Genomic DNA, 111006 nt, shown 5'->3' on the forward strand with positions numbered 1-111006 from the left:
TGGCCGAGTGGTACGACCGGCTCGGCTACCGCGTGACGCACCGCGCCGACCTCGCCGAGGACTACCCGCACCTCGCGCCGTCGCTGGCCACGCCGTGCGATTTCCTCGTCTACCGCAAGGATCTTGCATGACGGTGCTCGCCGGGGCGCACGTCTTCGACCCCGATACCGGCGAGACGACCCGCGCGGACGTCCGGCTCGACGGCCCGCGGATCGCCGAAGTCGGGCTGGGCCTCGACGGCTTGCCCGTCGACTGCTCGGGTGGGGTGCTGATCCCCGGGCTCATCGACTGCCACGTGCACGTCGCGTTCCGGCGGCCCGAGTCCCTGCCGCGCAGCGCGCGCATCCTCGAAGCCGTGCCGGTGCTGCGCCGGTTGCTGGCACGCGGGATCACGACCGTGCGGGACGCCTGGGGCGCCGACGCCGGCTTCAAGCACGCGCTGCGCGAGGGCTGGATCACCGGGCCGGACCTGCTGGTCAGCCTGCGTCAGCTGGGTCCGACCGGCGGGCTCGGCGACACGTGGGACCCGGCCGCGGGTGCCGTCGACAACTACGGCGACCCGTCGCTGCCGGACCCGCTGTTCGACGGGCCGGATGCCGCTCGCGCGGCCGTCCGCCGGATGGTGCGCGCCGGCGCCGACTGGATCAAGGTCGGCGCGAGCGGGTCGATGCGGGCGGTCCGCGCGGGCGTGGACGTCCGCCCGACCGACGACGAGCTCGCCGCCGTGGTCGACGAGGCCGCCCGCTGCGGCCGTGACGTCCTGGCCCACGCGCACACGTCGGCCGCGGTGGTGTCGGCGGCCCGCGCCGGGGCACGCAGCGTCGAGCACGGCACGTTCCTCGACGACGACGCCGTCGCGGCCCTGGCGAACGCCTGGTACGTGCCGACGCTGTCGCCGATGAGCGACACCGAGTTCGCCGGCACGCACCGGCGTTCGCTGCGCCTCGCGGTGGAGGCGGGCGTCCGGATCGCCGCGGGGTCCGACCTCGCCCCGCGTCCCCATGTCGACTTGACGACCGAGCTGCGCTTGCTGGCCGCGGTCCTCGGCGACGCGGCGGCCCTGACGGCAGCCACGGCGGAGGCGGCCCGCCTGCTCCGGCTCGACGACGACCGCGGCCGCGTCGAGCCGGGCCTGCGCGCGGACCTCGTGCTGCTCGACGGCACGGACCTGGACGTGACGGACCTGCCGGGCAGGATCCGCGCCGTCTGGCACGACGGGAACCGCGTCGGCGAGCTCACTTCGCCATGAGATCGAACTCCTCGGCCAGCCGCACCAGGAACTCCCGGGACTCTCGTTCGGACAAGGCGGCCTGCTCCAGACGCGTGCGAAGGACGTAGAAGGCTTCGACCGCCACGCGCTCGTCGATGAACAGCCCGGCGGCGAAGGTCTCCTCGTAGGCCACCGGTGGGTGTTCGGCGAACTCGAGGATCGTGAACCGGCTGCCGACCAGGTGGTACGGCGGTGCGGAGGCGGGGACGACCCGGATCGTGCAGTGCGGAAGGTTGGTGGCCAGCACCAGGTACTGCAGCTGTTCGTGCATCAGCGCCGGGTCGCGCAGGATCGACCTCAGGGTGTGCTCGTAGACGAAGTAGAGGCAGTGCGGTGGGTTTCGGCGCTGCAGCAGCTGTTGCCGGTCGATCCTCGCCTGGACGAGCAGCTTGAGCCGGTCGGTGGTGTACCGCCCGGACATCTCGTAGACGGTGCGTACGTAGTCTTCGGTCTGGAGCATGCCGGGCAGGGCCGTCGGGCTGTTCGAGATCACCGTGGTCGCCAGGTTTTCCTGGATGATGAGGGACTTCATCGGGTCGACGAGCTTGTCGAAGTACGGCCGCACCCAGTACAGCTCGCTCGGTGGCCGGGTCAGGTGCAGCAGCCGGTCGCGTTCGGGGGCCTCGGTCCCGCAGTGCGCGAGGTAGATCGCCGCGTCGATCGGCGAGATACGGCGGCCGTTCTCCCAGCCGGACACCTTCGACGCCGACCAGTGGGCGCGCCGGGCCACCTCGCGCAGCGACATCTGTTTCGCCTCGCGCTGGGTCTTCAACTCGACACCCATCTCCCGGGTGCGCACCGTGCTCTTTTCGGTCATGCCCGCACGCTAAAGGCAAGTGCCGACAAAATGTCCCGTGCCGCGCGGGGGTTCACCGGAACGGATGTCGCTGTTCTGCCTGTGCGACAACGGATTCCGGGCGCGAAGCGCTGCGAAGCAGCTTCGCAAAATGAAGCGCGCTTCGCACGTTGATAAGCCACACTCGCATTCATGACGTTCCTATCCGGAATCGACCTGAGCCGCCGGTTCTACGCCGAAGCGGTCGCGCCGGCGGTCGACGGCCCGCACAGTGCCGCGCTGGTCGGACCCGGTTCCGAGGTGCTCGGTTTCGACACCGCACGCTCCGCCGACCACGACTGGACCGCCCGCGTCTTCCTGTTCCTCCCGGAGCCCCGCGAACCACGCGTGCCGGCCACCTTCCTCGGGCATCCCGTGAAACTGGTCGTCGCGACGCTCGACGGCTGGGCGCGCGACTTCCTCGGCTTCGACCCGCTGCACCCGCGACCGCACGACTGGCTCGCCACCCCGACCCAGGTCTTCGCCGAGTTCACCGGGGGCGCCGTCTTCCACGACGACCTCGGGTTCGAGACGCTCAGGCAGCGCGTCGCCTGGTACCCGGACGACGTCTGGCGGTACGTCCTCGCCTGCCAGTGGCAGCGGATCGGCCAGGAGGAGGCGTTCGTCGGCCGGTGCGGGGAGGTCGGCGACGAGCTGGGGTCGGCCGTCGTCGCGGCGCGGCTCGTGCGGGACCTCATGCGGCTGTGCCTGCTCATGGCTCGCCGGTATCCGCCCTACGGCAAGTGGTTCGGCAGCGCGTTCGCGCGGCTGCCCGCGGCCGTGACGCTGGCGCCGCACCTCACCGGCGCCCTCGCGGCGACGACCTGGCGGGAGCGCGAACGGCACCTCGTCGCGGCCTACGAGAACGTCGCCGAGCTGCACAACGCGCTCGGCCTCACCGACCGGGTGAATCCGCGGACCAGGCCGTTCTTCGACCGGCCGTTCCAGGTCATCGACGCCGGCCGGTTCGTGACGCCGCTGCTGGCCGGGACGCCGTCGGCGAACCCGGTCGGGGCGATCGACCAGTTCGTCGACAGCACCGACGCGCTCGGGCACCGCGCGCTGACCCGCGCGGTGGTTGACTGCGTGCATGGCTGAACCGAAACCGCGGGACCTGGCCGCGCTGCTGCTGACGCTGACCGTCGTCACCGGGGTCGTCGACGCCGTCAGCTTCCTCGGGCTGGGCCGGGTGTTCGTGGCCAACATGACCGGGAACGTCGTCTTCTTCGGGTTCGCGGCGGCGGGGGAGGCGACGCTGTCGGTGCTCGCGTCGCTGACGGCCGTGCTGGCGTTCCTGGCGGGCGCGCTCGCCGGCGGACGGCTGGGCCGCCGGGAGGACGACTACGCCGCCCTCCGCCAGGTGACCGCGGTCCAGGCGGCGCTGGTCGCGACGGCGGTCGTGTTGTCCGCGACCCTCGGCAGCGGCACGCGGGCAGGCAGCGAGCTGCTGATCGTCGTGCTGGGCACGGCGATGGGCCTGCAGAACGCGGCGGTCCGCCGGATCGGCGCGCCCGACCTGACGACGACGGTCCTGACGATGACGCTGACGGGCTTCGCGGCGGACTCGAAGGCGGCCGGCGGCGACGGGGCGCACCCGCTGCGGAAGGTGGCCGCCGTGGGCGCGATGCTGGTGGGCGCCTTCGCCGGCGGACTGCTCCAGCTGCACGTCGCGATGTGGACGGCGCTCGCGCTGGCCCTGGTGCTCGTCCTCGGCGTGCTGGGGGTGCTGCACCTGGGCCCGGCCCGGCGGACGGTGGCGGCCGAGGGTTAGCCGAGCGCGCGACCGCCGTCGACCAGCAGGCGCTGGCCGGTGATGAAGCCCGTGTCCTTCGCGGCGAAGAAGCTGACCGCCGCGGCCACGTCTTCGGGCGTGCCCAGCCGGCCCACCGGTACTCCCGCGAGGTAGGCCTCGCGCTCGGCCTCCGGGACCTCCGCGTGGCGCTCCACCGGGACGAAACCCGGGGCCACCGAGTTGACCGTGATGCCGTCCGGGGCCAGTTCGCGGGCCCACGACCGGGCCAGGCCGATCTGGGCCGCCTTGGCCGTCGCGTACGCCGAGCGGCCGGGTGGCGGGCGATCGGCGACCTCCGAGTCGATGTGGATGATCCGGCCGTAGCCGCGGGCGCGCATGCCCGGGAGCACCGCGTGGCCCAGCAGCACCGGCGAACGCACGAAGAAGTCCAGGTGCCGCAGGTGCTCCGGCCAGTCCACTTCGGACAGGAAGACGTCCGGCTGCGGGCCGGTCGCGTTGAGCACCAGCACGGTGACCGGGCCCAGCAACGCCGTCACCGCGTCGACCAGCTCGCCGACCTGGTGCCGGTCGGTCACGTCGGCGGCGAAGGCGGCGGCCTTGGCACCCTCGGCGAGGATCCCCTCCGCGGCGGTCTTGAGGTCGGGGTCGTCGTGCCGGCCGTTCACCGCCACCGCGAACCCGTCGCGGGCCAGCCGCCGGGCGATGGTCCGGCCCAGCCCTCGTGAACTCCCGGTCACCAGTGCGACACCCATGGGCCCGACGCTAGGGGAGAGCCCGGGACAGGACAAGGCCCCCGGGACGGATCCCGGGGGCCTCGGACGGGTGACTCAGGCGGAGGCGGCGACGGCTTCCTGCGCCGCTGTCGGGGGTGCGCCCACGACCTTCTTGTTGCGCCGGTTGCGCCGCTCCAGGTACGTCGCCAGCGCCGTCAGCAGCAGGCACATCACGACGTAGATGCCGGTCGCCACGATCGTCGACGGGACGATCGGCCGCCCGAACGTGCCCTGCGAACCGATGTAGCGCGCGTAGTACAGCAGCTCCTGGAACGTGATGATGAAGCCGAGCGCGGTGTCCTTGAGCAGCACGACCAGCTGGCTGATGATCGTCGGCAGCATCGCCCGGATCGCCTGCGGCAGCAGCACCAGGAACATGACCTGCGTCTTGCGCATGCCCAGGGCGTACGCGGCTTCGCTCTGGCCCTTCGGCAGCGACTGGATGCCGGCGCGGAAGACCTCCGCGAGCACCGAGCCGTTGTACAGCGTCAGGCCGAGCACCACGCCGAGGAACGGCGACGTCGGCACGCCGACCGTCGGCAGGCCGAAGTAGAACAGGAACATCAGGATCAGGGCCGGGATGGCGCGGAAGAACTCCACGACGAACCCGGCGATCCCGCGGATCCACGCGTGGTCGGACAGCCGCCCGGCCGCGAAGATGGCCCCGAAGACGAGCGCGAGCACGGCCGCGGCCGCGAACGCCTGGAGGGTCTGGAGCACCGCATTGGCGAGGTCGCGCTGGACCTGCGCGTACTGCAGCCACTCCCACTTGCGGGCGGTGAACTGGCCGCTGTCGTAGAAGCGCCACCCGATGTAGCCGACGAAGGCGACGACCACGATGATGCCGACGACGGCGTAGCCGCGGTAGCGCAGCCGGGCCTTCGGCCCCGGGACGTCGAAGAGGACGTTGCTCATCGGGCCACGCTCCAGCGCTTCTCCAGGCTGCGTTGGACGAACGACAGCACGGCGACCAGGATGATGAAGCCGAGCGCGACCCACAGCAGGCCGACCAGCTGGTTCTCACCGCGTTCGGACAGGTACGAGCGGATCGCGCCGGCCTCGGCGACGGAGAAACCGGCGGCGATGGTGGTGTTCTTCAGCAGCGCGATCAGGGTGCTGATCAGCGGCGGGACGACCGACCGCAGCGCCTGCGGCAGCACGACCTGCCCGAGGATCTGGGCGAAGGTCAGCCCCAGCGCACGGCCCGCCTCGGCCTGGCCGACCGGCACGGTGTTGATGCCCGAGCGCACGACCTCGCAGATGAACGCCGAGGTGTACACGGTCAGCGCGATCACGGCGGCCGGGAAGTAGTCGACCTTGACGATGTCGAGCAGCGGGTAGGCGAACACGAAGAACGCGAACACCAGCGTGAGCGGCGTGTTCCGGGCGATCGTCACGTACGCCGTGCCGACGGCGCGGAAGACGGGGACCGGGCTCACCCGCAGCATCGCCAGGATGGTGCCCCAGATCAGGCTGCCGACGGCGGAGAGCACGAACAGTTCGATCGTGCGGAGGAAGAACGGACCGAACAGGTCCAGGTTGTTGAAGAGGACGTCCATGGAGCCTTCCCCGCGGCCGTGGTCGAGTGGGTGGTGGATGTGGGAAGGCCGGTGGATCGGGAGAACCCGATCCACCGGCCTCGTGTCACGTCAGTACTTTTCGAGGGTCGGCTTCTTGGCCTGCGAGCCCGACTTGCCGAGGGTCGCGTCGTAGATCTTCTGCCAGGTGCCGTCGTCCAGCGCCTTCTGCAGGATCTCGTTGACCTTGTCGCGCAGGACCTTGTCGTCCTTGTTCAGGCCGATGCCGTACTTCTCCGTGGAGAAGGTCTGGCCGACGACCTTGAGGTTGTCCGGGTCCTGGGCCGCGTAGCCCTTGAGGATCGCGTCGTCGGTCGTGACGGCGTCGACGTCCTTCGACAGCAGCTTCTCGACGCACTGCGAGTACTTCTGGAACTCGACGATGTTGCCGGGCTCGGTCAGGTTCTCCGAGCGGACCTTCTGGATCGGGGTCGAACCGGTGACCGAGCAGACCTTCTTGCCCTTGAGGGTGTCCTTGCCGGTGATCGACGTGTCGTCCTTGCGCACCAGGAGGTCCTGGCCGGCGATGAAGTACGGCCCGGCGAAGGAGACCAGCGCCTTGCGCTTGTCGGTGATCGAGTAGGTGCCGACGTAGTAGTTCACGTCGCCGTTCGCGATCGTCTGCTCGCGGGCGCCGGAGTCGACCGTGCGGAAGGTGATCTTCTCCGGGTCGAAGCCGAGGCCGGCCGAGACGAGCTTCGCGATCTCGATGTCGAAGCCGCCGAACTTGCCGGTCGTCGGGTCCTTCTGGCCCAGGCCGGGCTGGTCGTCCTTGGCGCCGACGGTCAGCGCGCCCGCCGACTTCATCTTCGCGAACACCGGGGAACCGGCCAGGTCGACGCCGGTCGCGACCGGGTAGGTCAGCGCGGCCGCGGCGTTCGAGCCGCTCTGGTCACCCGAGCCCGGCGTGGCCGGCGTGCCTTCCTTGCCGCAGGCGGTCATGGTGGTCATCGTCAGGCCACCGACGAGCAGTCCCACCGCGAGGGTGCGGATCCTCATGTGAATCTCTCCTGTGTGTCGTCACCCGTGACGCGAACGGCGTCGCGGAACGTTCTCTCAGTGGGTAAGGATCTTGCCGAGGAAGTCCTTCGCGCGCTCGCTCTTCGGCGCGGTGAAGAACTCTTCCGGCGTCGTGTCCTCGACGATCTCGCCGTCGGCCATGAAGATCACCCGATCGGCTGCCCGGCGGGCGAAGCCCATCTCGTGGGTGACGACCAGCATCGTCATGCCGTCCTTGGCCAGGCCGGTCATGACGTCGAGGACCTCCTGGACCATCTCCGGGTCCAGCGCCGAGGTCGGCTCGTCGAACAGCATGACCTTGGGCCGCATCGCCAGCGCACGCGCGATCGCGACGCGCTGCTGCTGGCCACCCGACAGCTGCGCCGGGTACTTGTCGGCCTGGTTGGCGATGCCGACGCGTTCCAGCAGCTCCATCGCCGTCTTGCGGGCTTCGGCCGTCGAGGTCTTGCGGACCTTCACCGGCGCGAGCATGACGTTCTCGACGATCGTCTTGTGCGCGAACAGGTTGAACGACTGGAACACCATGCCGACGTCGGCCCGCAGCGCCGCCAGGGCCTTGCCCTCCGCGGGCAGCGGGATGCCGTCGACGGCGATCTCGCCCGAGTTGATCGGCTCGAGCCGGTTGATCGCCCGGCACAGGGTCGACTTGCCCGACCCCGAGGGCCCCAACACCACCACGACCTGGCCGCGAGGTACCTCGAGCGTGATCTCCCTGAGCACGTGCAGGTCGCCGAAGTACTTGTTCACGGCGGACGCCTTGATCATCGGCGCCGCCACGTCCGCGGTCATCTGGCCTCCAGGGTCGTTCGAATGCGGCGTGGGTCACCACGCGATGGCGAGAACCTACCGTTGCTGCACCGGCCCGCAAGGCCGCTTGAGCAATACTTAGGGTTTCAACTGCGTATCGATGTCCATTTTGGGGGTATCGGGGTGGCGGCGCCCGGGCGGTCACCGAGCGTGACCGTCCGGGTGGCTCGTGCGCCCGGCGTCGTGAGGTCCTAGAGTTCGGCGCTACCGGCCGGTGGAGCAGGTCACCATGGGAGGCGGACGGGTGCGGGTGCTGCTGGTGGAGGACGACGACCGGGTCGCGGGTGCGCTCATCCCGGCGCTGGCCCGCCGTGGCCTGGCGATCGCCCGGCTCGCGACCGGCGCCGGCGTGCTCGAGCGGGTGCACGAGGTCGACGTCATCCTCCTGGACCTCGGCCTGCCGGACATCGACGGCGTGACCCTGTGCACCCAGATCCGCGCGGTCAGCGACGTCGCGATCATCGTGGTGTCGGCCCGCGGCGAGGTCGACGACCGGATCCGGGGCCTGCGCGCGGGCGCCGACGACTACCTGGTCAAGCCCTACGACGTCGAGGAGCTGCTCGCCCGGGTCGAGGCGGTGCGCCGGCGGCGCCCGGAGCACGCGGTCGCCGAGCCGGTCGTCATCAAGGCCGGGGACGTCAGCGTCGACCTGGCCCGGCACGAGGTGCTGGTCGACGGGCGCGCGATCGCGTTGTCCCGCAAGGAGTTCCAGGTGCTCGCCCTCGTGGCGGGCGCGCGCGGCGCGGTGTGTTCGCGCGAGCACGTGCTCACCGAGGTGTGGGGGCACCGGGGGCCCGCGGAGAGCCGGTCGCTCGACGTCCACGTCGCGACGCTGCGGACGAAGCTGGGCCGCCCGGCGCTCATCGAGACGGTGCGCGGGGTCGGCTACCGGCTCGGCGGCCAGACCGCCCGGAGCTGACGGCGTGCGCGTCCGGCTGCAGGGCATCGTGCTCACCCTGGTCGCGCTGCTGGTGTTCGGCCTGGGCATCCCGCTGGCCATCTCGATCGCCGCCGGCGCGCAGCAGGACCTGTTCCTCGACCGGCTGACCGACACCGCCCGGTTCGCGTCGCTGGCACAGCGCCCGCTGCTGGACAACAAGCCGTACCTGATCGAGCCCGACGTGCGCCGCTACACCGAGGTGTACGGCGTCCAGGTGGTCGTCGTCGACCAGGACGGCAAACCGGTCGTCACCGCGCTCGGCCCCGCCGCCGCGCGGATCGACCTCAAGGACGAGCGGATCAGCGATCCCGTCCACGAGGCGCTGGCCGGCCGCCGGTCGCAGCCGGCCGGCGTGCTGATGCCGTGGGATTCGACGCCGCTGGTGCTCGCCGAACCGGTGCTCGCCGACGGGGAGGTGCGCGGGGCGGTGCTCACCGTGTCCGCCACCGACTCCGAGCGCGCCGCCGTGCTGTGGTGGTGGCTGCTGCTCGCCGCGGGCGGGATCCTCGCCTTCGTGCTGGCGCTGGCCGTGGCGATCCCGGTGGTCCGGTGGATCCTGAAACCGGTGAAGCGGCTCGACGACGCGACCGGCGCGCTGGTGGCCTCGGTGGTCAGCGGGCGGGAGGCCGAGCCGGTGGGGGAGGGCGGCGGGCCACCGGAGCTGCGGCAGCTCGGCCGCTCCTTCGACCGGATGGCCGAGAGCGTGTCGGGCGCGCTGGCCGCGCAGCGCGCGTTCGTCGCGGACGCCTCGCACCAGCTGCGCAACCCGCTGACCGCGCTGAAGATCCGGCTCGGGAACCTCGAGGGCCACGTCGACGACGAGCCGGCGGCCGCCGACCTCGAAGCCGCGCGCGTCGACGCCGGGCGGCTGCACCAGATCCTGGACGGCCTGCTTTCGATGGCCCGCGCCGAGGCGTCCGGCGGCGAGCTGGACCCGGTGGTGCTGGACGACGTCGTCGCGGAGCGGGTCGCCGACTGGTCGGTGGTCGGCGAGGCCCGGGACGTGCGGCTGGTCGTCGACGCCGCGGGCGACGGTGCCCGGGTGCGCATGCCGCCGCGCGGCGCCGAAACGATCCTGGACGCGCTGCTCGACAACGCGCTGAAGTTCACCGCGGCCGGCACCGAGATCCGGGTCGCCGTCGAGCGCGACGGCGACCGGGTGCGCCTGTCGGTGCGCGACCACGGGCCGGGGCTGCCGCCCGAAGAGCTCGACCGCGCGCTGGACCGGTTCTGGCGCAGCCCGGCGCACCAGAACGTGCCGGGTTCGGGTCTCGGCCTGGCGATCGTCAGCGAGCTGACCGCGCACTCCGACGGCGAGCTGACGCTGGACCTGCCCGAGGGCGGCGGCCTGCGGATCGCGATGACGTTCCCGGCCGCCTAGGTCTTCTTCGCCCGGTAGTAGCGCAGCGCGCCGGGGTGCAGCGGGATCGGCTGGGTCTCGATGCCCGGGTGGACGTCGATCGACAGCGCCGCCGGGTTGGCCATGGCGAGCTGCTGGCGGGCGTCGAACAGGCCGCTGACCAGCGCCTCGGCGACGTCGTCGCTCATCGACTTCGGGACGACCAGGAAGTTCGGCACCACCAGCGTGGTCACCGGGCCCGGCTGGTTGTAGGTGCTGGCCGGGATGGACGCGGTGCCGTAGACCTGGTTGAGCTCCTGCATCTTCGGCATCACGTCGGCGATGTCGAGCAGGCGCAGGGACTGCTTGTCGTTGTCCTTGACCAGGCTGGGCGTCGGCAGGCCGCCGGACCAGAAGAACGCGTCGATGTCGCCGTTCAGCAGCGCGTTGATCGAGTCGTCGAGCCCGCGGGCGCTGGTCTTGACCGACCCGGTGAGCCCGGTCGCCTCCAGCAGCCGGGTGGCGATGTACTCGACGCCCGAGGACGGCGAGCCGATGGCGATCCGGTGGCCCCGCAGCTGGGCGACGGTCCGGATGTCGGAGTCGGTGCGCACGACGATGTGCAGGTAGTCGTCGTGGATCCGGGCGAGGGTGGCCAGCCGCGGGTCGTTCTTGTACCGGTCGGCGGCGACGTCGGCCGCGACGAACGCGACGTCGGCGTGGCCGGCGAGCACCCGGTCGAGGTTGTCGGGCGAGCCCTGGGTCTGCAGCACGGTGGGCCGGTCGATGTCCAGGCCCGCGGCCCACGCGTTGGCGAGGGTCTGGGCGAGCTTGTCGTAGACCCCGCCGGGGTTGCCTGCGGCGATCCGCAGCTTGAGATCGCCGAAGCCGGAACTGCAGGAGGCGAGCACCAGGAGCAGGGCGGCCGCCATCGCGAGCACTCGCCCCCGCCGCGTCCTGGCCACGGCCCGATCGTGCCAGATCCGGTGGCCCGGTGGTTGGTCGCGGGCGATCCGGGCACTCCCTCCGGGGACGGAGGGAGAACGGCATGGACGTCGTGGTCGTGGGTGGCGGGCTGGCGGGGTTGAGCGCGGCGCGGCGGCTGTGCGGGGCCGGGGCGGAGGTCACGGTGCTGGAGGCGGGCGACGACGTCGGCGGCCGGGTGCGTACCGACGTCGCCGACGGGTTCCGCTTCGACCGCGGGTTCCAGGTGCTGCTGCCCGCGTACCCGGCGTTGCGGCGGCTGGCCGACGTCGGCGCGTTGCGGCCGCGGCCGTTCACGCGCGGCACGATCGCGATGACCGGCTCGGGACGCCGGTGGCTCGCCGGACCGTGGCACGGCCTGCCCGCGGTGCGCGGCGCGGCCGGGTTCCTCGCGGGCCGGCCCGCCGACGGCGCGCGGATGGCGGTGCTCGCGGCCCGGGACGTGCTGAAAGCCGACCGCGCCGACACCGGGCGCAGCACCGCCGAGGAGTTGCGCCGCTGGGGGCTGACGCGGTCCACGGTCGAGGAGGTGCTGCGGCCGTTCCTCGCCGGGGTGTTCCTCGACCGGGAGCTGGCGACGTCGGGCCGGCTGTTCCACCTGATCTGGCGCAGCTTCCTGCGCGGCGGGGGCGTGTTGCCGGCCGAGGGCATGCAGGCCCTGCCCCGGCAACTGGCCGCCGGGCTGCCGGTCCGCACGGGCGTCGAGGTCGACGCGATCACCGAGGACGGCGTCCGCACGCGCGACGGCGAAGACATCCGTGCGCGAGCCGTGGTGGTGGCGACCGACGGCGACACGGCCGCCCGGCTGCTGCCCGGCGTCGAGGCCCCGGCCTGGCACGCGGTGACGACCTTCTACTACCGCGCCGGCGCGTCCCCGCTGCGGTCCCCGACGCTGCTGGTCGACGGCCTCGACGAGCTGCTGCTCACCACGGCTGTGCTCAGCGAGGTGGCGCCGGGTTACGCCCCGCCCGGATCGGCGTTGATCACCGCTTCGGTGCCCGACCGCGCCGATCCCGGTCTGGAGCCCCGGGTGCGGCAGCGGCTGGCGCGGATCCACGACACCGACACGCGGGGGTGGGAGCTGCTGCGGACGTACGCGATCCCGAAGGCGCTGCCGGTGTTCGGCCCCGGCGCGCCGCTGCGGCGTCCGGTCCGGGTCGGTCCCGGGCGGTACGTCTGCGGCGATCACCGCGACACGCCGTCGGTGCAGGGCGCCCTCGTGTCGGGTCAGCGGGCGGCGGCCGCGGTGCTGGCCGACCTGGTGGCGTGAGAATCATCTAACGGAGCGTTGCTCGCGATCTTACGCGGCGGAAACCTCCTCGCAGTTCGCTGATCACCACGGTGTCCACCACGACCGGGACGGTGATCATGACGACCATCTACGAGCGGATCGGCGGCGAGGAAGCCCTCGTCGCCGTGGTCGACGACTTCTACGAGCGCGTACTGGCCGACGCCGAACTGGCGGCGTTCTTCGAGGGGACCGGCATGCCGCGGCTGAAAGGCATGCAGGTCGCCTTCTTCGCCGCCGCGCTCGGCGGTCCCGACGAATACCGCGGCCGGTCGATGAAGGACGTGCACCGGGGCCGCGGCATCGGCCGGCACCACTTCGACCTCGTGGCGAAGTACCTCGCGGACTCCTTGCTCGCCGCGGGTGTGCCCGAAGAGACCACGCAGGCGATCATCGGGGCCGTCGCGCCGTTGTCCGCGGACATCGTCGCGCCGGGGCAGCCGGGAGGTGCGTGAGTCCACGGCCGGGAAGTGCCAAGGGTGACACGGCCCGGCCGGTGGTATGAACCTTTTTTCGATCGTCCCTCGAGCGCCCTGCCGCGGCGCCTTCGCCGCGGACCCGATACCCGCTTGGCGACGCTCGCGGCCGCCCTCGCGGTCGCCGTGCTCGGTTTCGCCGCGCCGTCGGCGACCGCGGCGGACAGTCTCATCTCGCAAGGAAAGCCCGTCACGGCGTCCTCCGTGGAGAACGCCGGAACCCCCGCGTCCGCCGCGGTGGACGGCACCACCGGCACCCGCTGGTCCTCGCAGTTCAGCGATCCACAGTGGATCCAGGTCGACCTCGGCGGGCCGGCGACGGTCAGCCAGGTCGTGCTGCGCCGGGAAGCCGCCTATGTCACGGCTTACCAGATCCAGTTGTCCGACAACGGTTCCACATGGTCCACTGTGTACCAGACCACGACCGGGACCGGTGGCACGCAGACGCTGAACGTGACCGGATCGGGCCGGTACGTGCGCCTCTCCACGACCGCGTGAGCCACCTCGTACGGCGTCTCGCCGTGGGAGCTGCAGGTGTTCGGCACCGGCGGCGGGACCACGCCGCCCGGCGCGGGGGTCCCGCCCGACTCGTTCTGGGGTGACACGGCCGGCATCCCGGCCGCGCGGAACGTGCTCACCGTGAAGGTGCTCAACCGGACCAACGGCAGGTACCCGGACAGCCAGGTGTACTGGAACTTCGGCGGCCAGACCCACTCGATCGCCGAGCAGCCCTACCTCGACATGCCGGCGTAGTTCGCCTCGACCAGTTCCGGGTGTCGGGCGTAACGCGGCCATCGCCTAGCGGAGGGTGGCGATCCCGGCCAGGAAGATGTCGACGCCGGCGAGGAACTGGTCGCGGTCGTCGTGCTCGCGCAGCTGCGCCGACGCCTTGTGCACGAACGGATATCGCTCCGGGTCGAGGTCCGCCCACTGCGCGGCGACCTTGGCCAGGAAGGCCGATCGGTCCGCCTCGCCGAGGGTCAGGACCCGGGCGTTCGCGGCGTTCTGCCCGGCGACGCCGAGGACGTAGTTCACGAGCGCGCCCGCGGCGTCGAAGAGCGCTCGCTCGGGCACGCCGAGCGCGTCGAGCAGGCCGCCGATGCGCTCGTAGACCGCCAGCAGCGCGGGGCGCCATGGCTCCCGCGAGAGCTGCGCGCCGACCCAGGGGTGCGCGTCGATCGCGTCGAAGAGGCCCAGTGCGACGGTGCGCAGCGCTTCCCGCGGCTCCGCGTCGACGACGACGCCGGTCATGACGCTCGCGATGACGTCGTCGGTGGCCGCCGCGAGCAGGTCGCTCTTGTTCGCCACGTGGTGGTAGATCGCGCCGTAGCCGGTGGTCAGGTGGGTGGTGAGCGCCCGGAAGGTCAGCGCGGTTTCGCCGCCGTCGTCGAGGAGCTCTTTCGCGGCCTTGACGATCAGCTCCTTGGAGAGCCCGTCGGTGCGCCTCTTCGTCATGACCGCATCATCGCACGTTTGGATCGCCGATCCAAAGTTGTGCTAGCTTGAGTGGATCGACGATCCAATCTTGGGAGGAACGATGACCGTCACGATCATCGGAGCGGGCCTCGGCGGCCTGGTGCTGGCCCGCGTCCTGCACCGGCGCGGCATCCCGGTCACGGTCTACGAGGCGGAGCCTTCACCGGCCGCGCGCCGCCAGGGCGGGATGCTCGACATCCACCCGTGGAACGGTCAGCCGGCGCTCGAGGCGGCCGGCCTGATCGAGGGGTTCCGCGAGCTGGTCCTGCCGGGCCGCGAGTCCTACCGGGTCGTCGACCGGAACGGAACCGTGCTGGCCGACCGGCCCGACGACGGAACGGGCGAGCGCCCCGAAGTCCAGCGCGGCGAGCTGCGGCGGCTGCTGCTGGACTCGCTGCCGCACGGCAGCGTTCAGTGGGGTCGCAAGGTCACCGGCGTGCGGGCGCTCGGCTCAGGGTGCCACGAGGTGAGCCTGGCCGACGGCACGAACGTCGTCACGAGCCTGCTCGTCGGCGCGGACGGCGCGTGGTCGCGAGTGCGTCCCGTGCTCTCCGACGCGCGTCCTTCGTACGTCGGCTTCACGGTCGTCGAGACATTCCTGTTCGACGCAGACACCCGTCATCCCGCGGCCGCGAAGGTGGTCGGCGCCGGGTCGCTGTTCGCGCTGGCGCCGGGCAAGGGAATCCTGGCACACCGCGAAAGTGGCGGAACACTGCACGCGTACACGCAGCTGCGGAAGCCATCGGACTGGCTCGACGGCACCGATCCCGTGCGGGTCATCGAGGAGTTCGCCGGCTGGGCTCCCGAGCTGACCGCGCTGATCACCGACAGCGACGTGCCGCCGGTCGTGCGGCGCCTCTTCACGCTGCCGGCCGGGCACCGCTGGGACCGCGTGCCGGGAGTGACCCTCCTCGGCGACGCGGCCCACTTGATGCCCCCGAACGGCGAAGGAGCCAACCTGGCGATGCTGGACGGCGCCGAGCTCGGCCAAGCGCTGACGGCGCACCCGGACGACGTGGAGACGGCGCTCGCGGAGTACGAAGAGGCGATGTTCGAGCGCGCGGCCGCGGAAGCGGACGACGAGGACATCTACGCGGTCATGTTCGGCGATGACGCACCCCGCAGCATGGCCGCCCTGCTGACCGGGGCCGAGTAGCAGGTGGGAGCAGGTCTACCCTGATCGGTGATGACCGAGAACCAGGCACCCAGGGCGTACCAGATCCGTACCTTCGGCTGCCAGATGAACGTGCACGACTCCGAGCGGCTCGCCGGGCAGCTCGAGGACGCCGGGTACACCCCCGTCGAAGACGGGGCGAAGCCCGACTTGATCGTGTTCAACACCTGCGCCGTCCGGGAGAACGCGGACAACAAGCTCTACGGCACCCTCGGGCACCTGCGTCCGGACAAGGTCGCCAACCCCGACCTGCAGATCGCCGTCGGGGGGTGCCTCGCGCAGAAGGACCGCGGGGAGATCGTCAAGCGGGCCCCGTGGGTCGACGTCGTCTTCGGCACCCACAACATCGGGTCGCTGCCGACGCTGCTGGAGCGCGCCCGGCACAACGCCGAGGCCGAGGTCGAGATCCTCGAATCGCTCGAGACCTTCCCCTCGACGCTGCCCGCGCGCCGCGAGTCCTCCTACGCGAGCTGGGTGTCCGTTTCGGTCGGGTGCAACAACACCTGCACCTTCTGCATCGTCCCCGCCCTGCGCGGCAAGGAACGCGACCGGCGGCCCGGCGAGATCCTCGCCGAGGTCGAGGCGCTCGTCGCCGAGGGCGTGCTCGAGGTCACACTGCTCGGCCAGAACGTGAACTCCTACGGCGTCGAGTTCGGCGACCGGCTGGCCTTCGGGAAGCTGCTGCGGGCGACCGGCACCATCGACGGCCTGGAACGGGTGCGCTTCACCTCGCCGCACCCGGCCGCGTTCACCTCCGACGTCATCGAAGCGATGGCCGAGACGCCGAACGTCTGCCACCAGCTGCACATGCCTCTGCAGTCCGGGTCCGACCGGGTGCTGCGCGAGATGAAGCGGTCCTATCGCTCGGCGCGCTTCCTGAAGATCCTCGACGAGGTCCGCGCGGCGATGCCGGACGCGGCCATCACCACCGACATCATCGTCGGCTTCCCCGGCGAGACCGAGGAGGACTTCCAGGCGACCCTGGACGTCGTCGAGCAGGCCCGCTTCTCCAGCGCCTTCACCTTCCAGTACTCGATCCGCCCCGGTACGCCGGCCGCGACGATGCCGGATCAGCTGCCCAAGGCCGTCGTGCAGGAGCGCTACGAACGCCTGGTCGAGCTGCAGAACGCGATCTCCTGGGAAGAGAACAAGAAGATCATCGGGCGCCGGGTCGAGCTGCTCGTCGCCGCGGGCGAGGGCCGCAAGGACGCCGAGACGCACCGGATGAGCGGCCGCGCCCGCGACGGCCGCCTGGTGCACTTCACGCCGGCCGGTTCCCAGGTCGACCGGGCGGTCCGCCCGGGCGACGTCGTCGAGACGGTCGTGACCTACGGTGCCCCGCACCACCTGGTCGCCGACGGCGACCTGCTGTCCCACCGGCGGACGCGCGCCGGCGACAACGCGGAGGCGGGGCTCCGGCCGAAGACGAGCGGCGTCACGCTGGGCTTGCCGGGCTTCGGTGCCCCGGCCGCCCGGCCGGAGCCGGTGAGCGGGTGTGCGCTGTGACGGAGTCCAAGGGCAACGGCGAGCTGGCCGAGCTGGCCGCCGAAATCGACGAGGTGGGTGACCGCGCGTCGCGCACGGTGGAGCTGGGCCGCCGCGGGTTCACCATCGCCGTGTTCTCGTTCGTGCTGCTGATCTGCCTGGTCCTGCCGTGGGTCGGCGAGCACGCGGGCTGGCAGGTGCTGGCCGGCGAGGGCGGCGGCATCCCGCAGCTGTTCGCGGCGACGTCGACCGGCGTCGGCATCCTCGCCTCGGCGCTGGCGCTGGTGACGCGCCGGTGGTGGCTGGCCTGGGTGTGCGCCGCCGGCGGCTGGTTCGCCTCGGTGGACGGGCTGCTGGCCATCTGGTCGCAGCAGTCGTCGCACGCCAGCGGAGCCGCGGGCGGCGGACCCGGCTTCGGCCTGATCATCGCCTGGATCGCGATGATCTGCCTCGCGGTGTCGTGGATGCGGACCGCGTTCTCGCGCTCTTAGATCACCACGACGCTGAACACGCTGGAGACCGCGCTGACGTAGAGGTCGGTCTCCGGGTGGTAGACGCGCAGGCTCAAGGTGGCGCGCAGGCTGAAGCTGAGGCTGAACACGAAGTTCCCGTTCGGCCGGCAGGTGCCGGTGCTGAGGTTGACCCAGACGCCGGCCTGCAGCTGCTGCACGATCACCGGCTCGCCGCCGGAGACGCTCTCCTGGCCGCCCAGGTCGGCGAACGAACCCTTGATCTTCGTCTCTTCGCCGACCTTGACGCGGGTCTTGTCGGCCTTGGCCTCGACCTTGGCCTTGTGCTTCTTGTGGCCCTGGACCGCGGCGGGGGCGGGGCCGGTGGCCGCCGACGCGACGGCCGGGGCGGCGAGCGCGACGGTGCAGGCGATGACCAGTGCGGACACGAGGTTCGATGTCTTGCTCATGATCGAAGTGGAGCACCACCGGCCGCCGAAAGCGCCCGGAGACCCCCGGCCGGGGAGCGCGTCAGACCGCTTCGGGTGACGCGTTAACCGTCCGCTTACCAGACCCGGCCCGAAGCCGTGAATGGCCCATTGACGGACTTCAAGGCCGTCAATGGGCCATTCACGGACTTGCCGTGGACTCAGCGGTCGGCGACCGCGGCCTCCGCGGCCTGGAGCCACTCGCGCCACTGCGCGGCCTGCTCGTCGGCCTTCTTCGCGCGACGCTCGTCGCCCGCCGCGCGGGCCTTGGCCGCCTGGGACTCGAACTGCTCGACGCGCTCGCGGAACTGCGCGGCCCGGGCCTGCGCCTCCGGGTCGGTGCGGCGCCAGCGGCTGTCTTCGGCGGACTTGACCGCGTCCTGGACGGCCTTCAGCCGGCCGTCGAGCTCGCGGATCCGCTCGCGCGGGACCTTGCCGATCTCGTCCCACTGCTCCTGGATCTTGCGCAGCGCGTTCTTCGCGGCTTCCAGGTTCGCGCCCGCGTCGATCTTCTCGGCCTCGACCAGCAGCTCTTCCTTGCGGGTCGCGTTCTGCGTGAACTCCGCGTCGCGCTCGGAGAACACCGCGGACCGGCGGGCGAAGAACTTGTCCTGCGCCGCGCGGAACCGCTGCCACAGCGCCTCGTCGCTGTCCTTGGGCGCGCGGCCGGCGGCCTTCCACTCGGTCATCAGGTCCTTGTAGCGGCCCGCGGTCTCGCCCCAGTCCTCGGACTCGCTGATGGCCTCAGCCTCGGCGATGAGCTCTTCCTTGCGCTGCTTGGCCGAGGCGCGCTGCTTGTCGAGCTCCGCGAAGTGCGACCCGCGCCGCCGGTTGAACCCCTCCCGGGCCTTCGAGAACCGCTTCCACAGCTCGTCGTCGGTCTTGCGGTCGACGCCCTTGACCGTCTTCCACTCGTCGAGGATCGCGCGCAGCCGGTCGCCCGCCGCCTTCCACTGGGTGGAGTCGGCGGCGATCTTCTCGGCCTCTTCGGCCAGCTCCTGCTTCCGGGCGACGGCGGCCGCGCGGGCCACCTCGCGCTCCTGCTTGGCGCTGGCCAGCGCCTTCTCGGCGTGCCCGATGACGTACTCCAGCCGCGCGGCGAGCGCGGCCAGGTCGCCGACCAGGGCGGCCTCGGCCAGCCCGTCCCGGATCTGGGTGGCGCTCGACAGCGCGTGCTTCGGGTCGCCGGCCCCGGAGGCCAGCCGGGTCTCCAGCAGCTCGACCTCGGTGCGCACGTCGTCGAAGCGGCGGGCGTAGTGCACCAGGCCCTCGTCGGGGCTGCCCGCCTGCCAGACGCCGACCGCGCGTTCCCCCTCGGCGGTGATGACGTAGACGGTGCCTTCGTCATCGATGCGGCCCCAGGTGGACGGGGTGGGCTCGGCGAGGGGCACGGGCGGGGCGGCGTGCCCGGCGTGCAGCGCGTGCGGCACCGGGTGCGGGGCCGGGGTACCGGTGGAAGTGTTCTCCTGGGCCATCGCAGGCTCCTTATCGCCTGTACGCCCGCTCGCGCGGGCGCCCCGCCGCGGAAGCGGGGCCGGGTAGTGCGGTCGTCACGGGCCGTGCTCGGATGCTACGGCCCCACGCGGCATTCAAGCAGCTCAGCGCGCACCGTGGTACTGGATGGGCCACTCGAAGCTCGTGATCCTACTTCCGGTGGACGCTCCGTGGCGGCCCGCCGGTATCGTCAGCCGCCGTGACCAGCCCCGCCGCGCCGCCCGAGACCCGTCCCGTGGCGGTGGTCGGGCCGACGGCCACCGGCAAGACCGCGCTGGCCGTGGAGCTGGCGCTGGAGCTGGGCGGCGAGGTCGTCAACGCCGACGCGCTGCAGCTCTACCGGGGGATGGACATCGGCACCGCCAAGGCCACCGAGGCCGAGCGCCGCGGCGTCCCGCACCACCTGCTCGACGTGCTGGACGTGACCGAGACGGCATCCGTCGCGGCCTACCAGCGCGACGCGCGCGCCGAGATCGAGCGGCTCCTGGCCGCGGGCAAGGTGCCGGTGCTGGCCGGCGGATCCGGCCTCTACGTCCAGGCCGTGCTCGACGACCTGCGGTTCCCGGGCACCGACCCGGCCGTGCGCGCCCGGCTGGACGCGGAGGCGGTCTCGCTCGGCACCCCCGCGTTGTACACCCGGCTGGGGGAACGGGACCCGGCCGCCGCGGCCGCGATCCTGCCGACCAACACGCGCCGGATCGTGCGCGCCCTCGAGGTCATCGAGATCACCGGCGAGCCGTTCTCGGCGAACCTGCCCAAGCCCGGCCCGGCTCGCTACGGGACCGTCGTGATCGGCGTCGACCGGGAGCCCGGGGGGCTCGACGAGCGCGTGAACGAGCGCGTCCGGCGGATGTTCGAGGCCGGGCTGGTCGACGAGGTCCGCGGGCTCGTGAAGGACGGCCTGCGCGAGGGGAAGACGGCGTCGCGCGCGCTCGGCTATCAGCAGGTGCTCGCCGAGCTCGACGGCGAAGGCGACTTCGAGGCGGCCGCCGCGGCGACGGCGCAGGCCACGCGGCGCTTCGTCCGGAAGCAACGGTCCTGGTTCCGGCGGGACAAGCGGATCCACTGGTTCGACGGCGCGGAGACCGGGCTGGCCGCACGCGTCCTGGATACCCTGGGCCGGTAATCTTGCCCCTATGGGCGGAATCGAGTTCCTCAAGGGGCATGGCACGCAAAACGACTTCGTGCTGCTCCCCGACGCGGCGGGCCGCCTCGAGCTGACCGAGGCGAGGGTCGCCGCGCTGTGCGACCGCCACCGCGGCCTCGGGGCCGACGGCGTGCTGCGCGTCGTCCGCGCCGCCGCGCTCGACGTGCCGTCCGAGGGCGAGTGGTTCATGGACTACCGCAACGCCGACGGGTCGATCGCCGAGATGTGCGGCAACGGCACCCGCGTCTTCGCCCGCTACCTGGTCGATTCGGGCCTGGCGGCCGAAGGCGAGTTCGTCGTCGGCACCCGCGCCGGCGACCGCCCGGTGGTGGTGCACCCGGACCGCTCGGTGACCGTCCGGATGGGCCCGGCGACGATCACCGGCACGTCGGTGACGGTGGTGGCCGGCCGGCCGTTTTCGGGCGTGGCGGTGAACGTCGGCAACCCGCACCTGGTGTCGCTGATCGACGACGACGTCGCGGACCTGGACCTGCGCGACCAGCCCGACTTCGACCACGACGTCTTCCCGCACGGGGTCAACTTCGAGTTCGTCAACCGCCTCGGTGAAGGCGGGCTGCGGATGCGCGTGCACGAGCGCGGCGTGGGGGAGACCCGGGCGTGCGGCACGGGCACGGTGGCCGCGGTGGCCGCGGCGCTCCACCTGGCGGGCACGGACACCGGAGCGTCCACAGTGGACATCCCGGGCGGCCGGGTCGAGGTGACGGTGTCCCGCGGCGATTCGACGCTGTCGGGTCCCGCGGAGATCGTGGCGCGCGGCGAAATCGACGAAGCCTGGTGGGCCGCCGCCGGTTCCTGACCCCCGGCTTTCTCACGCACCCGATGTGGCGTTCGGTGCGCCAGACGCACCGAACGCCACATTGGGGCGCTAGGCCGGGGCCCCGACCCTCACTTCGATCGTGAAGTCGCCTTCGCTCGTCTTGACGTCCGCGATCGCGCCCGCGGTCCGGATGTCGTGCTCGATGTCCGCGAAGCGCGCGAGAACGTCGGCCGGGCCGGTCACCGACAGCGTCTCCACCGCCGTCCGCATCGACACCTTCGCCTCGGTCTTCGCCCGGCGCACCGCCGCGATCACCTCGCCCGCCAAGGGCAGGAGCTCCGGGTCGCCGTCGGTGGCCTCGACCGTGGGCCACGGGGCCCGGTGCACCGAGCCCTCCTGCCACCACGACCAGACCTCTTCGGTCGCGAACGGCAGGAACGGCGCGAACAGCCGCAGCACCGCCGACAACGTGGCCACCAGCGCCGCCTGGGCCGACGAAGCTCCCTCTGGACCGCTGTCGCCGTACGCGCGGCCCTTCACCAGCTCGACGTAGTCGTCGCAGAACGTCCAGAAGAACGTCTCGGTCACCTGCAGGGCCCGCGCGTAGTCCAGCGCCTCCAACGCCGCCGTGGCCTGGGAAACGACGTCCGAAAGCGCGGCCAGCAGCGCCCGGTCCAGCGGTTCGACCGCCACCGCGGAAGACGACGGCACGCCGAGGCCGAGCACGAACCGGCTCGCGTTGAGCAGCTTGGTCGCCAGGCGGCGGCCGACCTTCATCTGGCCTTCGTCCACCGCCGTGTCGACACCGGGGCGCGCGCTCGCCGCCCAGTAGCGGACCGCGTCCGAGCCGAAGCGCTCCAGCATGTCCACCGGCGTCGTCACGTTGCCCTTGGACTTCGACATCTTCTTGCGGTCCGGGTCGAGCACCCAGCCCGCGATCGACGTCTCCCGCCACGGCAGCACGCCGTGCTCCAACTCCGCGCGCACCGCCGTCGAGAACAGCCAGGTGCGGATGATCTCGTGCGCCTGCGGCCGCAGGTCCATCGGGAACACCCGCGCGAACAGGTCGTCGTCGAGGCTCCACCGGCCGACGATCTGCGGCGTGAGCGACGACGTCGCCCACGTGTCCATCACGTCGGCCTCGGCGACGAACCCGCCCGGGACGCCGCGCTGGTCCTCGGTGAAGCCCGGCGGGACGTCGCTGCTCGGGTCGACCGGCAAGGCGCTGTCGTCGGGCAGCAGCCGCGCGTCGTAGTCGGGCTCGCCACTCGAATCGAGCCGGTACCACAGCGGGATCGGCACGCCGAAGAACCGCTGGCGGCTGACCAGCCAGTCACCGGCCAGGTTCTCGACCCACGACGAGTAGCGCACCTTCATGTGCTTCGGCACCCAGGTCAGCTCTTCGCCGCGGGCCAGCATGCGAGCCCGGAACGCGTCGTCGTTCCCGCCGTTGCGCAGGTACCACTGCCGGCTCGCGACGATTTCCAGGGGCTTGTCGCCCTTTTCGTAGAACTTCACCGAATGCGTGATCGGCCGCGGATCCCCGTGCAGGGCACCGGAATCGCGCAGCAGGCGGACCATGATCTCGCGTCCCGTGTGGACGGTCTTGCCCACCAGCGGCGCGTAGGCCTCCGCCGGGACGCCGTGGGGCGCGTCGGGCAGGAACCGGCCGTCGCGGCCCAGCACCACCCGCGTCGCCAGGCGCAGCTCGCGCCACCACGTCACGTCGGTGGTGTCGCCGAAGGTGCAGACCATCGCGATGCCGCGGCCCTTCTCCGGATCCGCCAGGTGGTGCGCCACCACGGGCACCTCGACGCCGAACACCGGCGTCCGCACGGACTTCCCGAACAGCGGCTTGAAGCGTTCGTCGTCCGGGTGCGCGACCAGCGCGACGCACGCGGGCAGCAGCTCCGGCCTGGTCGTCGCGATCACCACGTCGGAGCCGTCGGGACCGGTGAAAGCCAGGTCGTGGAACGCTCCCGGGCGTTCGCGGTCCTCCAGCTCGGCCTGCGCCACCGCCGTGCGGAAGCTGACGTCCCAGAGCGTCGGCGCTTCGGCCTGGTACGCCTCGCCGCGGGCGAGGTTGCGCAGGAACGCGCGCTGCGAGATCAGCCGGGACTCGCGCCCGATCGTCTGGTAGGTCATCGTCCAGTCGACCGACAGCCCGAGCCGCCGCCACAGCTGCTCGAAGACCTGCTCGTCGGTCTCGGTCAGGGTTTCGCACAGCTCGACGAAGTTCCGCCGCGAGATCGCCACGACGTCCTTGCCCGGCTTCTCCGGCGGCCTGAAGTCCGGGTCGTAGGGCAGCGAAGGCTCGCAGCGGACGCCGAAGTGGTTCTGCACCCGGCGTTCGGTCGGCAGGCCGTTGTCGTCCCAGCCCATCGGGTAGAACACCTCGAGCCCGCGCATCCGCTTGAACCGCGCGAGGACGTCGGTGTGGGTGTAGGAGAACACGTGCCCGATGTGCAGTGACCCGCTGACCGTCGGCGGGGGAGTGTCGATCGAGTAGATCTCGTCGCGGGTCTTCGTGCGGTCGAAGCGGTAGGCGCCGGCGGATTCCCATACGGGTACCCACTTGGCCTCCAGACCGTCGACACCGACCTTGTCCGGGACTCGCGGGCGCTCGTACGGAGTATTCATGAAGCAACTCTAGGCGGCGGGAGTACCGCTTTTCGCCGCGGTCGGCAGATCGCGCATGTGCCGCAGCGGTGAGCAGACCACCCACAGCACCGCGGCGGCCTCGCCGGTGACCGCGACCCACAGCGCGCCGCGCAGCCCGAGCCCTTCGCCGAGCGCGCCGCCCAGCAGCCCGCCGAGGGGGATCACGCCCCAGACGACGAACCGCACGCTGGCGTTCATCCGGCCGAGCAGCCGGTCCGGGCAGATCGCCTGGCGGTAGGAGACCGCCGCGATGTTGTAGATGATGATGCCGAACCAGCCGACGGCCGCGCCGAACCCGGCGAGCCCGAGCCGCCAGCCCGGCGCGGCGAACGGGAGCAGCAGGTGGCCGGGCAACGCGCACAGCGGGACCAGCCAGATCGCCCGTGCCTGGCCGATCCGCCGGGTGATCGCGCCCGAGCAGACCGCGCCGAGGATGCCGCCGGCGCCGCCGACCGCCAGCAGCACGCCGACCGCGGCCGGCGCCAGCCCGACGGTCCGCGTCAGGAACAGCACGTACACGGCGGTGAAGGCGCCGCCGAAGAAGTTCGCCGTACCCGTCGTGCCCACGATCGCCCGCAGCGGTTTGTCGGAGAAGACGAACCGCAGCCCTTCGGCGATCTGCGGGAGCAGCCGGGCGTGGGCGCCGCGGTCCGGCTCGGGTTCTCTCGCGCGGATGCGCAGCAGGAACAGCGCCGACGTCAGATAGCCGAGGCCGGTGACGAGCACGGTGTTGGCGGCGCTGATCAGCTGGACCAGCACGCCGGCGGCGCCCGGCCCGGCGATCTGCGCCGTCGACTGGACGGCCTGCAGCTTCGCGTTGCCCTCCAGCAGGTGCTCCCGGCCGACGAGCGAAGGCAGGTACGACTGGTAGGCGATGTCGAAGAAGAGCGTCGCGATGCCCACGAGCAGGACGACCACCAGGAGCTGGGCGAGCGTCAGCACGCCGGCCCACCAGCAGACCGGCACGCTCAGCAGCAGCGCGAAGCGGGTGAAGTCGGCGGTGAGCATGACCCGGCGGCGGCTCAGCCGGTCGACCCAGACCCCCGCGGGCAAGCCGAGCAGCAGGAACGCGAGCGTCTCGGCCGCGGTGAGCAGGCCCATCTCGAACGGCGTCGCGGCCAGCGTCACCGCCGCCAGCAGCGGGACGGCGGTGTTGCCGACGAACGTGCCGAACTGGCTGGCCGTGTCGCCGGCCCACAGGCGCCTGAAGTCGGCGTGGAAGAACAGTGATGACCCCCTGGGCATGCCGCGGAGTCTGGCGCGAGTGATTGGAAAGTGTCAATCACTGTTCGCTCTAAGCTGTGCGCCGTGCCGCCCGAGAGACGACGTATCGCCACCGAAGCCGAGGCCGCCGCGCTGGCCTCCGGAATACGGCTGCGCATCATCCGGTTGACCTATGCGGAGGCACTCACGAACAAGGAGCTCGCCGAGCGGCTCGGGCGGGACCCGGCGACGACATTGCACCACGTGCGCAGGCTCGTCGAGACCGGCTTCCTCGCCGCGCAGCCGCCGCGCCGCGGAGCCCGGGGCGCCAAGGAAATTCCGTATCTTTCGACGGGACTGTCGTGGACACTCGACTCATGCGGTGACAAGGACGTGGAACAGGCGGTGCTCGAGGCCTATCTGGCCGAGATCGCCGAAACCGGATTCGAGGGCGTGCACCAGTCGCGCCTGGTCGTCCAGGTGGCCCCCGAGGAGCGAGCGGAGCTGGAAACGCGGCTCAACGCCCTGCTCGAGGAGTTCCGCGCGCGCCCGCGCCGTCCCGGTGCCGAACGCACCGCAATCTACCTCGCCACCTATCCCAGCACGTAAAAGTTCGGTTCCCGCGGCGAATCGTGGGACCATGGAGGCACGATGACAGAACTGACACACACCGAAGGCCACGACGACGACCTGTACGACGGAGACCTGTCGACAGGCGAAATGGAGCTCGAGGACCGGGCGTCGCTCCGCCGGGTCGCGGGGCTGTCCACCGAGCTCGACGACGTCACCGAGGTCGAGTACCGGCAACTGCGGCTCGAACGCGTCGTGCTGGTCGGCGTGTGGACCGAGGGCACCGCCCTGCAGTCCGAGGCGTCGCTGGCCGAGCTGGCGCGCCTGGCCGAGACCGCGGGCTCGGAAGTCCTCGAAGGTCTCATCCAGCGGCGGACCAAGCCGGACCCGGCCACTTACATCGGCTCGGGCAAGGTGCGGGAAGTGCGCGACATCGTCGGGTCCACCGGCGCCGACACCGTGATCTGCGACGGCGAGCTCTCGCCGGGCCAGCTGCGGCAGCTCGAGGAGAAGGTCAAGGTCAAGGTCATCGACCGGACCGCCCTGATCCTCGACATCTTCGCCCAGCACGCCCGGTCCAAGGAGGGCAAGGCGCAGGTCGAGCTGGCCCAGCTGCAGTACCTGATCCCGCGGCTGCGCGGGTGGGGTGCGTCGCTGTCCCGGCAGGCCGGTGGCCGTGCGGGTGGCGCCAACGGCGGCGTGGGCCTGCGTGGTCCCGGTGAGACCAAGCTCGAGACCGACCGGCGGCGGATCAACAAGCGCGTGGCGAAGCTGCGCCGGGAGATCGCCGCGATGGACACCATCCGCGAGACCAAGCGCGGGCGGCGGCTGGCCAACGAGGTGCCCAGCGTGGCGATCGTCGGCTACACCAACGCCGGCAAGTCGAGCCTGCTCAACGCGCTGACCGGGGCCGGGGTGCTGGTGGAGGACGCGCTGTTCGCCACCCTCGACCCGACCACGCGGCGCGCGCAGACCGCGGACGGGCGCGGCTACACGCTGACCGACACCGTCGGGTTCGTGCGGCACCTGCCGCACCAGCTGGTGGACGCGTTCCGCTCGACGCTGGAAGAGGCCGCGGACGCGGACCTGCTGGTGCACGTGGTCGACGGGTCCGACCCGGCGCCGGAAGAGCAGGTCAGCGCCGTGCGCGAGGTGCTCGGCGAGATCACGCGCAAGCGCAAGGAGCCGCTCCCGCCGGAGCTGCTGGTGATCAACAAGATCGACGCGTCCGACGAGGTCAGCCTCGCCCGGCTGCGGCACGCGCTGGCCGGCTCGGTGCCGGTGTCGGCGCGGACCGGGGCGGGCATCGCGGAGCTCGTCGAGGTGATCGCCGACCGCCTGCCGCGGCCGGAGGTCACGGTCGAGGTCCTCGTGCCCTACACGCGCGGCGAGCTCGTCGCGCGGGCGCACGCGGAGGGCGAGGTGCTCGAAGAGGAGCACGTCGAGGACGGCACACGCCTGCTGGCGCGGGTCCGCCCGGACTTCGCGGCAGCTTTGCGGGAGTACGAGACCAACTCGACCAGGGCCTGAGACGTCTCCGAGTAGATTCCCAGCGTGCGGTCCACGGGGATCGCACGCTGGGATTTACTCGGAGGTGGCTGGGTGCGCTGGGTGGTCGCGTCGGCGGCGGTGTTCTTGGGCGTGCTCGGCGGGCCGGTTCCGGCGTCCGCGGCTCCGGCCGCTCCGGAGCCGTTGTGCACGGTGAAGGACTCGCGGATCGGCGAGCTGTCCGGCCTGGTTTCCGACGGTTCGAAGCTCTACGCGATCAACGACGGCGGCTCGAAGGTCCAGGTGTTCGTCCTGGGGCGGGACTGCAAGGTCCAGAAGGTCCTGACCGACAAGACGGACCCGTTCGACGTCGAAGACCTGGCCCGGACTCCCGACGGAACGCTGTGGCTGTCCGACACCGGGGACAACAAGAAGGGCCGGCTGACGGTCGCCCTGCTGGAGATGAGCCCGGCGGGGAAGGTGACGCTGCACCGGCTCACGTACCCGGACGGCCAGCACGACACCGAAGCGCTGATCATGGACAAGGCGGGGACGCCGTACCTGATCACCAAGGACATCCTCGGCGAAGCCCGCGTGTACCGGCCCTCGGGGCCGCTGGCCAGTCCCGGGCCGACCAACCTGGAGAAGGTCGGCACGGTGAAGATTTCGGAGACCGACACCCCGGGCGGCCCGGTCGGGTCGATCGGCTCGGTGCTGGTGACGGGCGGCGCGTCTTCGGCCGACGGAAGCGTCGTGGCGTTGCGGACCTACACCGACGCTTACGTGTATGCGGCGCCGGACGGAGATGTGCCGGCGGCGCTGCAGCGCACCCCGGTCCGGATCCCGTTGCCGGGGGAGAAGCAGGGCGAGGCGATCGCGTTCGACCCCGACGGGACGTTGCTTTCGGGGAGCGAAGGGGTCGGCGAGCCGCTCCGCGCGGTGAAGGGCGCGGCCGCATTGGCGGCGCAGTCGGCTTCGGCTTCGGCGGACGGAAAGCCCGCTTCGAGCGCGAACGGCAGCGGGTCGTCGGACGGCGGGGGAGTGCCGTTCCTGCCGGCGGCGGGGATCGCGGTGGCGGTGGTCGGGTTGGGCTGGTTCGGGTTCAGCAGGCTGCGCCGCCGCCGCGGCTGAGGGAGATCGGGCTCCGGCGCGCTCTGGCGAGCAGGCCGACTTTCGTGCGCGGTGCGGTGATCGCAGTCCGCGCGTTCACCGCCGTCCCGCGAAACGGCCGTCCTTCGCGCGGTGCGGGGCGCGGCCGCTCAGGCCGCGCAGTCCTGCGCACCGCGCGAAGGAACCTCGACCGGTGCAGCGGTGGACAGGGCCGGGCTTCCCGTCCACCCACCGCACCGCGGTCGGGCTGGCTCCCGAATCTCGGCTCCCCACGGCCGAGATCATCCGATCCGGTGAACCTCCCGGGCCGTGCGATAGCCCGGAAGGCACCCGCCCAGGCTCGTCAGAGCCGGCGCAAGACCGCCACGACCTTGCCGAGCACCGTCGCGTCGTCACCGGGGATCGGCTCGTACGCCTCGTTGTGCGGCATCAGCCAGATGTGGCCGCCCTTGCGCTTGAACGTCTTGACCGTCGCCTCGCCGTCGATCATCGCCGCGACGATCTCGCCGTTGTCGGCGTCCGGCTGCTGCCGGACCACGACCCAGTCGCCGTCGGTGATGGCCGCGTCGATCATCGAGTCACCCGTGACCTTCAGCAGGAACAGCTCGCCCTCGCCGACGATCTCCCGCGGCAGCGGGAACACGTCCTCGATGGCCTGCTCGGCCAGCACCGGGCCACCGGCGGCGATCCGGCCGACCAGCGGCACGTACGCCGCCTTCGGCATGACCGGCTGCTGGTCCATCTCGATGCCCATGGGGTTGTCGTCGGTCGCCGAGAGCACGCCGACCGCGCGGGGACGGTTCGCGTCCCGGCGCAGGTACCCCTTGCGCTGCAGGGCACGCAGCTGGTGCGAGACCGACGACGTCGACGTCAGCCCCACCGCCTCGCCGATCTCCCGGACGCTCGGCGGGTAGCCGAACCGGCTCACCCACGAGCGGATCACGTCGAGGACCTGCTGCTGGCGGACGGTGAGGGTCTCGTCCACGTCGTACACCTCGGGCATGGGGTGCACGCTGCCCCCGGGGGACCCACTGGTCCTGCCCGCCTTGTTCTCCTTCGCCACTGCGTCGCCTCCCAGACGTTCGCTGCACGTATCGCGCGCCGGCCGCCGCCCGCCGGGTGCGGGCAGCCTCGCCGGCGGCATCTGCCCGGCAGATGCCCTGGTCACCGACGTTAGCCCCCGGGCACGACGATTTCAAACATCTGTTCGATCGACACGCCGTGTCCGCTCGATTTTGTCGGTGGTAGGTGGTAGACCTTCGCACGGGCGTTCGATAGAACGCCTGTTCGACCTTGATCCACGGGCCGGCCCCGGCCCCGGAAACGGGCGGACACCAGGGTTTCGAGGAGGTTCGGATGTCCATTCTGGCCGAACGCGGGCACGCCCGCCCGGCGACCCCGGTCCCGGCGCCACCCCGTCCCGTCCGCGTCCTGCGCGGGCGCCGCGGCGAGGTCCAGCGCCCGCCGACACGCGCGCGGGTCGTCGCGGGCCGCCGCCCGGCCGGTGCCCCGTGCGCGGCGCCCCGCCGGGTGCCGGTGCGGTGGCCGTGGCTCGCCGCGCTCGCCGTCGCGAGCTGCCTCGTGGTCACCGGGCTGGGACTCTTCGGCGGCGGCGCCGCGAACGCGCCGGTGCCGGGACGGACGGCCACGGTGTCGGTCGGCCAGGGCGACACCCTTTCTTCGCTGGCCGCGCGGTTCGCGCCGGACAGCGACGCGAGCGCGGTCGTCGCCCGGATCAAGGAGCTCAACCGCCTGGACGAGGCCGTCCTGGTGCCCGGGCTGCCGCTGACGGTCCCGGTCGCCGACGCCGTTCCTGCGCCGTGACGCCGCCCCGGGGCTGACCGCCCACGGAAAATCACCCGCTCCGGTGAAACCGCCGATCGCTCGGCAAGCGTGTCCCGCCGGGCTCGTGGCGGCGGGTCCGCGGCGCTCGACGCGCAGGTTCCACTGCTCCACCAGGGTGACGCTGCCCCGGCTGCCGCGTCGCGGCGGTCCGGTTCCGGGCGAAGCGCGGCCCGGCCTTCGCACGACGGCCCGCCGGACCTCACCCGGGCGAGTTCCGCACCGGCCGCGCCGCTTGCGCCCGCCCCCTTCGAGTTCTACGCTCGCCCGCTATATGTAGTAGTTACACCGCTGTAGTTGGTCCACAGGTTGGGGTAGGCTGGGCAGCAGTTGTCCACAGCTGGTCGGCTCTTACCCACCGGATGTCCACAGAACGATCACCAGGTGCAGGGGTGCATGGTGGCCGCGGGGACGTCGACCGGGGCGGCCGGCGATGAGGGGAAGGTGATCGGCGGATGAGGTGCCCGTTCTGCCGGCATGCGGACTCCCGGGTCGTCGACTCCCGAGAGGTGGATGAAGGCCAGGCGATCCGCAGGCGGCGCTCGTGCGCGTCCTGCGGACGGCGGTTCACGACGTCGGAGACGATGGTGCTCGCCGTCGTCAAGCGGTCCGGGGTCACCGAACAGTTCAGCCGGGACAAGGTGGTGAGCGGCGTCCGCCGCGCCTGCCAGGGCAGGCCGGTCGACGACGACGCGCTGCAGCAGCTCGCGCAGCGCGTGGAGGAGTCGATCCGCTCCGCCGGGCTGGCGGAGATCCCGAGTCACGAGGTCGGCCTGGCCATCCTGGGCCCGCTGCGTGAGCTCGACGGGGTCGCCTACCTCCGGTTCGCCAGTGTCTACCGCTCCTTCTCTTCGGTCGAGGACTTCGAGAAGGAGATAGCCGATCTTCGTGAGGCCATGGCGGGTACTGCTGCCCCGGAGGAGAGCGATCAGCGCGAAGACGGCGATTGACCGTCCCGCTGCGGGAGTGAGGGTTCGACCGATGACCGAAACCGTGGGAACCGGGGCCGGCACGGCCGCCGGCAAGAAGAGCAAGGCGGCCGGCGGGCTGAGCGTGAAGCGCGTCTTCACCACCGAGGGGAAGCACCCCTATGACCAGGTGACCTGGGAACAGCGCGACGTCGTGATGACGAACTGGCGCGACGGCTCGGTCAACTTCGAGCAGCGTGGCGTGGAGTTCCCCGACTTCTGGTCGGTCAACGCCACCAACATCGTCACCAGCAAGTACTTCCGCGGCGCCGTCGGCAGCCCGCAGCGCGAGCGCAGCCTCAAGCAGCTCATCGACCGCGTCGTGAAGACCTACGTCGCGGCCGCGCGCGACCACGGTTACTTCGCCACGCCGCAGGACCTCGAGATCTTCGAGCACGAGCTCACCTGGATGCTGCTGCACCAGGTCTTCAGCTTCAACTCCCCGGTCTGGTTCAACGTCGGCACGGCGTCGAAGCAGCAGGTCTCGGCGTGCTTCATCCTCGCCGTCGACGACACCATGGAGTCGATCCTCAACTGGTACCGCGAGGAGGGCCTGATCTTCAAGGGCGGCTCCGGCGCCGGCCTGAACCTCTCCCGCATCCGCTCCTCGAAGGAGCTGCTGACCTCCGGCGGCACCGCCTCCGGGCCGGTCTCGTTCATGCGCGGCGCCGACGCCTCCGCGGGCACCATCAAGTCCGGCGGGGCCACCCGGCGCGCGGCGAAGATGGTCGTGCTCGACATCGACCACCCGGACATCGAGGAGTTCGTCCAGACGAAGGCGCGCGAAGAGGAGAAGATCAAGGTCCTGCGCGACGCGGGGTTCGACATGGACCTCTCCGGCGCGGACATCTCCTCGGTGCAGTACCAGAACGCGAACAACTCGGTCCGCGTGTCCGACGAGTTCATGCAGGCGGTCGAGAACGGCACCGACTTCGGCCTGCGCGCCCGGCTCACCGGCGAGGTGATCGACCGGACCGACGCGAAGAAGCTGTTCCGCAGCGTCGCGCAGGCCGCGTGGGAGTGCGCCGACCCCGGCATCCAGTACGACGGCACGATCAACGACTGGCACACCTGCCCCGAATCCGGCCGGATCACCGCGTCGAACCCGTGCAGCGAGTACATGCACCTCGACAACTCGAGCTGCAACCTGGCTTCGCTGAACCTGCTCAAGTTCGTCACGCCCGAGGGCACCTTCGACGCGCCGCTGTTCGCGCGCGCCGTCGAGTTCGTCATCACGGCGATGGACGTCTCGATCTGCTTCGCGGACTTCCCGACCGAGCCGATCGCCGACACCACGCGGAAGTTCCGCCAGCTCGGCATCGGCTACGCGAACCTCGGCGCGCTGCTGATGGCGCTGGGCCACGCGTACGACTCCGACGGCGGTCGCGCGCTCGCGGCGGCGATCACGTCGCTGATGACCGGCGTCTCCTACCGGCGTTCGGCCGAGCTGGCCCGGGCGGTCGGCGCGTACGAGGGCTACGCGCGCAACGCCGAATCGCACCAGCGCGTGATGCGCAAGCACGCGGCGGCGAACGAGCTCGTCCGCACCTACCACGCCAACGACGCCGCGGTCCGCGCACTGGCGACGGAGGAGTGGAAGACGGGCATCGACATCGGGACGAAGCACGGCTGGCGCAACGCGCAGGCGTCGGTGCTCGCGCCCACCGGCACCATCGGCTTCATGATGGACTGCGACACCACCGGGATCGAGCCGGACTTCTCGCTCGTGAAGTTCAAGAAGCTCGTCGGCGGCGGCTCGATGCAGATCGTCAACCAGACGGTGCCGCGCGCGCTCGAGGCGCTGGGCTACCAGGCCGAGCAGGTCGAGGCGATCGTCGAGTTCGTGGCGCAGAACGGCCACGTCGTCGACGCGCCGGGGCTGCGCCCGGAGCACTACGAGGTGTTCGACTGCGCGGTCGGCGAGCGTTCGATCGCGCCGATGGGCCACGTCCGGATGATGGCCGCGGTGCAGCCGTTCCTCTCCGGCGCCATCTCGAAGACGGTCAACATGCCGGAGTCGGCGACGGTCGAAGAGGTCGAGGAGATCTACTTCCAGGGCTGGAAGCTCGGCCTCAAGGCGCTGGCGATCTACCGCGACAACTGCAAGGTCGGCCAGCCGCTGTCGACGGGCAAGAAGGAGAAGGCGGCCGCCGAACCGGAGAAGGTCGTCGAGTACCGGCCGGTGCGCAAGCGCCTGCCGAAGAAGCGCCCGAGCCAGACGGTGTCGTTCACCGTCGGCGGTGCGGAGGGCTACCTGACGGCGGGTTCGTACCCGGACGACGGTCTCGGCGAGATCTTCGTCAAGCTGGGCAAGCAGGGCTCGACGCTGGCCGGCGTGATGGACGCTTTCTCGATGTCGATCTCGGTGGGCCTGCAGCACGGTATCCCGCTCGAGTTCTACGTCTCGAAGTTCTCGAACCTGCGCTTCGAGCCGGCCGGCATGACCGACGACCCGGACATCCGGATCGCGACGAGCGTGATGGACTACCTGTTCCGCCGCCTGGCGCTGGACTACCTGCCGTACGAGAAGCGTTCGCAGCTGGGCATCCTGTCGGCGGACGAGCGGTCGGCGGAGGTGGAGGCCACCTACGGCGGTGGCGCCGGCGTCGACATCGAGGCACTGCGCTCCACAGTGGACTCCTCGCCGGAGCCGCACGCGGACGAGCCGGAGCACCGGCACCGCGAAGCCCAGACGACGACGGAGCTGATGGAGCTGCGCCTCGGCAAGGCGGCGGACGCCCCGCTGTGCATGACGTGCGGAACGAAGATGCGCCCGGCAGGCTCGTGCTACGCCTGCGAAGGCTGCGGCGCGACGTCCGGCTGCAGCTGACGGCCGAGGCTGACCCGGGTGGGTGCCACCCGGGTCAGCCGAACGCTTGCTGCAGCTCGGAGATCGGCGGCAGATCGCCGACGAACCCGAACCGCCCGGCACGCATTTCGCGGGCACCCTCCATGAAGGACTTCAACGCGAGCCGGGAGAGCGCCGCGCCGATGCTGATGCGGCGGACGCCGATCTCCGCCAGCTGGTCGAGGGTGATCGACGGGTCGGCGAACCCCATCACGACGTTCACCGGCTTGTCCACCGACGACACCACCGCGCGCATCTCGTCGAGCGTCCGCAACCCCGGTGCGTACAGCACGTCGGCGCCCGCTTCCCCGAACGCCTGCAGGCGCTTGATCGTGTCGTCGAGGTCGTCGATGCCCAGCCACAGGTTCTCGCACCGCGCGGTGAGCACCACCGAGCGGGCGCGGGCCGTCTCCACCGCCGCGCGGACGCGGTCGACCGCCAGGCCGAACTCGTAGATCGGGGAGCCGCGGTCGCCCGTGTGGTCCTCGATGGACACGCCCACCACGCCGGTGTCAGCGGCCGCGTCGATCATCTTCGCGGCCTCGGCCGGGTCGTCGGCGAAGCCGTTCTCGAGGTCGGCATTCACCGGCAGCGGTGTCGCGTCGGCGATTTCCCGGCAGTTGGCGAGGATCTCCGCCCGGGTCGCGCGCGCCCGGCCGACCACGTTGGCCACGCCGAGGCTCGTGGTGGCCAGGGCTTCGAAGCCGAGGCCGGCGAGCAGCCGGGCGGTCCCGGCGTCCCACGGGTTCGGCAGGAGGAAGGGCTCGGGTCGCTCGTGCAGGGCCCGGAACGCGTCGGCGGTCGTCATGCGTTCAGCTTCCTCCCGCGACGGCCCTCGGACAACGGCCGGATCAGCGGGCCAGGATGCGCGCCACCGCCTCGGTGAGCCCGTCCGGCCGCCCTCGCCAGGCGATGAAGTGGTCCGGGCGCACCAGCACCGCGCCGCCGTCCGCGATGCCCGTGTTGCGCAGCCATTCTTCGTCGTCGACGACGTGGACGTCGAAATCACCCGTCCGTGGCCACTCGCCGCCCGGGCCGGTCAGCAGCGTGAGGCGGCGGCCGACAAGATCCACTGTGGACACATCGGTGCCCAGCCAGGCGTGGGGGAGCCGTGACCCGGGCGTCCCGTCGAGCACGACGTCCTCCGTCGACGGCAGCTCGGGTCGCGCGTCGAGCACCGCCGCCGAGTCGTAGCGGTAGCCGAGGTGCACGACCGGGGCGTTGATGACGCCGGCCGCGGCGCGGGCGGCCGCCGCCTCCGCGCCCTGGTCCCAGTGCAGGCGGGGGTCCTTCAGCCGCCGCAGCGCCTGGTCGAGCGCGAGCGCCGCCACCGGACGGCGTTCGGCCTCGTAGGTGTCCAGCAGCGCCGGACCCGCGGAGCCGTCGAGGACCGCGGCCAGCTTCCACGCCAGGTTGTGCGCGTCGGCGATGCCGGTGTTCGCGCCGAAGGCCCCGAGCGGCGGCACCGCGTGCGCCGCGTCACCGGCGAGGAACACCCGGCCGGTGCGGAACCGGTCGGCCAGCTGCCCGCGCACCCGCCACGGCAGCACGCTCAGCACCTCCACGGCCAGGTCCGGGACCCCGATGGCGGCGCGGATCAGCGCGGCGCACCGCGAAGGCGGGAACGCGTCCACCGGCTCGTCACCGAGATCGGTGTGGAAGATCCAGTCCTTCCCGGCGTCGACGGTCACCAGCATCCCGGGCGACTCGGGGGTCGTGATCGTGCAGTTCGCGAAGTGGTGGCCCTTCGTGTACGGCGTCAGGTCGGCGCGGAACAGGATGTTGAGCAGGGGCTGCCCGAGCGCGCCCGGTCCCGTCGTGCCGATGCCGAGCGCGGCCCGCACCTCGCTGCGGCCGCCGTCGGCCGCGACCAGGTGGTCGGCGCGCACGGACCGCCGGCCGTCCGGGCCGTCGAGGACCGCGGTGACGCCGGTGCCGTCCTGGCCGAACGAGACGAGCGTGGTCGAGTACGCGACGGTCGCGCCGCGTTCGCGAGCCGCGGTGAGGAGCACCGAGTCGAGCCGGTCCTGCGGGCACGTGCAGCGCAGCGTGGTCGGGCTGTGCCGGGACGCGGCGACGTTCGGGCTGTTCGGCACGGCGGGCGGTGTGTCGGGCAGGTCCGCGGTGGCCAGCGTCGGCGCGGAGATCTTGCCGAGGGACGCGGTGCGCCGGACGGCGACCGCCTCGACGGCGTCGGCAATCCCGGCCTGGCGGAAGAACTCCAGGGTGCGGAAGCCGAGGCCGGTGGCGCGCGGGTGCGCCGACGGGCCGTCGGCGCGTTCGACGACGAGCGCGGGCACGCCGTGGTGGGCGAGGAAAGGGCGGTGGACAGGCCGACGGTGCCGCCGCCGGCGATGAGCACGCGAGTCATGGTCGTCCCCAGTTGTGGCTACGGTGTTCTCGTTACAGATACACCGTAGCCAGTGGGGTACGCTGTTCGCAACGAACCGCGGGAGGACGACCATGGCGGAGGAGCCGGCGCTGGTCTGGGCCAAGGAGCGGCGCAGTCCGCGGCGCCAGGCCCCGAGCGTCGAGCAGATCGTGCGGACGGCGATCTCGATCGCCGACACCGAAGGCCTGCCCGCGCTCTCGATGCGCCGGGTCGCGGCCGACCTCGGCTCGGGCACGGCGTCGCTCTACCGCTACGTCGCGAGCCGCGATGACCTGCTGGACCTGATGATCGACGAGGTCAAGGGCGCCGAAGACACCGAGCTCACCGGTGACTGGCGCGCGGACCTGGCGAGCATCGCCCGCCAGGTCCGCGCGACGCTGCTGCGGCACCCCTGGCTGAGCGGCGAGATCCCCGGCCGCCCGGCGCTGGGGGCGAACTCGCTGCGTCGCCACGAAGCCGCCCTCGCGGCGGCAGCGCCGCTGGGTGACGACATCACGTTCGTCGCGGGGGCCGTGGACGCGGTGCTGGCGTACGTCTTCGGCACGGTGACGCAGGAGCTGGCGGAGTTGCAGGCCCGGCGCCGGTCGGGGCTGACGAAGGAGCAGTGGCAGGCGAGCGTCGGCCCCTACATCCGCGAAGTCGTCGAGAGCGGCGAGTACCCGCAGTTCTCGCGCCGGGTGATCGAGGGGGAGGACCGCAGCGCGGAGGAGGTCTTCGAGTTCGGCCTGGACTGCGTGCTCGACGGCATCGCGGCCCGCGCCCGCCGCTGAGGCGTCAGCCGGCGGCGGGCACCCGGCGGCCGCGGATCGCGGACAGGACCGCGGCGGCGAGCATGATTCCTGTCAGGGTGTGGAAAGCCGTGCTCAGCCCCTCGGTGAACACTGTCGCGAGTGGACCGTCCAGGCCGGCCGAGCCGACGAAGATCGCGAACGCCGTGCCGCGTGGGATCGCCTGGGCCGCGACCAGGATCGCCGTGGTGAACGAGAACACCATGCCGATGCTCGCGCACGTCCGCAGCACGCCCGAGGCGGTCCCCAGCCGCTCGGGCGGGCAGGCCTTCATCACCGCCGAGCTGTTGGCGGGGTAGAAGAAGCTGCCGCCGATCATGATCACGACGTTGCCGAGCGCGGGCAGCCACAGGCTGCTGGTCGTCGTCATCCGGGCGAAGAGCACGAGCGCCACGACCGAAAGACCCAGCCCGGCGGTCGCCGGGAGCACCGGCCCGAGGCGGTCGGCGAGCCGTCCCGCGTACGGGCCCGCCGCGGCACCCAGGACGTAACCCGGCAGGAGCAGCAGGGACGCGTCGATCGGGCTCAGGCCGCGCGGGCCCTGCAGGTACATGATCACCAGGAAGAGCACCGCGAAGCTGCCGAGCCCCTGCAGCAGCGCGGCCAGCAGCGACGGCGCCACCGCGGGGATGCGGAACAGCGACAGGTCGACGGTCGGGTCCGGGTGCCGCAGCTCGACGACCACGAAGACGCCGAGCAGCACCAGACCGCCGGCCAGGTAGACGAGGTGCGTCCAGCGCAGTGGCTCCGCGGCCAGCGACGTCATCGCCCACGAAACGCCGAACAGGCCCAGGCCGAGGGCGACCATGCCGGCAACGTCCAGCCGTCGGCGTTTCCGCTCGCCGCGGTCGCGCAGGACGCGTCCGGCCAGCACCAGCGCGGCCACGCCGATCGGGAGGTTGATCCAGAAGATCCAGCGCCAGGACACCGACGTCACGATGACGCCGCCGAGCAGCACGCCGACCACCGAGCCGACGGAGTACCCGAGGGCGTTGAAGCCGTAGGCGCGGCCGCGCTCGGCCGGCGGGTACAGCTCGGCGATGATCGCGCCGCTGTTCGCGGCGATCAGCGCCGCGCCGAGGCCCTGCAGGAGCCGGAACGCGATGATCGTCGCGGCGTTCCAGGCCAGGGCGCACAGCGCCGAGCCGGCGACGAACACCGCGAACCCGGCCCGGTACATCCGCACCCGGCCGAAGAGGTCGCCGAGCCGGCCCAGCTGCGTCGCGAGCACCGTGACGACCAGCAGGTAGCCGATGACCACCCAGGTGACCGCGGCGAGCGAGATGCCGAGGTCGTCCTGGATGGCGGGCAGGGCGAGCACGACGATGGTGCCGTCGACGGCCGCGATGAGCACGCCGGTCATCACGACGAGCATCCCCAGCGAGCGCTGCACGTCAGCTCCCGGCCTGGAGGATCCAGTCCCGCCCGTCGGGATCGCGGACGGTCATCTCCCGGGTCCCGAAGTGGGTGTCCTCGAAGGGGGAGACGACCTCGACATCGGGCGGCACGTCGCTGCCGGTCTTCAGGACGAGCTTCATCCCGGTCGGCTCGCTCTCGGGCACCTCGGCGATGAACAGGTACGGCCCGTCGCCGTTGCGCAGCAGCCCCGAGTTGTGGTCGGTGGCGAAGTCGATTTCGTAGCCGAGGGTCTGGAAGAACTTGGCCGCCTTCCCCCAGTTGTGCGTCTCGAGGTACACGGCTTCGATCCCGCTGGTGGTCATCACTTGTCTCCTTCGGTGGCGAGGTACTGGCGAAGCGCCTCGGTGACGAGCGCCGACAGCGACTGCCCGGTGTCGACGGCGTGGTGCTTGACCTCCCGGATCAGGTCCACGGGGAGGTACACGTTGAACTGCTTGACGTCCTTGTCCGCCATGACAGGATGCTAGCATCCTATCTTGATAGCGCGTCAACCTCCACCGGATCTCCACAGAAGGCCTGCACCGCGTCCACAGCCGCGAGGCATCATCGGGTCCGATGAACTGGTTGCGGGAATTCGAAGCGGAAGCCGGACGCCGTCGCTGCCGGGAGGACCCGCCCTGGGTGCGCGGGGCCCGGCTGCATCCCGACGTCGCGCGCAGCATTCAACGGTTCCAGGTCGGCGAGGCCGGGGATGGCGCCAACCTCATCGCGAAGGCCGGCGACGGCGAGTACCTGGCTGCGGTGAAGCTCTTCGTCGCCGAGGAGCAGAACCACGCGCGGATGCTCGCCGAACTCCTCGCCGCCGCGGGGGTACCCACCATCGCGACGCACTGGTCCGACACCGTGTTCGTCCGGCTGCGGCGGGCGCTCGGCCTGCGGCTGGAGCTGATGGTGCTGCTCATCGCCGAGGTCGTCGCGCTGCGGTACTACCGGGCCCTGCGCGACGGCGCCGGCGACCCGCTCGTCACGCAGGTCGCCGCCCGGATCCTCGCCGACGAGGAGCGGCACGTGCCCTTCCACTGCCATCGGCTGCGGATCGGGTTCGCGGACCTCCCGAAACCGGTGCGCGCCGCGGTGTTCGGGGCCTGGCGGGTGCTGCTGCTCGGCGTCGCGGTCACCGTCGCTGCCGACCACGGGCCGGCGCTGCACCGGCTCGGCGTCGGGCGGCTCGTCTTCGTCGCCGACGTGCTCACCGCTTTCGAGGCCGCCCTCGCGCGGATCCGTGGCGAAGAACCGAAACCGAAGCCGCGGTACGTCCCGAGGCGTGCCCGGCCGCGCGGGCTCGTCTAGAGAAGGCCGGCCAGTTCCCGCAGTGCCGCCGTGATCCGCTCGGGCGACACACCTCGCGCCCGCTGGTGCAGGTACAGCTCCGGTGCGAGCGGCGCCAGCAGGATGTCGGCCAGGACGTCGGGGTCGGGGGCGCCCGCAGCGAGCACGCGGACGTGCGTGCGCCAGAAGCCGTACGCGCCGGTCGTGAAGCGGGAGTGGCCGACCTCCGTGCCCAGTACCAGGTGCGCGTGCCGCTCCAGCAGTTCCACCATCGCCGCGTAGAACGCGGCCAGCCGCTCGGCCGGCGGTGCGCCCGGGCCCAGCGGCGGGTCGCCGCGCAGCAGGGACTCCTGCAGCCGGCGCTCGTGCTCGTCCAGCAGCGCGACAGCGATCGACGCGCGGTCGGGGTAGCGGCGGTAGAGCGTTCCGCGCCCGACACCGGCCGCGCGGGCGATGTCCTCCATCGTCACGTCCGCCGCGCCGCGGGCGGTGAACAGCTCGTCGGCCGCCGCGAGGATCTTCGCGCGGTTGCGGGCCGCGTCGGCGCGTTCGGGCATGGCGGCAGCCTAGGGAATAAGTGGACGTAGCGTCCAGTTGACTCGAACTGGACGCCGTGTCCACTTGAGGAGGAAACCGTGAGCAACCTGCTGCACCTCGACTCCAGTGCCCGTCGCCAGTCGTTCTCCCGCGAGCTGTCCGCGCGGTATGCCGACGCCTGGACCGGCACCCGTACCTACCGCGACCTCGCCGCCGACCCGGTCCCCGTGATCGGCGAGGCCTGGACCGAAATCTGCGACGCGCTCCTGACCGCGGGCATCACCGATCCCGCGCACTACGCCGACGTCGTCGAGACGCCCGCGCAGCGGAAAGCGTGGGCGGTCGTCGAACCGCTGCTGGCCGAGCTGCTCGAAGCCGACGTCGTCCTGATCGGCGCGCCGATGTACAACTTCTCGATCCCGGCCGCGCTCAAGACGTGGATCGACCAGGTGACGTTCCCGCGGATGTCCTTGCGCGGCAAGGCGTTCGTCATCGCCGGCGCCCGCGGTGGGACGTACGCGCCGGGCACACCGCGAGCGCCGTTCGACCACCACGAGCGTTACCTGCGCGACTTCTTCGCCGGGCACTACGACGTCGACGACGTCCGGTTCGTCCACGCCGAGCTGACCAACGCGCTCGTCGATCCGCACCTCGCCGCGCGCGACGGGGAGCGGGCCGCTTCGCGCGAAGCGGCACTGGCGGCGCTCTGATGGGCTGGGTGACGCTGGTGGCCGCCGGGCTCGTCGAGGTCGCCTGGTCGCAGAGCATCAAGCCGACGGAGAACTTCACGAAGCCGTGGCCGACGCTGCTGTGCTTCGTGCTCGGCGCCGCCGCCGTCTACCTGCTTTCGCGCGCGATGGACACCGTCCCGGTGGGCACCGCCTACGCGGTGTTCACCGGGATCGGCGCCGTCGGCGCGATCGTGCTCGGCGTCGTCGTGACCAAGGACCCGCTGAGCCTCGGCCGGGTGGTCGCGCTGGCGCTGATCGTCGGCGGCGTCGTGCTCGCGCGCGTCACTTCGTGAGCTGCTCCCACAGGAACTCGAACACCAGCGCCCACTTGAACGCCAGCTGCTCGTTGTCGGCCGCGGCGCCGTGGCCGCCTTCGATGTTTTCGTGGTAGCGGACGTCGTGCCCCTGCTCACGCATGCGCGCCACCATCTTGCGGGCGTGGGCGGGGTGCACGCGGTCGTCGCGCGTGGACGTCACGAACAGCGACGGCGGGTACGCGCGTCCACTGTGGACGTTCTGGTACGGCGAGTACTTCGAGATGTACTCCCATTCCGCGGCCTCGTCCGGGTCGCCGTATTCCGCCATCCACGACGCGCCGGCCAGCAGCTGGTGGTAGCGGCGCATGTCCAGCAGCGGCACCTGGCTGACGATCGCGCCGAACCGGTCCGGGTAGCGCGTCAGCATGACGCCCATCAGCAGGCCGCCGTTGCTGCCGCCCTGGATGCCGAGCTTCGCCGGCGTCGTGATGCCGCGCTCGACCAGGTCCGCGGCGACGGAGGCGAAGTCCTCGTAGACGCGGTGGCGCTGCGCCTTGATCGCCTGCGTGTGCCAGCTCGGCCCGTACTCGCCGCCGCCGCGGATGTTCGCGACGACGTACGTGCCGCCGCGCGCGAGCCAGCCGCGGCCGATCATCCCGCTGTAGGACGGCGTCAGCGAGACCTCGAAGCCGCCGTAGCCGGTCAGCAGCGTCGGGCCGCCTTCGACACCGGAGGGTCGGACGACGAAGTACGGGATCTTCGTGCCGTCCTCCGACGTCGCGAAGTACTGCGCGACGCTCATGCCCGAGGCGTCGAAGAACGCCGGAGCCTGCTTCAGCACTTCGACCTCTTCGCCGACGTGCCCATAGCTGAGCGTCGACGGCTGGAGGAAGCCGCTGGAGTTCAGCAGGTACTCGTCGCTGACGTCGGGGTCGGTGTCGAAGATGTCCGCACTGCCGAACTCAGGCCCGCCGGAGAGCGGTTCCTCCGTCCAGCCGTCCGGGCCGGGTGTGAGGGTGCGCAGCTCGGTGCGGACGTCGCGCAGCGTGCCGAGCAGCAGGTGGTGGCGCGTCCAGGCCCAGTAGTCGAGCGACGTGTGGTCGTCGGGGGTGAACAGCGTGGTGAAGGCGCGGTCGCCGGCCATGAAGTCGTCGAACCGGATCGCGATCAGCGACCCGGCCGGGTGCTCGGTGCCGCCGACGGTCCACGCCGTGCGCGGGCGCACCAGCAACCACTCGCGGTGGACGGACGCGCTCGCGTCGTCCGGGACGTCGATCTTGACCAGCGCTTCGGGCGTGCGCAGGTACAGCTCGGAGCGGTAGAAGTCCACGGCCCGGCTGACGAAGTCGCGTTCGAAGCCTTCGGTCGGGTCGTGCGACGCGCCGATCGAGACGTCGTCGGGCTTGCCCTCGTAGACCGTGACGGCCTCCTCGAGCGGGGTGCCGCGGCGCCACTCCTTCGCCAGCCGCGGGTAGCCCGAGCTGGTCAGCGTGCCCTCGCCGAAGTCGGTGCCGACGTAGACGCGGTCTTCGTCGATCCAGCCGATCCGCGTCTTGGCCTCCGGCACGGTGAAGCCGCCCTCGACGAACACGTGCGCGTCGAGGTCGAACTCGCGCACCACCGTGGCGTCCGCGCCGCCGCGGGACAGCTCGACCAGGCCACGGCGGTAGTCCGGCCGCAGCACGGTCGCGCCCTGCCAGACCCAGTTCTCGCCTTCGGCCTCGGCCAGCGCGTCGACGTCGATCAGCAGCTCCCACTCGGGCTCGGCCTGCCGGTAGGACTCCAGCGTCGTGCGCCGCCACAGGCCGCGGGGGTGGCTCGCGTCCTGCCAGAAGTTGTAGAGGAGCTCGCCACGGCGGCGCACGTACGGGATCCGGTCGTCGGCGTCGAGCACCTCGCGCAGCTCGTCCCGCAGCTCGGCGAATCGCGCGCCTTCGGTCAGTTCGGCCAGCGTCTCGTCGTTGCGGGCGCGCACCCAGCCGAGCGCGTCGTCGCCGGTCACGTCTTCCAGCCACAGGTACGGGTCCTCGACACTCATGCGGATAGTTTCGCCTGCTAAGGGTCCCGATGGCCACCGGATGGCGTTTTCGTTTCGTGATCCTTCCCTCTCCGGGTGTCCGTATGCTGGTGCCATTGAGCAGGGGGAGAACGTGACCGACACCGACGGACCGGCTCCGCCGGGGCACTCCGGGCCGCCATCACCGCCGCCGATGGTGGCCCGGTCACCGGAACCCGCGTGGGTGCCCGAGCCGAACCCCTGGGCGCCGAACTGGGCCGCCGCACCGCCCGTCCCGATCGCCCCGCCGCGCAGCCGGCTCTGGGGCGCCGTCGCCGGGGTCATGATCGTCGTGCTGGCGATCTCGCTGATCGCGGCGACCATCCCGCACCGGGTCGACGGGCACGCGTTCGTCGCGCAGGGCGTCGACACCGGTCGCGCGTACAACGGCGGCTCCGACGGGAAGCCCGCGAAACCGGTGCCGGAGCTGGCCCGCAACCCGCTGCTCTCCGACGCCATCACGCCCGGGCCCGCCACGTGTTCGCTGCCGGACCTCGGCCGGGCCGCAGAGCAGCTCAAGGCCTACTACGGGGCGCTCGTCCAGTGCCTGGAGCAGTCCTGGCGCCCGGCGCTGCAGAAGGCGAACGAGCCGACGCTGACCGCGACCGTCTCGGTGACCCTGCCCGAGCACAGCGCGTGCGGCCAAGCGCCGACGGAAAACGAAGCCGTCGCCTACTACTGCGGCGGCGACACCACGATCTACGCCCCGACCGACTGGATGCTCTCGGACGCCGGGCTGAACAAGGCCCGCCACATCGCGACGATCGCCCACGAGTACGGCCACCACGTGCAGCGCGAGAGCGGCATCCTGTCCGCGGCGGCGGACAAGATGACCTCGCCGAACGAGGACAGCACGGCCGACAAGGAGGTCGTCCGCCGGATCGAGCTGCAGGCGAACTGCTTCGGCGCGCTGTTCCTGGCCGCGGTCGCCGGTTCGGGCTCGGTCAGCCGGTCGCTGGCCAACGCCGCCGTCGCCGACTACGGCCGCGCCAACGACAGCGACACCCACGGCTCGCGCGAGCACCAGCTGTCCTGGGCGAAGGCCGGCTACGACGTCAAGACGACGAAGGCGTGCGACACGTGGAGCGCCGCGCCCGGCGACATCAGCTGACGGTCCACGCCGGGTCGCGGCCGAGGAGGGCGAGGAACCGGTCGAGCTCACTCGCGTCCGCGGAGACGTCGACGCGGTGCGCGAACGAGCCGTTCTTCTCGCGGCCTTCGTCCGGGATGCGTTCGGCCAGCTGCAGCGCGACGTGCACGGCTTCGGCGTCCGGCTCGTAGGGCAGCCCGAGCGTGCGGGCCAGGTCCCAGCCGTGCGCGACCGTGTCGACGAGGTGCATGTGCGCGGCGATCGTCCCGGGGAACGTGCCGAAGTGGTTGATCGTGAGCTGCCGGTCCAGCACGGCGTCGTCGGCCATGGCGTCGAGGAAGTCGTCGACAGAGGCCTCGTACGCGGCGTAGGCGTCGTCACCGAGGTCTCCGGCGTCCCAGTCCGGCGCCGAACCTTCGCGGGCCGCGGTCGCGAAGGCGTGGTTCTCGCTGACCTGGTGGCGGAGGAGGTCGGCCAGCGTCCAGCCGGCGCACGGGGTCGGGCGGGCGAGGTCGGCGGGCGTGGCGGCGGCGACGAGCTTGTCGAGCACGAGCAGGCTGCGGCGGTCGAGTTCGCGGAGATCCATGCTTCGCACGCTAGGCGCACGAGCGGACCACGAACAGTGCCAAACCCGCGTCACTTCAGGTGTGCCAATCTGGAGTGGTGGACGTCCACATCGACCTGAGCGGGACGCGCGGGCACCGCGACGCGATCTACCGGCAGCTGCGTGCGGCGATCCTGGACGGCCGGATCCGCCCCGGCGAGGCGCTGCCGCCCACGCGGGAGCTGGCGCAGCGACTGGCGGTCTCCCGGACGACGGTCAGCGCGGCCTACGACCGGCTCACCGCCGAGGGGTTCCTCACCGGGCGCGTCGGCGCGGGCACGTTCGTCACGGGTACGTCCTTGACCCGGCCCGCGCCGTCCCTGGTTTCGGGTGTCCGCCCGCTGCCGGAGTGGGACGAGGTGCCGTCGCCACCCGCGCCGTTCGCCCCGGCGCCCGAGTTCGACTTCCGGCCCGGCGTCCCGGACCTCACGCGGTTCCCGTTCGACACCTGGCGCCGGCTCGTCACGCAGCGGCTGCGCGCCGGCCAGGCCGACCTGATGACCTACGGCGACCCGCAGGGGCTCGCGTCGTTGCGCACCGAGATCGCGCGGCACATCGGGGTGTCGCGGGACGTGCGGGCGAGCGCGGCCCAGGTCGTCGTCACCGCCGGCGCCCAGCAGACGACGGACCTGGTCGGGCGCGTGCTGCTGCGGGCGGGTGACGTGGCCGCCGTCGAAGACCCCGGCTACCCGCCGCCGCGGCTGGTGCTGGCCGCCCGCGGCGTGCGGGTCGCGCCGGTGCCGGTGGACGGGTCCGGGATCGTCGTCAGCGCCATCCCGGCCGGGACGCGGCTGGTGTACGTGACGCCGTCGCACCAGTACCCGCTGGGGGTGTCGATGTCGCTGGAGCGGCGGCTGGAGCTGCTCGACTGGGCCGAGCGGCACGACGCCGTGCTCGTCGAGGACGACTACGACACCGAGTTCCGCTACACCGGACGGCCCCTGGAACCGTTGCACAGCCTGGATTCCCGCGGCCGGGTCGTCTACGTCGGCTCGTTCTCGAAGGTGCTTTCGCCGGCGCTGCGGCTGGGGTTCCTCGTCGCGCCGCCGTCGCTGGTGCCGGCGCTGGTGAAGGCCCGGTACCTCACCGACTGGCACGCGCCGAACGTCGAGCAGGCGGCGCTGGCGGCGTTCATGGCCGAGGGCGGCTTCGCGCGGCACGTCCGGCGGATGCGGAAGGTCTACCGCGCGCGGCACGAACTGCTGTCGGAGCTGCTCGCGGCTTCGTTCGCGGATTTCCTGACGCCGTTGCCGTCTTCCGCGGGTCTGCACCTGAGTGCCCTCGCTTCGTCGGATCTTGGCGGGCTGGTGCGCGCCGCGCGGCGGGAGGGCGTCCGGTTGTATTCGCTGGGCGACTTCGCCGTGGGGGAGCGGCGGCACGGGCTGGTCTTCGGTTACGGTGCGGTCGCGGCGGAGCGGATCGGGCCGGGACTGGCCCGGCTGCGGGCGCTGGCGGACGGGGGAGCGGGATGACCGACGACGTGCTGGTGGCGATCGACGCAGGCCTGCGGCAGCACATCGGCGGCGACCGCGCGGGCGCGTACGCGACCTTCACGGAGTTGTGGGCGTCGATCGGGCCGGAGGGCGACCCGCTGCACCGCGTCGCGCTGGCGCACCACATGGCCGACGTCTGCGACGACCCGGCGGAGGAGCTGGAGTGGGACCTGCGCGCGCTGGCCGCGGCGGGCGCGATGACCGACTCGGCGACCGCGCGTGGGTTCTACCCATCGCTGCACCTCAACCTGGGTGAGGACTACCGCAAGCTGGGCGACGCGGCGTCGGCCCGCGAGCACCTGGCCCTGGCCCGCGCCCGCCTCGACGCCCTCGGCGACGACGACTACGCGGCGGGGATCCGCCTCGCACTGGACGGATTGGCCGAACGTCTCGGCTGAATCGGTTCGAATACCACGAACACGCCCCGTTTGCCGGACTTTCGCGCACGTGCCGCCGCCCTTACCCTGTGGTGATCCAGCTCACCGACGGGAAGGATCGCCATGCGGATTGCGGATCTGCTGCGCAAGAAGGGGTCGGCAGTCGCGACGGTCACCCCGGAGACCACGGTGACCGCGCTGCTGGCCGGCTTGGCCGAAAACAACGTGGGCGCGATGGTGGTGGTGTCCCCGGAAGGGTCGATAGCGGGCATCGTCTCGGAGCGCGACGTGGTGCGCCGGTTGAACGAGCACGGCCCCGGCCTCCTGGACGGGCCGGTTTCGGAGATCATGACGAAGCTGGTGGCGAGCTGTTCCCCGGACGACTCGGTGGACCAGCTGTCGGTCCTGATGACCCAGCGCCGCATCCGCCACGTCCCGGTCCTGGCCGACGGCCGTCTCGCCGGGATCATTTCCATCGGGGACGTGGTGAAGAACCGGATGGAGGAGCTGGAGAAGAGCCAGGAACAACTGGAGGCCTACATCTCCCAGGGCTAGACGTCCGTCCACAGGGAAGGTCCGCGAGAGACGGCCGCCGGTCGGCTTGTCGAGCGGGCCTTTTCCGTGCCGGAAGGTGTCGGAGCGGCCATCGACGACTTGCCGTAAAGGGGATCTGATGCGCGTAGCAAGCTCCGAACGGCGTGCCTTGGTCGTCGGCGCTGGTAGCGGCGTCGGATTGCGGGTTGCCGGTCGACTCGCCGCCGCCGGGTGGCACGTCTCCGGTTGGTCCCGCCGGGGCACGCCCGCCGACGTGCCCCGGCCAGGGCCGGAAGGATCGCTTTCGTTCCAGCGGGTCGATGTCCGCGATCAGGGTGCGATCGCCGCTGCGTTGGATCACGACGCCCCACGACCCGAGGTGATCGTCTACGCCGTGGCCGTCGCCCGCTGGGGAACAGTCGAAGCGCAGGCGCCCGCCGAGTGGGCGGACATGGTGACGACCAATGCAGTCGGTGCTTTCACTGTTCTCCACGAGTACCACCGGCGTTTCGGAGCAGCACCACGACAGCTCGTGGGCATCGCCTCCGATGCTGCTCTGTTCGCGGCTGCCGGAAGGTCCGGCTACCACGCGTCCAAGTCGGCTCTCAGTACGTTCCTCGATTCCTATCGTGAGGAGGTTCGCCACACGGGGTCTCGGGTGACCGTCATCTACCCGGGAAAGATCAACACCGGCCTTTCGCCGCGCGCTCCGGAGGTGAACGCACGTGCTCTGCAGCCGGACGACATCGCCGACTGCGTCCTGCACATCCTGTCGTTGCCGGAGCACGTGGAAATCCGGTCCCTCGAAATGTCGTCGGTGAGCCTGCCGTACGGGGTGAGCGCTAGGCAACCACCACCGTGAGCACCGAGGTGCTCAAGCTGATGAGTGCGGTCCCGCCGTACAGCGCTGAAAAAAGAAGTCGGTAGGAAACGGTCTTCCGCTTCTTGGTGTGCATCTCCGCGACGATCTTGATCTCCGGGACACCGTGTTCGCCGGCCAGTCTGGCTTCGACTGCCGCCATCAGGCGTTCCCCGTAGCCGATCAGCTCGCGCGTGCGCAGGTCGAGGAAGAGGAACAACAAGCTCGCCAATGCGATGCATATCTGCACCAGCAACGACGGCACCAGCTTCGCGTTCACGTATGCCAGGACCGCGCCCGTGGTCAAGAACGACATCGCGACGAACCAGAAGCCCACGATCTGCATTCGCTGCTGGGCGTGCGCCTGGAACCACTGCCAACCGATGCGGTGCAGATCGAAATCCTTCGAGTCTTCCTCATCGGGCACGTCAGTCCGCACTGGGAGTCCACACCCGGACGAAGCCGTCCGAGAACTCCATGTGGACATCGGCCAGCGAACTGATCGACCCTGCGGCCGCCGCGTCAACCCGTACCAGGAGAGCCTTCGCCCCGGATGCTTCGGCGGCGGCGACACCGACCTCCAGATCGTCGAATGCCAGACATTCGCGTGCATCGACCCCGAGTGCAGCTGCCGCTTCCTTGAAGCCGTCGGGCGCCGGCTTGCCCTGGCTGACGTCTTCAGCGGCGATGAGGACCGGGGGCAGTGGCAGCCCGGCGGCGAGCAGGCGAGCCGTGGCCACCGAACGATGGGCGGAAGTGACGACTGCCCAGCACCCGTATGCGGCGATTTCGCGGGTCAGGCTCGTGGCTCCGAGGCAAGCTCGTGTCCCGTCGGCCAGGGAAAGCTCCAGCTTTTCGAACCGTTCGGCTTCGAGCGCGACCGAGTCTTCGTCCACGAACCGACGCACCGCCTCGACCACGCGCCTGCCGCGTGCGGCAGTGAGGACCTCGTCGCGGCTGAGTCCCAGTTCGTCCGCCCACAGCCGCCACGCGAGATCGGCTGTCACGGCCGAGTCCACGAGAACCCCGTCGCAGTCCAGTAGCAGAGCGCGGAACGCGCCGACCAGTCCTGTTTTCATGTTCATGTCGGCTCCGTTCGGTACGAGGCATCTTTCTTCGCCTGACGCCCGTTGGGCCGCGGCGGAATGCACGCAGACAGCGAACGGTGCCAAAAGTCGGCGTAGACTCGGTATCCCGGATGGTTCTGCATCCGTTCGGCCAGTGCCCGCGTATCGGGCCGCAGCACGCTCACGTCCAAGCCGGCCCACAGGTCACTGTGGGTTACGCCGTCCACCTGGAGCAGCCAGAGAACCGCGGGGGCGAAGTAGCGTCCGTCGTGCAGCAGCCCGAACCCCTTGGCCGCCTGCAAGATCGAAGCGCGAGCTCGTGCGCGTTGGCCGGCGCGAGCCAGCAGAACGCCCTGGTAAAGCGTTCCCTGCAGAGACCGGCGACGGTCCCCGAGCTGGTGACTCAGCGTCATACCCGACTCTACCAACTGCAGGCCATCGGAACCAGACAACATCTCGGCGAGGCCCCAGTTGGTGCGGATGCGGCCGAGTTCGCGTTTGTCCTCGTGAAACGTCGCGATCGCTTCCGCCTCCCGGTACATGTTCTTCGCGTCACGAAGCCTGCCGAGCAGTGCCGTCGTCTCCGCGTGACTGCAGAGGTTCTTCGCGAGAATCACCCCGGACTGGAACGAGCGTGCCCAGTCGACCGACAACTGCCCGAGCCGATCGGCTTCGTCGATGTCACGATATTTGAGGTCGTGCGCCAGGTAGCCGAGCGAGACGCAGCCGAGCGTGTCTTCGTCCGCGATGCTGGCTTCGACAATCCTGAAATAACTCTGGAGGCAGGAGTCCGATTGACCGGTGTTGCTGTAGGCGACTGCGCTGACGTACCAGATTTCGCGGTTGGTGGTCGCCGCCGACTCGTTCCTGTCGGCCAGTTCCGCACACTTTTCCATCCATGACAGGGCTTTGTCGTGGTCGCTCAGAGCGTTGCACAGTCGGCCGAGCGCCACGTAGAGGCGAACGAGCTGATCTGCGCGCAGGCCGCTGTCCGCGAGAGAAGGAGCGAGCGACTCGAGCTCCTGCTGCACCTGCAGGACCATGCCCGAGCTAGCCAGCCGATCGACGATCTTGTCGTCGATTAGTGTGTGGTATATGAGCATGAGATCACCTGCGAGCCTCGCGTGGTGGACGAAGCGCGTGAACGCCGTGCTCGTCGGCGAGTGGTGGAGCCCCCGGCGGTAATACTCGGCGAAGTAGTGGTGCAAGGACGGGACCCGTTCCCGGCCCACTCGGTTGACCAGAGCCTTTTCGAGGTTGACGTGGACCTGTTCGTGGAGCCGGTAGTCGCCGGGCGTGGTCGGGGCGAGGAACTGGCGATCGACCAGCATCTGGATGGACCGGATGAAGGGTTCCGCGCCGCGGGAGCCGAAATGATCCCAGAGTGCAGCGAGCAACCGCTGGCTGACGCTGGTGTCCTTGTGGACGCCCAGAGCCAGGAAGAAGAGGGTCGGCAAACTCGTCTGGTCGACGAGGTCCTCGACCGCTTGGGCGAGGTTGCGATCTGCCAGCTTGTCGACCATCTCCTCGAGCTCCGCCACGCTGCCAGGCTCCCGCCACCGCATGAACAGCAACAGCTGGGGGTTCCCGCTCAGCTTCTCGGCTGCGGCGACGAGGTCGCCGACCGGCAGCCGTGAACGAAGTCCGCCGAGCAGCGCGAGGATGTCGTCCTCCTGGCGCAGGCCTTCGAGGAGGAGATCGGGGATATCGGCTGGAATGACTGCTCGCACGTCGGTCTGGGCCGTGATAAGCAGCAGACTTCCCGAGGCTGCCTCCTGCCACCGCTCGATGAACTCCTCGACGTACTGAACGTGCTCGTTGTCCACGTTGTCCAGCACGAGCAGCACGCCGCCCTTGCGGGCGAGAGTGAAGATCGCCGCTTCCAGCTCCTCCTGGGTCGCGTTCGCGGGGATCCGGGGGACACCCCTTTTCATTTGAGCGAGCGCACTGGTCCAGTTCGTGCGATACAGGGAGCAGCTGATGGTCAGGGGATAACGCGCCTTGGCATGTGCGGAGTCGGCGAACGACTCGACGAGTTTGGTCTTCCCGACCCCACTCGGGCCGGCGACCACGACGACCGAACCATCCTCCTGTGCAGAGAGTTCGGCCAGGAGGTCGAGCTCCGCCTGACGTCCGATCAGTTCCGAACGCGGCTGCGTCACAGTGCCTCCCCCAGGTGGTCGTAGGGGCCGGTGGCCGGGCCCAGGTCTTCGTGACCGAGACGCCAGGTCGCGTCCGTGTAGCCCAGGCTCCGCCCGGCTGCCACGACGATCGCGTCGAGCAGCTCGGAAATGGCGTATTCCTCGATGTCCGCCAGCGCGCTCAAGCCGTCGCGGCCGCTCGTACCGGGAAGGGCGATGAACACGTCGCAGTTCTGCTTGAACGACGTGGCGTCGGCCGCCGCGATCCCGACGACCCTGATCTCGCGGTTCTTCCGGCGTGCCTGCGTCAGGGCGGAAAGCACTGAAGGGGTCTGTCCTGACGCGCTGGCAGCGATGATGCCGCCGCCGTGCAAAGAGTGCGGCATCGGGACGATCGAGTCCTGCATGTAGACGCGGGCGCCGCCATGGGCAAGCCGGTTCGCGGGGATTGCCGCCGCGAGGCGGGCGCGACCTGCTCCGAGGACCCGGACGATCGCTTTGTCGTCCATCCAGTGCGCGATCTGCTCGACGGCCAGCGTGAGTGCGGTCGTGTTGTTCGCCACGGCGATCCGTACCTGCTCGTGAATGTGTTCGAGTCGGCGGACGATCTCGGAACCCAGGCTCTGGTCCGGGCGTGGGAGCGGCGACGCTGCAGGTGTCTCGATCGCATCGAACACTGCCGCATGACTTCGTCGCAACAGTTCCGCGGCCTCACGCCCGAACATGTGGATCCTCCGCTCCTCGCCGGCCGACGACCGAACCCCCAGGGTTGTTTCGTCGGCGTCGTCGACGAGTTCACGAGTGTTTCGGTGTTGTCGTGTTCTCCCTCGAACGGAGCAGCGGTACGAGTGCCGGAGGGGCTATCACACCTCCTCACTCGCGCCAGCCGGAGAGTTCCACGCCCTTCGCGACATCCACCCGGTAAGACAACGTCACCACCCCGGTCTCACCCGCCGCCAAGGTCAACTTCCACGTGAACTCACCCAGCGCCGACGTCTCCACCGGCTCCGGCGACGTCTTCACGTCCTTCACGGTGATCGTGTCGTCCCGCGAAACCGGGGCCTGGTCCAACACGGTGACCACCGCTTCCCGAGGCCCATGGTTCCCCACCGAAATCCGGTACTCGGCCTCACGCCGCTTCTGCCCCGACAAAGTCGCCTTCGAAGCCGTCCGTCGCACCAGCTCGCGCTCGACCCGGATGCGGTCATCCACCCCCAACGCCAGCTCCAGCTCCTCCCCAGGCGCCCACGGCTCGAGCACAGTCGTCCCCACGAACTCGGCGTCGTGGAACACCGAAGCCCGCCCCGGCCTCAACGCGGAAGAAGACGAGTTCACGACCGTGGCCCGCAGATAAGCCTCCTCGGCCAGCACCGGCGCGGTCACGTAACCCAACACAGCCGTAAGCGAAAGCTGCGCCAACGTCGTCCGGTGCCCCTGGGCCCCCGACGGCACCGCCACCGGACGCGATGGCCGGTACGTCACCGCCGTCGTCCCCTGCTCCACCGACGCGAACTTCGGCGCCATCGGAGCGGCGGCCAAAGCGGCGAACCCCCTCGTCCGCGCTCCCTCCGGAATCCCGCCACCAGAACCGCCGTAAGCCGCCGCCGGGGCTACCGGGACGGGGTGGACGCGGTCCAGGTACCACGGCGAAAGCTCCGGCACCACCACCGAAACCGCCGGCCGCGCGGTCGACAGCGCCAGCTCGCACTCCGGCCAGTCCTCGCCCGTGTGCTGGCTGACCAGCCCGTAGGACGTCACGCTCACCTCGGTGCCGCGGACCCGGATGTCGTAGCCCGGCTCCCAGCTCGCGCCGGGGACCACGTAGGACATTTCCAGCTCCGCCGACCCCGACGGGTCCGAGATCTCCAGCTCCACGACCACCGACGTACTGTCCTCTTCGGACCGTGCGCTGTGCGACTCGATCCGGCGGTCGAGCGCGGCGAGGTCTTCGCGCAGCCGCGTGATGCGGTCCGAAAGAACCCGCCGCGCCTTCAACGCCGAGGCCAGCCGCGAACTCAGCGCGTCGGTCACCTCGGCGACGCGCGACGGCTCGGCGGTCCCGGCCGCCAGCGCCTTCGCGAAGCTGCCGCCGCTGCGCTTCGCGAGCGAAGTCAGCAGATCCACCTTCATCGCTTCGGCCGCTTCGTCGTCCACGACGCCGTCGAGCGTGGCTTGGTCGGCGCGCCGTTGCTCGACGAGTGCCCGCAACGCGGCATCGGCCGGCGAAGCGTGCCGCTCGGTGCGCACGTCGACGCCCGCGATCAGCGCGGGACCGGTCCCGGTGACGCGCACCGAGCCCGGGTCGAGCGACAGGGGGAGCCCGGCGAAGGTCAGGCGTGGCCCGCCGTCGAGCGGCGCCTTGCCCCGGCGGGTGATCCGGGCCTGCTGCGGGTAGACGGTCACGGCGGCGATCGGCGCTTCCACGGTCGGCATGCCCCCGACGTTAGTCTCTTGACACTCCCGAGGCCGGAGCGGAAGTCTCGACAGTCGTCCGCTTCGCCCGGCTTGGGGGTTTGATGAAAGCCGCACGAACCGCAGTCCTGCTCCTCGCTCTGGCGACCCTGCCGCTCACCGCGGTCACCGCCGAAGCCGCGGACCCGCCCGGCCCGGTCTTCACCGGCGGTCAGGCCCAGCCGGTCTTCGACCCGGCCGACGTCGTCCGCGAGGACGTCTGGGTCACCGCGCCCGTCGACAGCGACCACGACGGCCAGGACGACCTCGTGCACGCCCAGGTCGTGCGCCCGCGCGCGACGCAGCAGGGCCTGAAGGTCCCCGTCGTCTACCAGGCCAGCCCGTACTACGCCGGCGGCAACGACGTCGCGAACCACGACGTGGACGTCGAGCTCTACGCCCCCGGCCACGCCCGCGCCCCGGAAGGCCCGCGCGTCGCCGCGCACGGCGTCGGCCCGGCCACCCCGATCACCTGGCGCTACCAGGACTACTTCACCGCCCGCGGGTTCGCCGTCGTCTACGGCGAGTCGCTCGGCACCGGCCTCTCCACCGGCTGCCCGACCACGGGCGACGTCAACGAGACGATCGGCGCGCGCTCGGTCGTCGACTGGCTCAACGGCCGCACTCCCGCCCGTGACGCCGCCGGTGCCGCGGCGAAGGCCGACTGGAGCACCGGCAAGACCGGCATGATGGGCGTGTCCTACAACGGGACGCTGCCCAACGCGGTCGCGAGCACCGGCGTCGAAGGGCTCGAGACGATCGTGCCGATCGCCGCGATCTCCAGCTGGTACCAGTACTACCGCAACGACGGCGCCGTCGTCGCGGCCGGCGGGTTCCAGGGCGAGGACGCCGACGTGCTCGCCGAGTACGTCTACACCCGCGAAGACCGGCAGGTCTGCCGCCCGGTGATCGACGGGCTGACCCGCGACCAGGACCGCGTCACCGGCGACTACACGCCGTTCTGGGACGTCCGCAACTACCGCAACGACGTCGCGAAGGTGCACGCGTCGGTGCTCGCGGTGCACGGCCTCAACGACTGGAACGTCAAGACCGACCAGGTCGGCGAGTGGTACGAGGCGCTGAAGGCGCACGGCGTCGAGCACAAGATCTGGCTGCACCAGTCCGGCCACGCCGACCCGTATTCGCTCCGGCGCGACGTCTGGCTCGCGACGCTGAACAAGTGGATGTCGCACTACCTCTACGGCGTCGACAACGGCATCCAGAACGAGCCGAAGGCGACGATCCAGCGCGAGGACCTGTCGTGGACCGACGAGGCCGACTGGCCGGCGCCCACGACGTCCGACGTGCGCGTCTACCCCTGGCCCGGCGGCACGGCGAAGGGCGCCATCGACACGCGCAACCCGGTGCCGGGCACCGCGGCCGTCGAAACCCTCGCCGACGACTCGTCGAAGACGATCGAGCAACTGGCCGGCCTGGCATCGTCGGGCAACCGGCTGCTGTACGCGACTTCGGCGGCGAAGCAGTCCGTACGTCTCTCGGGCACCGCGCGGGCCGACCTGGCGCTGGCGTTCGACCGGCCGGCGGCGAACGTCTCGGCGATCCTGCTCGACCGCGCCCCCGACGGCACGTCCCACGTGATCAGCCGCGGCTGGACCGACCCGCAGAACCGCACGTCACCGGCCCGTACCGAGCCGATCACGCCGGGCCGGACGTACAAGATCGGCGTCGAGCTGATGCCGAAGGACTACGTCCTCGCGGCGGGCCACCGGCTGGAGTTCCTGCTGGCCTCCAGCGACCACGACTACACGCTGCGGCCGAAGCCGGGCGCGGGGCTGGCGCTCGACCTGACCAAGACGTCGGTGACGCTCCCGGTCACGGGCGGCAAGCCGGCCCTGCGAGCCGCGTTCGGCTGATGCTGCCGGAGCATCTCCACGCCGATGTCCGCACGCTGTGGGACTACCACGACCTGCGGCACGAGCCACGGCGTTCCGACGTCGGGATCGGGCTGGGCAGCCGCGATCCCGGCGTCGCCGTCCACACGGCGGAGCTGTTCCACGCCGGGCGGTTCCCGCTCGTGGTGTTCACCGGGGCCAACGCGCCGACGACGGTGGAGCGCTTCCCGCGCGGCGAAGCGGTCCACTACCGCGAGATCGCGCTGGAGCTGGGGGTGCCCGACGACGTGATCCTGGTCGAGCCCGCGGCGCGCAACACGGGGGAGAACATCCTGCTCACCCGCCGGCTGCTCGCCGACCGGGACATCCGGTCCGTGACGCTGGTGACGCGCCCGTACCAGCAGCGGCGGGCCTACGCCACGGCGAAGCGGCTTTGGCCCGGCGTCGGCGTCGTGTGCGCGTCGAAGGCGGTGTCGTTCGAGGACCACCTCACCGGCGAAGAGGACGCCGACCGGGTGATCAGCATGCTCGTCGGCGAGACGCAGCGGATCACCGAGTACGCCGCACGCGGCTTCGTGATCCCGCAGGACGTCCCGGCCGGGGTGGAGCGCGCGTTCGGCAGGCTCGCCGCGGCGGGCTTCACGCAACGGATGCTGCCGTGAGTCAGTCCGCGATGCCCGCCCGGTAGGCGAAGGCGACCGCCTGCGCGCGGTCCCGCAGCCCGGCCTTGGTGAACAGGTGGTTCACGTGGGTCTTCACGGTCGCCTCGCTCACCACGAGCGTGCGCGCGATCTCCGTGTTCGACAGGCCCGCCGCGATCAGCCGCAGCACCTCGATCTCGCGGGCGGTCAGGCCTTCGATCTCCTTGACGCGCTGGGGCGTGCTGCGGGTGGCGGCCTCGACGAGCCGCCGCTGCAGCTCGCCATCCACTGTGGACTGGCCGGCGGCCGCCGAGCGCAGCGCCCGGGCGATCGCCTCGGCGTCGGCGTCCTTGGTGAGGAACCCGCGGGCGCCGGCGCGCAACGCGGCCAGCAGCGACTCGTCGTCGGCGTACGTGGTCAGCACGACGACCTCGGTGCCCGGGTGCTCGGCGCGGATCCGCTCGGTGGTCTCGACGCCGTCGCAGCGCGGCATCCGCAGGTCCACGAGCACGACGTCGGGGTGGTGCTCGGCGACGAGGTCCAGCGCGGCCAGGCCGTCGGCGGCGGCGCCGACCACCTCGACCCCGGGCAGCAGCCCGAGCAGTGTGACCAGGCCTTCCCGGACCACTGCCTGGTCGTCGGCCAGCACGACGCGCAGCGTCACGCCGGCACCGTCAGGTGAATCCGCCATCCGTCCTCCCCCGGCCCGCTCTCGAACCGCCCGTCGAGCAGCGCGACCCGTTCGCTCATCCCGCGCAAACCGTAGCCTGCCGCCGGCGCGTCCGGCGGGCGCCTGCCCTGCCGGTCGGCGACGGTCAGCGCGACGCTCCCGGAGCCGTAGTCGAGGGTGACGTCGACCTCGGCCTGCGACGCGTGCTTGCGCGTGTTGGCCAGTGCCTCCTGCACCGCGCGGACCAGCGCGGTGCCGACCGCCGGGTCGAGGTCGCGCGGCTCGCCCTCGACCGTCAGGTCCGCCCGGGCCCCGCTGTCGAGCCGGTAGGCGGCCAGCAGGTCCGCGATCGTGCGTTCGACCGGGACGGCGTCCTCGCGCAGCGCGGCGACGGCCTTGCGGGCCTCGGCGAGGCCTTCCGACGCCAGTTTCTGCGCCCGTTCGATCTGCGCGACGGCGTCCGGGCTCGCCCCGTCGCGCACCAGCATGAGCCGCGCGCCCTGCAGGTTGAGGGACAGCCCGGCCAGCGAATGCGCCAGGACGTCGTGCAGCTCGCGGGCGATGCGGGCGCGTTCGGCGAGGGCGGCTGCGCGCGCGTGCTCCTCGGTGGCCGTCTGCGCGCGGGCCAGTGCCAGCTCGGTCTGCTCGATCCGGGCGATCCGGGTGCGCCGGTTGAGGCCGAGCAGCACGATCACGGCGACGATCGCATACGTCGGGATGGCGCCGTCCCAGGCGTGGTGGTAGCCCGCCCAGAACGTGATCGCGGCCAGGTCGATGCCGACCGCGAGGATGATCGGCAGCTTCGGCTGCCGGAGCACGACGAAGAACGTGGTGCTGAACATCGTCACCGACGCCCAGCTGTTCGGCACGAGCGCCCACAGCGTGCCCGCGGCCGCGATCACGGTGATGGTCACGACGGGGAGCAGGTGGCGGTCGCCGACGTCGTAGAACCACAGCAGCGGGAGCGACAGGGCCAGGGTGATCCCGATGAGGATCCACGAGAGCGTGTTCGCGCGCGGCATCGCGGCGAACATCGGCACCACGACGAACCCCCAGCGCAGCCAGTCCTGCGCCAGGGGGAGCCGGGGCCTGCGGGTGATCATCTTCGGCGTCCTCCGAGGGTGCTTGTACGGAAAATGTACCGACGGGGGCTTCGCTGTGCGGTGTCGAGATGTCCCGTTTGTCAGGAGGTTTCCCCATGTCCAGGTTGCGACGGCTCGCCGTGTTCGCCGCCGCCGCGGCGCTGCCCGCGCTCGGCCTCACCCTCGCCGGCTCGGCGACCGCGTCGGCCGCGCCGAACTTCCAGGTGCCGTTCAAGTGCGGGGTCACCGTGACCGCGGCGACGTTCAGCGGCCACAGCCCGGAGTACTCGGTCGACTTCCAGAAGTCGGGCATCACGGGCATGCCGGTGCTCGCGGCGGCGTCCGGGACGGTGACGCGGGTGGCGGACGAGGGCAGCACGAGCTACGGCAAGTGGGTCGAGGTGGACCACGGCAGCGGCTGGCGCACCCGGTACGCGCACCTGTCGGCCCAGGAGGTCTCGGTCGGGCAGTCGGTCGCCGGCGGCAAGGAGCTCGGCAAGGCGGGCGCGACCGGCGGGGTCACCGGCCCGCACCTGCACTTCGAAGAGCGGCTGAACGGCGTGGTGCAGAAGGCGAAGCTGAACGGCGTCGCCGTGCCGTACTACGGGCACACGGACTTCACGAGCAAGAACAACTGCGGCGGCAACCCGTACTCCGCCGAAGAGGTCTGCGGGTCGGGCTTCTCCGTCGTCGACCAGCAGGCGCTGGCCGGTTCGTCCGGCACGACCTACCTGCTGTACAACGCCTCGACCAAGGCGAACTGCGTGACGACGCTGAAGGCGACGTCGCTGGGGACGGCGAGCCCGGTCTCGGCGTTCCTCGAGGTCCAGGGCTCGGCGCGGGTGACCGACTCCGGCAGCTTCACCTACTACGCCGGGCCGGTGAAGAAGGCCGCCGAAGCGACCTGCGTGAAGTGGGGCGGCTCGGTCGGCAGCAACACCTACGAGAGCGGCTTCGAGCACTGCGGGTGAGCCGGGCCGGTCGGTGGGGCCGGGCAGCATAGCCCGCCCCACCGACAGGAAACCGCCGTCCGGCCGGCCGCCGGACGGTTCTGTCCACATCGGCCCCGCCGATCCACAGATTTGCCGCCACCGCCCCATCCGGGCCCGTCCTGCCCCACGGTGGAGGCATGACCACTGCCACCCCGACCGGCCGGCCGCCGGTCGACCTCCGAAGCCCCGCGCAGCTGCTGGCCGCGCTCCCTTACCTGATCGGGTTCCGGCCCGCGAACTCCGTCGTCCTGCTCGGCCACCGGGCACCGGCGGGCAACCGGCTGGGCCTGGTGCTGCGCGGCGACCTCCCGCGTCGCGAAGACCGGGCCCACCAGGCCCGCGCGCTCGCCCCGCGGTTCGCCCTAGCCCCGCACACGGGCGTGACGCTGGTGGTGGTCGGCGGCCGGCGAAGACCCGGCAGCCCGCCGCCGCACGCGGGCTTCGTCGAGCTGCTGGCGGAGGCCCTGGGCGAGTTCGGCCTCCCGGTCCCGCACGCGATGTGGACGGCGGACATCAGCGAACGGGCGCCGTGGGGCTGCTACGCGGACCCGGACTGCGGCGGCGAGCTGCCGGACCCGCGCGCGACCCTGACGGCGGCGGTCGCGACCGGAGACGGCTCGGTGGCGTTCGACAGCCGCGACGAGCTGGAAGAGCTGCTCGTCCCCCGGTCGCCGGAGGCGCTCGCCCGCCGGGCCGGCTCACTGGCCCGGCTGTCGTCCTTGCCTTGGCCGGACGCGACGTCCGTCTCCGAAGCCGCGTCGGCGATCCGAGCGGCGTTCGAGCGCCGGCTGCGCGGCTCGGGCCCGCCGACGGACGAGGAAGCGGTCCTGCTCGCGAGCGCCCTGACGCTCCCGGAGATCCGGGACATGTGCCTGGGAATGGCGGTCCCGCCCCACACCCCGGTCGCGCGCGAGGCGGAGCGCTTGTGGCTGACGCTGGTCCGGGAGCTCCCGGCCCCGCATCGCGCGGAGGCGGCGACCCTGCTGGGGTACACGGCCTTCATGCGCGGTGACGGCACGTTCGCGGGCATGGCACTGGAGAACGCGTTGGCGGCGAAGCCGGATCACGTCCTGGCCGGGCTGCTGAAGACAGTGCTGGACAGGGGCATGCCGCCGGACCAGTTGCTGGGCTTGGCGCTGACCGCGGACCCGACGGGTTTGTCCGGCTTCGGCCTGACTCCAGCGGACTTCGACGAGCCCGGCGTGTGCCTGCCGCTGGGTGTCGCGTGTGGACGTTCGGAGGTGCCGGGCGATCAGCCTTGAGCGGCGGCGCCCCGCGAACGTCCGGCGGCCTCAGCCGTGCCGGGCCTGGGTGAATGCCCAGGCGTCCCGCACGATCCCGGTCAGCTCGGTGCGTTCCGGCTTCCAGCCCAGCTCTTCCCGGGCCCGGTCACTGGCCGCCACGAGCACCGACGGATCACCCGCCCGCCGCGGCGCCACCTCGGCCGGGATCGCGTGGCCGGTGACCTCGCGGCACGCCTCGATCACCTCGAGAACGGAGAAGCCCGTGCCACTGCCCAGGTTGTAGATGCGGTGCTGACCCGCCGTGGCGTGCTTCAGCGCCAGCAGGTGCGCGTCCGCGAGGTCCACGACGTGGATGTAGTCGCGGATCGCCGTGTGGTCCGGCGTCGGGTAGTCGTCGCCGAAGATCTTGATCTGTTCGCGGTCGCCCGTGGCGACCTGGAGAACGAGGGGAATGAGATGGGTTTCCGTGGTGTGGCGCTCGCCGTACGCGCCGTACGCGCCCGCGACGTTGAAGTACCGCAGGCTCACCGCCGCCAGCCCGTGCGCGCCGGCGAAGCTGGTGATCGCGTGGTCGATGGCGAGCTTCGTCGCGCCGTAGGTGTTGGTCGGCCGGGCCGGCGCGGACTCCGGGATCGGCGACTGCTCCGGCTCGCCGTAGGTCGCCGCGGTCGAGGAGAACACCAGGCGCGGCGTGCCGTGCTCGTGCATGGCCTCGAGCAGCCGCAGCGACGTGACGACGTTGCCTTCCCAGTACTTCGCCGGCTCGGTCATCGACTCGCCGACCAGCGACTTGGCCGCGAAGTGCAGCACGCCGTCGAAGCCCTCGCGCAGCAGGCTGCCCGCCACCTCGGCGGCGTCGCCCTCGACGAACCGCGCGTCCGGGTGGACGGCGTCGGCGTGGCCGGTGGACAGGTCGTCGACGACGGTGACCTGGTGCCCGGCCTCGATCAGCCGGGCGGCGCAGACACTGCCGACGTACCCGGCTCCGCCCGTGACGACCAGCTTCAGGACGTTGCTCTGCTCCGACACATCCAGGCCTTCCTGCCGAGGGTGACTGTGCGCATCAGTCTTCCCCCTGGGCGACGCGCGGGTCCGCGCGGGGGTTGCCCCGCCCGGCCCCGCGCGGCCTCAGAGCTCGTCTCGCCCGGCGCCGCGGGAGGGCACCGCGGTGAACATCCGCGGGCGCCGGTAGCCGGCCTTCTCGTACGCCGCTTCGACGGCCGCCTTGACCCCGTCCAGGTCGGCGTCGCGGACCAGCGCGATCGCCGAGCCGCCGAAGCCGCCGCCGGTCATCCGGGAGCCGAGGGCACCGGCCGCCCGCGCCGAATCGACCGCGAGGTCGAGCTCGGCCGTGGAGATCCGGTAGTCGTCGCGCATGCTGACGTGCGAGGCGTCCAGGTACGGGCCGATGTCGGCCAGCCGGCCCGCGCGCAGCAGGTCGACCACCTCGAGCACCCGCTGGTTCTCGGTGACGACGTGCCGCACGAGCGGCACCAGGTCGTCGGGCAGCCGGTCCAGGGCCGCGGAGAGCCCCTCGACGGTGATGTCGCGAAGCGCCTTGACGCCGAGGAGCTCGGCGGCCCGCTCGGTGCCGCGGCGGCGCTCGCCGTACCCGCCTTCGGCGTGCGAGTGCTTCGTGCGGGTGTCCATGATCAGCACCTGCAGCCCGGCGTCGGCCAGGCCGAACGGCACCTGCTCCTGCTCGCCCGACCGGACGTCGAGGAACAGGACGTGGGACTCGGTGCAGCAGAGGGACGCCGTCTGGTCGAGCAGGCCGGTGGGCGCGCCGACGAAGTCGTTTTCCGAGCGCTGGACCCACCGTGCGACCTCGGGCCGGGTCGGGACGCGGTCGCCGGGCGCACCCAGCTCCAGCCCGGCCAGGCCAAGCAACGCCAGCGACACCGCGCACTCGAGCGCATGGGAGGAGGAGAGCCCCGCCCCCGACGGCACGTCCCCGGCGACGACCAGGTTGGCGCCGGCCGTGAAGCCCTGGTCGCGCAGCACCCAGGCGACCCCCGCCGGGTACGCGGCCCACCCGTCGACCGCGCCCGGGGCGAGGTCGGCGATCTTGAGGTCGCCGGAGCGCTGGAGCTGGCCGTCGTCGCCCAGGGTGGCCACGGACAGCACGCCGTCCTCGCGGGGCGACGCCGCCGCGGCCAGGCGGTGCGGCAGGGCGAACGGCAGTACGAAGCCGTCGTTGTAGTCGGTGTGCTCGCCGATCAGGTTGACGCGCCCCGGCGCGGACCACACGCCGGCGGGCTCGCCGCCGTGCACCGTGCGGAATGCCGCCGCGGCTTCCGAAGCCGGGCTCACCTGGCCAGCGCCAGGACAGCGTGCAGCGCGGAGCTGGCGACCTGGGCGGTGGTTTCCCCGCCGGTGACCTCGACGGTGCCGCCGGTGGCCCGGCCGATGGTGACCGTGCCGCCCGGCACGATGCCGACGGACTTGAGCTCGGTCATCAGCGACTCGTCCAGCTGGACGTGCTCGGCGATGCGCCGGATCTCGACGCGGCCGCCACCGGTGCGGGCGAACTCGTCGAGCCGGACGAGGTCGGCCTCGGCGGGCGGTGCCGGATCGCCGTCGCCCAGCTTGTCCAGACCGGGGATCGGGTTGCCGTAGGGGGAGGTGGTCGGGTGGTCGAGCAGCTTGACCAGCTTGCGCTCGACGGCCTCGCTCATCACGTGCTCCCAGCGGCACGCCTCGTTGTGCACGTGCTCCCACTCGAGCCCGATGACGTCGACGAGGAGGCGCTCGGCCAAGCGGTGCTTGCGCATGACGGCGATGGCCAGTTCCCGGCCGTGGTCGGTGAGCTGGAGGTGCCGGTCGTCGGCGACCACCACCAGCCCGTCGCGCTCCATGCGGGCGACGGTCTGGCTCACGGTCGGGCCGCTCTGCTGCAGGCGCTCGGCGATGCGGGCACGCAGCGGGACGACGCCTTCTTCTTCAAGCTCGTAGATCGTACGCAAGTACATCTCGGTGGTGTCGATGAGATCGTTCACGCTGTCCCCTTCGTCCGCGTTGCTCATCGTAGTCGTTGACCTCGACCGCGGCGGCGGGCCTTGCGGATAACAACTCGCCGGTGGCGGATATGTCCGCACCCCGGCGCGGCCGGGCGGGCAGCCGCTGGAAGATGGGAGGCATGCGTCCGCTGATCAGCACCACCGACCTCGCCGCCGCGCTCGCCGGCCCGGACGGCGACCGGCCCGTCGTCCTCGACGTCCGCTGGCGGCTCGCCGGCCCGCCCGGCGCCGATTCGTACCGCGAAGGCCACGTGCCCGGCGCGGTCTTCACCGACCTCGACCGCGTGCTCGCGGGCGAGCCGGGCGAGGGCGGCCGGCACCCGCTGCCCGACCCGGCCGATCTGCAGCGCGACCTGCGCGCGGCGGGCGTGCGGACGGGCGCGCCGGTGGTGGTCTACGACGACGCCGACGGTTCGGTGGCCGCGCGGGCGTGGTGGCTGCTGCGCTGGGCCGGCCACGACGAGGTGGCGGTGCTCGACGGTGGTTACGCTGCGTGGATCGCCGGCGGTCACCCGGTGAGCACCGAACCGGCGCGGCCGGAGCCGGGCGACCTCACGGTCCGCCCGGGCGGCATGCCGGTGCTCGACGCGGACGAAGCGGCGGCGCTGGCCCGCGACGGCCTGCTGCTCGACGCCCGCGCGACGCCGCGCTACACGGGCGAGACCGAGCCGGTCGACCCGCGGGCGGGGCACATCCCGGGCGCGGTGAACGCCCCGTTCGCGGCCCACACGGACGACGACGGCCACTGGCGCGCGCCCGAGGAGCTGGCCGCCCGGTTCGCGGACCTGGGCCTGCGCCCGGGCGAGCCGGTCGGCGCGTACTGCGGCTCGGGGGTCACGGCGAGCTCGGTGGTGCTGGCCCTGGAGCTGGCCGGCCACGCGGGCGCGGGACTGTACGCGGGCTCGTGGTCCCACTGGTCCCGAGACCCGCAACGCCCCGCGGCGACGGGTACCCTCCCCGGCTGACGCGCGACCTGGCGAGAAGCGTGAAGGCCTCCTTACCGGCCCAAGATGCCGGTAAGGAGGCCTTCACGGCTTTCAAGGCGTGCCGAGGCGGGTCTTCGAGTCCACGAATCGGCGCGATCGGCACTACAGTCGACCGCATGTCGCCGGCTGTTGTTTGGGACTCCGCCCTGCTGGGTTACGACCTGGGCGGGGACCATCCGTTCAACCCCGTCCGGCTGGAGCTCACCGTCCGGCTGGCCACCGAACTCGGCGTGCTCGACGACGTCCCGCTGCTCGTCCCCACCAGCGCCGGGGACGAGGAGCTGCTTCGCGTCCACGCCCCCGAATACATCGCCGCCGTGCGGGAGGCGCCGCTCGTCGGGTGGGATGTCGGGCACGGGCTCGGCACCGCCGACAACCCCGTCTTCACCGACATGCACGACGCCTCCGCGCTGGTCGTCGGCTCGACGCTGCTCGCCGCCCGGAAGATCGCCGAGGGCGAGGCGACCCGGGCCGTCAACATCGCCGGCGGTCTGCACCACGCCATGCGCGACCAGGCGGCCGGCTTCTGCGTCTACAACGACTGCGCCGTCGCCATCTCGTGGCTGCTCGACCACGGCTTCGAGCGGATCGCCTACATCGACACCGACGTCCACCACGGCGACGGCGTCCAGGCCGCCTTCTACGACGACCCGCGCGTCCTCACCATCTCGATGCACCAGCACCCCTTCACGCTCTGGCCGGGCACCGGCTACTCCGCCGAGACCGGCCGCGGGAAGGCCGACGGCACCTCGGTCAACGTGCCGCTGCCGCCGCGGACCCGGGACCCGGGCTGGCTGCGGGCGTTCACCGCCGTCGTCCCCTCCCTCCTGGCCGACTTCGAGCCGCAGCTGCTGTTCACCCAGTGCGGCGTCGACTCGCACGAGGAAGATCCGCTGGCCGACCTCTCGCTGAGCGTCGACGGGCACCGCACGATCTACGCCACCCTCCGCAACCTCGCCGAGACGTACGCGGGCGGCAAGTGGATCGCCGTCGGCGGGGGCGGGTACCAGCTGATCCGGGTCGTCCCGCGGTCGTGGACGCACCTGATCGCCACCGTCCTCGACCGGGACGTCGCCCCGGCGACGCCGCTGCCGCCCGGCTGGGTCGCCGCCGTCACGCAGGCCGCCCCGCACGCCGAGCTGCCCCAGGCGATGACCGACGACCGCCCAACCGAGTTCAAGCCGTGGGGCGACGGCGAGGACGACCCGGTCGACGTCGCCGTCCGGGACACCCGCCGGGCCGTCTTCCCCCTGCACGGCCTCGATCCGGACGACCCCAGGGACTGACGATGGCCGGCCGGGACCCCTTCGACTACCCCCACGACTGGGAGGCCGACGTCGTGCTGTCCGACGGCGGCACCGTCCACCTGCGCCCGATCGTCCCCACCGACGCCGACGGCCTCGTCGCCTTCCACGGCAAGCTGTCCGAGCGCACCCGCTACTTCCGCTACTTCGGTGCCTACCCGCGGATCCCCGAGAAGGACCTGAAGCGGTTCTCCACCGTCGACCACCACGACCGCGTCGCGTTCGCCGCCTTCCTGGGCGACGACATCGTCGCGGTCGGCCGGTACGAGCGGCTCGACCACGGCCCCTCGGCGGAGGTCGCCTTCGTCGTCAGCGACCCGCACCAGGGCCGCGGGCTCGGCTCGATCCTGCTCGAACACCTCGCCGCGGCCGCGTCGGAGTGCGGGCTGCGCCGGTTCGTCGCCGAGGTGCTCGCCGAGAACGCCGCCATGGTGCGGGTCTTCCGCGACGCCGGCTACCAGATCAGCCGCGAGATCGAGGAAGGTGTGCTGCACCTGGAGTTCGACATCGACCCGACCGAGGAGTCGCTGGCGGTCGCGCGCTCCCGGGAGCAGGCCGCCGAGGCGCGCAGCGTGCACAACCTGCTGCACCCGACGTCGGTCGCGGTGATCGGCGCGTCCGCCGAGCCGGGCAAGGTCGGCCACGTCGCCTTCGTGAACCTGCTGGCCGCCGCGTTCACCGGCACCGTCTACCCGGTCAACCCGGAGCACCACTCGATCCGCGGCGTCCGCGCGTACCCGTCCGTGCTCGAGATCCCGGACCAGGTCGACCTGGCGCTGGTCGCGGTGCCCGCCGAGGCCGTCGAGTCCGTTTTGGACGCTTGCCTGGCGAAGGGCGTCAAGACCCTGCTGATCGTCTCCGGCGGGTTCGGCGAGGCCGGTCCGCACGGCCTGCACGCCGAACTGCGGCTGGTCGGCGAAGCGCGGGCGCACGGCATGCGCGTCGTCGGCCCGAACGCGCTCGGCGTGCTGAACACCGCGCCCGGCGTCCGGCTCAACGCCACCCTCGCCCCGCGCCTGCCCGTGCGCGGGCGCACCGGGTTCTTCTGCCAGTCCGGCGCGCTGGGCACCGCGATCCTCGCCGACGCCGAGTCGCGCGGCCTCGGCCTGTCGACGTTCGTCTCGGCGGGCAACCGCGCCGACGTCTCGGGCAACGATCTGCTCCAGTACTGGGAAACCGACCCGGACACCGACCTGGTGCTGCTGTACCTCGAGTCCTTCGGCAACCCGCGCAAGTTCGCGCGGCTGGCCAGGAGGCTGGCGCGGACGAAGCCGATCGTCGCGGTGAAGTCGGGGCGGCACGCGGTCCGCCCGCAGCTGGCGGCGACGTCGACGGAGATCGACGAGGCCAGCGTCCAGGCGCTGTTCGAACAGGCCGGCGTCGTGCGGGTGGAGTCGCTGGCGCAGCTGTTCGACACCGCGCTGGTGTTCGCCCACCAGCCGCTGCCCGCCGGGCCGCGGGTGGCGATCGTCGGCAACTCCAGCGCGATCGGCCTGCTGGCCGCCGACACCGCGCGGATGCAGGGCCTGCGGCTGGCCTTCGACCCGGTCGACGTCGGCCCGCAGGCCGGGCCGCACGACTTCGCCGAGGCGGTCGGCGAAGCCCTCACCTCGCCGGACACCGACGCCCTGGTCGTCGTGTTCGCGCCGCCGGTGGCGATCCCCGGTACGTCGTACGCGCGCGCCTTGCGCGAGACCGTGGTCGAACTGGGGCAGCGCAAGCCGATCGTCTCGACGTTCCTCGCCGTCGAAGGCGTTCCGGACGAGCTGGCCGTCCTCTCCGAAGACGGCGTCCCGACGCGCGGCTCGATCCCGTCGTACCCGAGCCCGGAACGCGCGGTGAACGCCCTCGCCCGGGTCATCCGGTACGCGGCGTGGCGGCAGCGCCCGCAGGGCACGCTGGTGACGCCGTCGGGGATCCACACCGAGCAGGCGCAGGGCATCGTGCGCGAGTTCCTCGACGCCGAGAACGGCAAGACGACGCTGCTGTCGGACACCGACGTCGTGCGGTTGCTGGGCTGCTACGGCATCGACGTCGTCCCGTTCCGCGTCGCGTCCACAGTGGACGGAGCTGTTGCGGCGGCGGCCGAGCTGGGCTACCCGGTGACGCTCAAGGCCGTCGACGAGCGGCTGCGCGGCCGGCCCGACCTGGCCGGGGTGCGGCTCGACCTGGCCTCGGACGAGGCCGTGCGCACCGCCTACGAAACGCTGTGCGAGATCTCCGGCGACGACGACGTGTACGTCCAGCGGATGGCCCCGAAGGGCCTCTCGTGCGTGATCGGGCTGCAGGACGACCCGTCGTTCGGCACGCTCGTGTCGTTCGGGCTGTCCGGGCTGGTCAGCACGCTGCTGGGCGACCGCGCCTACCGGGCGGTGCCGCTCACCGACGTCGACGCGGCCACGCTGCTGCGCGAGCCGCGGACGGCGCCGCTGCTCACCGGCTACCGCGGCGACGAGCCCGCCGACCTCGCGGCCCTGCAGGACATGGTGCTGCGCGTCGCTGCGCTGGCCGAGGACAACCCGGAGGTGCGGTCGCTGGTGCTCGACCCGATCCTGGCATCGCCGGACGGCGCCTTCGTCGCCAACGCCCGGCTCGTGCTGGGGCCACCGCCGTCACGGCCCGACACCGGCCCGCGGCGCCTGCGCGCCATCAACCCCCTGGACTGAACCGTGCTGACCGAACTGCTGAAGCAGCACGCCGCGGACCTGCCCGGCGCGGTGGCGCTCGTCGCGCACGGCGACCAGATCGAGGCGGCGGCGGTGGGTTCGGCCGACGCCGAGGGCATCGTGCCGATGGCGCGGGACTCGCTGTTCCGCATCGCGTCGCTGACCAAACCGATCGTGGCCGCGGCGGTCATGCTGCTCGTCGACGACGGCGAACTCGCGCTCGACGACCCGATCGCGCGGTGGCTGCCGGAGCTGGCGTCGCCGGTGGTCGTGCGGACGCCGGCCGGGCCGGTCGACGACGTCGTGCCCGCCGTCCGCCCGATCACGGTGGCCGACCTGCTCACCTTCCGCTGCGGGTACGGCCTCGCGGCGGACATGACGCTGCCCGCGGTCGACCTGCTGCTGCAGGTGCTGGGCCACCCGGCGGCGGCACCGCGGGCCCTGCCGCCGGACGCGTGGACGGCCGCGCTGGCGCAGGTCCCGCTGCTGCACCAGCCGGGGGAGGCGTGGCTCTACGACACCGGTTCGGACATCCAGGGCGTGCTCATCGCGCGGGTGTCGGGCCGGTCGCTGCCGGAGTTCCTGGCGGAACGGCTGTTCGAGCCGCTGGGCATGGCCGACACCGGGTTCGCCGTGCCGACCGCGGCGCTGGGCCGGTTCACCAGCGCCTACCGGCCCGGGGCGGCGGGACTGCGGCTGATCGACTCGCCGGAAGGCCGCTGGAGCGTCGCACCACCGTTCCCGTCGGGCGCCGCGGGCCTGGTTTCGACGGCCGACGACCTGCTCGCGTTCGCCCGGTTCCTGCTGGCCGAAGGCACGGTCGGCGACCACCGGCTGCTGACGCCGGAGTCGGTGCACCGGATGACCACCGACCACCTGACGCCGGCCCAGCGCGAGGCCGGACGGGTGTTCCTGCACGGCCAGGGCTGGGGGTACGGCGGCTCGGTCGACGTCGAGGCGAAGGAACCCTGGGAGGTGCCGGGCCGCTACGGCTGGGTCGGCGGCGCGGGCACGGCCTGGCACCTGCTCCCGGCGACGGGCACGGTCACGGTCCTGCTGACGCAGGTAGAGATGACGGCCCCGGAACCGACTCCGCTGATGCGCGAGTTCTGGACCTACGCCGCGAAGTAGCGAGACCCCGGCGTACCCGGAGGGTCGGCTCGCGTACCTGGAGGGTCGGCCGGTGAGCCGGCTGTCGGGGTACGTGAGCCGACCGGCTGGGTACATCAGGCGTCCGCCGCCAGCTCCTCGCCCAGGGCCAGGAGCTGCGAGGTTGCCGGGCCGAGCAGGAACTCCAGGCGTTTCGCCGCCACGAAGTACCGGTGCACCACGTGGTCGACGTCGATGCCGACGCCGCCGTGGACGTGGACCGTCGTGTGCGCCACCCGGTGGCCCGCCTCGGCCGCCCAGAACTTCGCCGTGGCCACCGCTTCCGCCGACGGGAGACCCGAGGCCAGCCGCCACGCCGCCTGCAGCGACGTCAACCGCACGGCCTCCACGTCGACGTACGCGTCCGCGAGGCGCTGGCGGACCGCTTGGAACCCGCCGATCACGTGGTCGAACTGCCTGCGCTCGGCCGCGTACGCCGCCGTCAGCTCCAGCGCCCGCTCGACCACGCCGAGCTGCTGCGCGCACACCCCGGCCGTCCCGCGCAGGCGCAGCCATTCGCCGATGTCGCCCAGCGATACGCCGGGGACGTCCGTCAGCTCGAGCAGCGCCGCGTCCGCGTGGTCGGTCGTCTGCTGCGGCCGCACCGTCACGCCGGGTGCCGAAGCGTCGACCAGGAAGACCTCGTCGGACGCGGCCACGAGAAAGCCGTGGGCGAAGGCGCCGAACGCCACCGCGGACCGGGTGCCGGACACGCGGCCGTCCGCGGCCGTGAAGCCGGCCAGCGCCACCGCTAGAACACGTTCTCCCCGCAGCACCGGCAGCACCCAGCGGTCGATCAGCTGCGGCGTGCCGAACTCGGCCAGCGCCGACGCCGCCATCGTGATCGAGGTCAGGTAGGGGACCGCCGCCACCGCGCGGCCGATCTCGGTGAGCACCGCGCACTGCTCCAGCAGGCCGAACCCGCCGCCGCCCAGTGACGACGGCAGGGCCGCGTCGAGCACGCCCGCCTGGCCCAGCGCCGTCCACAGTGGAGCGTCGAAGCCGCCGGTGCCGTGCGGGTCGTGGGTGACCTTGTCGGCCAGGATCCGCCGGGTCAGCGCCGCCAGGTCGGCCGACGCCTCGGAAGGGGTGAAGTCCATGAGACGCTCCTAGCGCGTGACGGGCAGGCCGAGGGCGGTCGCGGCGATCATGTCCCGCTGGATCTCGTTCGTGCCGCCGCCGAAGGTGAGGATCAGCGCCGACCGGTGCAGCCGCTCGATCCGCCCGGCCAGCAGCGCGCCCGGCGAGCCGTCGCGGACGACGGCGGCCGCGCCCAGCACCTCCATCAGCAGGCGGTAGGCCTCGATCGCGAACTCCGTGCCGTACACCTTCGTCGCCGACGCCTCCGCCGGGCCGAGCTCGCTCGCCGCGGCCGCCCAGGCGATCCGCCAGTTCCGCAGCTTCAGGTACTCCGCGCCGGCGTGCACCCGCGCGAGGTGCAGCCGCACCCATTCCTGCTCGAGGGCGCCGGTCTCCTTCGCCCACGTCAGAACGTCGGCGAGGGCCTTGCGGACGGGCGCCGACGAGGTCAGCGCGACGCGCTCGTGGTTGAGCTGGTTGGTGATCAGCGGCCAGCCCGCGTTCTCCTCGGCGACCCGCGCCGACACGGGCACGCGCACGCCGTCGTAGTACGTCGCGCTCGTCCCGGCGCCCGCGACCGTGCGCACCTTGGTCCACGAAAACCCGGGAGACGACGTCGGCACGATCAGGATCGACAGGCCGCGGTGCTTCTTCGCGCCGGGATCGGTGCGGACGGCGAGCCACACGTAGTCGGCGTACTCGATCAAGCTGGTCCACATCTTCTGCCCGGTGACGACGTACTCGTCGCCGTCGCGCACCGCGCGCGTCCGCAGCGACGCGAGGTCGGTGCCGGCCTCCGGCTCGGAGTAGCCGATCGAGAAGTGCAGCTCGCCCGCGGCGATCTTCGGCAGGTAGAACGCCTTCTGCTCGTCGGTGCCGTACCGCATGATGGTCGGCCCGACGGTGTTCACCGTCAGGAACGGGACCGGCACCCCGGCGATGGCCGCTTCGTCGGTGAAGATGAGCTGGTCGAGCATCGGCCGGCCCTGCCCGCCGTACTCCTTCGGCCAGCCGAGCGCCAGCCAGCCGTCCTTGCCCAGCTGCCGGACGATCTCCTTGTACGCCACGCCGTCGCCGTACTCGTCGCCCGCGCGGAGGCTTTCCCGCCGCTCGGGCGTCATCAGCTCGGCGAAGTACTCCCGGAGCTCCGCGGCCAGTGCCCGCTGCTCCGGTGTGTAGTCGATCCGCACCCGTCACCTCGATCCGGCGTTATAGTAGAACCTGTTCTAGTTGTACCAGGACTCACGCGGCGGAGGAAGCATGGAGATCGGGGTCGACCGTTCGCTCTGCGAAGCGAACGCGGTGTGCGTGGGGCTCGCGCCGGACGTCTTCGACCTGGACGACGACGAAGAACTCGTCATCCAGCCGGGCCCGGTGCCGGAAGATCAGATAGAACATGTTACAGATGCTGTAAAAAGCTGCCCTAAGAACGCCCTGTTCATAGCCGGTTAGCGGTGTTTACTCAGGGGCTTGCTCTCGACGAGAACAGATTCTACTGTAGGCCCGATCACCGGACTCGACGAGGAGGCCTCGCGTGAGCCTGACCGGCAGGACAGCGATCGTCACGGGCGCCGCCGCGGGGCTGGGACGGGCGGAAGCGCTCGCCCTGGCCGGGCAGGGCGCCACCGTCGTCGTCAACGACATCGGCGAGCCGAAGGACGTCGTCGAAGAGATCGAAGCCGCCGGCGGGAAGGCCGTCGCGGTCGCCGGCGACGTCGGGGAGCGGGCCACGGCGGACGCCCTCGTGGCCGCCGCGCTCGACCTCGGCGGGCTCGACATCGTGGTCAACAACGCGGGCGTGCTGCGCGACAAGATGCTGTTCTCGATGTCGGACGACGACTGGGACACCGTCCTGCGCGTCCACCTGCGCGGCCACTTCCTGTTGTCCCGCAACGCCGCCAAGTACTGGCGTGACAAGTCCAAAGAAGACGGACGGCCGGTGTACGGGCGGCTGGTCAACACCGCGTCCGAGGCGTTCCTCATCGGCTCGCCGGGCCAGCCCAACTACGCCGCGGCGAAGGCCGGCATCACCGCGCTCACCATGTCGGCCGCCCGCGGCCTGGCCAAGTACGGCGTCCGCGCGAACGCGATCTGCCCTCGCGCGCGGACGGCGATGACCGAGGGCGTGTTCGGGGCTCCTCCCGCCGAGGGCTCCGATCCGCTCTCGGTCGAGCACGTCGCCCCCTTCGTCGCCTACCTCGCCTCGCCCGCGGCCGAGCACGTCAACGGCCAGGTGTTCGTCGTCCACGGCGGCACGGTCGCCCTGGTCGGGGCCCCGCGGATCGAGCAGCGCTGGCGCCTCGACGAGCTCGAGACGTCGGTCAGCGCGTTCTTCGCCGAACGCGACCCCGGCCGGATGTTCGCCGCCACCGAGATCCTGGGAGAGTCATGAGGCTGGACGGGAAGATCGCCCTGATCACCGGCGCCGCACGCGGCCAGGGCGCCGCCGCCGCGCGCGCGTTCGTCGCCGAAGGCGCGAAGGTGCTGATCGCCGACATCCTCGACGACGAGGGCAAGCAGCTCGCCGCCGAGCTCGGGGAGCAGGCCGTCTACCAGCACCTCGACGTCGGCGACGAGGACGGCTGGGTGACCGCGGTCGAACGCGTGACCACGGAGTTCGGCGCGCCGAACGTGCTGGTCAACAACGCGGGGATCCTCCATTTCTCCGAGCTCGGCAAGACGAAGCTGGCCGATTACGAGCGCGTCATCCGGGTGAACCAGATCGGGGCGTTTCTCGGGATGCGCTCGGTCGTTGAACCGATGACCGCCGCCGGCGGTGGCTCCATCGTCAACGTGTCCTCTGTGGAGGGACTGGCCGGGATGCCCTACCTCGTCGCCTACACCGCGAGCAAGTTCGCGATCCGCGGGATGACCAAGGTCGCGGCGATGGAGCTCGGGAAGAAGCACATCCGGGTCAACTCGGTCCACCCCGGCGCGATCGACACGCAGATGGTCGAGACCGCCGCGGGCGGGCAGAAAGTCGACATGTCGTACGTGGGGAAGAAGGTCGCGCTCGGCCGCGTCGGGCAGCCCGAGGACGTCGCGAAGCTGGTGCTGTTCCTGGCCAGCGACGAAAGCGCGTACTGCACGGGAGCGGAGTTCGTCGCGGACGGTGGCGCCACGGCGTCGCACGCCCTCAACCTCAGTTTCTGACCGGGAGATCAGTTAACACCGCTAACGAAAATCGGGCACCGGGTATGGAGAACACTCGGAGGTCAGCGACGACCTACTGGGAGGTGTGGTGAGCGAGAGCACGGGCACGCTCCCGGGAACCGCGGCGCTGACCCAGGTGGGGCGCCTCGCGACGCTCTCGTGGGAGGTCCTGCGCGCGATCTTCAAGCGCCCCTTCCAGGCCCGCGAGTGGATCCAGCAGTGCTGGTTCTTCGCCAGTGTCACGATCCTGCCGACCGCGCTGGTGGCCATCCCGTTCGGCGCGGTGATCGCGTTGCAGCTCGGCTCGCTGACCGCGCAGATCGGCGCGCAGTCGTTCACCGGCGCGGCCAGCGCGCTGGCCATCGTGCAGCAGGCCAGCCCGCTGATCACCGCGCTGCTCGTCGCGGGCGCCGGCGGCAGCGCGGTCTGCGCGGACATCGGCGCGCGCAAGATCCGCGAAGAGATCGACGCCATGGAGGTCCTCGGCGTCAACCCGATCCAGCGCCTGATCGTGCCGCGCGTGCTCGCCGCGATGGTCGTTTCGGTGCTGCTGAACGGCTTGGTCAGCGTCGTCGGCGTGCTCGGCGGCTACTTCTTCAACGTCGTTCTCCAGGGCGGCACGCCCGGCGCCTACCTGGCCAGCTTCAACGCGCTGGCCCAGGTCCCGGACCTCTGGGTCAGCGAGATCAAGGCGCTGCTGTACGGCTTCGTCGCCGGGGTCGTCGCCGCGTTCCGCGGGCTGAACCCGCCGCCCGGGCCGAAGGGCGTCGGCGACGCCGTCAACCAGGCCGTGGTCATCACGTTCCTGCTGCTGTTCCTCATCAACGTCGTGCTCACCGCGATCTACCTGCGGATCGTCCCGCCGAAGGCCATGTGATGACGGCGGAGCCCCTGGACGACAACCGGACGCTCGAGTACATCGCGCGCCCGGGGCAGAGCCTGGAAGGCCTGGGCAAGCAGCTCGCGTTCGCCGCGAAGGCGCTCGCCTGGTCGCCGCGCACGATCCGCCGCTACAGCCGGGAAACGCTGCGGCTGCTCACCGAGGTCTGCTTCGGCACCGGCGGCCTCGCCGTCATCGGCGGCACGCTCGGCGTGATGATCGGGATGACGCTGTTCACCGGCCTCATCGTCGGTCTCCAGGGGTACTCCGCGTTGAACCAGCTCGGCACCGCCGCACTGACCGGGTTCATCTCCGCCTACTTCAACACCCGCGAGGTCGCGCCGCTCTCGGCCGGGCTCGCCCTGAGCGCGACCGTCGGCTGCGGCTTCACCGCCCAGCTCGGCGCGATGCGGATCTCCGAGGAGATCGACGCGCTCGAAGTCATGGGCGTGCCGAGCATGCCGTACCTGGTGACGACGCGCGTGCTCGCCGGCGTCGCCGCGGTGATCCCGCTGTACGCGGTCGGCCTGCTTTCGAGCTACCTCGCGTCCCGGCAGATCACCATCTGGCTCTACGGCCAGTCCGCGGGCACCTACGACCACTACTTCACGCTCTTCTTGCCGCCCGGCGACGTCCTGTGGTCGTTCGGGAAGGTGATCGTGTTCAGCGTGCTCGTGATCCTTTCCCATTGCTACTACGGCTTCACCGCCAGCGGCGGCCCGGCGGGCGTCGGCGTGGCGGTCGGCCGCGCGGTGCGGACGTCGATCGTGCTGATCTCGGTGCTGGACTTCTTCCTCAGCCTGGCGATCTGGGGCGCGAACACCACGGTGAGGATCTCCGGATGAGGCGCGAGCTCTGGCAGCGGCTCCGGTACCAGGTGCTGGGGCTGGCCTTCCTGCTCGTGGCCGCGCTGTTCATCGCGTCCACGCTCGCCGTCTACCACAAGGCCTTCACCCCGGTGACGCTGGTGAAGCTGGAGACCGACCGGGTCGGCAGCCAGCTGCGCACCGGCGGCGACGTCAAGGTCCGCGGCATGCTCGTCGGCGAGGTCCGCTCGGTGCTGGCCAAGGGCGACCACGCCGAGCTGGAGCTGGCGCTCGACCCGGACAAGACGAACGTGATCCCGAGGAACGTCTCGGCGCGGCTGCTGCCCAAGACGCTCTTCGGCGAGCGGTACGTCTCGCTGCAGCTCCCCGAGACATCGCAAGGCCCGATCAAGGCCGGCGACGTCATCCCGCAGGACCGCAGCAGCACGGCGATCGAGCTGCAGAAGGTGCTCGACGACGTGATGCCGCTGCTGCAGGCCGTGCAGCCGGAAAAGCTGTCGAGCACGCTGACGGCGGTGTCGACCGCGCTCGAGGGCCGCGGCAAGCAGCTCGGCCAGACCCTCGTGCAGCTGTCCGACTACCTCGGCAAGCTCAACCCGTCGCTGCCGGACGTCAAGGCCGACATCACCGGGCTCGCGAACGTCGCGGACACCTACGACAAGGCGGCGCCGGACCTGCTGCAGGCGCTGTCCGACCTCACGACGACCAGCCGGACGATCGTCGACCAGCGCGCGCAGCTGACCGACCTCTACGCCACCGTCACCGCGGCTTCGGTGGACCTGACCGGCTTCCTGCAGGTCAACAAGGACAACCTGATCCGGCTCACCACCGCGGTCCAGCCGACGCTTGACGTGCTCGCCAAGTACGCGCCCGAGTACCCGTGCTTGATGCGGCAGCTCGCCGAGTCGGTGCCGCGGGCGGAGCTGGCCTTCGGCAAGGGCACCGCGCACCCCGAGGTCAGCCGGGTCACCATCGAGTTCGCCGCCAGCCGCGGCAAGTACCTCCCCGGCGTCGACGAACCGAAGTACGAGGACAAACGCGGCCCGCGCTGCTACCCGAGCGTGCCGCACCCCGGGGTCTGGCCGCAGTACCCGCCCGACGGCGCGATCAAGGACGGCTCGAGCAAGCCCGCGCCGCCGAAGTCGCCGGGCGGCGAGCTGCCCGGCCCGGTCACCGCGGGCGGCGGTGCCGTCGGCGGTGACGGAACGATCGTCGGCTCGTCCTACGAGCGGGACCTGATCGACCTGCTCGCCTCGCCCGCGCTCGGGACGTCACCCGGCGACGTGCCGGGCTGGGCGGGCCTGATCGTGGGGCCGCTCTACCGCGGGGCGGAGGTGGAGCTGAAGTGAGGAGTTTCGTCCCGTCCCTGGTGAAGCTCGCGGTGTTCGCCGTCGTCACCGTGCTGCTCACCGGCGTCCTCGCGGCCACCATCGCGAACACCAACTTCGGCGAGACCTCCGGCTACCTGGCGAAGTTCACCGACGCGTCCGGCCTCAAGGAAGGCGACGACGTCCGCATCGCCGGGGTCAAGGTCGGCCAGGTCGACTCGATCGAGGTCGTCGAAGGCGAGCAGAACCTCGCCCAGGTGCGCTTCGACGTCGAGCACACCTACCGGCTGCCGGAGACGGTGACCGCGACGATCAAGTACCGCAACCTCGTCGGCCAGCGCTACCTCGCGCTCGGCACCGACGTCCCGGGCGACCGGGCACTCGCGGACGGCGGCACGATCCCGCCCGAGCGCACCAAGCCCGCGCTGAACCTCACCGTGCTGTTCAACGGCTTCAAGCCGCTGTTCAAGGCCTTGAGCCCGAAGGACGTCAACCAGCTCTCGGCCGAGATCATCAGCGTCTTCCAGGGCGAGGGCGGCACGATCACCAGCCTGCTGCAGCACACCGCGTCGCTCACCACCGCGATCGCGAGCAAGGACCAGGTGATCGGGCAGGTCATCGCGAACCTCAACACCGTGCTCGGCACGGTCAACGCCCACGGCCCGCAGCTCGGCGACCTCATCGAGCAGACCCAGAAGCTCGTCAGCGGGCTGGCCGAGCAGCGCAAGCCGATCGGCGACGCGGTCAGCGCGCTCGGCGACCTCGCGGTGTCCACGACGGGCCTGCTCGCCGACGCGCGCCCGGCGCTCAAGGACGACGTCGCGCAGCTCGGCGTGCTGTCGCAGCACCTCGGCGACTCGGGCGTGCTGCTCAACCACCTGCTCGAAGTGCTGCCGGGCAACCTGCAGAAGTTCACCCGGACCCTGAGCTACGGCAGCTGGTTCAACTACTACCTGTGCGGGATCACCGGCACCATCGGCATTTCGTCGCTCGACATCACGTTGCCGATCATCCCGATCCCGGGCACCCAGCGCGCGGAGAGGTGTGGTCCGTGAAACCGCTGAAGGAACGCAACCAGGCCGCGGTCGGCGCGGTCGCGCTCGTGCTGATCGTGCTCGTCACGGCCACGACGTACTTCTCCGACCAGCTCCCGTTCTTCGGCAACGGCACGACGTACTCGGCGTACTTCGGCGAGTCCGCCGGGCTGGCGCCGGACAACGAGGTCGAGGTCGCCGGGGTGAAGGTCGGCACGGTGTCGTCCGTGACGCTCAAAGGCAAGCAGGTGCTGGTCAAGTTCCGCGTCAAGGACGTCCGGGTCGGCGACGCGACCACCGCGTCCATCGAGATCAAGACGCTGCTGGGGGAGAAGTACCTCGCGCTCGACCCGAAGGGCGGCGGCGCCCAGGAACCGGACGCGACGATCCCGCAGGCCCGCACGCGCACGCCGTTCCAGCTGCAGGACGCCTTCGAGCAGCTGTCGACGACGGTCGGCGACATCGACACGAAACAGCTCGCGGACAGCTTCAACGCCCTTTCCGACAGCCTCAAGGACAGCCCGCAGTACCTCAAGGACACGCTGACCGGCCTGTCCTCGCTGGCCAAGACCGTGTCCTCCCGCGACAACGACCTGCACACGCTGCTGGCGAACACCAGCCAGGTGTCGAAGACGCTCTCCGACCGCAACGCCCAGCTGCAGCGCGTGATCAGCGACGGCAACCTGCTGCTCACCGAGCTGCAGAACCGCAAGACCGCGATCCACGCGCTGCTCACCGGCACCCAGCAGCTCTCGCAGCAGCTGTCCGGGCTCGTCGCGGACAACCGCGCGCAGCTCAAGCCGACGCTGGACAAGCTCGGGAAGGTGACCGACATCCTGCAGCGCAACCAGGGCAACCTCGACCAGAGCCTCAAGCTGATGGCGCCGTTCGCCCGCGTCGGCGCGAACGCGACCGGCAACGGCCGCTGGTTCGAGGGCTACCTGTGCGGGCTGCTGCCGCCGACGATCACCGCCGCCGGGCTGCACATCAACCCCGAAGGCTGCACCCCGCCGATCGCGGCGCCGAACCAGGGGGTGGGCGGCCGATGACCATCCGGACCTACCGCGGGCGCAGCCTGGTGACGTGGCTGGCGTTCGCCTGCGTCCTGGCGCTGGTCGTCACCGCCGGGCTGTGGCTGGTGTTCCGCGCCTCCACCGGCACGACGCTGTCGGCCTACTTCGGCAAGACCGTCGGGCTCTACGCGGGCTCGTCGGTGCGGGTGCTCGGCGTGCCGGTCGGGCAGGTCACCGGCGTCACGCCGCAGGGCGACGCGGTGCGCGTGGACATGCGCGTCGACGACGTGCAGCTGCCGGCCGACGTCGGCGCGGTCGTCGTCGCGCCGAGCCTGGTCAGCGACCGGTACGTCCAGCTGACCCCGGCCTACGACAGCGGCCCGACCCTGGCCACCGGCACGGTGCTGGCGAAGGACCGCACGGCGACGCCGGTGGAGCTGGACGACCTGTACTCCAGCCTGGACAAGCTCTCGACGGCGCTCGGTCCGAACGGCGCCAACAAGGACGGCGCGCTGTCCGGCGTCCTGGACACCGCCGCGAACACGTTGAAGGGCAACGGTGCTTCGCTGAACTCGACGGTCGGGCGGCTCGCCGACCTCGCCAAGACCCTCGACGGCTCGAAGGACGACCTGTTCTCGACCGTGCAGAACCTCAACTCCTTCACCGGCGCCCTGGCCCAGAGCGACCAGCAGCTCAACGAGTTCTACGGCCGCGTCGCCGACGTCAGCCAGTTCCTCGCCGCCGACTCCTCCGACGTCGGGGCCGCGCTGCAGTCCCTCGGCGGGGCGCTCGGCGACGTCCAGCAGTTCGTCAACGACAACAAGGGCGCCCTGGAGTCCAATGTGGACAAACTGGCGTCGTTGTCGAAGGTGCTGGTCGACCAGCGGGCCTCGCTCGCCGAGGTGCTCGACATCGCGCCGACCGGCGCCACCAACTTCATCAACTCCTACGACGCGGCGTCGGGCACGATCGCCGTCCGCGACAACCTCAACGAGCTCACCAACCCGCCGATCCTCACCGTGTGCCGGCTGATCAGCGCGGGCACGCCGAAGGAGGTCCCGGACACGCTGGGGAACATCTGCAAGCAGCTCGCCCCGGTGCTCGACGGGGCGTTGAAGCTGCCGACGATCCCGCAGGTGCTCAACTCCCTGCAGAACGGCACCCTCCCGCCGCTGCCGCTCCCGCTCGTCGACGTGATGGAGCAGCTTTCGGGAGGTGCGAAGTGAAGCGGCGGCAGCGGGTCGCCGGGGTGCTGGCCGGCGTGCTCGTGCTCGCCGGCTGCAGCGACGGCGGGTTCAACGGCCTCTACGGCACGCCGCTGCCGGGCGGCGCCGACGTCGGTGACCACCCCTACCGCGTCACCGCGCTGTTCACCGATGTGCTCGACCTGGTGCCGCAGTCCAGCGTCAAGGTCAACGACGTCGCGGTCGGGCGGGTCGACAAGATCACCCTGACGCCGGACACGCGGTCCGCGCTGGTCGCGATGACCGTCAACGGCGACATCGCGCTGCCCGCGAACGCCCACGCCGAACTGAAGCAGTCTTCGCTGCTGGGTGAGAAGTTCGTCGAGCTGAGCGTGCCCACCGCCGAGCCGGCCACCGGGAAGCTCGCCGACGGCGCGCAGATCCCGCTCGGGCGCACCAACCGCAACCCCGAGGTCGAGGAGGTGCTCGGCGCGCTTTCCCTGCTGCTCAACGGCGGTGGCGTCGAGCAGATCCAGAAGATCAGTCACGAGCTCAACGACGCGCTGTCGGGCAACGAGCCGGAGATCCGCGCGCTGCTGTCGCGAGTGGACGAACTGGCGACCCAGCTGGACGGGCACCGGACCGAAATCCTCCGCGCGATCGACGGGCTCGGAAAGCTGTCGAAGACGTTGACGGGCCAGACGCAGAACCTGTCGAACGCGCTCGACTACCTCGCGCCGGGCCTGAAGATCGTCACCGACCAGCGTGACCAGCTCGTCGGCATGCTGAACGCGCTGAAAACGCTCTCCGGCGTCGCCACCGACACCGTGACGAAGAGCCGCGACCAGCTCGTCGCGAACCTCAAGGCGCTGCAGCCGACGCTGACCAAGCTCGGTGAGGCCGGGTCCGACCTGCCGAACGCGCTGCAGATCCTGCTCACCTACCCGTTCCCCGACTACGCGGGCAACGTGATCAAGGGCGACTACGCGAACGTCGAGGCGAACGTGAACCTCGACCTGGACACGCTCATCCAGAACTTCACGAACTCGTCGCAGCCGCCGATCGCGCTGCCGAACGGGATCGGCGGTGGCCAGCCGGCCGTCGCGCCGCCGTTGCCGCTGCCGGACCTCGGGTCGCCGGGGCAGACCGGGGGCACCGGGCTGCTGGGCGGCCTGCTCGGGCTGGTCGGGGGCGGGAAATGACCACGCGCAAGGTCCGCATCCAGCTGTTCGCGTTCGTCGTCATCGCGGTGGTCTCGGTCGTCTACGCGGGCGGCCGGTACGCCGGGCTGGACCGGCTCTTCGGCAGCCGCGGGTACGTCGTCACCGCGCAGCTGACCGACTCCGGCGGCATCTTCGTCAACTCCGAGGTCGCCTACCGCGGGGTCACGGTCGGGCGCGTCACCGGGATGACGCTGACCGAGCACGGTGTCGACGTCGCGCTCGACATCGACTCCGGCGCCCCGGACATCCCGGCCGACGCGCACGCGCAGGTGGCGAACCGGTCGGCGGTGGGGGAGCAGTTCGTCGACCTGCTCCCGCAGCACGACGGCGGGCCGTTCCTGACGGACGGGTCGGTGATCACCGCGGACCGGACGTCGCTGCCGCCCTCGCCGGACACCGTGCTGACCCACCTCGACGACCTGGTCGCGAGCGTGCACCCGGATTCGCTGCGGACGGTCGTCGACGAGACGTACAACGCGTTCGCCGGTGCGGGGCCGGAACTGCAGCAGCTCCTGGACAGCACGAGCTCGCTGACGTCCGTGGCCACGCAGTACATCCCGCAGACGCAAGGCCTGCTGGCGAATTCCCGGATCGTGCTGGACACGCAGGAGCGGCAGGCGGCGAACATCACCGACTTCGCGAGCGGGTTGAAGACGATCGCGGGGCAGCTCAAGACGTCCGACCCGGACCTGCGGCGGGTGATCGCGCAGGCGCCGCAGCTGAGCCGGCAGATCAGCGACGTACTCGCCGCGTCCGGTACGGACCTCGGCGTGCTGTTCGCCAACCTGCTGACCACCGCGCAGATCACGACGTCGCGCAAGGACGCCATCGAGGAGCTGCTGGTGGCGTACCCGATCATCTCGGCGTTCTCGCCGTCGACGTCGCCGGACGGCACCGGGCACCTGGGTGTGGTGCTGAACTTCTTCGACCCCGCTTCGTGCACGAAGGGCTACGAAGGCACGAAGCAGCGTCCGGCGAACGACGAGACCGAGGCGCCGGTGAACATGAACGCGTACTGCGCCGAGCCGCCGGGCAGCCCGACCGGGGTCCGCGGTTCGCAGAACGCGCCCTACGCGGGCAAGCCGCCGGCCATCCCGGCCGCCCCTTCGCAGACCGCGTCGGCACCTCAGCAGGCCCAGCTGCCGGGGATGCTGAGCCTGCTGACCGGGCCGTCGGCGGGTGGGCTCGGCAAGCTGCTGGGCGCGCCGTGAAGGTTTTGGTCGTCGCCGCGGTGCTTTCCGTGCTGGCGGCTTTGGGCGCCGGCTACGCGTGGTGGCGGGCCGCTTCGGACGACTCGGCCGCTCGTGGCCGGGAGCGCGACGCGGTGCTGGCGGCGGCGGGCCCGGAGCTGGTCACGTTGAACACGATCGACTACCGCTCGGCGGGCGCGGACGTGGACCGCTGGATCGCGGCGACGACCGGGCAGTACGGAAAGGACCTTTCGGGCGATCGGCAGGTGCAGATCGACCGGGCGACGACGGCCAAGACGGTCTCGACGGCGTCGCTGGTCCAGGCCGCGGTGACGGAGATCGACGTCTCCCGAGGGGCGGCGCGTCTCTTGGCGGTGCTGGACGTCCGGGTGTCGACCGGCGGCGCGGCGGTGACACCCCGCTTGAACCGGCTCACGGTGGACGTTTCGCGCGCTCCGGACGGCTGGAAGATCGCGGGAGTCCAGGCGGCGGGCTCATGAGGCGAGTGCCGGCGGCGGTGATCGTGGTGGCGCTGGGCCTCGCGGTGTGGTTCGGCATCGAGACGGCTTCGCTGTCCCCGGGCGACAACCAGGCGCTGGTCGATCCGGCGGCGACTTCGGCGGTGTCGTCGGAGGTGAGCGACGCGGTGAAGGCGGTGTTCTCGTACGACTACGCGAACCTGGCCCGCACCGAGCGGGCGGCATCGGAAGTGCTGACGGGGGAGGCGGTCGGCCAGTACCGCGCCCAGTTCGCTTCGGCCCGCACCCGGGCGACAGCGGAGAAGCTGGTCCGGACGACGACGGTCCGGGCGGTGGGGGTGCGGACGCTGGTGGGCGACGACGCTTCGCTGCTGTTGTTCCTGGACCAGCAGACGGTGACCCAGGGCGGGGGAGCGCCGTCGTCGTCGGTGGCCCAGCTGGCGGTGACGGCCAAGCGGATCGACGGCCACTGGAAGCTCACGACGCTGACGGCTCTCTAGCCGTCCCAGACCGTCGCGCCCTGCCTCAGCACCTCCACACCGGACTCCGACGCGACCGGCCACATCTCGACCACGTACCGGTAGTGCTCGCCGAACTCGTGGTCGTTCCAGTCGGTGTCCGGCGGTCCGGCGGGCACGTACGAAACCCGTGCCCGGTAGAGCCCGGGCAGCACCGAAAAGAACTTTTCCTGCGACGGGTAGTCGGCGGGTCCGGAAATCACGAGTTTCCCGCTCGGAACCGGAAGATCCGCTTCCACGACGTGTTCCGCGTCGGCCGGCAAAGCGGGCGCCGAGGGCAGCAGGGTCACCGAAGACTCCACCAGGTCCGAACGCGCCGTGGCGATCGCGATGCCGCCGGGCTCCGCCCCGATCCGGTGGTCGACGGCCTCGGAAGTCCAGCCGCTGCCGTCGAGCCGCGCGAAGGAATCCCGGATCGAGAACTGCCGCTGGTCGGCGTGGACGACGAGGTGCACACCAACCACCCTAGCCAGGACCCGCCCCGAAATGGTATCGACGCCGGGTTTAGCGTTGACGCCATGACCACTGCTTCCGTCGACGTCGACACTGCCCGCCGAGACTATGCGGCCCTGGTCGACCGAGGCCTCTCCCTCGACATCACCCGTGGCAAGCCCTCGCCCCAGCAGCTCGACCTCGCGAACGGCCTGCTGACCCTCCCGGGCGACGGCACCTTCAAGGCCGAGGACGGCACCGACGTCCGCAACTACGGCGGCCTCAAGGGCCTGCCGGAGCTGCGCCGCATCTTCGCGGGCGCCCTGCAGGTCCCGGCCGAGCAGCTGCTCGCCGCGGGCAACTCCAGCCTCGAGCTGATGCACGACGCCGTCGTCCAGGCGATGCTGAGCAAGCTCCCCGGCGCCGAGCGCCGCTGGGCCGACGAGCCGAGCCTGAAGTTCCTCGCGCCCGTCCCGGGCTACGACCGCCACTTCGCGCTCACCGAGCGCTTCGGCATCGAGCTCATCCCGGTGCCGATGACCGACCAGGGCCCCGACATGGACGTCGTCGAGCGGCTGGTCGCCGAGGACAGCGCGGTCAAGGGCATCTGGTGCGTGCCGAAGTACAGCAACCCCACCGGCATCACGTTCGGTGACGACGTCGTGAAGCGGCTCGCCACCATGACCACCGCGGCGCCCGACTTCCGGATCTTCTGGGACAACGCCTACGCCGTGCACCACCTGACCGACGACGAGCCGGAGCTCGCCGACATCCTGGCCCTGGCCACCGAGGCCGGCCACGCCGACCGGGTGTTCGTCTTCGGTTCGACCTCGAAGATCACCTACGCCGGTGCCGGTGTCGGCTTCTTCGGCGCGTCCGTGGCCAACCTCGCCTGGTGGGTCGGCAACATCGGCAAGCGCACCATCGGCCCGGACAAGGTCAACCAGCTGCGGCACGCCCTCTTCCTGAAGGACGAGGACGGCGTCCGCGCGCACATGCGCAAGCACGCCGAGATCATCGGCCCGAAGTTCGAGGCCGTCGACCGCATCCTCACCGAGGAGCTGTCGGACCTCGCGTCCTGGACCAAGCCGACCGGCGGCTACTTCGTGTCGCTGACCGTGCCGGAGGGCACCGCGAAGGAGGTCGTGCGGCTGGCGAAGGAAGCCGGCGTCGCGCTGACCCCCGCCGGGGCGACCCACCCGCACGGCGACGACCCGGCCGACGCGGTCATCCGCATCGCGCCGACGTTCCCGGTGCTCGCCGACGTCGAGGAGGCCGTCCGCGCGCTGGCCGTGTGCGTCCGGCTCGCCGCGGCCGAACGCTCCTGACCTGCGGAAACGAAATGGGGAAGAACTTTTTCCCGATTTGACCGAGCCGGGGGCCGTCCAGGTACGTATGACCGGTGGGTGAGGTGGACGAACTCGTCACGAGAGGACGTCCCCCGTGTTCGGAAAACGCTACACGCGGCAGCTGATCGAGCGCAGCGCGGAGAACGCCACCGACCGCCGCCGCTTCCTCAAGGCTGCGGGAGCGGCGGGGCTCGGCGTCGCGGGCGCCGGTGCGCTCGGTACAGCGCTGTCGCTGGGTCTCGGCTCGGCCGGGGCCACTTCGCAGTACCCGCAGCAGAACGCCGCGGACGCCGCCGCCAGCGACGCCGCGGTGCTGAACTTCGCGCTCAACCTGGAGTACCTCGAGGCGAACCTGTACTCGTTCGCCGTCTACGGCTACGGGCTGAACGAGAAGTACGTCAACGGCGTCGGCAACCTCGGCAAGGTTTCCGGCGGACACGCCGTGAAGTTCAAGAGCGAGCACACCAAGCAGATCGTCCAGGAGATCGCCGGCGACGAGGTCGCCCACGTGACGTTCCTGCGCAAGGCGCTCGACAAGGCCGCCGTCGCGCAGCCGGAGATCGACTTCCAGAACAGCTTCACCGCCGCCATGCAGGCCGCCGGGGTCATCAAGGAAGGCCAGACCTTCGACCCGTTCGCGAGCGAGAACAACTTCCTGCTCGCCGCGTTCCTCTTCGAGGACGTCGGCGTGTCGGCCTACAAGGGTGCGGCGCCGCTGGTGAACAACAAGACGTTCCTCGACGCGGCGGCGGGCATCCTCGCGGTCGAGGCCTACCACGCGGGCATCGTGCGCGGTCAGCTGTTCGAACGCGGTCTCGGCGACATCACGAACAAGATCTCCGACGCCCGCGACAGCCTCGACGGCAAGGCCGACGACGACGAAGGCGTGCTCAAGGACGGCAAGGCGAACCTCGTCCCCGCGGACGCGAACGGCATCGCGTTCGGCCGCTCCGCCGACCGCGTGCTCAACATCGCCTACCTCAACCCGGACAAGGTGAACTCGGGCGGCTTCTACCCCCGGGGCCTCAACGGCGACATCGCCGCCAGTGGCGCCAAGGAGTGAGCGCCGCGTGCCGCCGTCACGGTAACGTCGGGGACGGCGGCACGCGGAGTCCACGAGGGGGAGCAGGGTGCGAGTTCTGGTCGCGGGTGGCGGCATCGCGGGCACGGTCACGGCGATGGCGCTCGAGCTGGCCGGCCACGATCCGGTGGTCTTCGAGGCTTACCCGGCCGGCGGGGACGACGTCGGCGCGTTCCTCACGATCATGCACAACGGCATGGACGCCCTGCGCGCGATCGGCGCCGACCGGCCGGTGATCGACGCGTCCTTCGCCGCGTACGGCGTCGAGCTCGTCGCCCCGAACGGGGAGACCGTCGGGCGGAACGAGTTCGACACCAGGGGCGTCGACGGCCCGCGCACGCTGACCCGCGCGACCCTTTACCGGGCCCTGCAGGAGGAAGCCGCGCGCCGGGGCGTGCCGATCGAGCGCGGGCGGCGGCTGGTGAGCGCGAAGCCGGGGCCGGACGGCGTCACGGCCGAGTTCGCCGACGGCACCACCGAGACCGGGGACGTCCTGGTCGGTGCCGACGGCCTGCGCTCGGTCGTCCGGCGGCTCATCGACCCGGCCGCGGACGAGCCGCGCTACACCGGGCTGACCGTGGTCTACGGCTACACGCGCGCGCCGGGGCTGCCCTCGGCGCCCGGGATCTACCGGATGGTCCGCGGCAGCAAGGCGGCCTTCGGGTTCACGACCGACCCGGACGGCACCACGTTCTGGTTCGCCCGCATCCCGGACACCGAGCGGTCCCGCGAGGAGATCGCGGCCGTGACCCCGGCCGGCTGGCGCGAGTTCGCGCACGCGGCGTTCGCCGGAGAACCGTTGCCCTGCGCGGAAATCATCGCGGCAACCGGGGACGAGGTGTTCGGCGGCCACTCCTACGACGTCCCCGAGACGCGCGTCTGGTCGACCCCGGAGATGGTCCTGGCCGGCGACGCGGCCCACGCCGCGTCCCCGGCCGCCGCGCAGGGTGCGTCGATGGCCTTGGAGGACGGCGTGATTCTCGCGCAGTGCCTGCGTGATCTCCCGGATCCGAAGTCGGCTTTCGCCGCGTACAAAGGACTCCGGCGCGAGCGCGTCGAGAAGCTGGTGGCCTCGAGCGCGGGGCGGGACGTCGGCGAAAAGCCGGGCTGGGTCTACGCGCACCACATCGACTGGGACGCGAAGATCACCGCGTAGCGCCGGACCCCAGCGCCCCAATGTGGCGTTCGGTGCGTCAGACGCACCGAACGCCACATTGGGTGCGTGGGACGCAACCAACGCCACATTGGGGCGCTAGGTGCCGCAGGAGCCGCGGACCACCAGTTTTGTCGGCAGGTGCACCGGGTCCGGGGCCGTTCCCGCTTCGATCATCGCCAGCAGCGCGCCCGCCGCCGCGGTGCCGAAACCCGGCTTGTCCTGGGCCACCGTCGTCAGCGCCGGGTCCACCAGGGACGCCACCTCGATGTCGTCGAAGCCGACCACGGCCAGGTCCGCCGGCACCCGCAGCCCGGCCGCGCGGGCCGCCAGCAGGGCGCCGACCGCCATCTCGTCGCTGGCGGCGAACACCGCCGTCGGCGGGTCCTTGCGGGCCAGCAGCCGGCGCATCCCGACGAACCCGCTCTCGCGGTAGAAGTCCCCGGTGACCACGAAGTCCTCGCGCGCCGGAAGCCCGGCTTCGGCCAGCCCGCGCAGGTAGCCTTCGGTGCGGGCGGCGGCGGGCGCGTTGCCGCGGGGGCCGGTGATCGTCGCGATCCGCTGGTGCCCGAGCGTGGCCAGGTGCCGGACGGCTTCGGCCGCGCCCGCAGCGTTGTCCGAGGTCACGTAGGTCGCCCGCGGCCCCGACAGGGCCACGTCGAGCGCGACGCACGGCAGCCCGGACTGGGCGAACGCGGTGAACGCCTCGGCGTCGGTCCCGCTGTCGATCAGGACGAGCCCGGCCAGGTGGTGCCGCCGGGTCATGCTCACGTACGCGATCGGGTCGGCCAGCGACACGCCTGGGTTGCGGTCGCGGGCGTCGTCGCTCGTGGCGAGCATCAGCAGGTGGTAGCCGTGCGAGCTGAGCGCGGATTTGAGACCCAGCAACAGGTCCTGCAGGAACGGGTGCCGCCAGCCGGGCCGCCGGTGGTCGGTGTCCCAGACCAGCCCGACCATCGCCGACCGCTGCCGCGACAACGCTCGCGCCGACTCGTTCGGCGAGAAGTCGAGCTCCCGGGCGACGCGCTCGACGTGCTCGCGGGTCGTCGCGCTGACCGTGGCGGGGCGGTTGAACACCCGCGACACGGTCGCGACCGAGACGCCGCAGAGCTGGGCGACTTCGCGGGCGGTGACCATGGCGACCTCCGATGACGCTGTAACCGGTTACATCTCTAGCACATGATCTCAGGCTGGGTAAATGCCGAGTCTGGTTATCATTTCGTTACTTGACGTATGACTACTGGGAGCGCTCTCATAGGTCCCGCGTTTTCCGACCGGCCCGCAGAACAACGGAGATCTCATGCGCCCGAAAACGACAAACCGCCGGATCCGCCTGATCGCCGGGGCGGTGTGCGCCGGCCTTGCCGCGGTCACCGCGTTGAGCGCCTGCGGGGGCGGCGACGCCGGCGGCGGCGGCAAGATCAAGCTCAGCCTCGGCCTCTTCGGCAACTTCGGCTACACCGACCTGATCAAGGAGTACCAGGCGGCCCACCCGGACATCGAGATCACCGAGCGGACCGCCTCCTACTCCGACCACCACAAGAACCTCGCCGCGCACCTGGCCACCGGCGGCGGCGCCGCGGACATCGAGGCGATCGACACCGGGTACGTCGCCCAGTTCAAGGCGACCCCGGACAAGTTCGTCGACCTCACCACCGTCGGCGGCGACAAGCTCAAGGACCGCTGGCTGGGCTGGAAGTGGTCGGCCTCGCTCGCCAAGGGCGGGCAGCAGATCGGCTACGGCACCGACGTCGGCGGCCTGGCCATCTGCTACCGCCGTGACCTGCTCCAGAACGCCGGCCTGCCCGCCGACCGCGAGGCCGTCTCCGCGCTCTGGCCCACCTGGCAAGCGTTCTTCGACACGGGCAAGCGCTTCCAGGCCAAGGCGCCGACCGGCGTCAAGTGGATGGACGGCGGCCCGACCGTGCTCAACGCGATCTTCGGCCAGGCACCGACCGGCTACTACGACCAGAGCGACAAGCTCGTCGTCGACAGCAACCCGGCCCTGCGCGCCGGCTGGGACCAGGTCGTCGACGCCGTCAAGGCGAACCTGTCCGCCGGCCTGCTCTACAGCACGCCGACCTGGAACACCGGCTTCACCCAGGGCCAGTTCGCCACCGTCACCTGCCCGGCCTGGATGATGACCAAGATCAAGGACCAGGCGCCGGACACGTCGGGCAAGTGGGACGTCGCGACCGTGCCCGGCGGGGGCGGCAACTGGGGCGGCTCGTACCTGACGATCCCCAAGCAGGGCAAGCACACCAAGGAAGCCGCCGAGCTCGCCGCGTGGCTGACCGCGCCCGAGCAGCAGGCGAAGGTGTTCACCAGCCAGGGCCTGCTGCCCTCGACGCCGTCGCTCTACGACGACCCGAAGATCACCGGCTACACCAACCCGTTCTTCAACAACGCGCCCGTCGGCAAGCTCTTCACCGACGCGGCGAAGAAGCTGAACCCGCAGTACCAGGGCCCGAAGGCCGGCGACGTCCAGACGGAGTTCGGCAACGCGATGCAGCGCGTCGAGCAGGGCAAGCAGGACGGCGCGGCGGCGTGGCAGCAGCTGGTCGGTGACGTCGCGAAGCTGCAGAGCTGATGGCACTGACGTTCGCCGACCGGCGGCACAAGTGGGACGTCAAGCTGTCGCCGTTCGGCTTCGTCAGCCCGTACTTCCTGATCTTCGGCGTCTTCGGGCTGTTCCCGCTGCTCTACACGGCTTTCGTGTCGCTGCAGAAGCGCAACCTGCTCGACGCCGAGGGCGCGAGGTTCATCGGGTTCGGCAACTACGAGCAGCTGCTGTTCCACGACCCGTACTTCTGGAACGCGATGGGGAACACGGTCAGCCTGTGGCTGCTGACCACCATCCCGCAGATCCTGTTCGCCCTCGGCATCGCGCACCTGCTCAACCGCAGGCTGCGCGGGCGGACGCTGTTCCGGATGGGGATGATCCTGCCGAACATCACCTCGGTGGCGGCGGTGACGATCATCTTCGCGCAGCTCTTCGGCCGGGACTTCGGGCTGGTGAACTGGGTGCTGAGCTGGTTCGGCGGCGGGCACGTCGACTGGCAGGCCGGCACGGCCAGCTCGCACACCGCCATCGCGGCGATGGTGGTGTGGCGCTGGACCGGCTACCACGCGCTGATCTTCCTGGCGTCGATGCAGGCGATCCCGTCGACCATGTACGAAGCCGCGACGCTCGACGGCGCCCGTGGGTGGCAGCAGTTCTGGCGGATCACCGTGCCGCTGCTGCGGCCGCAGATCATCTTCTCCACGGTGATCGCGACGACCGGGAACATGCGGCTGCTCGCCGAGCCGCTGCTGTTCAACCCCGGCACGGCGGCCGCCACCGGCGGCTCGGACCGGCAGTTCCAGACCGCCGCGCTCTACCTCTACGAGCAGGGCTTCACCAAGTACGACTTCGGCTACAGCTCGGCGATCGCGCTGATCCTGGCCGTCGCCACGATGCTCGTCGCGGGCCTGTCGTACCTGGTGACCCGGCGCATCCAAACGGACTGAGGAGCGGACATGACCACCGTGCTGACCCCGGCCGCGCCCGCGCCGCCGGTGGCCCCCGGGCGGGCCCGGCGCATCGCGCGCCGGGTCGCGAGCCCGTGGACCTACGCCGCGCTGATCGCGATCCTGGCCGGCTCGGCGTTCCCCGTGTACTGGTCGTTCGTCGTCTCCTCGCAGACGTCGGAGGCGGTCGGGAGTGTCCCGCCGGTCCTCGTGCCCGGCGGGCACCTGTTCGAGAACATCGCGCGCGTCTTCGACGAGACGGACTTCGCGCTGGCGCTCGGGAACTCGATGATCGTCGCGGGCACGATCACCGTGTCCGTGGTGCTGTTCTCGACGCTGGCCGGGTTCGCCTTCGCCAAGCTGCGCTTCCGCGGCCGGACCCTGCTGCTGCTCGTCGTGGTCGCCACCCAGGCGATCCCGACCGAGCTGGGCGTCGTGCCGCTCTACATGATGATGGCCGACTTCGGCTGGGCCGGGCAGCTGCAGGCGGTGATCGTGCCCGGCCTGGTCACCGCGTTCGGCGTGTTCTTCATGCGCCAGTACTTCGAACGGGCGCTGCCGCTGGAACTGCTCGAAGCCGGGCGGATGGACGGCTGCAACTCGCTGCGGCTGTTCTGGCACGTCGCGCTGCCGGCCGCCCGCCCGGCCGCGGCGGTGCTCGGGCTGTTCACGTTCATGCAGGCGTGGAACGACTTCTTCTGGCCGCTGGTCGTGCTGGTCCCGGAGAACCCGACCGTCCAGACCGCACTGTCCACCCTGGCCAGCGGCTACACCACCGACTACACCCTCGTGCTCACCGCCGCCACCATCGGCACCGTCCCCGTCCTGCTCGTGTTCCTGCTGTTCGGCCGCCAGATCGTCGGCGGCATCATGCAGGGCGCGCTCAAGGGCTGACCCCCCCCGGAGCTCACCGTGACTTCCCGTTTCCCGCCCGGTTTCCGCTGGGGCGTCGCCACTTCGGCGTTCCAGATCGAGGGCGCCACCCGATCCGACGGCCGCGGACCGTCCATTTGGGACACCTTCGCGGCGGTCCCCGGCGCGGTCGCCGGCGGCGACACCGGCGAACCGGCGGCGGACCACTACCACCGCTGGCCCCGCGACATCGCCCTGCTCGCCGCGCTGGGCGTCGACTCCTACCGGTTCTCGGTCTCCTGGCCGCGGATCCAGCCCTCCGGCCGCGGCGGCGTCTCCGCGAAGGGGATCGGCTTCTACCGGCAGCTGGTGGAAGCCCTGCGCGAGCAGGGGATCGAGCCGTTCCTCACGCTGTACCACTGGGACCTCCCGCAGGCCCTGGAGGACGAGGGCGGCTGGCGTTCCCGCGACACGGCGTCCCGGTTCGCCGACTACGCCGCGCTGGTGCACGCGGAGCTCGGCGACGTCGTCGACCACTGGACGACGCTGAACGAGCCGTACCCGTGCGCGGTCGCGGGCTACGGCGAAGGACGGCACGCCCCGGGCGCGAGGGAAGGGCACGGCGCGCTCGCCGCCGCCCACCACCTGCTGCTCGGCCACGGCCTGGCGGTGCGCGCGATGCGCTCGCAAGCGAGGACGGCGCATCAGTTCGGGATCGTGCTCAACCAGTCGCCCGTGGTGCCGGTGACGGACTCGGCCGCCGACGCCGCGGCGGCGGCCCGTCAGGACACGCTGCTGCGGCGCCAGTTCACCGACCCGCTGTTCGGCGGCCGGTACGCGCCGGGCCTGGCGGCGATGTTCGCCGGCGTCTCGGACTTCTCGTTCCGGCTCGACGGTGACCTGGAGACGATCGGCGAGTCCCTCGACTACCTGGGCGTGAACTACTACTACCGGCTGCACGTCGCGGACGCGCCCCACCGCGAGCCGGACCCGGCGCTGCGCACCGTGGCCGACATCGGCGTGGACACTTCGCGCCTGCCGGACGTCCCGCGCACGGGCATGGGCTGGCCGGTGGAACCGGAGGGGCTGACCGAGGCCCTGGTCGGCCTGCACAACCGCTACCCGGGGCTGCCGCCGGTGTACGTCACCGAAAACGGCTGCGTGTACCCGGACGTGCTGGACGAGCGCGGCATGTTCGCCGACGAGCAGCGCATCGCGTTCCTGCGTGCGCACATCGAGGCGGCCCGGGCGTCGGCCGAGGCGGGTGTCGACCTGCGGGGGTACTTCTGCTGGTCGCTGCTCGACAACTTCGAGTGGGCCCACGGGTACAAGCACCGGTTCGGCCTGGTCCACGTGGACTACACCACCCAGCGCCGTACCCCGCGGGCGAGCTACCACTGGTACCGCGAGTTCGTCGCGGCCCAGCGGACCCCGTGAAAAGCGCTGGTTCGCCGGGGCGGCCGGTCCTACGGTGACGCCATGAGCGATCACCCGGAAGCGCCCGTCGGGGCCTTCGAACCGCCCTACTACGTGGCGGTCTTCACCACGGTGCGAACCGCCGAGCAGAGCGGTTACGGCGAGACCAACGCCCGGATGGAGGACCTGGTCCGCGAGGTGCCCGGGTACCTGGGGATGGACCACGCGCAGACCCCCGGCGGGCTGGGCATCACCGTCGGCTACTTCCGCGACGCCGACGCCCTCACCGAGTGGCGGCACAACGCCGAGCACCGCGCGGCGCAGCAGCGCGGCCGGGCGGAGTGGTACCAGAGCTACACGCTGCACGTGGCGAAAGTCGAGCGCAGCCACGGGTTCACGCGAGCTTGACTGCCCGGAGGGGCACCTTCACGGACTCGAGAGCCATGAAGGTGCCCCTCCGGGAAGCCGCTACTTCTTGTACAGGCCTTCGATGTCGATGGCGTAGTTCTTCGAGACCACGTTGCGCTTCAGCTTCAGGCTCGGCGTGATCTCGCCGCCCTGCTCGGTGAAGTCGTTGGGCAGCACCGTGAACTTCTTGATCGCCTCGGCCTTGGACACCTGCTTGTTCGCCTCGTCGACCGCGGCCTGGATCTCCGCGAGCAGGTCGGCGTCCGTGGCCAGCTCGGCGACCGTGGCGGAAGCAGGCTTGCCGTGCTGGGACTTCCAGGTCGGGAAGTACTCCTCGTCGACCGTCACCAGCGCCGCGATGAACGGGCGCTGGTCGCCGACCACCATGGCCTGGCTGACCAGCGGGGCCGCCTTCAGCGTGTCCTCGAGACCGGACGGGGCGACGTTCTTGCCGCCCGCCGTCACGATGATCTCCTTCTTGCGGCCGGTGATCTTGAGGAAGCCGTCGGAGTCCAGCTCGCCCAGGTCGCCGGTGTGGAACCAGCCGTCGCTGAGCGATTCGGCCGTCGCCTGCGGGTTGTTGTAGTAGGCCCGGAAGACGACGTTGCCCTTCAGCAGTACCTCGCCGTCGTCGGCGATGCGGACCGACGTGCCGTTGACCGGCTTGCCGACCGTGCCGACGCGGAACGCCGTCTGCGTGTTGAGGTTCGCCGCCGCCGACGTTTCGGTGAGGCCGTAGCCCTCGAACACCGGGACGCCGATGCCGCGGAAGAAGTGCGCCAGCCGCGCCCCGAGCGGCGCCCCGCCCGACACCGCCGCCACGCAGCGGCCGCCGAGGGCCGCGCGCAGCTTGCCGTAGACGAGCTTGTCGAACACCAGGTGCTGCAGCCGCAGGAGGAGCCCGGCGCCGCCCTTGTCCTGCGCCTCGCTGTAGGCGACCGCGACGGCCTCGGCGGCGTCGAAGATCTTGCCCTTGCCGTCGCCGTGGGCCTTCTGCTTCGCCGAGTTGTAGACCTTCTCGAACACGCGCGGCACGGCGACGACGAACGTCGGCCGGAACGTGCCGAGGTCGGCGACCAGGTTCTTGACGTCCGGGGTGTGCCCGAGGGTGACGCGGGCGGTCAGCGCCGTGACGGCGATCGCGCGGGCCAGCACGTGCGCCAGCGGCAGGAACACCAGCAGCGAGTTGCCCTGCTCCATCAGCTGCGGGAACGCCTCGATGTCGGCGCGGATCTCGGCCAGCAGGTTGCGGTGGGTCAGTTCGACGCCCTTGGGGCGGCCGGTGGTGCCCGACGTGTAGACGATCGTGGCGAGCTCGTCCGCGGTCACATCGCGGCGGCGCTCGTGCAGCTCGTCGTCGGAGAGCTCGGCGCCCATCGCGGCCAGCGTCTCGATGGCGGGGGTGTCGCTCTCGATCTGCCACGTGTGGTCGAGGGCGGTGAGCCGGTCGCGGATCTCCCCGACCGCTCCGGCGTGCTCGGTCGTCTCGACGAACACGGCCTTCGCGGCCGAGTCGGAGAGGATCCAGTACACCTGCTCGGGGGAGGAGGTGTCGTAGATCGGCACCGTCACCGCGCCCGCCGCCCAGATCGCGAAGTCGATCAGCGTCCACTCGTAGCGGGTCTTGGACATGATGGCGACGCGGTCGCCGCGGCCGATCCCGGCCCGGGCCATGCCCTTGGCCACGGCCAGCACCTGGCCGGCGAACTCCCTGGCCGTGACGTCCAGCCAGGTTCCGTCGACCTGGCGGCGGAAGCTCACCACGTCGGAGAACCGCTCGGCGTTCGCCCAGACGACATCGGACATGTTCTCGTCGTCGGCCACCGGCTTCCCGGCGGGAGCGCTGTATTCGCGCACGTGGACCTCCGTGTTCAACGCGTGCGGCAGGTGACACCGCTGTTACCCGCCAGTCAACTTAGCGTGGTGAGCACCTTAAGACCATGCTGATCGCCGTCGCACGGCGAGGGCGTGACATTCTTCGCACGTGAACGCGCCACCCTCACTCGACATCGTCGACGAGACGTTCCTCGCCGTTCCGCCGGCCACCGTGGCCGCGGTCTTCGCCGAACCGGCGTCCTGGCGGCGCTACTGGCCCGACCTGGTCCTCGAGGTCTACACCGACCGGGGGGACAAGGGCCTGCGCTGGACCGTGCGGGGTGCGCTCGTCGGTACGATGGAGGTCTGGCTCGAGCCGGTGCTCGACGGCACCCTGCTGCACTACTTCCTGCGGGCGACCCCCGCCGACGCGGCCGGGACGCCGCGGGCGCTGGCGCCACGCGACCTGCGCCGGGAGTTCGACCGGCGGGCCCGCGCGGCGAAGGTGATCGCACTCGGGCTCAAGGAGATCCTGGAGGACGGGCGCGAGCCCGGCGTTCCTCCGCGCGGCGAGGGCTAGAGGGGGACCAGGGGTGCGGGTACACGTCGTCTCGGACGTGCACGGCAACGCCGACGCGCTGAAGCGGGCGGGGGACGGGGCCGACGCGCTGGTCGTGCTCGGCGACCTGCTCGACTTCGTCGACTACCGCGAGCACGACAAGGGCATCATGGGCGACCTGTTCGGCGCCGAGAAGGTCGGCGAGTTCGCCCGCCTGCGCCGTGAGGGCACCCGTGACGAAACCGTTGCCTACTCGCGGACGCTCTGGGCGAGCCTCGACGACCCCGCCGGCGCCGTCGACGAGGCCGTCCGCACCCAGTACGCGGCGCTCTTCGCGGCGATGACCGCGCCCACCTACGCCACCCCCGGCAACGTCGACACCCCGGCGCTGTGGCCCGAGTTCGCCGGCGAGGGCATCCGGGTGCTCGACGGCGAGGTGGCCGAGATCGGCGGCCTGCGGTTCGGGTTCGTCGGCGGCGCGCTGCTGCCCGACGGTGTCGTCCCGCGCCACCGCAAAGGGGCCGCCTGGCGCCCCTACCTGCGGGATCGCGAGGACTACGACCGCAGCGTGGCCGCACTCGCGGAAGTAGACGTCCTTTGCACGCACGGCCCGCCGGCGCTGCCCGAGCTGACCTACGACGTCGTCGCGCGCCGCAGCGAGATCGGTTCGGCGGCGCTGCTGGAGCTGATCCGGGCCCAGCAGCCGCGCTGGTCGGTGTTCGGGCACGTGCACCAGCCCCTCTCCCCCCGCGCCCGGGTCGGCCTGACCGAGTGCCGTAACGTGGGTCACTTCAAGGAGACCGGGCAGCCCTACGTGCTGCGCTGGTGACCGACCGCGGCGGCTACGCTTCGTCCCATGGCCGAGCAGTCCACACAGTCCATCGAGGTCGACGCCGAGCCCAGCCGGGTGATGGCCGTGATCGCCGATTTCCCCGCCTACCCGGAATGGGCCAGGGCCGTCCGGCAGACCGAGGTCCTCGACACCGATGGTGACGGGCGGGCCAAGCAGGTCAAGCTCACCCTCGACGCGGGCCCGATCAAGGATGTCTACACCCTCGAGTACGACTGGGACGGCGACGGCCTCGGCGTCAGCTGGCACCTGGTCAAGGGTCAGATGCAGAAGGCGCAGAACGGCCGCTACGCCCTGGAGGACCTCGACGGCCGCACCCGCGTCACCTACACGCTGTCGGTCGAGCTGGCGCTGCCGATGATCGGCCTGCTGCGCCGCAAGGCCGAGAAGATGGTCATGGACACCGCGCTGAAGGAGCTCAAGAAGCGGGCCGAGGGGTAACCACGTGCGGATCCTGCTGTTCACCGGCAAGGGGGGTGTCGGGAAGACCACGCTGGCCGCGGCGACCGGCGCCGCCCTGGCCGCCCGCGGCAGGAAGACCCTCGTCGTGTCCACCGACCCGGCGCACTCGCTCGGCGACGCGTTCGGCCACACCCTCGGCGCCGAGCCGTCCGAAGTGGACGCTCTCCTCTCCGCCGTGCAGATCGATGCGCGCACCCTGGTCGACACCAGCTGGCACCGGCTGCGGGCCGAGCTGCAGACGGCACTGGCCGGCGCGGGCCTGGACACCCTCGACGCCGAAGAGCTCACCGTGCTGCCCGGCGTCGACGACCTGCTCGCCCTCACCGAGGTCCGCCGGCTGGCCGAAGACGGGCTGTGGGAGACCATCGTCGTCGACTGCGGGCCCACGGCCGAGACGCTGCGGCTGCTCGCCCTGCCCGAAGCCGTTTCCGGGTACCTGACCCGGGTGTTCGGCCGCCGCGGCCGGGTCATCGAGTCGGTGCGCCGCCTCGGTGCCCACCTCGACGGCCTGCGGGCGCTGCTCACCGAGCCGTCGGTGACCACGGTCCGGCTGGTGCTGACGCCGGAGCGGGTGGTGGTCGCGGAAGCACGGCGCACGCTCAGCTCCCTGGCCCTGCGCGGCATCGCGGTCGACGGCCTGATCGCCAACCGGCTGATGCCCGCGCCCGGGTTCTGGCGCGGCGGTGCCGCGTCGTGGCTGCGCACGCGCCGGACGCAGCAGGACGCCGTGCTCGCCGAGCTGGCGGCCGCCGGGTTCGGGCCGTCGAAGCTTTCGTGCGTCGAGCACCGGGCCGTCGAACCGGTCGGGCTGCCCGCGCTGCTGGAGATCGCCGCCGAGCTCTACCGCGGCGGCGACCCCCTGGACGGCGATGGCACCCCGGTCACGCCCCTGCTGCGGGTGCGGCCGGCGCCGGACGGGTACACGCTGCGCATCGCGATCCCGCTCGGGCGGGACGCCGAGGTCGACCTCGCCCGCGTCGACGACGACCTGGCGATCACTGTCGACGGCTTCCGCAGGCTCATCGCCCTGCCGGAGTCGCTGCGGCCGTGCCGGATCACCGGCGCGGAATCCGACGCCGACGGCCTGGTCGTGAACCTGGCCGGGAACCGGGGACGCGGGTGAGCGAAGAGGACGAGGCGGCCGGACCGCGGCTGGCCGAGGAGATCCGCCTGCTCGTCGAGATGGTCGTCGAGAAGGCCGCGCCGTGGCTGGAGGGCGTGGTCGCGGCCGGGCACGGCGCCCCTGACGAGGCGAAACCGGACGCCTCGGCGTGCGGGTGGTGCCCGCTGTGTGCGATCGTCGCCGTTGTGCGAGGTGAGCGCCCGGAGTTCGCCGCGAGGCTGCTGGAACAGCTGGCCCAGCTGGTGGCGTTGCTCCGTGCGGTGCTCGCGGACCGCTGGGAACCGGACGAGGGCGTGCACATGCCCGGGTTCCGCCCCGCGCCGCGGCCCGCGGACAGCCCCGCGTCGGCGCGGGTGCAGCACATCGCCGTCCGCAGGCGGGACGAGTGGCGGCCGGATCGGGAGAGCTGAGTGCGGACGATAGGGGTGGACGTCGGCGGGACGAGCGTCCGGGCCGGCGTGGTGGACGAGCGCGGCTCCCTGCTCGACACGGCACGCGTCGCGACGCCGAGCGAGGAGGGCGCCCTCGAGGACGCCATCGCCGGCGTGATCGAGGACCTGCGCAACCGCCACGAGGTGGCCGGCGTCGGCCTGGCCGTGGCCGGGTTCGTGGCGCGCGACCGCCGGTCGGTGATGTTCGCGCCGCACCTGGCGTGGCGCGGCGCGCCGGTCGCGGACCGGATCGAGAAGCGCGTCGGCCTGCCGGTGCTGCTGGAGCACGACGTCAATTCGGCGATCGTCGGTGAGCACCGCTTCGGCGCGGCGCGCGGCGCCCAGGTGGCGGCGCTGGTCGCGCTGGGCACCGGCATCGGCGCGGGATTGCTGCTGGAGGGGAAGCTGTTCCGCGGCGCGTACGGCGTGGCGCCCGAGCTGGGGCACCTGACGGTGGTCCGCGGCGGGCGGCCGTGCCCGTGCGGCAAGTACGGCTGCTGGGAGCGCTACTGCAGCGGGACGGCCCTGGCGGCGACGGCGGTGGAGCTGCTGGCGCGTCACCCCGGGCGGTCGACGGTGCTGGCCCCGCAGGTGGCGGGCGACCCGGGGTCGGTGACGGGCCGCCGGGTGGCCGGCGCGGCCCGCGACGGCGACCCGATCGCCCAGCTGGCGATGGCGGAGCTGGCCAAGTGGCTCGGCGAGGGCCTGGCGCTGGTGGCGGACGTGTTCGACCCGGAGATCATCGTGATCGGCGGGGGAGTGTCGGAGTCCGCACCGCTGTTCCTCGACGAGGCCCGCGAGCACTACGCGGGCGCGATCACCGGCGCCCGGCACCGCCCGCTGGCCCGCATCCGCACGGCCCACCTGGGCGACGACACGGCCATCGTCGGCGTGGCCACGCTGGCACTGGAAGCGGCCAAGACCCCGGTCTGATCCCGGCTCCTGCTTCGGCGGGTCCCGAGCGCCCCAATGTGGCATTGGGTGCGTCCCACGCACCGAACGCCGCATTGGGTGCGTCTGACGCACCGAACGCCACATTGGGGCGCTCGTGCGGCAGGGTCCGAGCACCGTCTCGGAGCGGCGGGCATCGGCCGCTGTGTGCCAGGCTGGACGGGTGAGTGACCCGTCCGCGAGCGTCTTCGTCCGGTGTTCCGGCGGTCACCTGCACTGGGGCCGCTACGGCGCCGCCGGCCTGCTGCTCGTCGACCCCGCGCGCGGGGTCCTCCTGCAGCGGCGTGCCTGGTGGGTGCACCACGGCCGCACCTGGGCGCTTCCCGGCGGAGCCATCGAGGCCGGCGAGACCGCGGTCAACGCGGCCGCCCGCGAAGCGTTCGAAGAGGCCTCCGTCCCCGCCGGGGCCTTCCGCGCGGTGTCGGCGTCCGTGGTGGACCATGGGGAGTGGAGCTACACGACCGTCCTCGCCCTGGCCGACGGGGCCGAGGCGCGGGTCGCGAACACCGAAAGTGCGGAGGTGCGCTGGGTGGACCCCGAGGACGTGCCCGGGTACCGGCTGCACCGCGACTTCGCCGCCGCCTGGCCGGACCTGCGCGACCGCGTCGGGCAGGAGCTGGTGCTGGTCGTCGACGCCGCCAACGTCGTCGGCTCGCGGCCGGACGGCTGGTGGCGCGACCGGCACGGGGCCGCCGAGCGCCTGCGCGACCAGCTCGCGAAACTCGCCGAAGCCGGTGTGCCGGACCCGGACGACTCGGCGATCACCTGGTGGCCCCGGATCATCCTGGTCGTCGAAGGCAAGGCCAAGCACGTCACCGGCACCCCGGGCGTGGAGGTCGTCGCCGCGGACACCGACGGCGACTCGAAGATCGTCGAGGTCGTCGCGCAGCAGCAGGGCAAGGTCCTCGTCGCGACGGCCGACCGGGAGCTGAAAGGGCGCGTCGGGGCTCTCGGCGCGTCGATCCTCGGCCCGGGCACGCTCCGTTCCCAGCTCGACGAGCTCTAGTCCTTCGGGATCCCGTCGCGCATCTCGGCGACCAGCGACGCCACCACGGCCTTGAGGCTGCCCTTGTGCCGTTCCGCGACCGCCCGCTGCCGCCGGTAGCTCGGCCCGTAGCGCAGGATCGTTTCGACGTCACGCAGCTCGGCCACGCAGTCCAGGCGCCGCGCCACCGGCTCCAGCCGGTCCAGCAGGTCGGCGATGTCGTCGGTGACCAGCCGTTCGCGCCCGGCCGCGTCCAGGATGACGATCGCGTCGGTGCCGTAGCGGGCCGCGCGCCACTTGTTCTCCTGGACGTGCCACGGCGGCAGGGCGGGGAGGATCTCGCCGTCGTCGAGGCGCTCGCTGAAGTCGTCGACCAGGCACTGCGTCAGCGCCGAGATCGCGCCGACCTCCTCCAGCGTCGGCAGCCCGTCGCAGACCCGCATCTCGATCGTGCCCAGGTGCGGCGCCGGCCGGATGTCCCAGCGGATCTCCGAGAAGTGGTCGATCACGCCGGTGGTGAACATGTCCTCGACGTAGCTCTCCAGCTCGGCCCACTTCCGGAACTGGAACGGCAGCCCGGCCGTCGGCAGCTGCTGGAACATCAGCGCCCGGTTCGACGCGTACCCGGTGTCCTCGGCGCCCCAGTACGGCGACGACGCCGAGAGCGCCTGCAGGTGCGGCGCGTAGTTCAGCAGCGCGTCGAGGATCGGCAGCACCTTGTCACGGTGGTCGACCCCGACGTGGACGTGCACGCCGTAGATCAGCATCTGGCGGCCCCACCACTGGGTCCGGTCGATCAGCTTGGCGTACCGCTCCTTGTCGGTGACCTTCTGCTGGTACCAGTTCGAGAACGGGTGCGTCCCGGCCGAGAACATCTTGACGCCGAGCGGGTCGGCGACGCCGTGCACGACGTCGAGTGACCCGGCCAGGTCGGCCTTGACCTCGGCGATCGTGTCGCAGACGCCGGTGATGATCTCGATGGTGTTGAGCAGCAGCTCCTGCTTGATCTTCGGGTGCTCGCCCTGCCCGTCGGGGCGGACGGCCTCGAGGATCTGCTCGGCCACCGAGGACAGCTCACCGCTGCGCCGGTCGACCAGGCCGAGCTCCCATTCCGCGCCGACGGTCGATCGCCGCGAAGGGCTGAACTCGATGTGCATCGACGTGGCGGATCAGACCTGGGCGCCGTTGCTGGGGTCGGCGCCGGGCGGCGGCCCCTGCCGGACCCGCAGCAGCAGCAACGCGATCGACGTCGCGAGCGCGAGGATGCCCAGTGGCGTCGCCACCGTCGGGCCCACGCCGATCGCGCCGGGCAGGATCAGCAGGAACAACCCGGCGAGGAACAGCAGCAGGATGAGGAACGCGCCCATCTTCGGCCGCGGCAGCGGCGGCGGCTCCGGCGGGATGTAGTGCTCGTCGTCGCCGGCCGGGTCGTCGGAGAACATCGTCGTGTCCCACGACGTGCCCCCGGAGCGCCAGCCGGGCTCCGGCGGGGTGTCCACGGCCGGCGGCTCGGCGGGCCGGTCCGGCGTCTTCCGCGACTCGTTCCCCGTGCCGACCGCGGGGCCCGCGGCGTCGGCCGTGTCCGCAGTGTCGGACTCGGGGAGCCCGAACCCGTCGGCCCGCAGGTCGGCGACGATCTCGGCGAACGTCGCGTCGACGTCCTCCGGCCCGTCCTTCCCCCGGCTCATGCGGTCTCCTCGGGCTGTGCGGCGTGCGCTTTCGCGAACTCGACGCTACGCGTGAAGATGACTTCGGCGTCGTTGTCCTGCGTCGCGACGTGGTAGCTGTTCTCCAGCACCACCTCGGTGACGTCGGTGCTCGACACGCCCTGCAGCACCAGCTGCGAGTTCACCGGCTCGACGACGTGGTCGACCGACGAGTGCAGCAGCAGCACCGGCTGCGTCACCTTCGCCAGGTCCGCGCGCACGACCGCCCACAGCTTCGCCAGGCTCGCCGCGGCCCGCACCGGGGTGCGCGGGTAGGCCAGCTCCGTCTCACCCGGCTTCTTGATGTCGTTCGCGATCGCCGGCACCGACGGCACGATCCGGCCCAGCACCGGCAGCAGCCGCGTGTCCCACTTCAGCCGCGTCACCGACGGGTTGACCAGGACGATCCCGGCGATCCGGTCGCCGAACTCCTCGGCCAGGCACAGGGTGAGCGTCCCACCCATCGAGAGACCGCCGACGAACACGGTCTTGCACGTCGACAGCAGCGCGAGCAGCGCCTCGCGGACCGCGCCGTACCAGTCCTCCCACGTCGTGCGGTTGAGGTCCGGCCAGCGAGTGCCGTGCCCGGGCAGCAGCGGGCAGCGCACCGTGAACCCGGCCCCGGCCAGGTGGTCACCCCAGGCCCGCATGCTCGCCGGGGTACCGGTGAACCCGTGGCAGAGCAGGAACCCGGTTTCGGCCGAACCGGTGTGGCCGAACGGTTCCGCGCCGGCGAGCACGCCCATGCGATCGCCTTCCGTGTGAGCGGTGGATCCGTCCATGCTCTCACGCCTCGAGGGCGTTGTGGGGGTCCGCCCGGACCCGGACTTCCCTGTGAGATCGATCGCTGCCGGGTGGTAACCGGGTGGTCTCCGTTGTGCGGCGGCCACCGGGCTTCGTAGGCTGGCCACCGCGGGTGACAGGGGTTGAGCTGCGATGGAGGACTGAGGCACCGGTGCTGTACTGGCTCATGAAGTGGGTATTCATCGGACCGCTGCTCAAGACGCTGTGGCCGACCAAGGTCGTCGGCGCGGAGAACATCCCGGAGACCGGCGGCGCGATCCTGGCCGGCAACCACCTGGCGGTCGCGGACTCGTTCTTCATGCCGCTGCGGGTCAAGCGCAAGGTGACCTTCCCGGCCAAGTCCGAGTACTTCACCGAACCCGGCTTCAAGGGCCTGCTCAAGAAGTGGTTCTTCACCGGCGTCGGCCAGTTCCCGATCGACCGCTCCGGCGGCAACGCGGCGCAGGCCGCGCTCGACACCGCGACCCGGCTGGTCAAGGCCGGCCACCTGCTCGGCATCTACCCCGAGGGCACCCGCTCCCCGGACGGCCGGCTGTACAAGGGCAAGACCGGCGTCGCCCGGATCGCCCTGGAGTCCGGCGGCGTCGTCGTCCCGGTGGCGATGATCGGCACGGACAAGGTCAACCCGATCGGCTCCAAGATGTGGTGGCCGCGCCGGCTCGAGGTCCGCTTCGGCAAGCCGTTGGACTTTTCGCGGTACGAGGGTCTCGCGGGCGACCGGTTCATCGAGCGGTCGATCACCGACGAGATCATGTACGCGCTGATGGAGCTGTCCGGCCAGGAGTACGTCGACATCTACGCGGCGAAGGCGAAGGAACTGCTGGCCGCGGAGGCCGCCGGGGTCAAGCCGAAGGTGCCCGCCCAGCCGTCCGCGCACGACGCGGCCCGGGTGCCCGAGTCGAAGGTCGGCTGACCCACTACTGTTCACCAGTGCGTTTTTTCTACGACACCGAATTCATCGAAGACGGCGTGACCATCGATCTGGTGTCCATCGGTGTCGTTGACGAGCGGGGCCGCGAGTTCTACGCGGTTTCGACCGAGTTCGACCCTTCGAAGGCGGGGCAGTGGGTCCGGGACAACGTCCTGGACAAGCTGCCGTCGCCGGCCGACCGGGCGTGGCGCAGCCGCGAGAAGATCCGCGCCGACCTCCTGGAGTTCTTCGGCAAGCCGCCGGGCGGGATCGAGCTGTGGGCCTGGTTCGCCGCGTACGACCACGTCGCGCTCGCCCAGCTGTGGGGTCCGATGCCCGCCCTTCCGCGGCAGCTGCCGCGCTTCACGCGGGACCTGCGCCAGCGGTGGGAGGACGCGGGCAAGCCGAAGCTGCCGTCCGCGCCCACCGACCAGCACGACGCCTTGGCGGACGCGAAGCACAACCTCGCGCGCTGGGAGATCATCGAGGAGTACTTCCGGCGCCGCTGATCACTCGTCGCCGGGAACCAGCGGTGTCACGACGGTGCGGCGGAAGTGGTTGAAGATCACCGACGTCCGGACGTCGACGATCTCCTTGCGCTGGGTCAGCCGGTCGAGGATGAACCCGCTCAGGTGGTCGTTGTCGGCGACCGCGATGTGCAGCAGGAAGTCGTCGCTGCCGGACATCACGAACACCGAGAGCACCTCGGGCAGCCCGGCCACGAAGGCGCGGAACGATTCGATCACCGCGCGGTCGGGCGGGCGCAGCCGCACCGCGACCATCGCCTGCACCGGGCGGCCGATCTTCTTCAGGTCGACGTCGACGTGGTGCCCGCGCACGATCCCGCGCCTGCCCAGCTCCCGCACCCGCTCGAGGCACGTCGACTGCGCGATGTGCAGCCGGCGGGCGAGCTCCTTGTTGGTCTGCTTGGCGTCCTCCTGCAGCAGGGTCAGCAGCGCCGAATCCAGTTCGTCCATCGAGCCCTCGGTTCCTCCGCGGCGGCGCGGAATTCGGTATACCGGCCGAGATACCGAATCTAACACGGCGTTGATCGAGGATCCTTCCTCAGCTGCTTAGGCTCGGCCGCATGATCACAGAACATCGCGCCGTCCGCCACGTCCGCCACGTCCGGCCGGCCGGCGCGAACAAGTGCGCGGTCGTGGTCGGCGACGAGCTGCCCGTGGGCCTGGCGGCCAACGCCGCGGGCGTCCTCTCGGTGACACTCGGGCACCGGGTCGGCGGACTGGTCGGCGCCGACGTCGAGGACGCCGACGGCGTCGCCCACCCCGGGATCATCCACGTGCCGCTGCCGATCCTGAAGGCCCCGCGCGAGGCGGTCGCCGCCATCGTCCGGGCGGCCGCCGAAGACGACGACCTCTTCTTCGTCGCCTTCAGCGCGCTCGCCCAGAGCTGCCGGACCTACGAGGAGTACACGGCCAAGCTGGCGGCCACGGCCACCGCGGACCTCGACAGCATCGGCGTCGCCCTGCACGGCCCGCGCAAGCGCGTCGACCGGCTCGTCGGATCACTGCCGCTGCTGCGCTGACCTCGCGCCCCCGAAACCGTCGGGGTCCCCCGGTAACGTGAAAACCGGGGGACCCCCAGGCCGGGGACCTCTCAGCGGCGCGCCCGGACCGCCGCGGCCAGCTCGTCCAGCAGGGGAGCCGTGTCGTCCCAGGCGAGGCACGCGTCGGTGATCGACTGGCCGTAGGTCAGCTTCTCGCGCCGGCCCAGCTCCAGGTCCTGCCGCCCGGCGGCCAGGAAGCTCTCCATCATCAACCCGGCGATCCCGCGCTCACCGGCGCCGATCCGGGCCGCCAGCTCGCGGACCACCTCGCCCTGCCGCACGTGGTCCTTGCCGCTGTTGCCGTGGCTCGCGTCGATGATCACGCGCTCCGGCAGACCCGACTTCGCCAGGCGCGCCAGGGTGTCCGTCACCGTCGCGGCGTCGTAGTTCGGGCCGGCGTTGTGGCCGCGCAGGATCACGTGGCAGTCCGGGTTCCCGGCCGTCGTCAGCAGGGCCGCCAGGCCGTCGGTGTTGATGCCCGGGAACACGTGGCTCGCCGCGGCCGCGCGGGTCGCGTCGACCGCCACCTGGACGTCGCCCTCGGTCGAGTTCTTGATGCCCACCGGCATCGACAGCGCGCTGCACAGCTGGCGGTGCACCTGGCTCGCCGCGGTCCGCGCGCCGATCGAGCCCCACGTCACGATGTCGGAGATGAACTGCGGCGTGATCGGGTCGAGGAACTCGCACCCGACCGGCAGGCCGAGCTCGGAGACGTCGAGCAGCAGCTGCCGCGCCATCCGCAGGCCCTTGTTGACGGCGAACGTGCCGTCGAGGTCGGGGTCGTTGATCAGGCCCTTCCAGCCCAGCGTGGTGCGCGGCTTCTCGAAGTACACGCGCATGACGACGTGCAGCTCGCCGCGCAGTTCCTCGGCCTTCGCGGCCAGCCGGCGGGCGTAGTCGAGCGCGGCTTCCGCGTCGTGCACCGAGCACGGGCCGACCACGACGAGCAGCCGGTCGTCGCGGCCTTCGAGGATGTCGACGGTTTCGGTGCGGCCCTGCCGCACCACCTTGGCGACGGCGGCGTCGACCGGATGGTCTTCACGGAGCAGCGCGGGCGAAATGAGCGGACTGATCGACGTGGTGCGCGCGGCGTCGAGGTCGCAGATGGTGGCGGGTCCGGCGGAGAGCGTCATCGCGGAGGTGGTCCTTCCTGGTGGACACCGACCCGCGGAAGATTCGCCGAGCCGGTTCGGAAATCCGGCTCGGGTGGCGGTCAGCGCAGGTTCACGCGGCCGTGCCCACCCGGGGCCGGCTTCGTAAACCAGAAATAGCGCTGCACGGCGCCAAGGTAGCACACACCGGACCCGGACCGATCCGGCAGGTGGTCCGGGCTGCACCGATCAAGACGAGAGCCGCTACGCTGGCACACGAGAGAAATGTGACTGTCATCTCCAGAGAACAGACGGAGGCTTCTCATGCGTGTCGGTGTGCTGACCGGCGGCGGCGACTGCCCGGGGCTCAACGCGGTGATCCGCGCGGTGGTGCGTAAGGGCATCGAGGTGCACGGCTGGGAGTTCGTGGGCTTCCGCAACGGCTGGAACGGCCCGCTGACCGGGGACAGCCGCCCGCTCGGCCTCAACGACGTCGAGGACATCCTCACCCGCGGCGGCACCATCCTGCGGTCCTCGCGCACCAACCCGTACAAGGTCGACGGCGGCGTCGACAAGATCAAGAAGGTGCTGGCCGACCAGGGTGTCGACGCGCTGATCGCGATCGGCGGCGAGGACACCCTCGGCGTCGCGAAGCGGCTGACCGACGACGGCGTCGGCGTCGTGGGCGTGCCCAAGACGATCGACAACGACCTGGGCGCCACCGACTACACCTTCGGCTTCGACACCGCGGTGTCCATCGCGACCGAGGCGATCGACCGGCTGCACACCACCGCCGAGTCGCACCACCGGGCGCTGGTCGTCGAGGTCATGGGCCGCCACGCCGGCTGGATCGCGCTGCACTCCGGCCTGGCCGGCGGCGCGAGCGTGATCCTGGTGCCGGAGCGGCACTTCAACGTCGACCAGGTCGTCTCGTGGGTCGAGCGCCGGTTCGAGAAGGAGTTCGCGCCGATCATCGTCGTCGCCGAGGGCGCGCTGCCCGAGGGCGGCGAGGAGAAGCTGCTCACCGGCGAGAAGGACGCCTTCGGGCACGTCCGCCTCGGCGGCATCGGCACCTGGCTGGCCGACGAGATCGCCCGCCGCACCGGCAAGGAGTCCCGCGCGGTCGTGCTGGGCCACGTCCAGCGCGGCGGCACGCCGACCGCGTACGACCGCGTGCTCGCGACCCGCTTCGGCCTGCACGCCGTGGACGCGGTGGCCGACGGCGACTTCGGTGTCATGGTCGCCCTGAAGGGCACCGACATCGTCCGCGTGAAGCTGTCCGAGGCGACGGCCGAGCTGAAGACGGTCCCGGCCGAGCGCTACGAAGAGGCCGAAGTCTTCTTCGGCTGAGCCTGTTGTCCGTGAAGGCCTCCTTACCGGCTCAAGATGCCGGTAAGGGGGCCTTCACGGCTTTCCGGGGGCTAGATGCGGGCGAGGGTGTCCAGGACGCCGACGGCAGCGGCGATGTCGCCGGTGAGCGGGCGGTCCTCGACGCCGGGGTCCAGCACCGCCGACGCCGCTTCGAACGCGTCGCGGACGGGCAGGTCGACCAGGTCGGCCTCGCGCATCCGCAGTGCGCGGACCGCCGCGACCAGCTCGCAGCCCAGCACCTGCTGGTAGGCCGCGCACGCCGCCGTCGCCGCGCGGGCCGCCTGGGTCGAGAAGCTCGCGTGGTCCTCGATGCCGCGGGAGACGACCGCCGTGCCGAGCGTCGCCGGGAGAGCCGCCTGCCGCAGTTCGGTGAGCGCGTCGTGGGCGACGTACTCCAGGATCATCACGCCGGAGCTGCCCGCCGGGCCCGCCGCGAGGAACGGCCGCAGCCCGGTGAACTCCGGCTCGACCAGGTCGCCGAGCCGCGCCACCGACAGCTCCGCCACCTGGTGCACGGTCGCGCGCGCCTGGTCCAGCGCCGTCGACACGTACGCCGTGTGGAAGTGCGCGTGGTGGTAGGCGTCGCCGTGGACCGTCGAGATCATCGGGTTCTCGGTGCTCGCGTTGATCTCCACGGCGAGCACGTCCCGCAGGTAGTGGATCGCGTCCAGCGCCGGGCCCTGCACCTGCGGGAACGCCCGCAGCCCGAACGGGTCCTGGATCCGCCGCCCCGGCTTCGGCGTCTGGTGCATGCCGAGCAGGCGCCGCATCTCCGCCGCGCACGCGACCTGTCCCGCGTGCGGACGCGCTTCGTGCACCGGCGTCGCGTACGCCTCGGGGTTGCCGTCGAGCGCGACGTACGTCAGCGCCGCGACGGCGTGGCTCGCCCGGGTGAGCGTGTCGAGCCGCATCGTCGCGAGGGTCGCTTCGGCGAGCGTCGCGGCGTTGCTGCTCATGAACGCCAGCGCGTCGCCGGCGTGCACCGCCACCGGTGGCACGTGCCCCTCGACCCACGCGCGTTCGCCGGTGAGCGCGAGCGCCGTCTCGGCCAGCGGCGCGAGGTCGCCGGTGCCGATCGCGCCGAGCCGGTGCACCAGCGGCAGCGCGCCGGCGCGGACCGCCTCGGCCAGCGCGCCGATCAGCTCGGGGCTGATCCCCGACCGCCCGGTCAGGAGCTGGTTCAGCCGGATCAGCATCATCGCGCGGACCTGGCCGGACGGCATCGGGTCGCCGCTGCCGCCCGCGTGGCTGCGCAGCAGGCGCAGGCCGTGCTCCCGCGAGCTTTCGACGGTGTCGTCCTTGTTGGCCCCGACACCGGTCGTCCGGCCGTAGACCATCCGCCGGGTGCTCAGGTCCTCGGCGAGCTTCCACGCCTGCTCGGCGCCGCGCAGCGCGGCGATCGAGACGTCGATGCCCAGCGGTCCTCCGGTTTGTGCCGCCGTCACGACGTCCGCGCACCTGAGGGTCCGACCGTCCACCCGGATCAAGGGCAGCCTCCTTCCGACTGCCCTCACTATGCGGCTAGGACGCCGGTGGCTGCCAGGGCGGCATCGGCCAGTCCCAGCGCGGCACCGGTTCGTGCAGGTCGGGCTCGGCACCGGGGGCGGAGAACACGACGGCCAGGCGGCTGCCCCACTCGAGGTAGCCCGCGAAGGCGGCGCGGAACTCCGGGTCGCCGGGCAGGCCGGCCTCGTCGGCGGCGTCGAGCAGCAGGCTCACCCACCGGCGGCGCTGCGGTTCGGTGATGCCTCGGCCGAGGTGGCGGCCGACCATGTGGGCGTGGCCGCCGCGGCTCGCGGAGTAGCCGGCCGGCCCGCCGAAGACCTCGCCGAGCCACACGGCGACGTGCTTCGGGTGGTCCGGGTCCATGCCGCGGAACACGGGTTCGAGCAGCGGGTCTTCGAGGACGTGGCCGTAGAAGATCGTCAGCAGCTTCACGAGGGCTTCGTGGCCGCCGGCCCATTCGTAGAGGGTCGGGGTGGTGGTTTCGTAGCGTTCGGGTTCGCCGTCGGGCGTGAAGCCTTCGATGCCGGCGAAGGGGGCCTTGGCCTTCACGAGGTACCGGCCCGGGGCGCGCTCGAACTCGTGCCCGGCAGCGGCTTTCTCGAAGTCCTTCGCCGCGTTTTCTGGCACGGTGTAGCGGAGGTATTCGACGATCACCCGGTCCAGGCAACCAGCGGCGGCCCGGCCGGGCAACCACGTACTTTCCGGTGCGTAGGGGAGCGGGATGAAGCGATACCACTGCGCGGTGGAGCTGGCGGTCGACCTGATCGGCGGCAAGTGGAAGCCGGTGATCTTGGCGCACCTGAAGGAGGGCGCGCACCGCTACGGCGAGCTGCGGCGGCGGATGCCGGGG

114 protein-coding genes (2 of these 114 cut by a window edge) are annotated in these 111006 nt (G+C 71.4%); 71 read left to right on the forward strand and 43 right to left on the reverse strand.

Annotated features, from left to right (window positions below):
- Together QRX60_RS25490 and QRX60_RS25495 are read left to right on the forward strand one after the other, a co-directional pair.
- Positions 1 to 131: the final stretch of a GNAT family N-acetyltransferase gene (locus QRX60_RS25490; RefSeq protein WP_286003293.1), read on the forward strand. It extends 394 nt beyond the left edge of the window; the window shows 131 of its 525 coding nt (coding positions 395-525); its start codon lies beyond the left edge, outside the window; the stop codon is at positions 129 to 131.
- Positions 128 to 1249: an amidohydrolase family protein gene (locus QRX60_RS25495; RefSeq protein ID WP_286003294.1), complete on the forward strand. Its 1122-nt coding sequence runs from the start codon at positions 128 to 130 to the stop codon at positions 1247 to 1249. The genes QRX60_RS25490 and QRX60_RS25495 overlap by 4 nt, the downstream gene beginning before the upstream one ends.
- Here QRX60_RS25495 and QRX60_RS25500 read toward each other — a convergent pair.
- A complete protein-coding gene (locus QRX60_RS25500) occupies positions 1236 to 2087 on the reverse strand; it encodes a helix-turn-helix domain-containing protein (RefSeq protein ID WP_286003295.1) in 852 nt (283 codons plus the stop codon). The genes QRX60_RS25495 and QRX60_RS25500 overlap by 14 nt on opposite strands.
- A gap of 171 nt (positions 2088 to 2258) precedes the next feature.
- Between QRX60_RS25500 and QRX60_RS25505 the strand changes: the two genes are divergently transcribed.
- Both QRX60_RS25505 and QRX60_RS25510 read left to right on the forward strand, forming a co-directional pair.
- Complete coding sequence (locus QRX60_RS25505) at positions 2259 to 3203, forward strand: DUF4037 domain-containing protein (protein WP_286003296.1); 945 nt, start codon at positions 2259 to 2261, stop codon at positions 3201 to 3203.
- Positions 3196 to 3876, forward strand: a complete 681-nt coding sequence (locus QRX60_RS25510) for a YoaK family protein (RefSeq protein WP_286003297.1) — start codon at positions 3196 to 3198, stop codon at positions 3874 to 3876. Before QRX60_RS25505 ends, QRX60_RS25510 begins: the two co-directional genes overlap by 8 nt.
- On the opposite strand, the gene QRX60_RS25515 is transcribed toward QRX60_RS25510, so the two are convergent.
- From QRX60_RS25515 to QRX60_RS25535, 5 genes are all read right to left on the reverse strand, one after another.
- Positions 3873 to 4610, reverse strand: coding sequence for an SDR family NAD(P)-dependent oxidoreductase (locus tag QRX60_RS25515; protein WP_286003298.1), 738 nt, complete (start codon positions 4608 to 4610; stop codon positions 3873 to 3875). The two genes, QRX60_RS25510 and QRX60_RS25515, sit on opposite strands and share 4 nt — an antisense overlap.
- A gap of 75 nt (positions 4611 to 4685) precedes the next feature.
- Positions 4686 to 5546: an amino acid ABC transporter permease gene (locus tag QRX60_RS25520; RefSeq protein WP_286003299.1), complete on the reverse strand. Its 861-nt coding sequence runs from the start codon at positions 5544 to 5546 to the stop codon at positions 4686 to 4688.
- Entirely contained in the window at positions 5543 to 6190 is a 648-nt protein-coding gene (locus tag QRX60_RS25525; protein ID WP_286003300.1) for an amino acid ABC transporter permease, read from the reverse strand. The genes QRX60_RS25520 and QRX60_RS25525 overlap by 4 nt, the downstream gene beginning before the upstream one ends.
- A 90-nt stretch (positions 6191 to 6280) precedes the next feature.
- Positions 6281 to 7207, reverse strand: coding sequence for a glutamate ABC transporter substrate-binding protein (locus QRX60_RS25530; protein ID WP_286003301.1), 927 nt, complete (start codon positions 7205 to 7207; stop codon positions 6281 to 6283).
- 57 nt (positions 7208 to 7264) lie between these two features.
- On the reverse strand, positions 7265 to 7993 hold the full coding sequence (locus QRX60_RS25535; RefSeq protein WP_286003693.1) for an amino acid ABC transporter ATP-binding protein: 729 nt from the start codon (positions 7991 to 7993) through the stop codon (positions 7265 to 7267).
- 286 nt (positions 7994 to 8279) lie between these two features.
- Between QRX60_RS25535 and QRX60_RS25540 the strand changes: the two genes are divergently transcribed.
- Together QRX60_RS25540 and QRX60_RS25545 are read left to right on the forward strand one after the other, a co-directional pair.
- Complete coding sequence (locus QRX60_RS25540) at positions 8280 to 8954, forward strand: response regulator transcription factor (RefSeq protein WP_286003694.1); 675 nt, start codon at positions 8280 to 8282, stop codon at positions 8952 to 8954.
- A gap of 4 nt (positions 8955 to 8958) precedes the next feature.
- Positions 8959 to 10356, forward strand: coding sequence for a sensor histidine kinase (locus QRX60_RS25545; protein WP_286003302.1), 1398 nt, complete (start codon positions 8959 to 8961; stop codon positions 10354 to 10356).
- Here the strand turns inward: QRX60_RS25545 and QRX60_RS25550 are convergent.
- Positions 10353 to 11279, reverse strand: a complete 927-nt coding sequence (locus QRX60_RS25550) for a TAXI family TRAP transporter solute-binding subunit (protein ID WP_286003303.1) — start codon at positions 11277 to 11279, stop codon at positions 10353 to 10355. The genes QRX60_RS25545 and QRX60_RS25550 overlap by 4 nt on opposite strands.
- An 83-nt stretch (positions 11280 to 11362) precedes the next feature.
- Here QRX60_RS25550 and QRX60_RS25555 point away from each other — a divergent pair, with 83 nt between their 5' ends.
- From QRX60_RS25555 to QRX60_RS51455, 4 genes are all read left to right on the forward strand, one after another.
- The gene (locus tag QRX60_RS25555) at positions 11363 to 12568 is read left to right on the forward strand and encodes an NAD(P)/FAD-dependent oxidoreductase (protein ID WP_286003304.1); all 1206 of its coding nucleotides are present in this window, start codon (positions 11363 to 11365) and stop codon (positions 12566 to 12568) included.
- A 71-nt stretch (positions 12569 to 12639) separates the two neighbouring features.
- A complete protein-coding gene (locus QRX60_RS25560) occupies positions 12640 to 13041 on the forward strand; it encodes a group I truncated hemoglobin (RefSeq protein ID WP_286003305.1) in 402 nt (133 codons plus the stop codon).
- 114 nt (positions 13042 to 13155) lie between these two features.
- Positions 13156 to 13560, forward strand: coding sequence for a discoidin domain-containing protein (locus tag QRX60_RS25565; RefSeq protein WP_332845842.1), 405 nt, complete (start codon positions 13156 to 13158; stop codon positions 13558 to 13560).
- Positions 13561 to 13596: 36 nt separating this feature from the next.
- Positions 13597 to 13815: a hypothetical protein gene (locus tag QRX60_RS51455; protein WP_332845843.1), complete on the forward strand. Its 219-nt coding sequence runs from the start codon at positions 13597 to 13599 to the stop codon at positions 13813 to 13815.
- 45 nt (positions 13816 to 13860) lie between these two features.
- Here the strand turns inward: QRX60_RS51455 and QRX60_RS25570 are convergent, their stop codons facing one another.
- A complete protein-coding gene (locus QRX60_RS25570; RefSeq protein ID WP_286003306.1) occupies positions 13861 to 14517 on the reverse strand; it encodes a TetR/AcrR family transcriptional regulator in 657 nt (218 codons plus the stop codon).
- Positions 14518 to 14599: 82 nt separating this feature from the next.
- Here QRX60_RS25570 and QRX60_RS25575 point away from each other — a divergent pair, with 82 nt between their 5' ends.
- Genes QRX60_RS25575 through QRX60_RS25585 form a run of 3 tightly spaced genes read left to right on the forward strand, consistent with a single transcriptional unit; the run spans position 14600 to position 17688 of the window.
- Positions 14600 to 15694 (forward strand): FAD-dependent oxidoreductase, encoded by a 1095-nt coding sequence (locus QRX60_RS25575; RefSeq protein WP_286003307.1) that lies wholly within the window; start codon positions 14600 to 14602, stop codon positions 15692 to 15694.
- A gap of 30 nt (positions 15695 to 15724) precedes the next feature.
- The gene (miaB, locus tag QRX60_RS25580) at positions 15725 to 17218 is read left to right on the forward strand and encodes a tRNA (N6-isopentenyl adenosine(37)-C2)-methylthiotransferase MiaB (protein ID WP_286003308.1); all 1494 of its coding nucleotides are present in this window, start codon (positions 15725 to 15727) and stop codon (positions 17216 to 17218) included.
- A complete protein-coding gene (locus QRX60_RS25585) occupies positions 17215 to 17688 on the forward strand; it encodes an Rv2732c family membrane protein (protein WP_286003309.1) in 474 nt (157 codons plus the stop codon). The genes miaB and QRX60_RS25585 overlap by 4 nt, the downstream gene beginning before the upstream one ends.
- On the opposite strand, the gene QRX60_RS25590 is transcribed toward QRX60_RS25585, so the two are convergent.
- Together QRX60_RS25590 and QRX60_RS25595 are read right to left on the reverse strand one after the other, a co-directional pair.
- Positions 17685 to 18116: a hypothetical protein gene (locus tag QRX60_RS25590; protein ID WP_286003310.1), complete on the reverse strand. Its 432-nt coding sequence runs from the start codon at positions 18114 to 18116 to the stop codon at positions 17685 to 17687. The genes QRX60_RS25585 and QRX60_RS25590 overlap by 4 nt on opposite strands.
- A 179-nt stretch (positions 18117 to 18295) precedes the next feature.
- The gene (locus QRX60_RS25595; protein WP_286003311.1) at positions 18296 to 19609 is read right to left on the reverse strand and encodes a DUF349 domain-containing protein; all 1314 of its coding nucleotides are present in this window, start codon (positions 19607 to 19609) and stop codon (positions 18296 to 18298) included.
- Between the two features lie 218 nt (positions 19610 to 19827).
- Here QRX60_RS25595 and miaA point away from each other — a divergent pair, with 218 nt between their 5' ends.
- Entirely contained in the window at positions 19828 to 20754 is a 927-nt protein-coding gene (gene miaA / locus QRX60_RS25600; RefSeq protein ID WP_286003312.1) for a tRNA (adenosine(37)-N6)-dimethylallyltransferase MiaA, read from the forward strand.
- A 10-nt stretch (positions 20755 to 20764) separates the two neighbouring features.
- Entirely contained in the window at positions 20765 to 21592 is an 828-nt protein-coding gene (dapF, locus tag QRX60_RS25605; protein ID WP_286003313.1) for a diaminopimelate epimerase, read from the forward strand.
- A gap of 69 nt (positions 21593 to 21661) precedes the next feature.
- On the opposite strand, the gene valS is transcribed toward dapF, so the two are convergent.
- A complete protein-coding gene (gene valS, locus QRX60_RS25610; RefSeq protein WP_286003314.1) occupies positions 21662 to 24193 on the reverse strand; it encodes a valine--tRNA ligase in 2532 nt (843 codons plus the stop codon).
- Between the two features lie 9 nt (positions 24194 to 24202).
- The gene (locus tag QRX60_RS25615; protein WP_286003315.1) at positions 24203 to 25459 is read right to left on the reverse strand and encodes an MFS transporter; all 1257 of its coding nucleotides are present in this window, start codon (positions 25457 to 25459) and stop codon (positions 24203 to 24205) included.
- 63 nt (positions 25460 to 25522) lie between these two features.
- On the opposite strand from QRX60_RS25615, the gene QRX60_RS25620 reads away from it, so the two are divergent.
- From QRX60_RS25620 to QRX60_RS25630, 3 genes are all read left to right on the forward strand, one after another.
- On the forward strand, positions 25523 to 26026 hold the full coding sequence (locus tag QRX60_RS25620; RefSeq protein ID WP_286003316.1) for an ArsR/SmtB family transcription factor: 504 nt from the start codon (positions 25523 to 25525) through the stop codon (positions 26024 to 26026).
- Positions 26027 to 26068: 42 nt separating this feature from the next.
- Positions 26069 to 27517 (forward strand): GTPase HflX, encoded by a 1449-nt coding sequence (hflX, locus tag QRX60_RS25625; RefSeq protein WP_286003317.1) that lies wholly within the window; start codon positions 26069 to 26071, stop codon positions 27515 to 27517.
- Positions 27518 to 27589: 72 nt separating this feature from the next.
- Complete coding sequence (locus QRX60_RS25630) at positions 27590 to 28606, forward strand: esterase-like activity of phytase family protein (protein WP_286003318.1); 1017 nt, start codon at positions 27590 to 27592, stop codon at positions 28604 to 28606.
- Between the two features lie 322 nt (positions 28607 to 28928).
- Here QRX60_RS25630 and lexA read toward each other — a convergent pair whose 3' ends face one another.
- A complete protein-coding gene (lexA, locus tag QRX60_RS25635) occupies positions 28929 to 29588 on the reverse strand; it encodes a transcriptional repressor LexA (RefSeq protein ID WP_049878229.1) in 660 nt (219 codons plus the stop codon).
- A 353-nt stretch (positions 29589 to 29941) separates the two neighbouring features.
- Between lexA and QRX60_RS25640 the strand changes: the two genes are divergently transcribed.
- The 3 genes from QRX60_RS25640 to QRX60_RS25650 all read left to right on the forward strand — a co-directional run bounded on the left by QRX60_RS25640 (position 29942) and on the right by QRX60_RS25650 (position 34225).
- Entirely contained in the window at positions 29942 to 30409 is a 468-nt protein-coding gene (locus QRX60_RS25640) for a LysM peptidoglycan-binding domain-containing protein (RefSeq protein WP_286003319.1), read from the forward strand.
- Positions 30410 to 30882: 473 nt separating this feature from the next.
- Complete coding sequence (gene nrdR, locus QRX60_RS25645) at positions 30883 to 31377, forward strand: transcriptional regulator NrdR (RefSeq protein WP_284741110.1); 495 nt, start codon at positions 30883 to 30885, stop codon at positions 31375 to 31377.
- 31 nt (positions 31378 to 31408) lie between these two features.
- Entirely contained in the window at positions 31409 to 34225 is a 2817-nt protein-coding gene (locus QRX60_RS25650; RefSeq protein ID WP_286003320.1) for a vitamin B12-dependent ribonucleotide reductase, read from the forward strand.
- Positions 34226 to 34259: 34 nt separating this feature from the next.
- Here QRX60_RS25650 and QRX60_RS25655 read toward each other — a convergent pair whose 3' ends face one another.
- Complete coding sequence (locus QRX60_RS25655) at positions 34260 to 35051, reverse strand: isocitrate lyase/PEP mutase family protein (protein ID WP_286003321.1); 792 nt, start codon at positions 35049 to 35051, stop codon at positions 34260 to 34262.
- Between the two features lie 43 nt (positions 35052 to 35094).
- Positions 35095 to 36543, reverse strand: coding sequence for an FAD-dependent monooxygenase (locus tag QRX60_RS25660; RefSeq protein WP_408630248.1), 1449 nt, complete (start codon positions 36541 to 36543; stop codon positions 35095 to 35097).
- Between the two features lie 163 nt (positions 36544 to 36706).
- Here QRX60_RS25660 and QRX60_RS25665 point away from each other — a divergent pair, with 163 nt between their 5' ends.
- Positions 36707 to 37405 carry a TetR/AcrR family transcriptional regulator gene (locus tag QRX60_RS25665; protein WP_286003323.1) on the forward strand — a complete coding sequence of 233 codons (699 nt, stop codon included), beginning with the start codon at positions 36707 to 36709 and terminating at the stop codon, positions 37403 to 37405.
- 4 nt (positions 37406 to 37409) lie between these two features.
- Here QRX60_RS25665 and QRX60_RS25670 read toward each other — a convergent pair whose 3' ends face one another.
- The 3 genes from QRX60_RS25670 to QRX60_RS25680 are packed head-to-tail and all read right to left on the reverse strand — an operon-like array spanning position 37410 to position 39296.
- Positions 37410 to 38816, reverse strand: a complete 1407-nt coding sequence (locus tag QRX60_RS25670; RefSeq protein WP_286003324.1) for an MFS transporter — start codon at positions 38814 to 38816, stop codon at positions 37410 to 37412.
- A gap of 1 nt (position 38817) precedes the next feature.
- On the reverse strand, positions 38818 to 39144 hold the full coding sequence (locus tag QRX60_RS25675; protein ID WP_286003325.1) for a VOC family protein: 327 nt from the start codon (positions 39142 to 39144) through the stop codon (positions 38818 to 38820).
- The gene (locus QRX60_RS25680; protein WP_285483406.1) at positions 39144 to 39296 is read right to left on the reverse strand and encodes a ribbon-helix-helix domain-containing protein; all 153 of its coding nucleotides are present in this window, start codon (positions 39294 to 39296) and stop codon (positions 39144 to 39146) included. The genes QRX60_RS25675 and QRX60_RS25680 overlap by 1 nt, the downstream gene beginning before the upstream one ends.
- 101 nt (positions 39297 to 39397) lie before the next feature.
- Between QRX60_RS25680 and QRX60_RS25685 the strand changes: the two genes are divergently transcribed.
- A complete protein-coding gene (locus tag QRX60_RS25685; protein ID WP_286003326.1) occupies positions 39398 to 40132 on the forward strand; it encodes a ferritin-like domain-containing protein in 735 nt (244 codons plus the stop codon).
- Here the strand turns inward: QRX60_RS25685 and QRX60_RS25690 are convergent.
- Positions 40129 to 40668: a TetR/AcrR family transcriptional regulator gene (locus tag QRX60_RS25690; protein ID WP_286003327.1), complete on the reverse strand. Its 540-nt coding sequence runs from the start codon at positions 40666 to 40668 to the stop codon at positions 40129 to 40131. The genes QRX60_RS25685 and QRX60_RS25690 overlap by 4 nt on opposite strands.
- Before the next feature lie 78 nt (positions 40669 to 40746).
- Here QRX60_RS25690 and QRX60_RS25695 point away from each other — a divergent pair, with 78 nt between their 5' ends.
- Both QRX60_RS25695 and QRX60_RS25700 read left to right on the forward strand, forming a co-directional pair.
- On the forward strand, positions 40747 to 41358 hold the full coding sequence (locus QRX60_RS25695; RefSeq protein ID WP_286003328.1) for an FMN-dependent NADH-azoreductase: 612 nt from the start codon (positions 40747 to 40749) through the stop codon (positions 41356 to 41358).
- On the forward strand, positions 41358 to 41672 hold the full coding sequence (locus QRX60_RS25700; RefSeq protein WP_286003329.1) for a DMT family transporter: 315 nt from the start codon (positions 41358 to 41360) through the stop codon (positions 41670 to 41672). Before QRX60_RS25695 ends, QRX60_RS25700 begins: the two co-directional genes overlap by 1 nt.
- Here the strand turns inward: QRX60_RS25700 and QRX60_RS25705 are convergent.
- Positions 41662 to 43674: a prolyl oligopeptidase family serine peptidase gene (locus QRX60_RS25705; RefSeq protein WP_286003330.1), complete on the reverse strand. Its 2013-nt coding sequence runs from the start codon at positions 43672 to 43674 to the stop codon at positions 41662 to 41664. The two genes, QRX60_RS25700 and QRX60_RS25705, sit on opposite strands and share 11 nt — an antisense overlap.
- Positions 43675 to 43846: 172 nt before the next feature.
- Between QRX60_RS25705 and QRX60_RS25710 the strand changes: the two genes are divergently transcribed.
- The gene (locus tag QRX60_RS25710; RefSeq protein ID WP_286003695.1) at positions 43847 to 44803 is read left to right on the forward strand and encodes a neutral zinc metallopeptidase; all 957 of its coding nucleotides are present in this window, start codon (positions 43847 to 43849) and stop codon (positions 44801 to 44803) included.
- On the opposite strand, the gene QRX60_RS25715 is transcribed toward QRX60_RS25710, so the two are convergent.
- Positions 44796 to 45368 carry a TIGR03086 family metal-binding protein gene (locus tag QRX60_RS25715; RefSeq protein WP_286003331.1) on the reverse strand — a complete coding sequence of 191 codons (573 nt, stop codon included), beginning with the start codon at positions 45366 to 45368 and terminating at the stop codon, positions 44796 to 44798. The two genes, QRX60_RS25710 and QRX60_RS25715, sit on opposite strands and share 8 nt — an antisense overlap.
- Before the next feature lie 77 nt (positions 45369 to 45445).
- On the opposite strand from QRX60_RS25715, the gene pdxR reads away from it, so the two are divergent.
- The 4 genes from pdxR (at position 45446) to QRX60_RS25735 (ending at position 48652) form a co-directional block, all read left to right on the forward strand.
- A complete protein-coding gene (gene pdxR, locus QRX60_RS25720; protein ID WP_286003332.1) occupies positions 45446 to 46858 on the forward strand; it encodes a MocR-like pyridoxine biosynthesis transcription factor PdxR in 1413 nt (470 codons plus the stop codon).
- Positions 46855 to 47277: a hypothetical protein gene (locus tag QRX60_RS25725; RefSeq protein WP_286003333.1), complete on the forward strand. Its 423-nt coding sequence runs from the start codon at positions 46855 to 46857 to the stop codon at positions 47275 to 47277. The genes pdxR and QRX60_RS25725 overlap by 4 nt, the downstream gene beginning before the upstream one ends.
- 102 nt (positions 47278 to 47379) lie before the next feature.
- On the forward strand, positions 47380 to 47811 hold the full coding sequence (locus tag QRX60_RS25730) for a CBS domain-containing protein (protein ID WP_286003334.1): 432 nt from the start codon (positions 47380 to 47382) through the stop codon (positions 47809 to 47811).
- A gap of 118 nt (positions 47812 to 47929) precedes the next feature.
- Positions 47930 to 48652, forward strand: a complete 723-nt coding sequence (locus QRX60_RS25735; protein ID WP_286003335.1) for an SDR family oxidoreductase — start codon at positions 47930 to 47932, stop codon at positions 48650 to 48652.
- Here the strand turns inward: QRX60_RS25735 and QRX60_RS25740 are convergent.
- The 5 genes from QRX60_RS25740 to QRX60_RS25760 all read right to left on the reverse strand — a co-directional run bounded on the left by QRX60_RS25740 (position 48633) and on the right by QRX60_RS25760 (position 54290).
- Positions 48633 to 49076 carry a hypothetical protein gene (locus QRX60_RS25740; RefSeq protein WP_286003336.1) on the reverse strand — a complete coding sequence of 148 codons (444 nt, stop codon included), beginning with the start codon at positions 49074 to 49076 and terminating at the stop codon, positions 48633 to 48635. The genes QRX60_RS25735 and QRX60_RS25740 overlap by 20 nt on opposite strands.
- 1 nt (position 49077) lies before the next feature.
- The gene (locus QRX60_RS25745; RefSeq protein WP_286003337.1) at positions 49078 to 49734 is read right to left on the reverse strand and encodes an HAD-IA family hydrolase; all 657 of its coding nucleotides are present in this window, start codon (positions 49732 to 49734) and stop codon (positions 49078 to 49080) included.
- Complete coding sequence (locus tag QRX60_RS25750; RefSeq protein ID WP_286003338.1) at positions 49731 to 51878, reverse strand: AAA family ATPase; 2148 nt, start codon at positions 51876 to 51878, stop codon at positions 49731 to 49733. Before QRX60_RS25750 ends, QRX60_RS25745 begins: the two co-directional genes overlap by 4 nt.
- Positions 51875 to 52582, reverse strand: coding sequence for a phosphoheptose isomerase family protein (locus QRX60_RS25755; protein WP_286003339.1), 708 nt, complete (start codon positions 52580 to 52582; stop codon positions 51875 to 51877). Before QRX60_RS25755 ends, QRX60_RS25750 begins: the two co-directional genes overlap by 4 nt.
- 148 nt (positions 52583 to 52730) lie before the next feature.
- Positions 52731 to 54290: a DUF4139 domain-containing protein gene (locus QRX60_RS25760; RefSeq protein ID WP_286003340.1), complete on the reverse strand. Its 1560-nt coding sequence runs from the start codon at positions 54288 to 54290 to the stop codon at positions 52731 to 52733.
- Between the two features lie 83 nt (positions 54291 to 54373).
- Between QRX60_RS25760 and QRX60_RS25765 the strand changes: the two genes are divergently transcribed.
- A complete protein-coding gene (locus tag QRX60_RS25765) occupies positions 54374 to 56182 on the forward strand; it encodes a Xaa-Pro dipeptidyl-peptidase (RefSeq protein WP_286003341.1) in 1809 nt (602 codons plus the stop codon).
- Positions 56182 to 56823, forward strand: coding sequence for a YdcF family protein (locus tag QRX60_RS25770; protein ID WP_286003342.1), 642 nt, complete (start codon positions 56182 to 56184; stop codon positions 56821 to 56823). Before QRX60_RS25765 ends, QRX60_RS25770 begins: the two co-directional genes overlap by 1 nt.
- Position 56824: 1 nt before the next feature.
- Here the strand turns inward: QRX60_RS25770 and QRX60_RS25775 are convergent, their stop codons facing one another.
- Together QRX60_RS25775 and QRX60_RS25780 are read right to left on the reverse strand one after the other, a co-directional pair.
- Positions 56825 to 57466 (reverse strand): response regulator, encoded by a 642-nt coding sequence (locus tag QRX60_RS25775; RefSeq protein WP_286003696.1) that lies wholly within the window; start codon positions 57464 to 57466, stop codon positions 56825 to 56827.
- Positions 57463 to 58575, reverse strand: coding sequence for a sensor histidine kinase (locus tag QRX60_RS25780; protein ID WP_286003343.1), 1113 nt, complete (start codon positions 58573 to 58575; stop codon positions 57463 to 57465). Before QRX60_RS25780 ends, QRX60_RS25775 begins: the two co-directional genes overlap by 4 nt.
- A 95-nt stretch (positions 58576 to 58670) precedes the next feature.
- Between QRX60_RS25780 and QRX60_RS25785 the strand changes: the two genes are divergently transcribed.
- Positions 58671 to 59525 (forward strand): M23 family metallopeptidase, encoded by an 855-nt coding sequence (locus QRX60_RS25785; RefSeq protein ID WP_286003344.1) that lies wholly within the window; start codon positions 58671 to 58673, stop codon positions 59523 to 59525.
- 158 nt (positions 59526 to 59683) lie between these two features.
- Complete coding sequence (locus QRX60_RS25790; RefSeq protein ID WP_286003345.1) at positions 59684 to 60808, forward strand: DUF4192 domain-containing protein; 1125 nt, start codon at positions 59684 to 59686, stop codon at positions 60806 to 60808.
- A gap of 30 nt (positions 60809 to 60838) precedes the next feature.
- Here QRX60_RS25790 and galE read toward each other — a convergent pair whose 3' ends face one another.
- The 3 genes from galE to QRX60_RS25805 all read right to left on the reverse strand — a co-directional run bounded on the left by galE (position 60839) and on the right by QRX60_RS25805 (position 63816).
- Positions 60839 to 61819 carry a UDP-glucose 4-epimerase GalE gene (galE, locus tag QRX60_RS25795; protein ID WP_286003346.1) on the reverse strand — a complete coding sequence of 327 codons (981 nt, stop codon included), beginning with the start codon at positions 61817 to 61819 and terminating at the stop codon, positions 60839 to 60841.
- A 99-nt stretch (positions 61820 to 61918) separates the two neighbouring features.
- Positions 61919 to 63103, reverse strand: coding sequence for a galactokinase (galK, locus tag QRX60_RS25800; protein ID WP_286003347.1), 1185 nt, complete (start codon positions 63101 to 63103; stop codon positions 61919 to 61921).
- On the reverse strand, positions 63100 to 63816 hold the full coding sequence (locus tag QRX60_RS25805; RefSeq protein ID WP_286003348.1) for a metal-dependent transcriptional regulator: 717 nt from the start codon (positions 63814 to 63816) through the stop codon (positions 63100 to 63102). Before QRX60_RS25805 ends, galK begins: the two co-directional genes overlap by 4 nt.
- Before the next feature lie 113 nt (positions 63817 to 63929).
- On the opposite strand from QRX60_RS25805, the gene QRX60_RS25810 reads away from it, so the two are divergent.
- From QRX60_RS25810 to QRX60_RS25825, 4 genes are all read left to right on the forward strand, one after another.
- Positions 63930 to 64775, forward strand: coding sequence for a sulfurtransferase (locus QRX60_RS25810; RefSeq protein WP_286003349.1), 846 nt, complete (start codon positions 63930 to 63932; stop codon positions 64773 to 64775).
- A 137-nt stretch (positions 64776 to 64912) separates the two neighbouring features.
- Positions 64913 to 66082 (forward strand): acetoin utilization protein AcuC, encoded by a 1170-nt coding sequence (locus QRX60_RS25815; protein WP_286003350.1) that lies wholly within the window; start codon positions 64913 to 64915, stop codon positions 66080 to 66082.
- A gap of 2 nt (positions 66083 to 66084) precedes the next feature.
- The gene (locus QRX60_RS25820) at positions 66085 to 68766 is read left to right on the forward strand and encodes a bifunctional acetate--CoA ligase family protein/GNAT family N-acetyltransferase (protein ID WP_286003351.1); all 2682 of its coding nucleotides are present in this window, start codon (positions 66085 to 66087) and stop codon (positions 68764 to 68766) included.
- Between the two features lie 3 nt (positions 68767 to 68769).
- A complete protein-coding gene (locus QRX60_RS25825) occupies positions 68770 to 69897 on the forward strand; it encodes a serine hydrolase domain-containing protein (RefSeq protein ID WP_286003352.1) in 1128 nt (375 codons plus the stop codon).
- A 95-nt stretch (positions 69898 to 69992) separates the two neighbouring features.
- Here the strand turns inward: QRX60_RS25825 and QRX60_RS25830 are convergent, their stop codons facing one another.
- Both QRX60_RS25830 and QRX60_RS25835 read right to left on the reverse strand, forming a co-directional pair.
- Positions 69993 to 71015, reverse strand: coding sequence for an acyl-CoA dehydrogenase family protein (locus QRX60_RS25830; protein WP_286003353.1), 1023 nt, complete (start codon positions 71013 to 71015; stop codon positions 69993 to 69995).
- Between the two features lie 9 nt (positions 71016 to 71024).
- A complete protein-coding gene (locus QRX60_RS25835; protein ID WP_286003354.1) occupies positions 71025 to 72185 on the reverse strand; it encodes an acyl-CoA dehydrogenase family protein in 1161 nt (386 codons plus the stop codon).
- A gap of 70 nt (positions 72186 to 72255) precedes the next feature.
- On the opposite strand from QRX60_RS25835, the gene QRX60_RS25840 reads away from it, so the two are divergent.
- The 13 genes from QRX60_RS25840 to QRX60_RS25900 all read left to right on the forward strand — a co-directional run bounded on the left by QRX60_RS25840 (position 72256) and on the right by QRX60_RS25900 (position 83806).
- A complete protein-coding gene (locus tag QRX60_RS25840) occupies positions 72256 to 72447 on the forward strand; it encodes a ferredoxin (RefSeq protein WP_286003355.1) in 192 nt (63 codons plus the stop codon).
- Between the two features lie 82 nt (positions 72448 to 72529).
- Complete coding sequence (locus tag QRX60_RS25845) at positions 72530 to 73387, forward strand: 3-oxoacyl-ACP reductase (RefSeq protein WP_286003356.1); 858 nt, start codon at positions 72530 to 72532, stop codon at positions 73385 to 73387.
- The gene (locus tag QRX60_RS25850; RefSeq protein ID WP_286003357.1) at positions 73384 to 74148 is read left to right on the forward strand and encodes a glucose 1-dehydrogenase; all 765 of its coding nucleotides are present in this window, start codon (positions 73384 to 73386) and stop codon (positions 74146 to 74148) included. The genes QRX60_RS25845 and QRX60_RS25850 overlap by 4 nt, the downstream gene beginning before the upstream one ends.
- Before the next feature lie 88 nt (positions 74149 to 74236).
- Positions 74237 to 75025, forward strand: coding sequence for an MlaE family ABC transporter permease (locus tag QRX60_RS25855; protein ID WP_086674213.1), 789 nt, complete (start codon positions 74237 to 74239; stop codon positions 75023 to 75025).
- A complete protein-coding gene (locus QRX60_RS25860; protein WP_286003358.1) occupies positions 75025 to 75873 on the forward strand; it encodes an MlaE family ABC transporter permease in 849 nt (282 codons plus the stop codon). Before QRX60_RS25855 ends, QRX60_RS25860 begins: the two co-directional genes overlap by 1 nt.
- The gene (locus QRX60_RS25865; RefSeq protein WP_286003359.1) at positions 75870 to 77204 is read left to right on the forward strand and encodes an MCE family protein; all 1335 of its coding nucleotides are present in this window, start codon (positions 75870 to 75872) and stop codon (positions 77202 to 77204) included. Before QRX60_RS25860 ends, QRX60_RS25865 begins: the two co-directional genes overlap by 4 nt.
- Positions 77201 to 78238: an MCE family protein gene (locus QRX60_RS25870; protein WP_286003360.1), complete on the forward strand. Its 1038-nt coding sequence runs from the start codon at positions 77201 to 77203 to the stop codon at positions 78236 to 78238. The genes QRX60_RS25865 and QRX60_RS25870 overlap by 4 nt, the downstream gene beginning before the upstream one ends.
- Entirely contained in the window at positions 78235 to 79266 is a 1032-nt protein-coding gene (locus QRX60_RS25875) for an MlaD family protein (protein WP_286003361.1), read from the forward strand. Before QRX60_RS25870 ends, QRX60_RS25875 begins: the two co-directional genes overlap by 4 nt.
- Complete coding sequence (locus QRX60_RS25880; protein WP_286003362.1) at positions 79263 to 80456, forward strand: MCE family protein; 1194 nt, start codon at positions 79263 to 79265, stop codon at positions 80454 to 80456. Before QRX60_RS25875 ends, QRX60_RS25880 begins: the two co-directional genes overlap by 4 nt.
- Positions 80453 to 81616: an MCE family protein gene (locus QRX60_RS25885; protein WP_286003363.1), complete on the forward strand. Its 1164-nt coding sequence runs from the start codon at positions 80453 to 80455 to the stop codon at positions 81614 to 81616. Before QRX60_RS25880 ends, QRX60_RS25885 begins: the two co-directional genes overlap by 4 nt.
- Positions 81613 to 82848: an MCE family protein gene (locus QRX60_RS25890; RefSeq protein WP_286003364.1), complete on the forward strand. Its 1236-nt coding sequence runs from the start codon at positions 81613 to 81615 to the stop codon at positions 82846 to 82848. Before QRX60_RS25885 ends, QRX60_RS25890 begins: the two co-directional genes overlap by 4 nt.
- A complete protein-coding gene (locus tag QRX60_RS25895) occupies positions 82845 to 83327 on the forward strand; it encodes a hypothetical protein (protein ID WP_286003365.1) in 483 nt (160 codons plus the stop codon). The genes QRX60_RS25890 and QRX60_RS25895 overlap by 4 nt, the downstream gene beginning before the upstream one ends.
- Positions 83324 to 83806: a hypothetical protein gene (locus QRX60_RS25900; RefSeq protein ID WP_286003366.1), complete on the forward strand. Its 483-nt coding sequence runs from the start codon at positions 83324 to 83326 to the stop codon at positions 83804 to 83806. Before QRX60_RS25895 ends, QRX60_RS25900 begins: the two co-directional genes overlap by 4 nt.
- Here the strand turns inward: QRX60_RS25900 and QRX60_RS25905 are convergent.
- Positions 83803 to 84279: a hypothetical protein gene (locus QRX60_RS25905; RefSeq protein WP_286003367.1), complete on the reverse strand. Its 477-nt coding sequence runs from the start codon at positions 84277 to 84279 to the stop codon at positions 83803 to 83805. The genes QRX60_RS25900 and QRX60_RS25905 overlap by 4 nt on opposite strands.
- Before the next feature lie 63 nt (positions 84280 to 84342).
- Between QRX60_RS25905 and QRX60_RS25910 the strand changes: the two genes are divergently transcribed.
- The 3 genes from QRX60_RS25910 (at position 84343) to QRX60_RS25920 (ending at position 87842) form a co-directional block, all read left to right on the forward strand.
- On the forward strand, positions 84343 to 85584 hold the full coding sequence (locus QRX60_RS25910; protein ID WP_286003368.1) for an aminotransferase class I/II-fold pyridoxal phosphate-dependent enzyme: 1242 nt from the start codon (positions 84343 to 84345) through the stop codon (positions 85582 to 85584).
- Positions 85585 to 85699: 115 nt separating this feature from the next.
- Positions 85700 to 86668, forward strand: a complete 969-nt coding sequence (locus tag QRX60_RS25915) for a ferritin-like domain-containing protein (protein WP_286003369.1) — start codon at positions 85700 to 85702, stop codon at positions 86666 to 86668.
- Positions 86669 to 86735: 67 nt separating this feature from the next.
- Positions 86736 to 87842: an FAD-dependent oxidoreductase gene (locus QRX60_RS25920; protein WP_286003370.1), complete on the forward strand. Its 1107-nt coding sequence runs from the start codon at positions 86736 to 86738 to the stop codon at positions 87840 to 87842.
- Between the two features lie 96 nt (positions 87843 to 87938).
- Here the strand turns inward: QRX60_RS25920 and QRX60_RS25925 are convergent, their stop codons facing one another.
- Positions 87939 to 88976, reverse strand: coding sequence for a LacI family DNA-binding transcriptional regulator (locus QRX60_RS25925; RefSeq protein WP_286003371.1), 1038 nt, complete (start codon positions 88974 to 88976; stop codon positions 87939 to 87941).
- A gap of 163 nt (positions 88977 to 89139) precedes the next feature.
- Here QRX60_RS25925 and QRX60_RS25930 point away from each other — a divergent pair, with 163 nt between their 5' ends.
- Genes QRX60_RS25930 through QRX60_RS25950 form a run of 5 tightly spaced genes read left to right on the forward strand, consistent with a single transcriptional unit; the run spans position 89140 to position 94025 of the window.
- The gene (locus QRX60_RS25930) at positions 89140 to 90429 is read left to right on the forward strand and encodes an ABC transporter substrate-binding protein (RefSeq protein ID WP_286003372.1); all 1290 of its coding nucleotides are present in this window, start codon (positions 89140 to 89142) and stop codon (positions 90427 to 90429) included.
- Complete coding sequence (locus QRX60_RS25935) at positions 90429 to 91349, forward strand: carbohydrate ABC transporter permease (protein ID WP_286003373.1); 921 nt, start codon at positions 90429 to 90431, stop codon at positions 91347 to 91349. The genes QRX60_RS25930 and QRX60_RS25935 overlap by 1 nt, the downstream gene beginning before the upstream one ends.
- Positions 91350 to 91358: 9 nt before the next feature.
- The gene (locus QRX60_RS25940; protein WP_286003374.1) at positions 91359 to 92243 is read left to right on the forward strand and encodes a carbohydrate ABC transporter permease; all 885 of its coding nucleotides are present in this window, start codon (positions 91359 to 91361) and stop codon (positions 92241 to 92243) included.
- Between the two features lie 18 nt (positions 92244 to 92261).
- Positions 92262 to 93638, forward strand: a complete 1377-nt coding sequence (locus tag QRX60_RS25945) for a GH1 family beta-glucosidase (protein ID WP_286003375.1) — start codon at positions 92262 to 92264, stop codon at positions 93636 to 93638.
- Positions 93639 to 93680: 42 nt separating this feature from the next.
- The gene (locus QRX60_RS25950; protein ID WP_286003376.1) at positions 93681 to 94025 is read left to right on the forward strand and encodes an antibiotic biosynthesis monooxygenase family protein; all 345 of its coding nucleotides are present in this window, start codon (positions 93681 to 93683) and stop codon (positions 94023 to 94025) included.
- A gap of 60 nt (positions 94026 to 94085) precedes the next feature.
- On the opposite strand, the gene QRX60_RS25955 is transcribed toward QRX60_RS25950, so the two are convergent.
- Entirely contained in the window at positions 94086 to 95882 is a 1797-nt protein-coding gene (locus QRX60_RS25955; RefSeq protein ID WP_286003377.1) for an AMP-dependent synthetase/ligase, read from the reverse strand.
- Positions 95883 to 96009: 127 nt separating this feature from the next.
- On the opposite strand from QRX60_RS25955, the gene QRX60_RS25960 reads away from it, so the two are divergent.
- The 7 genes from QRX60_RS25960 (at position 96010) to QRX60_RS25990 (ending at position 101222) form a co-directional block, all read left to right on the forward strand.
- Complete coding sequence (locus tag QRX60_RS25960) at positions 96010 to 96420, forward strand: polyketide cyclase / dehydrase and lipid transport (RefSeq protein ID WP_286003378.1); 411 nt, start codon at positions 96010 to 96012, stop codon at positions 96418 to 96420.
- Positions 96421 to 96433: 13 nt separating this feature from the next.
- On the forward strand, positions 96434 to 97228 hold the full coding sequence (locus QRX60_RS25965) for a metallophosphoesterase family protein (protein WP_286003379.1): 795 nt from the start codon (positions 96434 to 96436) through the stop codon (positions 97226 to 97228).
- A gap of 27 nt (positions 97229 to 97255) precedes the next feature.
- Positions 97256 to 97690 (forward strand): SRPBCC family protein, encoded by a 435-nt coding sequence (locus tag QRX60_RS25970; protein ID WP_286003380.1) that lies wholly within the window; start codon positions 97256 to 97258, stop codon positions 97688 to 97690.
- 4 nt (positions 97691 to 97694) lie between these two features.
- Positions 97695 to 98834, forward strand: coding sequence for an ArsA family ATPase (locus QRX60_RS25975; protein WP_286003381.1), 1140 nt, complete (start codon positions 97695 to 97697; stop codon positions 98832 to 98834).
- The gene (locus QRX60_RS25980; protein WP_286003382.1) at positions 98831 to 99244 is read left to right on the forward strand and encodes a hypothetical protein; all 414 of its coding nucleotides are present in this window, start codon (positions 98831 to 98833) and stop codon (positions 99242 to 99244) included. Before QRX60_RS25975 ends, QRX60_RS25980 begins: the two co-directional genes overlap by 4 nt.
- A 15-nt stretch (positions 99245 to 99259) precedes the next feature.
- Positions 99260 to 100198, forward strand: coding sequence for an ROK family protein (locus tag QRX60_RS25985; RefSeq protein ID WP_286003697.1), 939 nt, complete (start codon positions 99260 to 99262; stop codon positions 100196 to 100198).
- Positions 100199 to 100379: 181 nt separating this feature from the next.
- Positions 100380 to 101222 (forward strand): NUDIX hydrolase, encoded by an 843-nt coding sequence (locus tag QRX60_RS25990; RefSeq protein ID WP_286003383.1) that lies wholly within the window; start codon positions 100380 to 100382, stop codon positions 101220 to 101222.
- On the opposite strand, the gene QRX60_RS25995 is transcribed toward QRX60_RS25990, so the two are convergent.
- Genes QRX60_RS25995 through QRX60_RS26005 form a run of 3 tightly spaced genes read right to left on the reverse strand, consistent with a single transcriptional unit; the run spans position 101219 to position 103653 of the window.
- Positions 101219 to 102358: a glutamate--cysteine ligase gene (locus tag QRX60_RS25995; protein WP_286003384.1), complete on the reverse strand. Its 1140-nt coding sequence runs from the start codon at positions 102356 to 102358 to the stop codon at positions 101219 to 101221. The two genes, QRX60_RS25990 and QRX60_RS25995, sit on opposite strands and share 4 nt — an antisense overlap.
- 12 nt (positions 102359 to 102370) lie before the next feature.
- Positions 102371 to 102889: a hypothetical protein gene (locus QRX60_RS26000; protein ID WP_286003385.1), complete on the reverse strand. Its 519-nt coding sequence runs from the start codon at positions 102887 to 102889 to the stop codon at positions 102371 to 102373.
- A complete protein-coding gene (locus QRX60_RS26005) occupies positions 102886 to 103653 on the reverse strand; it encodes an alpha/beta hydrolase (protein ID WP_286003386.1) in 768 nt (255 codons plus the stop codon). Before QRX60_RS26005 ends, QRX60_RS26000 begins: the two co-directional genes overlap by 4 nt.
- A gap of 209 nt (positions 103654 to 103862) precedes the next feature.
- On the opposite strand from QRX60_RS26005, the gene QRX60_RS26010 reads away from it, so the two are divergent.
- Both QRX60_RS26010 and QRX60_RS26015 read left to right on the forward strand, forming a co-directional pair.
- On the forward strand, positions 103863 to 104624 hold the full coding sequence (locus QRX60_RS26010; RefSeq protein WP_286003387.1) for a lysophospholipid acyltransferase family protein: 762 nt from the start codon (positions 103863 to 103865) through the stop codon (positions 104622 to 104624).
- A gap of 17 nt (positions 104625 to 104641) precedes the next feature.
- Entirely contained in the window at positions 104642 to 105130 is a 489-nt protein-coding gene (locus tag QRX60_RS26015) for a polyadenylate-specific 3'-exoribonuclease AS (RefSeq protein WP_284741176.1), read from the forward strand.
- On the opposite strand, the gene QRX60_RS26020 is transcribed toward QRX60_RS26015, so the two are convergent.
- Positions 105131 to 105598 (reverse strand): Lrp/AsnC family transcriptional regulator, encoded by a 468-nt coding sequence (locus tag QRX60_RS26020; RefSeq protein WP_286003388.1) that lies wholly within the window; start codon positions 105596 to 105598, stop codon positions 105131 to 105133.
- Positions 105599 to 105708: 110 nt separating this feature from the next.
- On the opposite strand from QRX60_RS26020, the gene QRX60_RS26025 reads away from it, so the two are divergent.
- The gene (locus QRX60_RS26025; RefSeq protein ID WP_286003389.1) at positions 105709 to 106167 is read left to right on the forward strand and encodes a DUF2000 domain-containing protein; all 459 of its coding nucleotides are present in this window, start codon (positions 105709 to 105711) and stop codon (positions 106165 to 106167) included.
- Positions 106168 to 106238: 71 nt separating this feature from the next.
- On the opposite strand, the gene QRX60_RS26030 is transcribed toward QRX60_RS26025, so the two are convergent.
- Positions 106239 to 107321, reverse strand: a complete 1083-nt coding sequence (locus QRX60_RS26030) for a 3-deoxy-7-phosphoheptulonate synthase (protein WP_286003390.1) — start codon at positions 107319 to 107321, stop codon at positions 106239 to 106241.
- A gap of 282 nt (positions 107322 to 107603) precedes the next feature.
- Between QRX60_RS26030 and QRX60_RS26035 the strand changes: the two genes are divergently transcribed.
- On the forward strand, positions 107604 to 108629 hold the full coding sequence (locus tag QRX60_RS26035; RefSeq protein ID WP_286003391.1) for a 6-phosphofructokinase: 1026 nt from the start codon (positions 107604 to 107606) through the stop codon (positions 108627 to 108629).
- A gap of 71 nt (positions 108630 to 108700) precedes the next feature.
- Here QRX60_RS26035 and QRX60_RS26040 read toward each other — a convergent pair whose 3' ends face one another.
- Positions 108701 to 110137, reverse strand: coding sequence for an aromatic amino acid ammonia-lyase (locus QRX60_RS26040; protein WP_286003392.1), 1437 nt, complete (start codon positions 110135 to 110137; stop codon positions 108701 to 108703).
- 34 nt (positions 110138 to 110171) lie between these two features.
- Positions 110172 to 110810, reverse strand: a complete 639-nt coding sequence (locus tag QRX60_RS26045) for a group II truncated hemoglobin (RefSeq protein WP_286003393.1) — start codon at positions 110808 to 110810, stop codon at positions 110172 to 110174.
- A gap of 67 nt (positions 110811 to 110877) precedes the next feature.
- Here QRX60_RS26045 and QRX60_RS26050 point away from each other — a divergent pair, with 67 nt between their 5' ends.
- Positions 110878 to 111006, forward strand: the start of a protein-coding gene (locus QRX60_RS26050; RefSeq protein ID WP_286003394.1) for a winged helix-turn-helix transcriptional regulator. It continues 219 nt past the right edge of the window; 129 of the gene's 348 nt are visible here — the first part of the coding sequence; it begins with the start codon at positions 110878 to 110880; its stop codon lies beyond the right edge, outside the window.

Origin of the sequence: Amycolatopsis mongoliensis, assembly GCF_030285665.1 — a bacterium.
Classification (GTDB): domain Bacteria; phylum Actinomycetota; class Actinomycetes; order Mycobacteriales; family Pseudonocardiaceae; genus Amycolatopsis; species Amycolatopsis mongoliensis.

Coding starts and splice junctions, on each gene's coding strand:
- QRX60_RS25830 (WP_286003353.1), bottom strand. CDS start 71,015: ATGGACTTCACCCCTTCCGAGGCGTCGGCCGACCTGGCGGCGCTGACC.
- QRX60_RS25715 (WP_286003331.1), bottom strand. CDS start 45,368: ATGGATCTCCGCGAACTCGACCGCCGCAGCCTGCTCGTGCTCGACAAG.
- QRX60_RS25940 (WP_286003374.1), top strand. CDS start 91,359: ATGACCACCGTGCTGACCCCGGCCGCGCCCGCGCCGCCGGTGGCCCCC.
- QRX60_RS26030 (WP_286003390.1), bottom strand. CDS start 107,321: ATGACGCTCTCCGCCGGACCCGCCACCATCTGCGACCTCGACGCCGCG.
- hflX (WP_286003317.1), top strand. CDS start 26,069: ATGACAGAACTGACACACACCGAAGGCCACGACGACGACCTGTACGAC.
- QRX60_RS25925 (WP_286003371.1), bottom strand. CDS start 88,976: ATGGTCACCGCCCGCGAAGTCGCCCAGCTCTGCGGCGTCTCGGTCGCG.
- QRX60_RS25515 (WP_286003298.1), bottom strand. CDS start 4,610: ATGGGTGTCGCACTGGTGACCGGGAGTTCACGAGGGCTGGGCCGGACC.
- QRX60_RS26020 (WP_286003388.1), bottom strand. CDS start 105,598: ATGGACGAACTGGATTCGGCGCTGCTGACCCTGCTGCAGGAGGACGCC.
- QRX60_RS25770 (WP_286003342.1), top strand. CDS start 56,182: ATGCTGCCGGAGCATCTCCACGCCGATGTCCGCACGCTGTGGGACTAC.
- QRX60_RS25555 (WP_286003304.1), top strand. CDS start 11,363: ATGGACGTCGTGGTCGTGGGTGGCGGGCTGGCGGGGTTGAGCGCGGCG.
- lexA (WP_049878229.1), bottom strand. CDS start 29,588: ATGCCCGAGGTGTACGACGTGGACGAGACCCTCACCGTCCGCCAGCAG.
- QRX60_RS25730 (WP_286003334.1), top strand. CDS start 47,380: ATGCGGATTGCGGATCTGCTGCGCAAGAAGGGGTCGGCAGTCGCGACG.
- QRX60_RS25495 (WP_286003294.1), top strand. CDS start 128: ATGACGGTGCTCGCCGGGGCGCACGTCTTCGACCCCGATACCGGCGAG.
- QRX60_RS25860 (WP_286003358.1), top strand. CDS start 75,025: ATGACGGCGGAGCCCCTGGACGACAACCGGACGCTCGAGTACATCGCG.
- QRX60_RS25765 (WP_286003341.1), top strand. CDS start 54,374: ATGAAAGCCGCACGAACCGCAGTCCTGCTCCTCGCTCTGGCGACCCTG.
- QRX60_RS25590 (WP_286003310.1), bottom strand. CDS start 18,116: ATGAGCAAGACATCGAACCTCGTGTCCGCACTGGTCATCGCCTGCACC.
- QRX60_RS25810 (WP_286003349.1), top strand. CDS start 63,930: ATGCGTCCGCTGATCAGCACCACCGACCTCGCCGCCGCGCTCGCCGGC.
- QRX60_RS25890 (WP_286003364.1), top strand. CDS start 81,613: ATGACCACGCGCAAGGTCCGCATCCAGCTGTTCGCGTTCGTCGTCATC.
- QRX60_RS25950 (WP_286003376.1), top strand. CDS start 93,681: ATGAGCGATCACCCGGAAGCGCCCGTCGGGGCCTTCGAACCGCCCTAC.
- QRX60_RS25685 (WP_286003326.1), top strand. CDS start 39,398: ATGAACTGGTTGCGGGAATTCGAAGCGGAAGCCGGACGCCGTCGCTGC.
- nrdR (WP_284741110.1), top strand. CDS start 30,883: ATGAGGTGCCCGTTCTGCCGGCATGCGGACTCCCGGGTCGTCGACTCC.
- QRX60_RS25930 (WP_286003372.1), top strand. CDS start 89,140: ATGCGCCCGAAAACGACAAACCGCCGGATCCGCCTGATCGCCGGGGCG.
- valS (WP_286003314.1), bottom strand. CDS start 24,193: ATGAATACTCCGTACGAGCGCCCGCGAGTCCCGGACAAGGTCGGTGTC.
- QRX60_RS25820 (WP_286003351.1), top strand. CDS start 66,085: ATGGCCGGCCGGGACCCCTTCGACTACCCCCACGACTGGGAGGCCGAC.
- QRX60_RS25865 (WP_286003359.1), top strand. CDS start 75,870: ATGAGGCGCGAGCTCTGGCAGCGGCTCCGGTACCAGGTGCTGGGGCTG.
- QRX60_RS25705 (WP_286003330.1), bottom strand. CDS start 43,674: ATGAGTGTCGAGGACCCGTACCTGTGGCTGGAAGACGTGACCGGCGAC.
- QRX60_RS25615 (WP_286003315.1), bottom strand. CDS start 25,459: ATGCCCAGGGGGTCATCACTGTTCTTCCACGCCGACTTCAGGCGCCTG.
- QRX60_RS25690 (WP_286003327.1), bottom strand. CDS start 40,668: ATGCCCGAACGCGCCGACGCGGCCCGCAACCGCGCGAAGATCCTCGCG.
- QRX60_RS25935 (WP_286003373.1), top strand. CDS start 90,429: ATGGCACTGACGTTCGCCGACCGGCGGCACAAGTGGGACGTCAAGCTG.
- QRX60_RS25505 (WP_286003296.1), top strand. CDS start 2,259: ATGACGTTCCTATCCGGAATCGACCTGAGCCGCCGGTTCTACGCCGAA.
- QRX60_RS25535 (WP_286003693.1), bottom strand. CDS start 7,993: ATGATCAAGGCGTCCGCCGTGAACAAGTACTTCGGCGACCTGCACGTG.
- QRX60_RS25655 (WP_286003321.1), bottom strand. CDS start 35,051: ATGACGACCGCCGACGCGTTCCGGGCCCTGCACGAGCGACCCGAGCCC.
- QRX60_RS26035 (WP_286003391.1), top strand. CDS start 107,604: ATGCGTGTCGGTGTGCTGACCGGCGGCGGCGACTGCCCGGGGCTCAAC.
- QRX60_RS25780 (WP_286003343.1), bottom strand. CDS start 58,575: ATGATCACCCGCAGGCCCCGGCTCCCCCTGGCGCAGGACTGGCTGCGC.
- QRX60_RS25725 (WP_286003333.1), top strand. CDS start 46,855: ATGACCGACGACGTGCTGGTGGCGATCGACGCAGGCCTGCGGCAGCAC.
- QRX60_RS25500 (WP_286003295.1), bottom strand. CDS start 2,087: ATGACCGAAAAGAGCACGGTGCGCACCCGGGAGATGGGTGTCGAGTTG.
- QRX60_RS25805 (WP_286003348.1), bottom strand. CDS start 63,816: ATGAGCAACGCGGACGAAGGGGACAGCGTGAACGATCTCATCGACACC.
- QRX60_RS25675 (WP_286003325.1), bottom strand. CDS start 39,144: ATGACCACCAGCGGGATCGAAGCCGTGTACCTCGAGACGCACAACTGG.
- QRX60_RS26005 (WP_286003386.1), bottom strand. CDS start 103,653: ATGGGCGTGCTCGCCGGCGCGGAACCGTTCGGCCACACCGGTTCGGCC.
- QRX60_RS25880 (WP_286003362.1), top strand. CDS start 79,263: ATGACCATCCGGACCTACCGCGGGCGCAGCCTGGTGACGTGGCTGGCG.
- QRX60_RS25710 (WP_286003695.1), top strand. CDS start 43,847: ATGGTGGCCCGGTCACCGGAACCCGCGTGGGTGCCCGAGCCGAACCCC.
- dapF (WP_286003313.1), top strand. CDS start 20,765: ATGGGCGGAATCGAGTTCCTCAAGGGGCATGGCACGCAAAACGACTTC.
- QRX60_RS25650 (WP_286003320.1), top strand. CDS start 31,409: ATGACCGAAACCGTGGGAACCGGGGCCGGCACGGCCGCCGGCAAGAAG.
- QRX60_RS25755 (WP_286003339.1), bottom strand. CDS start 52,582: ATGTTCGGGCGTGAGGCCGCGGAACTGTTGCGACGAAGTCATGCGGCA.
- QRX60_RS26000 (WP_286003385.1), bottom strand. CDS start 102,889: ATGAGCCGGGGGAAGGACGGGCCGGAGGACGTCGACGCGACGTTCGCC.
- QRX60_RS25665 (WP_286003323.1), top strand. CDS start 36,707: ATGGCGGAGGAGCCGGCGCTGGTCTGGGCCAAGGAGCGGCGCAGTCCG.
- QRX60_RS25815 (WP_286003350.1), top strand. CDS start 64,913: ATGTCGCCGGCTGTTGTTTGGGACTCCGCCCTGCTGGGTTACGACCTG.
- QRX60_RS25640 (WP_286003319.1), top strand. CDS start 29,942: ATGTCCATTCTGGCCGAACGCGGGCACGCCCGCCCGGCGACCCCGGTC.
- QRX60_RS25700 (WP_286003329.1), top strand. CDS start 41,358: ATGGGCTGGGTGACGCTGGTGGCCGCCGGGCTCGTCGAGGTCGCCTGG.
- QRX60_RS25850 (WP_286003357.1), top strand. CDS start 73,384: ATGAGGCTGGACGGGAAGATCGCCCTGATCACCGGCGCCGCACGCGGC.
- QRX60_RS25745 (WP_286003337.1), bottom strand. CDS start 49,734: ATGAACATGAAAACAGGACTGGTCGGCGCGTTCCGCGCTCTGCTACTG.
- QRX60_RS25760 (WP_286003340.1), bottom strand. CDS start 54,290: ATGCCGACCGTGGAAGCGCCGATCGCCGCCGTGACCGTCTACCCGCAG.
- QRX60_RS25900 (WP_286003366.1), top strand. CDS start 83,324: ATGAGGCGAGTGCCGGCGGCGGTGATCGTGGTGGCGCTGGGCCTCGCG.
- QRX60_RS25910 (WP_286003368.1), top strand. CDS start 84,343: ATGACCACTGCTTCCGTCGACGTCGACACTGCCCGCCGAGACTATGCG.
- QRX60_RS25680 (WP_285483406.1), bottom strand. CDS start 39,296: ATGGCGGACAAGGACGTCAAGCAGTTCAACGTGTACCTCCCCGTGGAC.
- QRX60_RS25570 (WP_286003306.1), bottom strand. CDS start 14,517: ATGACGAAGAGGCGCACCGACGGGCTCTCCAAGGAGCTGATCGTCAAG.
- QRX60_RS25520 (WP_286003299.1), bottom strand. CDS start 5,546: ATGAGCAACGTCCTCTTCGACGTCCCGGGGCCGAAGGCCCGGCTGCGC.
- QRX60_RS26025 (WP_286003389.1), top strand. CDS start 105,709: ATGATCACAGAACATCGCGCCGTCCGCCACGTCCGCCACGTCCGGCCG.
- QRX60_RS25510 (WP_286003297.1), top strand. CDS start 3,196: ATGGCTGAACCGAAACCGCGGGACCTGGCCGCGCTGCTGCTGACGCTG.
- QRX60_RS25595 (WP_286003311.1), bottom strand. CDS start 19,609: ATGGCCCAGGAGAACACTTCCACCGGTACCCCGGCCCCGCACCCGGTG.
- QRX60_RS25525 (WP_286003300.1), bottom strand. CDS start 6,190: ATGGACGTCCTCTTCAACAACCTGGACCTGTTCGGTCCGTTCTTCCTC.
- QRX60_RS25575 (WP_286003307.1), top strand. CDS start 14,600: ATGACCGTCACGATCATCGGAGCGGGCCTCGGCGGCCTGGTGCTGGCC.
- QRX60_RS25530 (WP_286003301.1), bottom strand. CDS start 7,207: ATGAGGATCCGCACCCTCGCGGTGGGACTGCTCGTCGGTGGCCTGACG.
- QRX60_RS25995 (WP_286003384.1), bottom strand. CDS start 102,358: ATGCACATCGAGTTCAGCCCTTCGCGGCGATCGACCGTCGGCGCGGAA.
- QRX60_RS25840 (WP_286003355.1), top strand. CDS start 72,256: ATGGAGATCGGGGTCGACCGTTCGCTCTGCGAAGCGAACGCGGTGTGC.
- miaB (WP_286003308.1), top strand. CDS start 15,725: ATGACCGAGAACCAGGCACCCAGGGCGTACCAGATCCGTACCTTCGGC.
- QRX60_RS25970 (WP_286003380.1), top strand. CDS start 97,256: ATGGCCGAGCAGTCCACACAGTCCATCGAGGTCGACGCCGAGCCCAGC.
- QRX60_RS25785 (WP_286003344.1), top strand. CDS start 58,671: ATGTCCAGGTTGCGACGGCTCGCCGTGTTCGCCGCCGCCGCGGCGCTG.
- QRX60_RS25790 (WP_286003345.1), top strand. CDS start 59,684: ATGACCACTGCCACCCCGACCGGCCGGCCGCCGGTCGACCTCCGAAGC.
- QRX60_RS25735 (WP_286003335.1), top strand. CDS start 47,930: ATGCGCGTAGCAAGCTCCGAACGGCGTGCCTTGGTCGTCGGCGCTGGT.